The sequence below is a fragment of the Escherichia sp. GZ89 genome, from assembly GCF_019366485.1.
Classification (GTDB): Bacteria; Pseudomonadota; Gammaproteobacteria; order Enterobacterales; family Enterobacteriaceae; genus Escherichia; species Escherichia fergusonii.
Genome location: NZ_JAEOHX010000001.1, coordinates 516885 through 632227, shown reverse-complemented (window position 1 = coordinate 632227; position 115343 = coordinate 516885). Strand labels below are relative to the sequence as shown.

Below are 115343 nucleotides of genomic sequence, written 5' to 3'. Positions count from 1 at the left end.
TAAACGGTAAGTGGGTGCGAAAATGATGGTTATCAACAGTTGATTACAATTGCTACAAGAAAATAAAGCCAACCTAAAATAATTGTTGCGGTGCATAATGAACAAAAACAAAGCGTTAAATATTGTTAATGAAAAGCTATTGGGCGAACAGTCTATTCCCGTTCGCGTAAGAGCGAAAATCCCATTCTCAGAAAGTGAGGTTACGCTATTATACGAAGCGCTGGATTATCTCGGGGATGTTTATCGTCACCAGGATACCGTACCGAAGTCTTTGGCTCTGGCGTTAGTTGATGTTTATGGCCTGTTTTCCTTCAGGGAGGGGATGTACAGTCATGAACAATTAGTAGCGTTAGAAGATATCGGGATAACGCTACAGGAGAAGGCGATTAATCTATTTTCCTGAAACAAGGTGAATATTCAAAAACTCTGGTCAAACTGCCTTTTGCCCTGAAAAATGTGTAGTCAAATATCTGTTTTAACTAATTCGCGTTGCTGTACATGCAACGCGAATTAGTTAGCGGAATTTACGCCGATACTCGCCTGGCGTCATCCCAAAGCGTTGCTTAAATACCGTTGAAAAATAACTCTGGTCGGAAAATCCCCAATGAAAGCCAATGCCTGCCAATTTTTCATCATCTGCGGCATGACGAATCGCATCAGCACAAAAATCGAGACGACGGTTACGAATATATTGCGCGACCACCAAACCTTTATCGGCAAACATTCGGTACAAACTACGTACTGACATACCTGTCTCTCCGGCTATCCACTCCGGGCGTAATATCTCTTCGCGAATATTATCGTCTATCAACGTAACCACTTTTTGAAACTGACGTTCACGGCGAGGTTGAACAGATTCCCGCTGATGAAGTACCGGGCGCAGCAGACACACCATCGCCTGTAGCGCAGCTTCACTTTCTGTTTCAGAAAGTGCCGGGTTATTCATGCTCTCCTGTAACAGGCGATGACTGAGTTGCACCATGGGTAAGTCAGCGTCCAGTCTTTCTGCACAGACAGGTTTTTGATGGGGAAAATATTGTTCCAGCAGAGTGCGTGGCAAAAGTAATGAAATCTGTTTAGAAGATTCCTGCCAGTAAAGCGAACAGGGGCGTGAGGCATCGAGTAACGTAATATCGCCTGCGCCAATCTGTACCTGACGCTCATCCTGCTCCATTATTGCCTGACCACTAAGCTGAAAAACGGTGTAAAACCAGGCATCGTCGCTGCCTTTTACTTCCTGCCAGGTGCGGGATAAATTCACCCCGTTGGTTGTCACGGTACTCAGCTTTAGTCCTTTGGCAAAATGCGTATCCAGTACACCCGTGTAACGCTCAGTCAGCAGGCGTCCGGTAAAATTTCCGCATACCTGATTGATTTGGGAAAGCCATTGCTGAAACTCATTATCCACTGCGGGGTTCATGGCACGTTTTCGCTCTGTGAAATGTATTTTTATTGTTGCATTTGTGTTGCAATAAACGAAGCTAATGAGCCTGACTATAGGAAATAAGTCTTGTCAGGCATAGAGGCATAAGCGGTTATTGTCACGATTTGCGGAGCTTGTCACAGCTGACAAAGCGAATGTCACAGCGAAAAAAGTGACTTTTCTTGTCGCTGCGTACACTGAAATCACACTGGGTAAATAATAAGGAAAAGTGATGACAGAGCCGCACGTAGCAGTATTAAGCCAGGTCCAACAGTTTCTCGATCGTCAACACGGTCTTTATATTGATGGTCGTCCTGGCCCCGCACAAAGTGAAAAACGGTTAGCGATCTTTGATCCGGCAACCGGGCAAGAAATTGCGTCAACTGCTGATGCCAACGAAGCGGATGTAGATAACGCGGTCATGTCTGCCTGGCGGGCCTTTGTCTCGCGTCGCTGGGCCGGGCGATTACCCGCAGAGCGTGAACGTATCCTGCTACGTTTTGCCGATCTGGTGGAGCAGCACAGTGAGGAGCTGGCACAGCTGGAAACCCTGGAGCAAGGCAAGTCAATTGCCATTTCCCGTGCTTTTGAAGTGGGCTGTACGCTGAACTGGATGCGCTATACCGCCGGGTTAACGACCAAAATCGCGGGTAAGACGCTGGACTTGTCGATTCCCTTACCCCAGGGGGCGCGCTATCAGGCCTGGACACGTAAAGAGCCGGTTGGCGTGGTCGCGGGAATTGTGCCATGGAACTTCCCATTGATGATTGGCATGTGGAAGGTGATGCCAGCACTGGCAGCAGGCTGTTCAATCGTGATTAAGCCATCGGAAACCACGCCACTGACTATGTTGCGCGTGGCGGAACTGGCCAGCGAGGCAGGTATTCCTGATGGCGTTTTTAATGTGGTCACCGGGTCAGGTGCTGTATGCGGCGCGGCCCTGACGTCACATCCTCATGTCGCGAAAATCAGTTTTACCGGTTCAACCGCGACGGGCAAAGGTATTGCCAGAACTGCTGCTGATCGCTTAACGCGTGTAACGCTGGAACTGGGCGGTAAAAACCCGGCAATTGTATTAAAAGATGCTGATCCGCAATGGGTTATTGAAGGCTTGATGACCGGAAGCTTCCTGAATCAGGGGCAAGTATGCGCCGCCAGTTCGCGAATTTATATTGAAGCACCGTTGTTTGACACTCTGGTTAGTGGATTTGAGCAGGCGGTAAAATCGTTGCAAGTGGGACCGGGGATGTCACCTGTTGCACAGATTAACCCTTTGGTTTCTCGTGCGCACTGCGACAAAGTGCGTTCATTTCTTGACGATGCGCAGGCACAAAAAGCAGAACTGATTCGCGGTGCCAGTGGCCCAGCCGGCGAGGGGTATTATGTTGCGCCAACGCTGGTGGTAAATCCCGATGCTAAATTGCGCTTAACTCGCGAAGAAGTGTTTGGTCCTGTGGTTAACCTGGTGCGCGTAGCGGATGGAGAAGAGGCGTTACAACTGGCAAACGACACGGAATATGGCTTAACTGCCAGCGTCTGGACGCAAAATCTCACCCAGGCTCTGGAATATAGCGATCGTTTACAGGCTGGTACGGTGTGGGTAAACAGCCATACCTTAATTGACGCTAACTTACCGTTTGGTGGGATGAAGCAGTCAGGAACAGGCCGTGATTTTGGCCCGGACTGGCTGGACGGTTGGTGTGAAACCAAGTCGGTATGTGTACGGTATTAATCTTGTTCGCTCATAAGTAAAAAACGGCACCAGGTGCCGTTTTTTTAGTCTGAAACAATCAATTATCTTTCTTTATCGCCCCAAGCGTTGGCGTCTCGTCAAAGAAGTTCCAGGGTTTAAGCAGAGTATGTACCCATTCGGTCGGCATAATCGGCCACTCTTCGGCACGGGCCACATGTGTGGTGCCGGTGGTCATCCAGACAACGGCGTCGGTGTTGTCCAGCGACTCGTTATCCTTACTGTATTGTCCAAGACCGGTGTCATGAGTGGAACGGTTCGGGTATTTGCCTTCCGGAAAACGCTCGCCAGGATGGTAACGCGTTACCCAAAGCTGCTTGTCCATAAAGCTTAAACGATGATAGATCCACTCGTCCGGGGCGAACTGGGCACCTTTTGCTACCGGATGAGTACCCCCTGCATAAGGAATAATTTGATAGGAAACCGGATTGCCCATGCGGTTCTCTTTGTTCGGGTTACTCAACAGACGAATCGTGCCCGGATCAAACTTCTGCGCGGCATCCTGTTCATTGCCGATGTTGTACTGATTAACTTGCATGGTACTGGTGCGTGGGCCACCGGCAGTATTCGGTTTTACCACCGGGTCCATCGCCACCAGGCTGTTATTTTCGCCATCTACATCCAGATCGAGGCGGAAATTATAAATATGTTGGTGTGTAGTACCCACGATATTGTGGTCGATAAGCGTGCCGTAGCGCGTGTCATCTTTCGCCGTCTCATCGTGCATGGTTTTCGCTTTAACACCTTTCACCGCTTCGATGCCCGTAGCACCGGCATCAATGCCAATAGTGCCGTTTTCATGGAAGATCCAATCAAAAATGTAGTCATAGTTACCCACTGTACTGATCCAGCGCACCACCAACTCCCGGCGTTCGGTACTGACGTTGGGCTGGCCCATTTCCTGATGCTTATACTCAGGCCCGGCATAACGTTCAAATACCGCGATAGCGCGAGGGATCTCCATCGGCACGCCAGTGTAGTCGGCGATGGTTTCATTGAGGAGTACAGCGTTAGAGGGTGCATCTTTGCCACGTGCAATTGGCGAGGTTAGCGTGCCCATACCGTAGTCACCAGAATCCAGATACGCTTTAAAGTACCAGCCAATATCAGGATCACCGTAAGGCACAATCATGCCGCCGAGAGAACCTTCGTACATGACTTTGCGTTTGGTGCCATTGTCGTTATAAGTCACGGTGGAGATCATCGGTCCGACGCGAGAGTTCATGCTGAGGTGAAAATCCCAGTTACGCCAGTGAATCATATCGCCAGTAATGGTGTAATTTTTACCTTCAGGCTCGATGATTTGCATAGGCTTAACTGCCGGAGCAACGCGGTCACGGCCATCAAATGGGCGTGCGGTCATTGGCACCGGAACTACCGGACCTTCTTCAATCTTAACGATTTTTTTCTGTTCTAAATCAACGACCGCCACCAGGTTTTCGATGGGATGTGCCCAGTAGTTGCCATCACCGACATCAAGATAGCTGATGACTTTGAGCAACCGGGCATCTTGTTTCAGGCCATCTTTACCATCGAAATAACCTACGGTCAGCGGCGTGGTAATCACTTTCTTCGCATCAGTAATACCGCGCTTCTTCACGGCAGCGGCAAATTCTTCACTGTTGTTAATAATGTTCTGCACACTGGCGAAATCATCCAGCAACACCATACCGTGGGCATCTTTAATTGGTTGCCAGGAGAGCAGTTTGTTGTTTTGCAGATCCACCACCGCTTCAATGATATGTTTGCCGTCGAGCATAATGACGTCGGCTTTGCGTGGCTGGTCAACCGGTTTGTTTTCCAGCGCAAAAGCCCAGACAGCTTCTTTATCTGGCGGTAGCAGGGAGATCTCAGTAAAACGGGTATTGGGTTTGAAGTCCGCGGAAGCTTTAACAATTTCAACGGCCTGTTTAATTTCGTTCGCAGTTAGCGCATTAAGTGGGTGAGGGCGCTTTTCTACCTGAAAGGTTTGATCCAGCCCGGACTGGAAAACATCGTTAATAAAGGTGTCAGAAACCCAGGCTTTATTGTCTTTCATCACTACCGGCACTTGCAGTGCCAGAGACTGACCGTTAACAATTGCTGTTTGCGCACCAGGCTTCACTTTCACGTACGCGCCATCTTTTATCAGCGTAAAGATCTGTGCGTAGTCGTCCCACTGCACATCGGCACCAAATTCTTTAAGCGTTTCATCCATTGGCACCATATGCGCTTCACCACCGTGGGCAAATACCGGTGCTTGCCAGGCGAAACTTAAGGCGACTGCCAACGCCAGGGCTGTTTTACGGGCAGAATACAGAGAGGGACTTCCCATTATTAACCTCGTCAGATGTTGTGTTCTTGTTAGCAACCGCGCTCTGTGGGCGGTTTAGTCAGGTTCACATTATCAGTACTGATGTAAAGGGGATTGCCTGCACCTGCCAGGTTGTTTGGCAGATGTGCCAGCTTTTCATACAGTGGGTGCCCTGAAAAAAGATGTACACACCAGACATAATGTGACAACGTCACAAGATTGAGTGAAATAAAAGGGCAACTATTCGCCGTTGCCCTTCATTCACTGATTAATCGACAAAATCACCGTGCTGCCTGGCCACCAGCGTCAGAATTGAATACAGCGCCACCGGGGTTTGATGCTGATTGAATACCTCTACCGCCCATTCCACAACACCTGTTGGTTTTTCTTCTGCATTACGCTGTTTTTTCAGTGTTTTGCGCTTACAGGTGAGACGCACCTGGATGGTATCGCCTGGTTTTACGGGCTCGATAAAGCGCAAGTTTTCCAGCCCGTAGTTAGCAATGACCGGACCGACACCGGCATCGACAAACAGACCCGCAGCCGCAGAAAGCACAAAATACCCATGCACCACACGCTCACCGAAAATAGATTCGGCAGCAGCAATCTTATCCATATGTGCATAGAAATGATCGCCGCTGAGGCAAGCAAAGTTAACAATATCGGCCTCTGTCATTGTGCGGCGGGGAGTCAGCAGGCTGTCGCCTGGTTGTAGCTCCTCAAAATATTTGCGGAACGGATGAATACGATCTTCTTCGACTTTCGCACCACGCACCCACTGTTTACTGATAGCGGCAAGCATCGTTGGACTACCCTGAACAGCGGTTCGCTGCATGTAATGTTTTACCGCTCGTAAACCACCTAATTCTTCACCGCCTCCTGCGCGACCAGGCCCACCATGTACCAGTTGTGGCAGTGGGGAGCCATGCCCGGTGGATTCTTTTGCCGATTCTTCATTGAGGATCTGAATTCGCCCATGCGCACGTGCCGCTTCGGCAATAAACTGGCGCGCAATTTGCGGATCAGCCGTCACCAGCGTTCCTGCAAGGCTACCGCCGCCTGCACAAGCCAGTTGCAGAGCATGCTGCTGGTTTTGTGCTGGCATCAGCGTTGCGACAGGGCCAAAGGCTTCTGTTGCATGTACCGCCGGTGTTTCGTCCGGCTGCGGACAGTACAATAAGGTTGGCGGGAAGAATGCACCCGCAGCAGATAAATCCGCATGACCACCGAGGCGAATCTCGCATCCTGCAGCCAGCAATGTGTTCACTTTTTCCTGCACATCGGCACGTTGCTCAGCATTTACCAGTGCGCCCATTTTCACGCCTTCCTGCGCAGGATCACCGACCACGACTTTCTGTAATCGCGCAACCAGAGCATCACTGACAGCATTAACCAATGCCTGCGGCACAATAATCCGCCGGATTGCCGTACATTTTTGCCCGGCTTTTGTGGTCATCTCACGCACAACTTCACGAATAAACAGTGCAAACTCCGGTTGATCCGGGGTGATATCTTCGCCCAGTACACAGCAGTTCAGGGAATCAGCTTCCATAGTGAAGGGGATAGATTTGGCAACGATATTTGGCTGAACTCGCAGCATCTGTCCGGTCGTCGCAGACCCCGTGAAAGTCACCACATCCTGGCTGTCCAGATGATCCAACAGATCACCCGCACTACCGCAGATCAGACTAATTGCGCCTTCGGGAACAAGACCGCTATCGACAATTGATTTCACCATCGCCTGAGTCAGTTGGGCCGTCGCGGTGGCTGGTTTGATGATGGCAGGCATCCCACCCAGCCACGTTGGAGCCAGCTTTTCCAGCATTCCCCAGCAGGGGAAGTTAAAGGCGTTAATATGCACTGCCACGCCTGACTTCGAGGTCAGTACATGGCGTGCAGCAAATCCACCTTCTTTCGATAATGGGATCAATTCATCTTCCGGCCACAGCGTATCGTCAGGCAGCTCCCGGCTACCGAGGCTGGCGTAAGTAAATAACGTCCCAATGCCACCTTCAATATCAACCCAACTGTCTGCCCGCGTTGCGCCTGTCTGTGCAGAAAGAGCATAGAAGCGCTCTTTTTCACTCAGCAGATGTTTAGCGACCGCTTTAAGCATCGCCGCACGTTCGATAAAGGTCATAGCGCGGAGGGCGGGGGCACCTTTTTCAATGGCAAACTGGCGGGCAGCCGCCATATCAAGACCTTCACTGGTCACTTCCCATAACGCCTCGCCGCTGATGGCGTGGTGAATCAAACGGCTACGGCCCCGGCCAGACTGCCAGGTACCGGATAAGAAACTGGCTAACTGCTGCATCGCTACTCTCCAGATGTTTCACATTTCTGTTGCTAATAGTTAAATCACGAATCATAAAAAGCAAGGTGTCTTTTAACGAAATGTTAACTATGCGATCTGTATAGCAACAGTGAAAAACATTAATGCACTGATAAATAACGAGTTGTAAAAATAGGCTGCGAAATCTGTCACAGTTCAAACATACATAATTTGTGATTTCGGTTAACCATTGTGTAACTTTCATAAAACAATCTGATTCGTGTTTTTAATTAAATCACGAAAACTGGAATCGTAAAGGTGATGACGTGACCCAAGAAGAACGCTTTGAGCAACGGATAGCCCAGGAAACGGCTATCGAGCCGCAGGACTGGATGCCCGATGCTTACCGAAAAACACTGATCCGCCAGATTGGGCAGCATGCGCACTCCGAAATTGTTGGTATGTTGCCTGAGGGTAACTGGATCACTCGCGCACCAACCTTGCGGCGTAAAGCTATTCTGTTGGCCAAAGTGCAGGATGAAGCCGGTCATGGTCTTTATCTCTATAGCGCCGCCGAAACACTGGGCTGCGCCAGAGAAGACATCTACCAAAAAATGCTCGACGGACGGATGAAATATTCCTCCATCTTTAATTATCCGACATTGAGTTGGGCTGATATCGGCGTTATCGGCTGGCTGGTAGATGGCGCAGCGATCGTCAATCAGGTGGCGTTATGCCGCACATCTTATGGCCCGTATGCCAGAGCAATGGTGAAAATCTGCAAAGAAGAGAGTTTTCACCAGCGTCAGGGATTTGAAGCCTGCATGGCACTGGCGCAGGGCAGCGAAGCTCAAAAGCAGATGTTGCAAGACGCCATTAACCGTTTCTGGTGGCCAGCCTTAATGATGTTCGGGCCAAACGATGATAACTCGCCAAACAGCGCCAGAAGTCTCGCCTGGAAAATCAAACGTTTCACCAATGACGAACTCCGCCAGCGTTTCGTGGATAACACCGTTCCACAGGTTGAAATGCTCGGTATGACCGTTCCTGACCCGGATCTGCATTTTGATGCTGAAAGCGGTCACTACCGCTTTGGTGAGATCGACTGGCAGGAGTTTAACGAAGTCATTAACGGTCGCGGAATTTGTAATCAGGAGCGGCTCGACGCCAAACGTAAAGCCTGGGAAGAAGGTACCTGGGTACGGGAAGCAGCGCTGGCCCATGCACAAAAACAACATGCCTGTAAGGTCGCATAAGGAGATTCAAAATGAGTAATGTTTACTGGCCGTTATACGAAGTTTTCGTGCGTGGCAAACAGGGCTTATCACACCGCCATGTTGGCAGTTTACATGCTGCCGATGAGCGGATGGCACTGGAAAATGCCCGTGATGCTTACACCCGTCGTAGCGAAGGATGTTCAATTTGGGTGGTGAAGGCGAGTGAAATTATTGCTTCGCAACCGGAAGAACGTGGTGAATTTTTTGATCCGGCTGAAAGCAAGGTCTATCGCCATCCAACGTTTTACACCATCCCTGATGGCATTGAGCACATGTGAGGTCGGAAATGAATCAGTTAACGGCTTACACCTTGCGCCTGGGCGATAACTGCCTGGTGCTCTCCCAGCGGTTGGGGGAATGGTGCGGTCACGCACCGGAACTGGAAATCGATCTCGCGCTGGCAAACATTGGCCTCGATTTATTAGGTCAGGCACGCAACTTCTTATCGTATGCTGCTGAATTAGCGGGAGAAGGTGATGAAGATACCCTGGCATTCACCCGAGACGAGCGCCAGTTCAGCAACTTATTGTTGGTTGAACAACCAAATGGCAATTTTGCCGACACCATTGCACGCCAGTATTTCATCGATGCATGGCATGTGGCGCTCTTTACCCGTCTGATGGAAAGCCGTGATCCGCAACTGGCGGCGATTTCTGCCAAAGCAATTAAAGAAGCGCGTTATCACCTGCGTTTTAGTCGTGGCTGGCTGGAGCGACTAGGCAATGGTACTGACGTATCAGGGCAAAAGATGCAGCAGGCCATCGACAAGTTGTGGCGTTTTACCGCCGAACTGTTCGATGCCGACGAGATTGATATTGCACTGAGTGAAGAGGGTGTTGCAGTTGATCCACGCACTTTACGTGCTGCGTGGGAAGCCGAAGTTTTTGCCGGGATCAACGAAGCCACATTAAACGTGCCGCACGAGCTGGCGTATCGCACTGGCGGTAAAAAAGGGCTGCATACCGAACATCTTGGGCCAATGCTGGCAGAAATGCAGTATCTCCAGCGTGTCTTGCCCGGTCAGCAATGGTAACAGAGGAGATGGGTATGCAACGTCTGGCCACCATTGCACCGCCGCAGGTGCATGAGATATGGGCGCTACTCAGCCAGATCCCGGACCCGGAGATTCCGGTGCTGACCATTACCGATTTGGGCATGGTACGTAATGTGACACAGATGGGAGAAGGATGGGTGATCGGCTTTACGCCGACATATTCCGGTTGTCCGGCAACGGAACATCTGATTGGGGCGATACGTGAGGCAATGACAACCAACGGGTTTACCCCCGTTCAGGTTGTGCTGCAACTCGACCCGGCGTGGACCACCGACTGGATGACCCCCGATGCCCGTGAGCGTCTGCGACAGTATGGCATTAGCCCGCCCGCCGGACACAGTTGCCATGCCCATTTGCCGCCAGAGGTGCGTTGCCCGCGCTGCGCCAGCGTCCATACCACACTTATCAGTGAATTTGGTTCCACGGCCTGCAAAGCATTGTATCGCTGCGATAGCTGTCGCGAACCTTTCGATTATTTCAAATGTATTTGAGGATGCCATGACAACGTTTCATTCCTTAACGGTGGCAAAAGTGGAGCCGGAAACCCGTGATGCGGTGACCATTACCTTTGCGGTGCCCCAGCCTTTGCAGGAGGCGTATCGCTTTCGCCCTGGTCAACATTTGACCTTAAAAGCCAGCCTTAATGGTGAAGAATTACGCCGTTGTTACTCCATTTGCCGTAGCTACCTGCCTGGCGAAATTAGTGTGGCGGTGAAAGCTATTGAAGGCGGACGTTTCTCCCGCTATGCCCGCGATCACATCCGTCAGGGGATGACGCTGGAAGTCATGGTGCCGCAGGGACATTTCGGCTATCAGCCGCAGGCCGAACGCCACGGGCGCTATCTGGCTATTGCCGCAGGATCAGGTATTACGCCAATGCTGGCGATTATCGCCACCACTTTACAAACCGAGCCTGAAAGTCAGTTCACCCTGATTTACGGTAACCGTACCAGTCAGAGCATGATGTTCCGCCAGGCACTGGCAGACCTGAAAGACAAATATCCTCAGCGTTTACAGTTGTTGTGCATTTTTAGTCAGGAAACCCTCGACAGTGATCTACTTCACGGGCGTATTGACGGTGAAAAATTACAGTCACTTGGGGCCTCGCTCATTAATTTTCGTCTTTATGATGAGGCCTTTATTTGTGGTCCGGCTGCAATGATGGATGACGCGGAAGCCGCCTTAAAAGCGTTGGGAATGCCAGAAAAAGTCATTCATCTGGAGCGGTTTAATACGCCAGGCACGCGCGTCAAACGTAACGTTAACGTGCAAAGTGACGGACAAAAAGTGACTGTGCGTCAGGATGGGCGGGATCGGGAAATCGTGCTTAATGCCGACGATGAAAGCATTCTCGACGCGGCATTGCGCCAGGGGGCTGATCTGCCCTATGCCTGCAAAGGCGGCGTCTGTGCGACCTGCAAATGCAAAGTGCTGCGTGGCAAAGTGGCGATGGAAACCAATTACAGTCTGGAACCGGATGAACTGGCCGCAGGCTATGTGTTGAGTTGCCAGGCACTGCCGCTGACCAGCGATGTGGTGGTTGACTTTGACGCGAAGGGGATGGCATGAGCGAACTGATCGTCAGCCGTCAGCAACGAGTATTGTTGGTGACCCTTAACCGTCCTGCCGCACGTAATGCGCTGAATAATGCCCTGCTGACGCAACTGGTAAATGAACTGGACGCTGCGGCTACCGATACCAGCATTTCGGTCTGTGTGATTACTGGTAATGCACGCTTTTTTGCCGCCGGGGCCGATCTCAACGAAATGGCAGAAAAAGATCTCGCGGCCACCTTAAACGATACACGCCCGCAGCTATGGGCGAGATTGCAGGCCTTTAACAAACCACTCATCGCAGCTGTCAACGGTTACGCGCTTGGTGCGGGCTGCGAACTGGCATTGTTGTGCGATGTGGTGGTTGCCGGAGAGAACGCGCGTTTTGGGTTGCCGGAAATCACTCTCGGCATCATGCCTGGTGCAGGCGGAACGCAACGTTTAATTCGTAGTGTCGGTAAATCGTTAGCCAGCAAAATGGTGCTGGGCGGAGAAAGCATCACCGCTCAGCAAGCACAGCAGGCCGGGCTGGTTAGCGACGTCTTTCCCAGCGATTTAACTCTCGAATATGCCTTACAGCTGGCATCGAAAATGGCACGTCACTCGCCGCTGGCCTTACAAGCGGCAAAGCAAGCGCTGCGCCAGTCGCAGGAAGTGGCTCTGCAAGCCGGACTTGCCCAGGAGCGACAGTTATTCACCTTGCTGGCGGCAACAGAAGATCGTCATGAAGGCATCTCCGCTTTCTTACAAAAACGCACGCCCGACTTTAAAGGACGCTAATGATGGAATTCATCCTCAGTCATATAGAAAAGGGCGTGATGACACTAACGCTCAACCGCCCGGAACGCCTGAACAGTTTTAATGATGAGATGCACGCACAACTGGCAGAGTGCCTGAAACAGGCGGAGCGCGACGACACTATCCGTTGCCTGTTAATTACAGGTGCCGGACGTGGATTTTGTGCTGGTCAGGATCTCAACGATCGTAACGTTGATCCCACTGGCCCCGCACCGGATTTAGGTATGTCAGTAGAGCGATTCTATAACCCGCTGGTACGTCGCATGGCAAAACTGCCAAAACCAGTGATCTGTGCAGTCAATGGCGTGGCGGCAGGGGCAGGCGCAACACTGGCACTGGGGTGCGATATCGTTATTGCTGCCCGTTCAGCAAAATTCGTCATGGCCTTTAGTAAATTAGGTTTAGTACCCGATTGCGGTGGTACCTGGTTACTGCCACGCGTTGCCGGGCGAGCGCGCGCCATGGGGCTGGCACTGCTGGGGAATCAACTGAGTGCCGAACAGGCGCACGAATGGGGGATGATCTGGCAGGTTGTTGATGATGAAACGCTGGCAGATACCGCGCAACAGCAGGCACTGCATCTGGCGACACAACCGACATTTGGTCTTGGACTTATCAAGCAAGCGATAAATAGCGCTGAAACTAACACGCTCGATACGCAGCTGGATCTGGAACGCGACTATCAGCGACTTGCCGGACGGAGCGCAGATTATCGTGAAGGTGTCAGTGCGTTCCTGGATAAACGCTCACCGCAGTTCACGGGGAAATAGCATGATGATAAATGTGCAAACTGTGGCAGTGATTGGGAGCGGCACCATGGGGGCTGGCATTGCAGAAGTTGCCGCCAGTCATGGACATCAGGTTTTACTGTATGACATTTCTGCTGAAGCGCTGACCCGCGCAATAGACGGAATACACGCGCGGCTGAATTCACGCGTGAAGCGGGGAAAACTGACCGCTGAAACCTGTGAACGCACATTGAAACGTCTGATCCCGGTGACCGATATTCACGCGCTGGCAGCAGCGGATCTGGTCATTGAAGCGGCGTCTGAACGTCTGGAAGTCAAAAAAGCGCTCTTTGCACAGCTGGCGGAAGTTTGCCCGCCACAAACGCTATTGACCACTAACACATCTTCAATCTCTATAACCGCGATTGCTGCGGAGGTGAAAAATCCTGAACGTGTTGCGGGGCTGCATTTTTTTAACCCGGCACCGGTGATGAAGTTGGTGGAGGTGGTCAGTGGGCTGGCAACGGCGGCGGAAGTTGTCGAGCAGTTGTGTGAACTGACGTTAAGTTGGGGTAAGCAGCCTGTGCGCTGTCATTCGACCCCTGGATTTATCGTTAACCGTGTTGCGCGTCCTTATTATTCCGAGGCCTGGCGGGCACTGGAAGAGCAGGTTGCTGCACCAGAAGTGATTGACGCTGCGCTTCGCGATGGCGCTGGTTTCCCGATGGGGCCGCTGGAATTAACCGATCTGATTGGTCAGGACGTCAATTTTGCTGTCACCTGCTCGGTGTTTAACGCTTTCTGGCAGGAACGTCGTTTTCTCCCTTCGCTGGTGCAACAGGAACTGGTGATTGGTGGACGATTAGGCAAGAAAAGTGGGCTGGGCGTGTATGACTGGCGTGCGGAGCGTGAGGAAGTTGTTGGCCTGGAAGCGGTAAGCGACAGTTTTAGTCCAATGAAAGTAGAAAATAAAAGTGACGGTGTCACGGAAATTGACGATGTTTTATTGATTGAGACACAAGGCGAGACGGCACAGGCGCTGGCAACACGACTGGCACGCCCGGTGGTCGTGGTAGACAAAATGACGGGCAAGGTGGTGACCATTGCTGCGGCAGCGGTGAACCCGGACTCAGCGACTCGCAAGGCCATTTATTACCTGCAACAGCAGGGCAAAACAGTGCTGCAAATTGCTGATTACCCAGGAATGCTGATTTGGCGAACGGTAGCAATGATCATCAATGAAGCCCTTGATGCGCTGCAAAAAGGTGTGGCCTCTGAACAGGATATCGATACCGCCATGCGTCTTGGGGTGAATTATCCATATGGCCCGCTTGCCTGGGGAGCGCAACTTGGCTGGCAGCGAATATTAAGGCTCCTGGAAAACCTACAACATCACTATGGCGAAGAACGTTATCGTCCATGTTCATTGCTGCGCCAGCGGGCGCTTCTGGAGAGCGGTTATGAGTCATAAGGCCTGGCAAAATGCCCATGCAATGTATGAGAACGATGCCTGCGCCAAAGCACTTGGCATCGACATTATCTCAATGGATGAAGGCTTTGCTGTAGTGACCATGACCGTTACTGCACAAATGCTTAATGGTCACCAAAGTTGCCATGGAGGGCAGCTATTTTCACTGGCTGATACTGCCTTTGCCTACGCCTGCAATAGTCAGGGGCTGGCAGCCGTCGCTTCTGCCTGCACGATTGATTTTTTACGTCCAGGCTTTGCCGGAGACACCTTAACTGCCACTGCGCAGGTACGTCATCAGGGCAAGCAAACCGGTGTTTACGACATCGAAATTGTTAACCAACAACAAAAAACGGTTGCGCTGTTTCGCGGTAAATCTCACCGCATCGGCGGCACCATTACAGGAGAAGCCTGATGCGTGAAGCCTTTATCTGTGACGGAATTCGAACGCCAATTGGTCGCTACGGCGGGGCATTATCTGGTGTTCGGGCTGACGATCTGGCAGCTATCCCTTTGCGGGAGTTGCTGGTGCGAAACCCGCGTCTCGATGCGGAGTGTATCGATGATGTGATCCTCGGCTGTGCTAATCAGGCGGGAGAAGATAACCGTAACGTAGCACGGATGGCGACTTTACTGGCGGGGCTGCCGCAGAGTGTTTCCGGCACTACCATTAATCGCTTGTGTGGTTCCGGGCTGGACGCGCTGGGGTTCGCCGCACGGGCGATTAAAGCGGGCGATGGCGATTTACTGATCGCCGGTGGCGTGGAGTCAATGTCACGGGCACCGTTTGTTATGGGCAAGGCAGCCAGTGCATTTTCTCGTCAGGCTGAGATGTTTGATACCACTATTGGCTGGCGATTTGTGAACCCGCTCATGGCTCAGCAATTTGGAACTGACAGCATGCCGGAAACGGCAGAGAATGTAGCTGAACTGTTAAAAATCTCGCGAGAAGATCAAGATAGCTTTGCGCTACGCAGTCAGCAACGTACGGCAAAAGCGCAATCCTCAGGCATTTTAGCTGAGGAGATTGTTCCGGTTGTGTTGAAAAACAAAAAAGGTGTTGTAACAGAAATACAACATGATGAGCATCTGCGCCCGGAAACGACGCTGGAACAGTTAGGTGGGCTAAAAGCACCGTTTCGTGCCAATGGAGTGATCACCGCAGGCAATGCCTCCGGGGTGAATGACGGAGCCGCTGCGTTGATTATTGCCAGTGAACAGATGGCTGCAGCGCAAGGACTGACACCGAGAGCGCGTATCGTCGCCATGGCAACCGCCGGGGTGGAGCCGCGTCTTATGGGGCTTGGTCCGGTGCCTGCAACTCGCCGGGTGCTGGAACGCGCGGGGCTGAGTATTCACGATATGGACGTGATTGAACTGAATGAAGCGTTCGCGGCCCAGGCGTTGGGTGTACTACGCGAATTGGGGCTGCCTGATGATGCCCCACATGTTAACCCCAACGGAGGCGCCATCGCCTTAGGCCATCCATTGGGAATGAGTGGTGCCCGCCTGGCACTGGCTGCCAGTCATGAGCTGCATCGGCGTAACGGTCGTTACGCATTATGCACCATGTGCATCGGTGTCGGTCAGGGCATCGCCATGATTCTGGAGCGTGTTTGAGCATATCAACCTGCGAGTATCCTACAATGATAACCAATACAAAGCTTGACCCGATTGAAACCGCGTCTGTTGATGAGTTACAGGCGTTGCAAACACAGCGTCTGAAATGGACGCTCAAACACGCGTATGAAAATGTGCCGATGTATCGGCGCAAATTCGACGCAGCAGGTGTACATCCTGATGATTTCAGGGAACTTTCAGACCTGCGTAAATTTCCCTGTACCACCAAGCAGGATCTGCGCGACAACTATCCCTTTGACACCTTTGCCGTGCCGATGGAACAAGTGGTGCGCATTCATGCTTCTTCGGGAACCACAGGTAAACCGACAGTTGTCGGCTATACGCAAAACGATATTGATAATTGGGCCAATATTGTAGCGCGTTCCTTGCGTGCGGCAGGTGGCACGCCCAAAGACAAAATTCATGTCGCCTATGGTTACGGCCTGTTTACCGGTGGGCTGGGCGCGCACTATGGTGCAGAACGCCTGGGCGCTACGGTGATCCCGATGTCTGGTGGGCAGACGGAAAAACAAGCGCAACTGATCCGCGATTTTCAACCGGATATGATCATGGTTACGCCATCTTATTGCCTTAACCTGATTGAAGAGCTGGAGCGGCAGTTGGGCGGTGATGCCAGCGGTTGCTCGCTGCGAGTTGGAGTGTTTGGTGCTGAGCCGTGGACACAGGCCATGCGTAAAGAGATTGAACGGCGTCTGGGGATCACTGCGCTGGATATTTATGGCCTGTCAGAAGTGATGGGGCCGGGGGTCGCGATGGAGTGTCTGGAAACTACCGACGGTCCAACCATTTGGGAAGATCATTTCTATCCTGAAATTGTTAATCCCAATGACGGCACACCGCTTGCCGATGGCGAACATGGCGAACTGTTATTCACCACGCTGACCAAAGAAGCATTGCCGGTTATTCGTTACCGTACGCGTGATTTAACCCGACTGTTGCCAGGAACGGCACGAACCATGCGCCGCATGGATCGCATCAGTGGACGTAGCGATGACATGTTGATCATTCGCGGTGTAAATGTCTTCCCGTCACAACTGGAAGAAGAGATTGTCAAATTCGAACATTTATCGCCGCATTACCAACTGGAGGTTAACCGTCGGGGGCATCTTGATTCACTTTCTGTGAAAGTGGAGTTGAAAGAAAGCAGCCTGACATTGACGCATGAGCAGCGTTGCCAGGTGTGCCACCAGCTGCGCCATCGGATTAAATCGATGGTGGGGATCTCTACTGATGTGATGATCGTTAACTGTGGCAGTATCCCGCGTTCAGAAGGCAAGGCGTGTCGGGTGTTTGATCTGCGCAATATTGTTGGTGCCTGATGTGTCGCCTGGTCCTGGTGGGTGAACTGCCAGGGCCAGAAGTCGATACGACCTGTGCTATGATTCATAAATCACAACAATAACAACAGACTGAATCGAATGAGTAAACTTGATACTTTTATCCAACATGCTGTAAACGCTGTTCCTGTCAGTGGCACATCTTTGATCTCCTCTCTGTATGGTGATTCACTTTCTCATCGTGGTGGAGAAATCTGGCTGGGTAGTCTGGCTGCTTTGCTGGAAGGGCTGGGATTTGGTGAGCGTTTCGTCCGTACCGCTTTGTTTCGTCTTAATAAAGAAGGCTGGCTGGATGTTTCCCGCATCGGGCGACGCAGTTTCTACAGTCTCAGTGATAAAGGCTTGCGGCTGACACGACGGGCAGAAAGTAAAATTTATCGTGCAGAGCAACCCGCATGGGATGGTAAATGGCTCCTGTTGCTCTCGGAGGGTTTAGATAAAGCAACGCTGACTGATGTCAAAAAGCAGTTGATCTGGCAAGGTTTTGGCACACTGGCGCCCAGCCTGATGGCATCGCCGTCGCAAAAACTGGCCGATGTACAGACGCTTTTGCATGAAGCAGGTGTGGCGGATAACGTGATTTGTTTTGAAGCGCAAATACCACTGGCGCTTTCTCGTGCAGCACTGCGTGCCAGAGTAGAAGAGTGCTGGCATTTAACTGAACAAAATGCCATGTACGAAACCTTTATTCAGTCATTCCGCCCGCTGGTGCCGCTGTTAAAAGAGGCGGCCGACGAGTTAACCCCGGAGCGTGCATTTCATATTCAGCTTTTACTGATCCATTTTTATCGCCGTGTCGTCCTTAAAGACCCATTGTTGCCGGAGGAGTTGCTTCCGGCACACTGGGCAGGACATACGGCGCGTCAGCTGTGTATCAACATTTACCAGCGCGTCGCGCCTGCTGCTTTAGCGTTCGTTAGTGAAAAAGGTGAAACCTCGGTTGGTGAACTGCCTGCGCCGGGAAGCCTGTATTTTCAACGTTTTGGCGGTTTGAACATTGAACAGGAGGCGTTATGCCAATTTATCAGATAGACGGTCTGACTCCGGTTGTACCAGAAGAGAGTTTTGTTCATCCGACAGCGGTATTGATCGGCGATGTTATTCTCGGCAAGGGCGTTTACGTTGGACCAAATGCCAGTCTGCGTGGCGATTTTGGTCGTATCGTGGTGAAAGATGGCGCGAACATTCAGGATAATTGCGTTATGCACGGTTTTCCCGAGCAGGATACTGTCGTGGAAGAAGATGGGCATATTGGTCATAGCGCCATCCTTCACGGCTGCATTATCCGCCGCAATGCATTAGTGGGAATGAACGCGGTAGTGATGGACGGTGCGGTGATTGGTGAGAACAGCATTGTTGGCGCATCCGCATTTGTGAAAGCCAAAGCAGAAATGCCTGCTAATTATCTGATTGTCGGCAGCCCGGCGAAAGCGATTCGTGAACTTAGGGATCAGGAGCTGGCATGGAAAAAGCAGGGCACGCATGAGTATCAGGTGCTGGTGACACGTTGTAAGCAGACGTTGCATCAAGTCGAACCATTGCGGGAAGTTGAACAGGACAGGCAGCGTCTGGTATTTGATGAGAATCTGCGACCGAAACAGTAACGTCCAGATGCTGAACGTGCTAATTTTTAGCATGTGATACCTAAACCGCAACGCTGATACAGGTTGCGGTTTTTTATTGCCGAATGCGATGCTTCTCGCGTCTTATACTGCCTAATGTTTTGGTGTCTTTCAGGACAATAGAGCAACTCATCCAGTAATCTTGTTTACGCCTTCGCATTATTTATCTCTTTTCGTTTCTATACTGATTTTTCTTAATCCGTTTTATTACAGGGCAGGGTGCGATGAGCAGCAATACATTTACTCTCGGTACAAAATCCGTTAACCGTCTTGGTTATGGCGCGATGCAACTGGCAGGTCCTGGGGTTTTTGGCCCCCCAAGAGATCGCCACGTCGCTATAACCGTGCTGCGTGAGGCGCTGGCATTGGGCGTCAATCACATTGATACCAGCGACTTTTATGGTCCGCACGTCACCAATCAGATTATCCGCGAAGCGCTTTATCCTTACTCTGACGATCTGACAATTGTCACTAAAATTGGTGCGCGGCGTGGAGAGGACGCATCCTGGTTGCCCGCATTTTCTCCGGCAGAGCTGCAAAAAGCGGTGCACGATAATCTACGTAATCTCGGACTGGAGGTACTGGATGTGGTTAACCTGCGCGTTATGATGGGGGATGGTCATGGCCCAGCGGAAGGATCGATTGAAGCCAGCCTGACCGTGCTGGCAGAGATGCGACAACAAGGCCTGGTAAAACATATTGGCCTGAGCAACGTCACACCGACGCAGGTTGCAGAGGCGCGTAAGATTACCGAAATTGTCTGTGTGCAGAACGAATACAACATTGCTCATCGTGCTGATGACGCAATGATTGATGCTTTGGCCCGCGATGGTATTGCCTACGTGCCGTTCTTCCCGCTCGGGGGCTTTACACCGCTGCAATCCTCCACGCTTTCCGATGTTGCTGCGAGCCTTAATGCGACACCAATGCAGGTGGCGCTGGCGTGGCTTTTACAGCGTTCACCGAATATTTTGCTGATCCCAGGAACGTCTTCTGTTGCTCATTTACGGGAGAATATGGCGTCCGATGAATTAGTGCTATCGGATGACGTGCTGGCAATGCTGGACAGTATTACGCAAAAGGCGGGTTAAATAAAAAAAACCTCCCGCTTTCGTGGGAGGCCTCTTAAATCTTATGCAGCAACAATACTGTCGATGGCTGCTTTCGCGTCAGACTGTGCTTTCGCTGCCATTTCCGGACCGTATGCGATCCCTTCGGCGAAGACAAATTTCACATCGCTAATGCCGATAAAGCCCAGGAATGTGGACAGATACGGCGTTACCAGATCCGTTGGGCCATCTTTATGAATCCCACCGCGGCTGGTAATAACGATGGCTTTTTTACCCGTTACCAGACCTTCCGGACCGTTCTCGGTATAGCGGAAAGTAACGCCTGCACGTGCCACCAGGTCAAAATAGTTTTTCAACTGAGTCGAAATGTTGAAGTTATACATCGGTGCCGCAATAACGATAACGTCGTGGGCTTTCAGCTCGGCAATCAGCTCATCGGAAAGCGCCAGAGCTTCCTGCTGACGCGGAGTCAGCGGCGCATCGCTCGGACGCAGTGCACCAACCAGTTCGCCATCCAGTACCGGAATCGGATTTGCAGCCAGGTCACGCACGGTGATTTCATCAGCGGAGTGCTTTTCGCGCCATTGTTCAACAAAATAATCGGACAACTGATTAGACTGAGAGTACCCTGCCAGGATGCTGGATTTAAGAACTAATACCTTGCTCATGGTGTTTCCTTATAGATGTTTGAATGGGCGATGCCCCGTTGCTTGTTGACACTTTATTCACAATCCTGCCACAGAGATAGCGCAATAAATCGAAGCCTATGTTCGAATTTATTGAACAACGCATAGAAAGCCGCGATGTGGTACTCTATATCTATCATTTAAAAGAAAATTAATCAGGCAGCCTGCTGCCCACTAACGTTATGACAGAACAACAAAAATTGACCTTTACGGCCTTGCAGCAACGGTTGGATTCGCTGATGCTGCGTGACAGACTGCGTTTTTCCCGCCGTCTGCACGGCGTGAAGAAGGTTAAAAATCCTGATGCACAACAGGCCATTTTCCAGGAGATGGCGAAAGAGATTGACCAGGCGGCAAGGAAAGTCCTGCTGCGTGAAGCAGCACGACCGGAAATCACTTATCCAGACAATTTGCCGGTTAGTCAGAAAAAGCAGGACATTCTCGAAGCAATCCGTGATCACCAGGTGGTGATCGTCGCCGGGGAAACGGGTTCCGGTAAAACGACTCAGTTACCGAAAATCTGTATGGAACTGGGCCGCGGGATTAAAGGGCTGATCGGCCATACCCAGCCGCGTCGTCTGGCGGCACGAACGGTGGCGAACCGGATCGCGGAAGAGCTGAAAACGGAGCCGGGCGGTTGCATCGGCTACAAAGTGCGTTTCAGCGATCACGTCAGTGATAACACGATGGTCAAACTGATGACCGACGGTATCCTGCTGGCAGAGATCCAGCAAGACCGCCTGCTGATGCAGTACGACACTATCATTATTGACGAAGCGCACGAACGTAGCCTGAATATCGATTTTCTCCTCGGTTATTTGAAAGAGTTGCTGCCGCGGCGTCCTGACCTAAAAATCATTATCACTTCCGCGACTATCGACCCGGAACGCTTTTCGCGCCACTTTAATAATGCGCCGATTATCGAAGTCTCCGGTCGTACCTATCCGGTGGAGGTGCGCTATCGCCCGATTGTTGAAGAAGCTGATGACACCGAGCGCGACCAGTTGCAGGCGATTTTTGATGCCGTAGACGAACTGAGCCAGGAAAGCCCTGGCGACATTCTGATTTTTATGAGCGGCGAGCGAGAAATTCGCGATACCGCCGATGCGCTGAACAAGTTGAACTTACGCCATACGGAAATTCTTCCGCTTTATGCACGGCTTTCGAACAGCGAGCAGAACCGCGTCTTCCAGTCGCACAGCGGACGGCGCATTGTGCTGGCGACTAACGTCGCGGAAACGTCGCTGACCGTGCCGGGGATTAAATACGTTATCGACCCAGGTACGGCGCGTATCAGCCGCTACAGCTATCGCACCAAAGTGCAGCGTCTGCCGATTGAGCCCATTTCGCAGGCTTCAGCTAATCAGCGTAAAGGCCGCTGTGGTCGTGTGTCAGAAGGGATCTGTATTCGTCTCTATTCCGAAGACGATTTCCTCTCGCGCCCGGAGTTTACCGATCCGGAGATTCTGCGTACCAACCTGGCCTCGGTTATTTTGCAGATGACCGCGCTGGGGCTGGGCGATATCGCTGCGTTCCCGTTTGTAGAAGCGCCGGATAAACGCAATATCCAGGATGGCGTGCGTCTGCTCGAAGAGCTGGGCGCGATCACCACTGATGAACAGGCCAGCGCCTATAAACTGACGCCGCTCGGTCGCCAGCTCTCGCAACTGCCAGTCGATCCTCGTCTGGCGCGAATGGTGCTGGAAGCGCAGAAACATGGCTGCGTGCGTGAGGTGATGATTATCACTTCCGCGCTCTCTATTCAGGACCCGCGAGAGCGGCCAATGGACAAGCAGCAGGCATCGGACGAAAAACATCGTCGCTTTCACGATAAAGAATCCGACTTCCTGGCGTTTGTAAATCTGTGGAATTATCTCGGCGAGCAGCAAAAGGCGCTTTCTTCTAACGCCTTCCGTCGCCTGTGCCGTACTGATTACCTTAACTATCTGCGCGTGCGTGAATGGCAGGATATCTACACTCAGTTGCGCCAGGTGGTGAAAGAACTTGGCATTCCGGTTAACAGCGAACCGGCGGAGTATCGCGAAATTCACATCGCCTTACTGACAGGTTTGCTTTCGCATATCGGCATGAAAGATGCCGATAAACAGGAATATACCGGCGCACGTAACGCGCGTTTCTCCATCTTCCCCGGTTCTGGTTTATTCAAGAAGCCGCCGAAATGGGCAATGGTGGCGGAACTGGTAGAAACCAGCCGCCTGTGGGGGCGCATTGCGGCACGCATCGATCCAGAATGGGTGGAGCCAGTTGCTCAGCATTTGATTAAACGCTCCTACAGCGAACCGCACTGGGAACGGGCGCAGGGCGCGGTGATGGCAACGGAAAAAGTCACCGTTTACGGGTTGCCGATTGTTGCTGCGCGTAAGGTCAACTACAGCCAGATTGATCCTGCGTTGTGCCGTGAACTTTTTATTCGTCACGCGCTGGTGGAAGGTGACTGGCAGACGCGTCACGCATTCTTCCGTGAAAACCTGAAACTACGGGCAGAAGTGGAAGAACTGGAACACAAATCACGTCGCCGCGATATTCTGGTGGATGACGAAACGTTGTTTGAGTTCTACGACCAGCGCATCAGCCATGATGTGATCTCTGCACGACACTTTGATAGTTGGTGGAAAAAAGTCAGCCGCGAAACACCTGATTTGCTCAACTTTGAAAAGAGCATGTTGATCAAAGAAGGGGCGGAAAAAATCAGCAAGCTGGATTACCCGAACTTCTGGCATCAGGGCAATCTCAAGCTGCGTTTAAGCTATCAGTTTGAGCCGGGGGCGGATGCTGACGGTGTGACCGTGCATATTCCGCTGCCGTTACTTAACCAGGTTGAGGAAAGCGGGTTTGAGTGGCAGATCCCAGGCCTGCGCCGTGAACTGGTGATTGCTCTAATCAAATCGTTGCCGAAACCGGTACGGCGTAATTTTGTACCCGCGCCAAACTACGCCGAAGCGTTTTTAGGTCGCGTCACGCCGCAGGAACTGCCGTTGCTCGACAGCCTTGAGCGCGAGCTACGGCGGATGACTGGCGTTACCGTTGATCGCGAAGACTGGCACTGGGATCAGGTGCCCGATCACCTGAAAATCACCTTCCGCGTGGTGGACGACAAAAATAAGAAGCTAAAAGAAGGGCGCTCATTACAGGATCTGAAAGACGCCCTGAAAGGCAAAGTGCAGGAAACGCTTTCCGCCGTTGCCGATGATGGTATTGAGCAAAGCGGGTTACATATCTGGAGCTTCGGTAATTTACCGGATCACTACGAGCAGAAACGTGGCAACTACAAAGTGAAGGCCTGGCCTGCGCTGGTGGATGAGCGTGACAGCGTAGCGATTAAGCTTTTTGATAACCCGCAGGAACAACAGCAGGCTATGTGGTGTGGTTTGCGTCGCTTGCTGCTGCTGAATATTCCGTCGCCAATTAAATATCTGCATGAGAAACTGCCGAACAAAGCGAAGCTTGGTCTCTACTTTAACCCGTACGGTAAAGTGCTGGATCTCATTGACGACTGCATCTCCTGCGGTGTTGATAAGTTGATTGATGAGGCGGGCGGCCCGGTCTGGACGGAAGAAGGCTTTGCTGCGCTTCATGAAAAAGTGCGCGCTGAATTGAACGACACGGTGGTGGATATTGCGAAGCAGGTCGAGCAAATCCTCACAGCGGTGTTCAATATCAACAAACGCCTGAAAGGGCGGGTGGATATGACCATGGCTCTGGGGCTTTCTGACATTAAAGCGCAGATGGGCGGGCTGGTGTATCGCGGTTTTGTCACTGGCAACGGTTTTAAACGGCTGGGCGACACGCTGCGTTATTTACAGGCGATTGAAAAGCGTCTGGAAAAACTGGCGGTTGACCCGCACCGTGACCGTGCTCAGATGCTGAAAGTTGAAAACGTCCAGCAGGCGTGGCAGCAATGGTTCAACAAACTGTCGCCTGCACGTCGTGAGGATGAAGACGTGAAAGAGATCCGCTGGATGATAGAGGAGTTGCGCGTTAGTTACTTCGCTCAACAACTTGGTACGCCTTATCCGATTTCAGATAAGCGTATTTTGCAGGTGATGGAGCAGAATAGCGGTTAACACTGCTATTTGCCTGATAAATCTAAAACCCGGTAAGCATTTAGCGCCGGGTTTTTTCTTTATGAATTCTGAAAAATAGCAAGGGCGGTACTCCTTACGTGCTTATAACAAATCTGCTTGATGAGGACGATATACTGGATACCAAATATTACTGCAACAAAGAACTTCACTATTTTTGTCACAAATAAAAATCGTAATTTCCATATCATCCCAACCGTTAACATCTCTGACGACCATCCATAATGGAACATCAAGGCCGAATGATTTCATACCATCAGGAAAAAATTTAATAGCCGTGGTTTGGTATGCTAACGAGCCATTAAGATTATACATTTTACAATATTTCTCTGCTATAGAATTCACTTTTTTTCAGTAAGAACATGAGTGATAATTTTATTATTCATGATACATGATATTGCTGTAAATAAAGAATCATTTCAACTTGCATTTCCACTAACTCACCAAAATTTTCAAAGCATAACTCACAAGGAAAATCACCAACATCATCGGTAAATATACCAAAATCATGAATTAGAATATAAATTTTTAGGCTGTTGCGGTCAAGAAAAGCGACACTCCCGTCGCCAAAACTGCCAACAGGAAAAGGATCAATGTTGTTCAATGATGGATATTCTTTTTTATACTCTTCCCATTGTTGAAAAAATAGAGGGTAATATCTGTCCAGATCATTCAAAGTATAAATTTGAGGATCGGCAAAATGACATGCGCCAAAATGAGATAATAACTGCCGATAGTCTTTTGGAATATGTGTCGCGTATTTATCCTCAAATAAAAGAAGGTTATCTTCAGTTTCTGGAGCGGTTACGCAACCTGTAAGTCCTGTTGCTTTTACGGCAGGCCAGGCGGTTTCTAAAAGTTGAAATATTTTTTCCATGTATGTTTCTCGACATATAGCATTGTGTTGATGAATAAAAATGGTAATTCGGCACCATAGACAGATAGTAGTTTATAGCTGAGAGCAGATATTATTCAATTAAAATTTAAGGAATTACCACTAATGAGCGTGTTGCAAATGTTCCCCTTGATTGAGAAATATAAGAATGAATATTATATAAATATCACACCAGATTATCTATCATTTAAAAATGATAGAACATTATGTTATTGATGTTTTATCAACAGTTTCTCCGCAAATACAGTATGACTAAAACCAGTGTCTGGTTCGCGATGGCGCGATAGAAAAAGCATCATCTTCCTTTCAGAGTGCTCCGCTTCTCATTATTATCTCACGCAGTATTCTTAAGGGAACGATAAGGAGGAACCATGAACATTACCCCGTTTCCGACGCTTTCGCCGGCAACCATAGATGCCATAAATGTTATCGGTCAGTGGCTGGCGCAGGATGATTTCTCCGGAGAGGAGCCATATCAGGCCGATTGCGTGATCCTTGCAGGCAATGCGGTTATGCCAACTATCGACGCCGCCTGCAAAATTGCCAGGGATCAGCAAATTCCCTTACTAATCAGTGGTGGTATCGGCCATTCCACGACTTTCCTTTATAGCGCCATTGCGCAACATCCCCAATACAACACTATCCGTACCACGGGAAGAGCAGAAGCTACCATCCTGGCGGACATTGCTCATCAGTTCTGGCAAATTCCGCATGAAAAGATCTGGGTAGAGGATCAGTCGACCAACTGTGGTGAAAACGCCCGCTTTAGCGTGGCGCTGATTAGTCAGGCGGCGCAAAATATTCATACGGCGATTGTGGTTCAGGATCCCACAATGCAGCGGAGGACTATGGCAACTTTTCGCCGTGTAACGGGTGATAACCCCGACGCTCCACGCTGGTTGAGCTGCCCAGGCTTTATACCGCAATTGCAGCTTGTTAATACCAGACCCGAGTTTGTGGGTGGGAATAGTGGCATATGGACGGTCGACCGTTATCTGTCTCTACTAACAGGAGAATTACCACGCTTGCATGATGATGAAAATGGCTACGGCCCGCGTGGACGTGATTTCATTGTTCATGTGGAAATTCCACACGAAGTTGAGACAGCCTGGCAAGTGATACAACACGATGAAACACTGATGGATGCGATAAACAGCCGTTCATTACGTTAAGTGGCTAACTCGTTTGCCGGGTAATGCTCTTTATTACCCGGCTTTCGGTTTAAAGCTTGATGAATTTTTCTAAAGTACGCACCAGCTGTGTCACGAATCCATATTCGTTATCGTACCAGGCGACGGTTTTAACCAGTTGTAGATCACCAACTTCCGTGACTTCTGTCTGAGTGGCGTCAAACACTGAGCCAAAATGTGACCCAATCACATCAGAAGAAACAATATCCTCATCGGTATAACCAAAAGACTCATTATGAGTAGTGGCTTTTTTCATAACATCATTCACTTCTTCTACCGTCACTTTTTGGCTCAAAAGTGAAACCAGTTCCGTCACGGAACCCGTTTTTACTGGCACGCGTTGCGCGTGACCTTTCAATTTGCCACTCAGTTCTGGGATCACCAGGCCAATCGCTTTTGCCGCACCGGTGGTGTGGGGAATGATATTTTCTGCCGCCGCTCTCGATGCACGTAAATCTTTACCACGTGGCCCATCAACTAAGGACTGAGTACCGGTATAAGCGTGAATTGTGGTCATTGTTCCCACTTTAATACCAAAGCTGTCATGAAGGGCCTTTGCCATCGGAGCAAGGCAGTTGGTCGTGCATGAGGCAACAGAAATTATGGTATCACTGGCTGCCAGCGTATCTTCATTGACATGATAGACAATGGTTTTCATATCACCAGCGGGCGCGGAAATAAGAACTTTTTTCGCTCCCGCATCCAGATGCGCCTGCGATTTTTCGCCAGATGTGTAAAATCCAGTGCATTCAACGATGGCGTCTGCGCCTTTCGCTTTCCAGGGAATGTTTCTTGCGTCTTTTTCGGCGTAAACAGCAATTTCTTTGCCGTCTACAATTAACGCATCTTCAGTAAAATCAACACTCCATGGAAACTGACCATAGTTAGAGTCATGTTTTAACAGATACGCGAGAATTTTAGGGGAGGTGAGATCGTTAATTGCGACCACTTCCACATCGCTTTTCACTTCCAGTAAACGACGCAATACCAGACGACCGATACGACCAAAACCATTAATGCCAATCTTACTCATGGTGATCTCCTGTCGGGATTGAGAAGGGGGATTTTTCCCTTCCAGGCATAGACCATGATGGCTGGGTGAGCAATGCCACAATGAGCACTAAAGACTAAGTGACTGAACCATTGGGGAGAATAATTAATGAATTTTTAATAAAAGCTGGTTATGTTAGCGTTTTGTTTATTTATTTTGGGAATGTTTATGGGCAATAAGTATTCGGGCCTGCAAATTGGTATCCACTGGCTGGTGTTTTTGTTGGTTATCGTCGCCTACAGCGCTATGGAGTTTCGCGGATTTTTTCCCCGCAGTGATCGCCCACTCATCAATATGATCCATGTTTCTTGTGGCATATCGATTCTGGTATTGATGGTTGCGAGACTGCTGATCAGACTGAAATATCCAGCGCCGCCAATTGTGCCCAAACCGAAGCCGATGCTAACCGGAATGGCACATCTGGGGCATCTGGTGATTTATCTGTTGTTTATTGCCTTGCCGATTATTGGCCTGGTGATGATGTATAACAGGGGGAATCCGTGGTTTGCCTTTGGTATTGAGATGCCTTATGCCGCACAAGCCAATTTTGACCGCGTTGACATGTTAAAAGAGTGGCATGAAACGCTGGCGAATCTTGGTTATTTTGTGATTGGCCTTCACGCAGCTGCCGCGTTGATGCATCACTACTTCTGGAAAGATAATACGCTGCTACGCATGATGCCGCGTAAGCGTACCTGATCGCTAATAAAACGCCTGCACCTAACCAGACCCGTGGTGCAGGCGAAGCATACGGGTCTACATCGGAAGTCGCTATTATATTTATTTGTATGACAAATAAAACCCATCATTAAGTGATTACCGGTTTAATTGCTTGTTATTTAAGCGAATTACCTTTTATTTCATCACTTTCTCAACCGCTGACTATTTTTGTTTGTTTAATGAAATCATTTGTTTTCTGAATGGTAAAAATATTGTTACTATACCCCCTATAGTATCAGGAGGGCATATGCCACATTCAGTTGAAGATAAGAAACGTATTCTGACCCGAGTGCGTCGTATACGTGGACAAGTTGATGCTCTGGAAAGGGCTCTCGAATCTGGCGAGCCGTGCCTGGCAATTTTGCAGCAGATAGCGGCTGTTCGCGGTGCATCGAATGGCTTAATGGGCGAAATGATCGAGATCCACCTGAAAGATGAACTGGTTGGCGGTGAAACAACACCCGATCAACGCGCGGTGAAGATGGCTGAAATCAGCCACTTGCTACGCACTTATCTAAAATAAAATATCACCTTGCATAATGGGGAAGAGACAAATGAAATCACGTGCCGCAGTTGCATTTGGCCCTGGCCAACCACTTTCTATCGTTGAGATTGATGTCGCACCACCAAAAAAAGGTGAAGTGCTGGTTAAAATCACCCATACCGGCGTTTGTCATACAGATGCTTTTACTTTGTCCGGGGATGATCCAGAAGGCGTATTTCCGGCTGTGTTAGGGCACGAAGGCGGGGGAATTGTGGTTGAGGTTGGGGAAGGCGTTACCAGTCTTAAACCTGGCGATCATGTTATTCCGCTATATACCGCAGAGTGCGGAGAATGCAAATTCTGTAAATCAGGCAAGACCAATCTGTGTCAGGCGGTTCGCGCTACTCAGGGAAAAGGGTTGATGCCAGATGGTACGACGCGTTTTTCTTACAATGGTCAGCCGATTTACCACTATATGGGCACCAGTACTTTCAGTGAATATACCGTTTGCGCTGAAATCTCGTTGGCTAAAGTTAATCCGCAAGCCCCTCTGGATAAAGTCTGTTTGCTGGGCTGCGGCGTTACCACAGGCATCGGTGCTGTACATAACACAGCCAAAGTGAAAGCAGGCGATACCGTTGCGGTGTTTGGCCTGGGGGGGATTGGTCTGGCGGTTATCCAGGGGGCCGTGCAGGCAAAGGCCGGGCGGATACTGGCAGTAGATACTAATCCTGAGAAGTTCAAACTGGCAGCTGAAATGGGCGCAACAGATTTCATTAATCCTGGTGATTACGATAAACCGATTCAGGATGTGATTGTTGAACTGACAGATGGTGGCGTCGATTTCAGTTTTGAATGTATTGGCAATGTGAATGTCATGCGCGCGGCGCTGGAGTGCTGCCATAAAGGATGGGGTGAGAGCATTATTATTGGCGTGGCTGGCGCGGGTCAGGAAATCAAAACACGACCATTCCAGTTGGTGACGGGGCGTGTATGGCGTGGCTCAGCTTTTGGTGGGGTCAAAGGTCGTACGCAACTTCCCGGCATGGTTGAAGACGCGATGGCAGGTAAAATTCAACTTGATCCATTTATCACGCATCGCCTGCCGCTGGAAAATATCAACGAAGCCTTTGACCTCATGCATCAAGGAAAATCGATTCGTACGGTGATCCATTTCGGTGATAAATAAGAACCCGCTAGCTTATTTGATCTTCGATATCTTGCCCACCTTTGTGGGCAAGGTGTACTAAGAGTCGATACGCAGAGGAAGCGCCGAAGTCATCCAGCCAGGGATATCTTCGGCGGGTAAGGGCCGGGAAAAAAAGTAACCCTGAATAACCGGGCAACGAATCTCCTGTAACAATTCAAACTGCTCTTTGGTCTCTACACCCTCAGCGACGACCTCAAGATTAAGCCGCTGCCCGATACTGGTAATGGCTTCCAGTAACGAACGAATCCGTTTCTCACTCAGACAGCGATCAACAAAGCTTTTGTCGATTTTAATTTCAGTAACCGGCAAACTTACCAGACGCGATAAGCCAGAAAACCCCGTACCAAAGTCATCTACCGACAAACCAACCCCCATATTACGCAGGATCTGAATTCGGCTCAGAATCTCTTCATTCTGTTCCATCATCATACTTTCAGTGATTTCTACCGTCAGTTGACCGCCGGGTATGGCAAATTCCTCCATGGCTTCTGATACCTGATTTGGCAACTGGCTGCTGCGAAAATGTAATGCTGATAAGTTAACTGATAATGTTGGAATATTAAGCGCAAGGCTGCGCCACTCTGCCAGTTGTCTACAGGCCTCACGTACCACCCAGCGACCGATATTTTCAATTTCGCCAATTTCCTCGGCCAGTGGAATAAAACGTGATGGCGGAACATTACCGTGTTGTGGATCGTTCCAGCGGGCCAACGCTTCAAAACCATACAGTTCGCCTGTCTCTGAGTAGATTTGTGGCTGGTAGACAAGGCGCAACTGATTATTGGCAATGGCTTCTTTTAACGCAGCGCCAAGAATCAACCGTTCTTTTACCATCTGATTCATTGCCGGGTTAAAGAATTGCCAGCTGTTACCGCCGTTTTTGCGAATAAAGTCCATCGCGTTATGTGCGGTCGAGAGTAAGTAATCGCGGTTTTTGCCGACATCGTAGCTGATACCAATGCTAAGAGTGAGGGGGAATACTTTATCGTCGATAAGAACAGGCGGGCTGGAGATGCTTTTTAGTTCATCCGCCATTTGTGTAATCGTGCTGACGTCATTTTCCTGGCTGACCAGCACAAACTGAATGCCTTCTACCCGGCACAAATACTGGTCTGGTTTGAGTTTATCCCGGATACGATGAACTACCTCGAGCACCGCCTGATCGGCCCAGGCATAACCAAGGCTGTCGATCACATCCTGTAAGTTATCAATACTTATGAGATAAACGACAGGGGAAATATCTTTGCCGACCAGTTCGTCGAGATAACTGTGCAGGTTATTGCGATTAGGCAATCCCGTTAACGGATCAAACTGGATAAGTTGTTCAATGTGTTGTCGGCTTTTTTCTTGTTCCAGCGCCAGAGCTGCCAGGTGTTGGCTGATATCAGCTACACGCTCAATAAATCCACTGGTTTCCTGACCTGCAATGGTTTTAATCAGGAGTGTTCCGGCTGGCGCACCGTCACGCTGGCGAATGGTTAGAGACCAGACTTTGGCATTTGTGGTATCAATGTCACGGGAAGACGAGGCCCAGTGCAACGGCACGCTATTACGCAAAGCATAGAGTGAGACGTGGGTATTTCGTAGAATCGATTCAATATTGCGGCAAATAATCTCGCCCATTTCATGAAACGGCGGACTGCTGCACATAGCGGCAAGAATATTTCCTTCCAGTTGGCGAATTTGCCGTTCTTCGGTGATATCAGAAAAGGTCATCACCAGGTTTTGCAGCACCGACATTTTATCGTATACCGGGCTTATAGAGGCCTTGATCCAAATCTTCTCACCGGCGCGAGTTAGCATCAGAAACTCATCCTGATCACGGCCATATTTCCAGAGTAATTGTTTGACCCGTAACCGATTGTCGGAAGGGAGTTCCGGTATATTAAGCAGCTCATCGGGTTGTTTACCCGCAGCTTCGCTTACACAGTGACCGAACATTTCGGTGAATGCACGATTGCACTGAACTATACGGCGCTCGGGATCGAGCACGATCACCGGACGATCAAGATGGTCAACGGCAATAATCAGCAGGCGTGTCTGCTCTTTTTGCGCCACTTCGACACTGGCATCCCTGACTAACGCCAGGTAGAAGATTTTTCCGGCAGCAGTCACTTTTGACAGGGCGAAACGTGTCCAGATTTTGCTGCCATCTTTTTTTTCCAGTTGCAGTTCACGGCTCATTCCTTCAACGCGAGGCTTACCACCTTCACGATTATGGCGAATGTAATCAGGATGGGCAGGGCGCAAATCCTGGGGAATCAACATGGAAATATTATTGCCGATGACTTCTTCCCGCGTGTATCCCCATAATTTTTCCGCCGCCGGGTTAAAGAACAGCACCTCATCGTTTTCATTGATCAGCACCGCGCCCATCATATTTTGTTCAAGGGCGGGAAAGAAAATGCCGTCATCACTATTTTCTGCATCGGTCAGTTTCATGATTACCTCTGCATCCGATGGTATTTAAAGACTTGCTTTCCATAGTTCAACACGATTTCTACCTCGCCTTTTTGCAATATACAGCGCTTCATCCGCCATCTGGATTAAGCGTTCATAATCCGGGTGACCATTAAACATCGCGGCCCCTATTGATAATGAGAGGGGAATATCGTCACCATTGGCCGCTTTCAGTTTCGTTTTTTCTACCCGGCTACGAATGCGCTCGGCAATACGCAGGGTGTCATTTTCGCTGGCTTCGGTAAGGACAATAACAAACTCGTCGCCACCGTAACGAAACACATAATCACTACTGCGGACATTGTCATAAAAGGCCTGAGAGACTTTGCGTAAAATCTCATCCCCCGTGTTATGGCCCCACGTATCATTTATTTCTTTAAATTTATCGACGTCAATGATTAATGTCGAAAGCGGGGTAGACACACGATTAGCGTGGGCTATTTCCCGTTTAAAAATGGTTGGCAAAAAGCGACGATTAAGTAACTTTGTTAGCACATCCATGCCAACTTCATGTTTTGAAACCTCTTCAAATAGCTCGCGTAGCAAAGTAATAATTTGCGAAACAGTATTTCTGATTTGTAATAAAAATTTCACCCGCAGGCTTCTGTTACTCAAATTTTTAGGGTTATTTAGTGTGTGATTAAACACACCGTCAAAATCCTGAATCAGGCGAGAAATATGACCGACTTCGGCAATACCACTAAAATAATGGCGGCCTTTATGGTTAAACCACAAACCAAAGTCAGCCTGACTCAGGGGCAAACTGCTTCCCAGATCTGCATCCAGTAGTACCTTATAAATGATATCGATCTCCCAGGCCAACAGTGCACCAATTTGGCGCTCTTTCTCTTCTTCTGCGTTTTCCAGTAGTGAAAATATGCGATAGTTTTCATCCTCTTTCGCGGCACTGCTGTCACTAAACGAAAATGCGCGCGACATTACTTCCATGGCCAAATCAATACTATTTATAGAAAAGTGATAGATATGGAGTTTTTCCATTGAGCCGTAGTCGGTGGCGTTTATCACCGGGTAGAGCAATTTTTTCAGTACCCGAAATCCCATTTCGACTAATTCCACCGGAATACCAATTCGGGCATGGACTTCGGCTACGGTATGCTGAATTTGTATCAGACGTTCAATATCTTCTACACCGCCTGATAATACGTTAATGATCCATTTTTTCATCGCCGATTTCAGTTGTCTTTCAACCTGTTCATTACTGAGAAACTCTTCGGCGTGGGGATCTGCCCGAACGATACGGTAAAATTCATGACTCAAAGTCAGCGCGTGAGCGGTGGCAATTTCCGATGCTTTTATTCGGATTTCCGGGTCAGTTCTTTCAACCAACGCGACCCACTCATCTTTCATTCTTTTAAAGTACATCTCCATAATGCCCACCCTTACGGTTATACCGTTTTGCGCTCACTGAAAAGACGGGTTGCGTAAGAAACACAACACATAAAAAGAGTGTGAGTAGTTTAATGGTAGATAATTTTATTACTGATGAGTCAGATTATTTATACAGAGTATAGTCTATCCTGTCATCCTGAGATGAAGACCGCCCAGGCAAGGGAAACCCGGGCGGTGAAGGTGGGATTAGCTGCCCCAGCGACTGCGCAGATAGTTCACTGCCTGCTGCGTTTGCGGCTTGTTGAGATAGTCTTCACGAAACAGAATCGTGCCACTGATTTCCGGTACGGTATCGTTAAGGTCGAGCTGTTTTTTCAGTTCAGGAACGCCGCCGTTAACCATCCAGTCAGGTTCTACTTTTGATGGTTCGCCCACCTTATAAAATGCCACTCCGATGTAAAGCCGGGTATTAGTCGGTTTCACTACATCGGCCCACCATTTTGCCAGCACATCATAGCGGGCAGCACTGCGTGAGAAGGGCCAGTAAATTTGTGGGGCGATGTAATCCAACAGACCGAGTTGTACCCAACGGCGAGTGTCGGCATATGACTCATCATAAGCTGCGGCACCGCGCGTATCGGAGCCCATCGGATCATGCGAACGGTTGCGCCAGACACCCGCCGGGCTGACACCAAATTCGACATTGGGGTTAAGTTTTTTAATGGTGCGTGAAACCTGGGTGATCAATTGCTGAGTATTATGCCGCCGCCAGTCTGCCTTTGAAGCAAAACCAGCGCCATATCTGCGAAAGGTATCATTGTCGTTCAGCTTTGAACCGGCAGATTCAGTATAAAAATAGTCATCAAACTGTACGCCATCTACCGGATAACGGGACACCACTTCAGCCACGATGTTGGTTATCCATTGCTGAACTTCGGGAATGCCGGGATCTAACACCAGACGGTCGCCGGATGTTTTTATCCAGTCGCGATGCTGCACATAAACGCTGGCCGGTTGCTGGTTCAGCGTATTATTGAGTTCCCGGATTGTACCTGGTTTGATATTCACAGATACGCGATAGGGGTTAAACCAGGCGTGGACTTTCATTCCGCGCTTATGGGCTTCATCGAGCATAAATTGCAGGGGATCGTAGCCTGGGTCCTGACCAATTTTCCCGGTCATCACATCTGACCAGGGCAGTATTTGCGAGGGCCACAGGGCAGTTGCATCAGGTTTAACCTGGAAGAATACCGTGTTGATCCCAAGACGTTGAAGTTGATCCAGTTTGTTGGTCAATGCTTGCTGCTGTACGTGCATTCGGCTGGTGGGGTTACTGATATTTACCGAGCTAATCGGCGGCCAGTCGAGTCGGGAAACAGTTGCCAGCCAGATACCGCGCATTGGCTGCTGCGAGAGTTGTGTGCTGGCTGGTGGTTGTGTTTTTTGCGCAGGCGTCACCAGAGATGTCGGTGGCGTGCTCTTACAACTGCAAAGAAGAAGCGCCAGAGCAATCAAAGAACATGAGCGCCTGGCGACAAGGGTAACGTTTCGGGAGCAGATATCCATGCCTGATTTCCGGTAAACATATGTGCCGCTCATTCTCGTACTTATCCAGGGTAAGTCAATACAACCAACGGTTACAAAAAAGACGGGAGTGATCAAATTCATCACTCCCGTTCTGGGTTGTGTTACGACACTTAAACAGGGTTAGTGTTTTTTGTTATCGATCACCACATAGTGCGGGGAACGGGCACGTGGGTGCAGGAAGAAATGCCCCTTCGGTGCGTTCTGACTGTTGATAGGTTCCAGTGCCACACCAGTATCCACTTTGTGTTTGCGGTCATGCAGCGCATAGAGGATAAACGGCAGAGCGAGTACCACCAGGAAACTTACTACCAACAATTCAACGTACATATCGGTCGAGTCACCCTGGATGTTATCCGGGGGCAGGAAGGAAACAATGAACGCCATAATTGAAGTCAGCAGACCCACAATCGCGACCACCAGTTTCACACCTTTACCGCCAGGGATATTAAATGTGCGTTTTAAATCAGGGTGTTTAAGAACTAACACAATGTAGCCAATAAACAGCATGAAATAAGCACACAGATAAATTACCACGGTCAACGCCAGCGCGATCAGGAAGGACATGTTGTTACCACCACCTGTATTGGTGAGGATAATCAACGCGATGGAAGTAATTACCAACTGAGAGATAACCAGCGTTACTGGCACGCCATTTTTATTCATTTTGGCGAACGCAGCGGGTAGCAGGTTTTTCTGCGCAGTCACATACATACCGCGAGAAGGGCCAACAATCCAGGAAGCGATTTCCGCCAGAACACCCAGCAGCAGCAGGGCTGAGATGACACGAACTGTCCACTCAATTTCCGGTGCCACATGTGACATCAGAACGGTGAAAGTTTGCATAACACCTGCGGATAAGTTGATTTCATTCCCTGGAATCACCATCGCAATGGACAAACCACCGACAGAGCTTAGGCAGATTGCTGCCACCATCAGCAGTAACATGGCCAGCGGATAGTCTCGCCCTGGGTTGCTCATTTCATTGACGTGGGTTGCGGAAGCTTCTACCCCCATATAACTCAGGATAAAGGCGACAAACACAACCAGCGTGCCAACTTTTGTGAAATCAGGGAAGAAGGTTTTCGCATCCATTTCGATAGCAATCGGCGCACCGGAGTGCAGATAGATTGCCGCTAAGGCGATCAAAATAAATGCAGGCAGCAAGATACCGGCGAAGAAACCAACTTTGGCAATCCGCGCCGTATATTTGGTGCCGCCGAACTGGGTCAATGCCAGCGCCCAAAGAATGATGAGTGCGGCAATGGTTTTCGTGACCGGGTCTTCGTTTAGTGCTGGCCATTTCAGGATGTAGGAGAGCGCCCCTAATACGAAATAGAGCATCGGAATAAAGCCAATTGCGATTTGCAGATAGCCAAAGGAGATAGCTGCAAATCCCCATTTAAGCCCCAGGGTATTTGATACCCATGCGAATACACCACCTTCCTCCCAGCCTTCCACGGTAGCCATTTCAGCAGCACACAGGCCCACGGGAATAAACCACAAAATCCCGCCTAATAGCAGGAAAAAGACTAATGAAAAACCGGAAGTTGCGAAAGTTGGGTATTCATAAACAGCCATAACCATCGACGCCGTAATAGCGAAGAATCCAAGCAATGTTAGCTGCTTAGCTTTACCTGTCTGTACTGATGTAGCCATATTATCCCCCTAAAACGGTTATCCTGTCGGAACCGCACCTGTCTTGTCCTGAACGCCGTTCAGAGCAACATTTTCCATTGCTAATGCCAGTGAACAGACTTTAGAAATTACCCCAGGGCAATGTAGAAATCTGAATCGCCCCGGGAGTTACAGTGATCACTCACGCGCCTGGCGTGTCGCTGTATCAGGTATGTTTAAAGCTGTTCTGTTGTGCAATACCCTGTAATTTCGGATGGTCGCTGAGATATTTCAGGGAGGCTTTGTAGTCTTCCAGCAGCAGTTCAGCGAAGTCCATTTCGAAACCACGGCGGCACATAATGCGCATTACTACTACGTCGGTAGCTTCACCACCGAGGGTAAAGGCAGGGACCTGCCAGCCGCGCAGTCTCAGGCGTTCAGAGAGGTCATACAGGGTATACCCTGGATCTTCCCCATCTTTCAGTTTGAAGCAGACAGCCGGGATACCTTCGTCAGGGCGACCGGTACAGATGAACTCATACGGCCCCAGTTTGGCGATTTCATCCGCAAGGTATGCCGCTACCTGATAAGAGGCGTTCTGCACTTTGGTGTAGCCTTCACGACCAAGACGCAGGAATTCATAGTATTGAGCGATAACCTGACCTGCCGGGCGGGAGAAGTTGATGGCGAAAGTACCGATCTGCCCCCCCAGGTAGTCGACGTTAAATACCAACTCTTGCGGCAGAGCTTCTTCGTCACGCCAGATAACCCAACCGCAGCCCAACGGAGCAAGGCCGAATTTGTGACCCGAACTGCTGATAGATTTCACACGTGGCAGACGGAAATCCCAGACAATATCCGGGGCAACAAACGGTGCGAGGAAACCACCACTGGCGGCATCGATATGCATATCGATATCAATACCGGTATCCGCCTGGAATTTATCCAGTGCATCGTGCAGCGGTTGCGGGAATTCATAGTTACCGGTATAGGTCACACCGAAGGTCGGCACTACGCCGATGGTGTTTTCGTCGCAGGCTTCAATCATGCGCTGCGGATCCATGAATAACTGTCCCGGACGCATAGGGATCTCACGCAACTCTACATCCCAGTAACGGGCAAATTTATGCCAGCAGATTTGTACCGGGCCACAAACCAGGTTGGGTTTGTTCGTTGGTTTGCCAGCAGCTTCCATACGTTTGCGCCAGCGCCATTTCATCGCCATCCCGCCCAACATACAGGCTTCAGAGGAGCCGATGGTGTTGGTGCCTACGGCCTGGCCGTTTTTCGGAGTCGGCGCATGCCATAGATCTGCAACCATATTTACGCAGCGCAGGTCGATAGCGGCTGATTGCGGATACTCTTCTTTATCGATCCAGTTTTTATTGATCGATAAATCCATCAGTTTATGGACATTTTCGTCATCCCAGGTCTGGCAGAAAGTTGCCAGGTTCTGACGGGCGTTACCATCGAGAAATAATTCATCGCTGATAATCTGGAACGCGATATCATCACGCATTTCATGAAGCGGAAAATGTTTTGATTCCGCTACGGTAGAAATGGCTTTAGCGCCAAAACGTGAATCGAGTAGTTCAGAGCGAAAATCCGTTACTTGCTTCTTGTCCATTTTTAACTCCTTAAATGATATGAACGCATGAAAAAAATAGGATTACTCCACAAAACAGGCAAGTAACGGCTAAATAAAAAATTCCTAAATAGAATAAATATCTTTATTTATTACGGCTAAGTTTTTCATGTTTTTTTCATTAAAACAATGTGTTACAGGATAAATTTTGTTTCATTGGTATTTATTTTTAGGTGGAATTAATGCATAAACAAAATAATAAAAATAATCTCAAAACAATCAATATCAGATATGTCGAATATTTCTTGCGATAAATTTTTTAGCAGGACAGAACCACAACCGTATTAAAGTTGTGGTTCCGAAATATTTTATTTTGGCAACAATACACCAGAGTAAATATTTACTGCTGAGGAGAGATATTTACGCGCAGTGTTGTTCACCTGTTCAGGGGTAAGTTGCTGCAAGAGCTTTTCCTGTTCGGTCCAGGCCGCAGGATCATTATATTGTACAAGACTGCTGACAATAGTATTCGCTAATTGCTGTGTGTTCTGTTGTTGGATCTCCAGATTTCGCTGCATATTTTTACGATACTCATTGAGCTCCTGCGCATTAATGCCTTTCACGAGGCGATCAGCCATCACCTTATTAGCAAGCGTTAACAATTCCTGATGGCGCTCCGGCTGGCAGGTAAAGCCGATGACATGCGTCAGATCGTTGGCCTGTTTATCAACAGAAAGACGAGAGGAGACGCTATACACCCCGGAAGCCTGCTCACGAATATTCACCCGAAGATCTTTCGCCAGTACGGCGTTAAAGGCATCCAGCGCCATTCGTACAGGCAGGGTTACAGGCGAACGGGTATCGAAGCGCTTCCATTGTGCCACCTGTGCGACAGGTTCATTTTGTTCTTTCAGCGTAATATTCGCATTCGTGGTTGCCCGTTTTAACGGTTGGCCAGCGGACAGAACATGTTCACTCTGCTTCAGAGAACCGATATAACGTGTCACTAACGGCAGCAATGTTTCCTCATCAATATTACCGACAATCACAAACGTGAGATCTGCGGGAGATGAGAAGAGCTGGCGGTCAACTGCCAGAGCTTGTTCAGCACTAAATTGCGCCAGTTGTTTTTCAGTCAGACGCTGCGCACGGTCATCGGCATAACGGGCTTCATACATTTGCTGCGCGAATTTCTCTGCCGGACGCTGATCCAATGTTTTCAGCGACTGAATCTGGGCATTTTTCATAGACTCCCAGATATTGTCGTTGATTTTGCTGTTCGAGATTCGTTGATTTAGCAACTGGAAGCCAGGCTCAGGGTTATTCACTCGCGCATTGACAGAGAGCAGAGTATTTTGCCCGCTGACTTTGGTGCTCATTGTCACGGCATTTTCCGCACTCCAGCGCTTAAGGCTTGAGGCAGACAACTGCCCAACTCCGCTGCCGCTAACCGCTTTATTTGCCAGCGCAATAATCGCTTTCTGTTCCGCCGGGAAACTCAGATCACCTTTATCTGATACCGCAATGATTTGCAGTTTTTCTTCATTGCTCGCCGTTTTCGCTACCACGACACGTGCGCCATTAGAGAGCGTCAACGAAGTCAGATCGTCAGCCAGCTTTTCCTGGTGAGTGATTTTCGCCTGGGCATTATCTGCAACCGTCAGGGTTAAATTTATTCCAGGGAAAACGTATGGCGGCAGTTTTTTATCAGCATAGGTTTTTTCCAGCTGCTTTATGGCTTGTGGCGAGAGCGCTTTTTTGGCTGCAGCATCGCTGTTTACCATTTGTTCCCAGAACGCATCCTGATTCTTCCTTAGTTGCTGCCATTTCTGCGCCAGGCTTTCGACGGTGATTTGCGCCCAGAGACGCTCAGACAGTTGATAAGTCTGCTGCGGGGAGAGGAATGGCGTGTTATTCAGTGAGCTGGAGGCGATACGACTGGTCAGCATACGCAGGTCTCGCTCAGCCTGCTGATCCGCAGCATTTTTCAGCCAGGTCAGCCGTGTGGCTTTCAGGTCTTCCAGTTCCTCGGTGGAAAAACCGTATTTATCAATAGTTGCCAGTTCAGTCATTAAGGCATTTGCGGCATCCTGCATATTGTCGTCACGAGCATTAATTCGAAAAAATAGCGACTGATAATCAGGGGCGATTTTCACGCTACGCGCAGTTCCGCCAGAAATATGTTTCAGTTTACCGGACTGAATACGTTCCAGCAGTCGCTGATTAAATAACTGAATAAGCATACTCAGCTCAGCTTGTTCGATGAAACTTTGCTCATCCGTTACCTGAGTCAGCGGCAGACGATAATAGAGGGCAATGCCATTTACGCGGTTTTCTTTATCATTAATGATATTAAAGCGCAGGTTGTTTTCCGCGGTTGTCGGCCAGACGCGATTTTGAGCCGATTTGGTTGCGGGCAGTTTGCCTAAATGATTGTTGATCAACGCCAGTGCTTCTTTGCTGTCGATATCACCGACGATAATGAAGGTCATATTGTCTGGCTGATACCAACGCTGATAGAAAGCACGTAGCTGTTGCGGTGTAACAGTGGCAACGGTATCCATCAGACCAATCGGCTCGCGATCTAAATTACGCGTGTTAGCCAGTAGGAAAGGGCGACGTGCCTGAGATGTGCGCCATTTAGCATCCTGATGGGCGCGCCACTCCTCGGTAATTACTCCTCGTTCTGCCGCAACTTCTTTCTCATCAAAGGTTGCCTCTGCGCTCCATTCACTAAAAATGGACATCACCTTTTGCAGGTTCTCTTTCTGCGTGGTCGGGAGGCTAACCTGATATACCGTTTCGTCATAGCTGGTATACGCATTGACATCACGGCCAAAGCGCAAGCCCATGCTTTCAAACGTTTCGATAACTTTATTCCCCGGCCAGGTTTTGGTGCCGTTGAACATCATATGCTCAACAAAATGTGCCACACCGCGCTCGTTATCTTCTTCCTGTAATGAACCTGTATGAATTTGCAGCCATAAATTCACCTGATCTTTCGGTTGAGCATGAGGGTAAATCATGTATTTCAGGCCATTTTGCAGTTGCCCGGTAATCAATTTTTCATCTTGCGGTAGGGGAGCTGCTATTAATCTTTCTGGAATTAGCAGCAATGTTGCGACAAAGGTCAGTAAGTAACAGAGTTTCCTCATTTTTTTCTCCATACAAAAGCCGGGTAGGGAAATCCCACCCGGCTAACTCAATTTTTCAGGGTTAAAATTTCATGCTGACATCAAGCCAGAACTGCCGACCGCTGGCGTAGGTAGAGACGCCTGCTGTTGAGAGATCGACCGCAGTTTTGCTATCCAAAACGTTGAGGATATCGGCACTGAACGTCAGGTTTTGGGCTTTAAGGAACTGAGGCGTCCAGGAAATGCGGGTATCCCAGTTCAGGCTACTATCCAGTTTTTCATCAACATACTGTTTGTAATCAGCGTACTGACTCTGATATTGCGAGTTTGTTTTGCCTAACTGAATGCGAGCTTTCCGTGCATCCTGCCAGGTGAGGGTATTTGCCCATACCAGGCCAGAAGGCTGGTGGGTGAAATCCATATTTAGCGAGATCTTCAGCGGGTTATTAAAATCAGCCACCGGTACACTGTCATAAGAGACCAGATTTCCGTTGTATACGACTTTATTGTCGCCGGTATTGGTTTCTTCATAGCCACTGTTTAGTCGTAGATTGCCCTTACTTTTGATATAGCTGAAAACAATTTGCGGGTTGATCGCAAACTGGCTGACCTGAAGAGGCTCGGCCAGTTCAAAACTCAGGTTAAATGAGTGCGTTTTAGTCGTACCGTCATTGTTATATTCGGTAATTGTCGTCTTTGTTGCGCTATCGGTATGGCTGGTTTTGCTGATTTGGTCATGGGCAGAACGATAAACGTAGTTTGCTCTGGCAATAACGTTATCGGTAATTTTTTGCTGTAATCCCAATGCCAGTTCATCGTTATAAGGTGTTTTGAGATCCTCATAACGGGTCAGCGTTTTGTTACCGGAAAGCGATTCGGTCCAACTGTTACGGATATCCCTTAACCCCATGTCAAGAATATTACCGCCATAATAGCGGTTATAACCGGCAGTAATGAGTGACGACCGATCGGCAAAAATATCCCACTCAGTCATAAAACGTGGTGAGATATTAGTGTTCTTAAGGTAAGTATCGTAGTCGTAACGTAGACCAGGCATCAGGGAAATATTTTTCCAACTCATACGATCAGCCAGGTAGAGGGTGTAGTTATCGATTCCCAAACTCCCTTTCCCTTTATGGTAAATGGTGTGGTTGGTTTTAATCCCGGAAGACTTAATTTGATAAGACTCAGACTGGTTATGTCGCTGCGTCCAGGCATCAGAGTAGATATATTCCGCACCAAGATAAGGTTGATGTGTGAAATTGCCGATCTCGATTTTTTGCCAGTCAAGGCGCGTTTTGAAGGTGTAGTTGTCTATGGCCTGAGAAATATGGCCTAATCCACCACGGGTACAACGACCGCGAATATCACCATATGTACATACATCTTCGGTATACCAAATGTCATGGTCATGACGAGTGTAGTCGCTAATATGATCCCACCCGAGGGTAGTATGCAGTTTCGCTTTTGCTAACTGATAATCCATATCCCATGCGACACCGTAAGATTTGTTACCCATTTCACGGTCAGATTCCGGGAAGGTACTGGTGTTATAATCGCGACGAGATTCAGTATATTTGAATGTCAGATCGTGGGTAATCGTATCACTGGCAAACCAGGAGAATTTACTCAGTGCGGTATCAATCAGGTTTTTATACTGTGCGCGGCCTTCAACAATACCGTTGTTGGAAACATAATCTGCACGGGTAATATCCGACTGACGACGTGAGAAACCAGCGGTTACGCCGAAGTTATCTGTCAGCTCCTGGTTAAATGACAGGCTGTAGAAGTTCTTTTTGAACTCAGGAGAGTAATAAGTACTCCCTGAAGATCCCTGGTTCCAGGCATTCTTGTTTTTTTCATCAATATGCGAAGTCATCCAGTCTGAGCGCGTCGTGCGGTAGCCCAGTTTGATACTGTTGTCATCAGCATTAAAACGTTTGATTTTGGCATCAATGACGCCACCATTGAAGTGACCAAACTCCACCGGAACAAAGCTGTCATAAACAGTGACATTATCCAGTAACGAGATATCAAGATAATATCCCTGCGACATACCACTGATATTGGTTGCGTTACTGCTATCAGATTCATTCGCTGGATTTAGGTTGTTTGTGGCGCTTACACCATCAATCAAATAAGCATTTTGATAGGGCGAAGCACCATGAATTGAAATTTTTTCCGGGCGAATATCGCCCTGATTTAAAGAAGTACTCTGGGTGGTATCCATACGCACCGCAGGGTTAGTTCTTAGCAAATCGCTAATGTTGCCATTACCCGTGGGTAATCGTTCAATACTTTCACTTGTGTAATGTGTATTGCCATTTACTGGCACGGGCACAGGGGCATATACCGTCATTTGTTCGAAGAAAGGGGTATATTTTTCGTTATCCTCAGCGGCAACGGCTAAATCGGCGCCACATAAAATGACGCCTGGAATAAGCACTCGTTTCATTAAAAAATCTCCTCTGCGGGCTTTTGTTATAATTATTAAGCCGCGCTAATGTCACAAATATCGTCTGCCAGAGACCACAATCCCGGCTGATGAGAAACCATAATGACACCACTTCCAGGTAATTGTTGGCGTACTAAACGTAATAAGCGGATTGCCTCCAGTTCTTCCAGATGAGAGGTTGTTTCATCCAAAAATATCCATTTCGGACGATGTAAGAGAATTCTGGTTAAAGCGATTCGTTGTTTTTCTCCACTGGATAAAATATCTCCCCAGCGATCAAACTCTTCTAATCGATCCTTTAATTTAACTAAACCTACCAGATGTAGGGCGTTGTTAATGCCGTTGTCATCCACAGTGACAGGTAGCGTTTTGCAAATAATATCTTTCAGCTTCCCAGACTTAATTAATGGCGCTTGCGGTACGTAGCAAATATCAACAGGGGAAGAAATATCACCCTGAAACCACGGCCAGCAGTGCGATAACGTTTTCAATACTGTTGTTTTACCAACTCCAGAAATACCTTTTAACAACAGCCACTTGCCAGGAACAACCTTGAGGTTGAGATTTTCCAGCAATGGTCGATTATCCGGGGTATGAATAGTGCCATCTTTTACCTGAATCTTATGATCATTAACATCCGGCTTTTTAACCACGCGTTGTTCAGTGAGTTGATGAAATTCGTACAAACGGTCGATAACAGCTGCCAGTTCTGCAAGTTCGTCGTATTTATAGATAAACCAACTGAGGTTATTCGAGACCAGCATAAAAGCCTGGCGTGATTTCATCAGTCCGCCTAAATTGATCTGCCCGGTAATGAATTGTGGCAGCAGAAGAAAGTAGGGCAGTACACTCAGTGAACGTGAGTAGACGTTCTGCCAGTAGTCCAGCCAACGCTGGCGGTTCATTAATTGGTGCCAGTTTTTCTTAATGGTAGTGAAATTATCAGACAGCTCTTGTTGCTGGTGGTGTTCTGCATTACTCAGAGCAATTAGCTCTGCCTGCTTATTATGCTGCACAAGGTTGGCACGGAAATTTGCTTCACTACGCTGTTTCTCAACGTTGAGCGGGCGAATACGCTTGCCTACTTTATGGGTAAAAAGTGTTCCGCCAATAACAATAAACACCACGGTGTACACCATATAACCCTGAATATGCCACGTTTCTCCTGCAAGGGAGAACGAAAGTGTACCCGCACTTTGCCAAAGAATAACCGTAAAAGTGACCAACATGCTCAATGACTGGATAAAGCCAAATGCAAGACTTAACGTTTTGCTAATCAGAAGCAGGATGTCTTCGGCAATACGTTGGTCCGGGTTATCGGTATGTTTATGTTCAGTGTCGAGTTGGCTGAAATAGTAATTTTTGTCCTGTAACCAGCGCTTAAGATAGTAGTCAGTTAACCACTCGCGCCAACGAATTGTCAGTAGTTTAATAAGCCATGTTTTGTTTACGGATATTAATACATAGACACCAAGAAGCACCGGAAACCATAACACCAGCTGCCAAAGTTTATCAGTCTCTTTTTGGCTTAGAGCATTGAAAAAATCGTTGTTCCAGTCATTCAACCACACCTGAATTTTTACAACGCCAAGGATCATGGCGAGGATAACGATGATCAAAAATACTGAAGTTTTATTGTTTTTACGTACCCAAAATGGTTTCAGTAGGCAAAGATATTTTGCTATTAACATACAAGCCTAAATGGTAACAATTATCATTAGCGTCTCGGATTGTGCCACTTTGTGAGTAGTTATTGCAAGATTTTACAGTTGAAAAGTTTTTAACTATTAAATATCTAATTGATAATTATGCATATTTTAGGTGTTAACTGTCTTTGGTGATGTTTTTGGCTAGAAATTAATCCTTATAGTTGCACTGGGTTACAGTTTACCTGGTGAAGGGTGATTGCGTTTGTTAATATTGGCTTGTTTATTAGTTTCGGTATTGAATAATATGTTGGTAAGTATATTTCTTTCGAATGAAATTGAGTTCCTGATTTATCTATTGGCTCAAATATTTTATTTATAAGCTCATTTTTAAATATTCATTTTTTAATATCTCTATGATTGGCAAGATTTTTTTGTCTATTCGGCTTGTTCACCGTTCTTGTCTGAAGAGCATTTAAAACCGCATAGTATCGTGCAGAGGGATGTTATTCTTAAATTTTCCCTCATAAGGACATTTCTTCATAACTAACAAAAGGGCTTTATCGTGATAAAAAAAACACTACTGGCAGTGACTATTTCTACAACTCTTATTTCTGGGGTGGCTTTCGCTGCAGAAGGTAATGACACTGGCGTTCTGACTTCTGCAACTACAGCACCATCGGTTGGTTATCGACCTGTTGCTGTTGCAGGGGAAGAAGGTTTGGAGGTAAAGGGAATGTTGTATATAGGTCAGACGTTAAGAATAGATAAATTATTTTATACTGATAAAGACGGCGATGGTATTGATAATACCACAGGAAAGGGAGAATCTGTTCTTGATAAATCTGAGATTAAATGGTTTCTGATTAATAAAAATGTAAATAATCCTGACTTAAGTGGTACTCCATCACATTCAGGTACACAATTTGAAATTCCAAAAAATGCCTCTCAGAGTGTAATCTGGATTACGTATAAAGTCGCTGCAAGTGCAGGTCATCCTTATCAGGCATTCTCAACACATAAAATTAAATTAACGTCAAAGATTAAAGGCCTTGAAGGAGGTACAGATGGTATCATTACGAACCGTGCTTCAAATGTAAGTATTATAATAAATAATCCGGGAGATAAAAATCCATCTAACGAATTGAATGGTACTGACTCAATAAACTCTCCAATTGTTGGCGCAACCTTATCTACAAAGTGTTCTTTCAAAGATGACGAAAAGTCTACTGCAAGCAATTGTGATTCGGAAGGTTATTCATTTCAGTGGTTTAGCGCAAATGAGTTGAATGGAATATATGCAAAAATAGATAACGCATCAAATTCGACATATACGATTCCATCGGATCAACAAAACCTTTATTTCAAAGTCGAACTTACACCGTTGACCATAAATGACAGTAAAACACCTCCTGTAGTCGCCAAAAAATCCTAATTTATTCGGGATAATTCCAGTTGCAGCATATGCAACTCAAAGTATGACGAGTATAGCAAAAATAAAATGAGCTCTTTTATAAGGGAAGGGCTCTTTCTGGTTCTGTCATGGAGAGATAATCAGTGAAATTCACACCTACACCTTTGGCTCGCTGGTTGGCCTGGGTATTAGTCGGTACACAGCTGCTGACCCCGGCGGCACTTGCCCAGGCAATGCTACCGGAAATCACTCGATCAGGTGCAGATAGCAGCGCCGATAAAACAGATCAACCCGAAGCAGAATGGCTGGCTTCACGCGCATCGTCCCTGGGTAGCTTGTTGCAAGAAGGTAATATTAGCGACTTCGCAAAAAATCAGATTCAGACGCTACCACAAACTATTGCTAACGATGGCATTACCAGCGGTATCAAACACTGGCTGCCCGAGGCGCAGTTTCGTGGGGGGATCACCCTGGAAGACGCAAGCAAGTATCGTTCAGCAGAAGCAGACCTGCTGATTCCATTATATCAGTCCACCAGTTCGATCTTATTTGGACAGTTGGGCCTACGCGACCACGATAATAATAGTTTTAATGGCCGTTTTTTCGTAAACACCGGTATTGGCTGGCGTCAGGATGTCGGCGAGTGGTTACTGGGTATCAACTCATTCCTGGATGCTGATGTACGTTACGATCATTTACGGGGAAGTCTGGGCGTTGAGTTATTTCGCGATAGTATGAGTCTGGCTGGCAACTGGTACTTTCCTCTCTCGGACTGGAAAACTTCGAAAGTGCAACCGCTTCATGATGAAAGACCGGCAACGGGTATTGATGTACGGCTCAAAGGTGCGTTACCGTCACTGCCCTGGTTTGGAGCGGAACTGGCATTTGAACAATATTTTGGTGATAAAGTCGATATCCTCGGGAACGACTCACTGACTCGCGATCCTGCGGCGTTCACTGGTGCAATTACGTGGAAACCAGTACCTCTTGTTGAGATCAAGGCGGGGTACAAAGATGCCGGTAGTAGTGGTTCACAAACAGAAGCGGGATTAAACCTGAATTACACCTTTGGTGTACCGCTGAGGGCACAGTTGGATCCTTCCCAGGTTCGCCCAGCCAGTAACACGACCAACCGTACTGCCTTTGTTGATCGTAATTACAATATTGTTATGGAATATCGCGAACAGGCCAGTCGTATACGAGTATATGCCTCACCTGTAAACGGTCAGTCAGGTGACACTGTCACGTTAAGTGCAACTATAAACAGTCGTTATCCAGTTGAACGCATTGAGTGGACAGGTGACGCTGAACTTATTGGCGGATTACAACAACAGGGTAATGTCAATAGTGGATTGCGATTACCTGCTCTCTCTCTGGACGTCACTGAAAATAAAGAATATTCATTGTATTTAAAAGTTACGGACAGCCGGGGAAATTCGGTAACCTCTGAGCGCATCCCGGTTACAGTAAGTATTAATCCTGAAAGTTTCACACCTTATTTAAACGTACTTCATGATGAAGTTCGCCGTGAAGAGGGTAAATTTGTTATTCCTTCACCAACAGTCAACGATGACAATGGCAGTATCATAGAATGGCATTATGTTCGAGTACGCTCGAAAGACGAATGGAAAAGCTTAAAACCTGATAACGTGGAATATAGTACTCATAGTCCCGGACTGTCGTTTAAATCTTTGGGGGGTGAAGAACGTGATGGACAATGGATCGAAAAAGTGCAACTCGTTGTCAAAGATCCTACAGCACGTATGACACTGGCAGCGATGGAACTTAATATTTCAGCTACAGGCCCGGGGGGCACTCATCCGGTAAATGGTACTATCCGTATGACCCCGGTGATGAATCTCACCGATAAAGTGAGCAGTGTTCAAATACTTTTCACTGCTGGAACTGAAGAACTTAATGGCAGTACAAATGCACCCGTTGTTGGCAGCACATTGCAGGCAAAGACTACCTGTGACACTGACAAAGATTGCTCTTTGCTATTTCGTTATCAATGGGAAATTTCCCCGGATGGTAACAGATGGTACGACGTGCCCGGTGCTACAGGGCAGTCGTGGCTTATGCCCGCAGTGATGGACGGGCACTCATTGCAAAACAAGCAGGTCCGCGTTCGGGTGGTATCAGAAAATGTCCCTACACATTAAATAACTGGAGATACAGGAACTGATCGCACTCCTGCCACTTATTAATATTTGTGGTGGGAGATATACTCGTCATACTTCAAGTTGCATGTGCTGCATATACGGGCGTGTTCGGCTTCAGATCCGTTTGCTGCGGGGCGACGTAGCCGTTATTCAAAATGTAACATCCAAAGTAGATTACATTTTTACAGGAATATAGTAAGAGAAATTGATTGTATGACCTTTGTCTCTTTCAATAATTTCGAAATCACGGCCATTACCTCTGATGAGATTATGTGCATAAAGAATGTTTCTATATAAAACATTCGGCAATCCGACCATGTCATTCAAAATACCTCGTCGAGAAATTTTAATATAATCACCACTTGCTATTGCAATATCTGTTTTACTATTTGCTCCATCATCATATACATAATCAACAACCATGGAGCTTTTACTATGAAGGGAAGGGTAGTAGCTTACACCACTTCTAATTTGCGAAGTGTGTTGAAGTGAGCGAAATTTCATATCATTTATTTGCATAGCTGCTTTTTGCCAGAAATCTAAACGCGATGACATATCGAGATGAAACTGATGGAGGCTCCCTGAAAAAGTATCACCTTCATAATAAACAAAATCATAGACAACATCTGTTCTTTCTGATGGATCAACAAAATGAATTTTTTTACCCCATTGCTGGCTTCGACGATAGGCGAGGGGTGTCATTTGATAATAACGCTTAAAAACCCGACTAAAACTCTGTGGCGAGTCGTAGTGATAACGTAATGATATATCCAGCACGGACAGATTGGTGAGTTTGAGCAGATGAGCTGTATAGGACAGGCGTTTCAAACGTACGTATTCCGCGACACTGTGTCCTGTATATTGCATAAACAGTGTATGTAAATGTCTTCTGCTGTAACCTGAAATTTTTACCAGATCTTCAACGTTAATAGGGGATTCTATATTTTTGTTTATCCAGGCGAAGATGTTTATCATGACTTATTAGTGATATATGCAGGTATTTTAGTCTAACGCAATTCAATTCAACGGAACGCAGAGTTATGCTTTGTTCTGTAGTGTTTTGTTAACTTTTGTGGGCGTAATACCATAGTATTTACGAAATGCGGTGCAAAAGCTTGAACTTGAACGAAAACCACTTTCATAAGCAACTTCAGCCACGCTTTTTGATGATTTTTTAATAAGATTTAATGCGTGACACATTCGGGTATCTAAATAAACTGTCCTGAAAGATGAGCCTTCTTTTTGTAATTTCCGTTTTAAGGCTGCAATACTAACGTGTAGTTTTTTTGCACAGAGTTGCAATGTCCATTTACATTTAATATCACTTGATATTATTTTATGGATTCGTTCTGAATAACTGCTACTCATAGCCCGCTCAAGGGAATCTATAAACCCATGATGTTTAGTAAAGACGGATAATAAATAGCAGACGCTACTAACCATCTTAGTTTTATCTATTATTTTTGCTGTGGCATTACGGCAGATATATTCAAAAGTGTTATCGAGAGAATGTTCACTTTTCACAGAATAATATTTACTCATTCTTCCTGGAAGTTTTCTATGCTCTACAGGAGAAATATATGTGCAGACAGGCAATGCTCTTTTTAGTACATCCTCTGTAAGTTCAATGACCTGGACGTGATCGCTCTTCAATGTTTTTTTGTGGTTAAATGAGAATGTACATCCTTTTTCAATATAGATGATGTCGTCACTATAAATCATTTGGGGGAGAGTCTCATTTAAATCAAAAAAAAATTGGGCATTTCCTCCAGTAATCCGTATTAGAACCGAGTGTTTTAAATGAAAACTGGACAAGTGAAAAGGTTGTATCTGCGAGGATTGATGCTCCTTATGCTCAACCACATATCTTATGTCTTGTGTTATATGTGCAATCAGTTCCATTGAAACCCTTTACGCAGTGCTTTTGTACGGCGCATTTTGCAACAACTCACAATAAAAATCGTAGCAATTTGGGCAGCATCGAAAAAACATCGCACCAACGAAAGTCCATGTTAACCATGCTTGTCCGAATAGCCATGGTTGGCTCAAAACAGGGGAAACAAGATTCCGACAGTAGGGTAGTAATTTGCTGACTCTATCAGGTGAGACCTGGGGATAAGACTAAGACGTTGCTTATCCAGTTCGCAATTTAACATAATATACATTATGCGCACTTAAATTGTAGTAGCTAAATTGAGATGTCCGTCTCTGACTAAATAGACATGTCCGCGCTACAGTCTCACCACAGCGATCACTGCTTTCAAAGGTTGAGACTCATGGCGGCATACAAGTTGGTAAATAAACAAAAGGGTTTGAAATGAAGATTTATACTTATCCTAAAAGTAGATCTCTGAGAGTACTTTGGGTACTTGAAGAAATTGGAGTAACTTACGAGGCCATTAAAGTTGATCTTTTCAATCGCGGTTCTAACGTGACATCACCGCATCCTCTTGGAAAAGTTCCTTTTTTGATAGACGAAGAAGTATCAATAAGTGAGACCCTTGCCATATGTATCTACCTTTGTGAAAAACATCAAAATCTCACTCTTTATCCCGCAAACTTGGGTGAAAAAGCCTCTGTTAATTCTTGGTTGAGCTTTAGCCTCACCGATTTAGAAGCACCTGTATGGGGGTTGCTCAAACACATCATTTTTACTCCAGAAAATCAACGCTCCACAACCTTAATGAATTACTTTAGAGAAGAAGCAGACAAGGTTATCTCCCAAATTCACTTCAACTCAGCTCATACTTGGATCGCAGGTAATTATTTTACTCTGGCTGACATTTTTCTCTCTCACACATTGCAATGGGCAAAAGTGTGTGGATTAGACATCAACTCAGAAACTAACAGCTATATAGTTAGAACAATGAACCGACCCGCATTCGTGAAAGCTCAAGAAAGAAATAATTTTTAATCAGAGTTGTAATCTGTATTGGAATGTATGCATGGTTGAAGTCCAAAAGTCTGCTGCTGGCACAAAGCGGACTTTTCAGCTTTGCCCTGCCCCGGATATCTGAACTTAGGTTAGATATATGGTTTTGGTAAAAGTCCAGTTTGACCAAACGCATAACTAACAGCCACACCCATCAGAATGTGGCTTTCATCATGCCACTACAACCCCGGTGCTTTCCATAATGATGTCGTCAGCCCGTGATCAACCAGCCCCAGCTGATCCTGATAAACAGCCTGCCACTTATCGCGTGAATCCTGATAAAGTTCATGCTTTTCCGGGTCTGGTGTGTGCGTCCGTTCCCAGCGCACCAGGCGTTCTCCGGTTTCTGCCAGTGATGAAAAAATCCCGGCACCGACGCCAGCTGCAATGGCACATCCTAATGCAGTAGCTTCTTTGACCACCGGAATATTGACGGGTAATCCCGAGACATCAGCGAGAATTTGACTCCATAATTTCCCTTTTGAACCTCCGCCGGCAAAGACCAACGATGTGGGATGAATATTCGAAAAATCAGCAATTTGCTGCAAGTTACACGCTGATACAATCGCCGCATTTTCTTCCAGCGCACGGAACAATGTCGCTTTGTTACATTTATCCGGATCAATAGACAAATTAATAAAGGAAGGCGCAGCATGATACCAGGTTTTAAAGCGCATTTTGTCAGAGAATATCGGCATCACGCCCCACGAACCAGGCGGCACCCGACTTGCCATCTCTTCAAGCAGCGTGTAAGTATCGATACCTAAGCGCTCGGCAATCAATTTTTCTTCGGCACAAAATGCATCGCGGAACCAGCGCATGGTGAGTCCGGTAAAAAAGCTAATAGATTCAGCTTGTACCATGCCGGGAATAACATGGGGATTAACGCGTACGTTCATTTCCGGATCGGTCACTGGTGCGGCTAAGTTTACAACTTGCTGCCAGAATGTACCGCCAAGTACGGCAGTTTGTGTCGGACGGACAACGCCTAACCCCAGGCAACCAAGTTGTACATCCCCTCCTCCCACGACTACCGGAGTGCCCGCCTTCAGACCGCAAAGTTCCGCCGCTTGTGAACTTACCACGCCCAGCAATGTGCCGGTTTCTTTGACAGGAGAAAGAATATCGGCCCGTAGGCCAGCCATATCCAGCAATGCAGGTTTCCAGTTACGGGTGGAGAGGTCGAGAAGCCCGGTAGTTCCCGCATTCGATGGATCGACTGCCAGTTCACCGCTGAGCATATAGGCCAGCCAGTCGCTTATCATGGTGATGGTTGATGCCTGACGGTAAATATCGGAACGATGGTGCGCCAGCCAAAGTAATCTGGGGATGGCACTTAAAGCCAGCGTTTGTCCGGTCGCGCGATACACTTCGTTTTCAAAGGTATTGTTATGCAGTTCTTTTAGTTCACTGACCTCCCGCGCCGCTCTGGCATCCACATTGGCGCAGGCCCAGATCGGTGTTCCTTCATTGTTATATAAAACAATACCTTCACGCATCGAACATGCCGAAACGGCAGCAATGTATTCCGGCGCGATACCAGAATTATGCAGCGCCTGGCGCATACACTCACACGCCAGTTGCCAGTTTTTGTTGAGATCAAATTCCATAGAACCAGGAACGTCCGGTACTGCCAGATGCCGCCACTCCGCTTGTCCTACCGCGATTTGATTGCCTTCCAGGTCGAAAATCACAGCCCGGATACTTCCGGTGCCTGCATCCAGCGCCATCAGGTAATGCCTTGATTCTGAAGGGGTAAAGAGTCGAGCCATTAGATTGTCCTCGGCTTATGCGTTCTGTCTGTTCCTCTATACGTTCTCCATCATTCCCGGTAATAAGGTCATGCAAATTTAACCACGTAAAATCGCCGCTGCTGTGTCCTGATCGGTAACCAGTGCGTTGATATAGCCGCCTTTCATTGCAGCGGCAATTGCTTCGGCTTTATTTTCTCCCCCTGCCACGCCGACCCGGACGGGAATGGTCTTCAGCGCGCTTAAAGGTAAGCCAATCAGTTCGTTATGTATTTTAATATCCGTGACAACGTCACCTTTTGCATCAAAAAAGTAGCCTAAAATGTCGCCAACCGCCCCTTTTCGGCCAATCATTAACTGTTCGCCCTGACTGATATAACCGGAGCGAATGATCGTAGCATCATCTTGTTGACTCACGGCACCAATGCCGACAATCGCCACATCCGCAGCTTGCGCGGCCAACAGGACATCTTTGACGCAGTTTTCATTTTTTAGCGTTCGGGCAATGTCAGCGGAGGATGCCCGCAACGGAGCCGGAATGATGTTGACGCTGCACGCCGCATTAAGTTGTCCGATACCCGTCATATAAGAACCGACACCACCGGAGAGCGTGACCAGGCGAATTTGCTGTGACGAAATAAAACCACTTAAGCGTTGCAGCGTATTCATGGTTGCCTCGCCAAAACCAATCGCCAGCATCTGCTGTGGTTGAAGTAAACTCATCAACATATGCGCCGCGCCTATCCCCAGGCGCCCGCCGATATCAGCATCCGCAAGTCCAGGAATCACCCGGACATGTTGCAGCGAAAACTGACGACGTAATTGTGTTTCATGTTCCAGACAGCCTTCAAAGCGAGAATTAATCTGCACGCGAATAATGCCGGACTGATGCCCTTTCTCCAGCAATCGCGATACTTTCAAACGCGTTAGCCCGAGGCGATCGCTAATCTCGCTCTGGGTCAGCCCGTCGTGATAGTAAAACCACGCGATCCGCGCCACCTGTTCTTCTTCACACATTCCCTGTTCTGAAATTGCCGAATCGTTGATTGTCATAATTCATTCTTCACTTTGAACATATTTAAATCTTTAATGCAATTGTTCAGTTCTTGCGCGTTTATATCTGTGATAGCCACCACAGTTTGGTCAAACAGCAATGAACAAACGCAACCATAAAAATCAAAATAGCATAAATTGTGATCTATTCGTCGGAAATATGTGCAATGCCCACCTAAGGTTATGAACAAATTAAAAGCAAAAATACATTTGTTCAAAACTCACCTGTAAAACTGAACGGGGGAATTATGCAAACGAGTGATACCCGCGCGTTACCGCTACTTTGCGCCCGCTCGGTTTATAAACAGTATTCAGGGGTTAATATCCTGAAAGGCATCGATTTTACGTTGCATCAAGGTGAGGTTCATGCCCTGCTCGGCGGTAACGGCGCGGGTAAATCGACGCTAATGAAAATCATCGCCGGTATTACCCCCGCTGATAACGGCACGCTGGAGATTGGTGGCAATAGTTACGCCAGATTAACGCCAGTTCATGCTCATCAGTTGGGGATTTACCTCGTTCCCCAGGAACCCTTGCTCTTTCCAAGTCTGTCGATAAAAGAAAACATTCTGTTTGGTCTGGCAAAAAAACAGATCTCCATGCAAAAGATGAACAACTTGCTGGCAGCGCTGGGCTGCCAGTTTGATCTCCATAGTCTGGCAGGCTCACTGGATGTTGCCGACCGCCAAATGGTGGAAATCCTGCGCGGTCTGATGCGCGATTCGCAAATTCTCATTCTCGATGAACCTACAGCGTCGCTTACCCCTGCGGAAACCGAACGCTTGTTTAGCCGTTTACGGGAACTGCTCGCCACTGGCGTGGGTATTGTTTTTATCTCACATAAACTGCCGGAAATTCGCCAAATTGCCGATCGTATTAGCGTGATGCGCGACGGAACTATCGCGTTAAGTGGCAAAACCTGTGAGCTGTCTACCGACGACATCATTCAGGCCATCACGCCAACAACGCGGGAAAAATCCCTCTCAGCCAGTCAAAAGTTATGGCTGGAGTTAACCGGCAACCGTCCACAATATGCCGCCGGAACGCCGTTGCTGACGCTGGAAAATGTGACTGGCGAAGGTTTTATGAATGTTAGCTTGACGCTCAATGCCGGAGAAATACTGGGGCTGGCTGGGCTTGTGGGTGCCGGACGTACGGAACTGGCTGAGACACTATATGGTTTACGCACTTTGCGTGGCGGATGCATTATGCTGAATGGTAAGGAGATCAATAAATTATCTACCGGAGAACGTTTACTGCGCGGTCTTGTTTATTTGCCGGAGGATCGCCAGTCATCCGGATTGAATCTCGATGCCTCGCTGGCCTGGAACGTTTGCGCCCTGACCCACAACCTTCGTGGATTCTGGGCGAAAACTGCGAAAGATAATGCCACACTGGAACGTTATCGTCGGGCGCTGAATATTAAATTTAACCAATCTGAACAAGCTGCACGGACATTATCCGGTGGCAACCAGCAAAAAATCCTGATCGCCAAGTGTCTTGAAGCCTCGCCGCAAGTATTGATTGTCGATGAGCCGACGCGCGGCGTTGATGTTTCGGCCCGTAATGATATCTACCAGCTGCTGCACAGCATCGCCGCACAAAATGTGGCTGTGCTGCTTATCTCCTCTGATCTGGAAGAGATCGAACTTATGGCAGATCGCGTATATGTGATGCATCAGGGCGAAATTGCCCACTCTGCACTGACCGGACGCGATATTAATGTCGAGACCATTATGCGCGTTGCCTTCGGCGATAGTCAGCGTCAGGAGGCATCATGCTGAAGTTTATCCAGAACAACCGTGAAATCACGGCACTGCTGGCGGTGGTGTTGCTGTTTGTATTACCCGGTTTTCTCGACCGCCAGTATTTAAGTATGCAAACGCTGACCATGGTTTATAGCAGCGCGCAAATCCTGATCCTGCTGGCAATGGGCGCGACGCTGGTGATGCTCACGCGCAATATCGATGTTTCGGTAGGTTCGATTACCGGAATGTGCGCAGTGCTGTTGGGAATGTTACTGAACGCGGGGTATTCACTACCTGTTGCTTGTGTCGCGACTTTACTGCTTGGTTTGCTCGCGGGATTTTTCAACGGTGTCCTGGTCGCGTGGCTAAAGATCCCTGCCATTGTTGCCACGCTCGGTACATTAGGATTGTACAGGGGCATCATGTTGCTGTGGACTGGCGGTAAATGGATTGAGGGATTACCCGCCGAACTGAAACAACTCTCCGCCCCGCTGCTGTTTGGCGTTTCAGCAATTGGTTGGTTGACGATAATTCTGGTGGCATTTATGGCCTGGCTGCTGGCGAAGACGGCGTTTGGACGCAGTTTTTATGCCACGGGCGATAATTTGCAGGGCGCTCGTCAACTGGGCGTTCGTACGGAAGCCATTAGGATTGTGGCATTTTCGTTGAACGGCTGCATGGCGGCACTGGCGGGGATTGTGTTTGCTTCGCAGATCGGTTTTATTCCCAACCAGACCGGTACCGGGCTGGAGATGAAAGCGATTGCAGCCTGCGTGCTGGGCGGTATTAGTTTGCTCGGCGGTTCCGGTGCGATCATCGGTGCGGTACTCGGCGCATGGTTCCTGACGCAGATCGATAGTGTACTGGTGCTGTTGCGCATTCCGGCATGGTGGAATGATTTTATCGCGGGCCTGGTTCTGCTGGCGGTGCTGGTGTTTGATGGACGCCTGCGTTGTGCGCTGGAACGTAATCTACGGCGGCAAAAATATGCCCGCTTTATGACGCCACCGCCATCCGTTAAACCCGCTTCGTCAGGTAAAAAACGGGAGGCCGCGTAATGCGTATTCGCTACGGCTGGGAACTGGCCCTTGCCGCACTGCTCGTTATTGAGATTGTCGCATTTGGTGCAATTAACCCGCGGATGTTAGATCTCAATATGTTGCTGTTCAGCACCAGTGACTTTATCTGCATTGGCATTGTCGCCCTACCGCTGACGATGGTGATTGTCAGTGGCGGGATCGATATTTCGTTTGGCTCGACCATCGGCTTGTGCGCCATTGCATTAGGCGTACTGTTTCAAAGCGGCGTGCCGATGCCGCTGGCGATTCTTCTGACCTTTCTGCTCGGCGCATTGTGCGGGCTGATTAACGCCGGATTAATTATCTATACCAAAGTTAACCCGCTGGTGATTACGCTTGGCACGCTGTATCTGTTTGCCGGAAGCGCTCTGCTGCTTTCCGGGATGGCCGGAGCGACGGGGTACGAAGGTATTGGTGGATTCCCGATGGCGTTTACAGATTTCGCTAACCTGGATGTGCTGGGACTTCCCGTTCCGCTGATTATCTTTCTGATATGTCTCATCGTTTTCTGGCTGTGGCTGCATAAAACCCATGCCGGACGTAATGTGTTTTTGATTGGACAAAGCCCGCGCGTGGCGCTTTATAGCGCGATTCCGGTTAACCGCACCTTATGTGCACTCTATGCCATGACGGGGCTGGCGTCTGCGGTCGCCGCCGTGCTGCTGGTTTCGTATTTTGGTTCTGCACGCTCCGATCTCGGTGCGTCGTTTTTGATGCCCGCCATCACCGCCGTGGTGCTTGGTGGTGCCAATATTTATGGTGGCTCAGGTTCGATTATCGGCACTGCCATTGCGGTTTTATTAGTGGGATATTTGCAACAAGGTTTGCAAATGGCAGGAGTGCCAAATCAGGTGTCCAGCGCCCTTTCCGGCGCGCTGCTTATCGTCGTTGTCGTAGGTCGTTCCGTTAGCCTGCATCGCCAGCAAATTAAAGAGTGGCTGGCGCGCCGGGCCAATAACCCATTGCCATAAAGGATATCTTCATGACACTTCATCGCCTTAAGAAAATCGCCTTACTTAGTGCCCTTGGCATTGCCGCAATTTCTGTGAATGTACAGGCCGCCGAGCGTATTGCTTTTATTCCCAAACTGGTTGGTGTGGGATTTTTTACCAGTGGCGGTAATGGTGCTCAACAAGCTGGTAAAGAGCTGGGTGTTGATGTGACCTACGACGGGCCGACAGACCCCAGTGTTTCTGGTCAGGTACAGTTAATTAATAACTTCGTCAACCAGGGGTATAACGCCATTATCGTCTCTGCGGTTTCGCCCGATGGCTTGTGTCCTGCGCTGAAACGTGCGATGCAGCGTGGAGTGAAAGTACTGACCTGGGATTCTGATACCAAACCGGAATGCCGCTCTTACTACATTAACCAGGGAACGCCAACCCAGTTGGGAGGGATGTTAGTGGATATGGCGGCGCGTCAGGTGAATAAAGACAAAGCCAAAGTCGCGTTTTTCTACTCCAGCCCCACTGTTACCGACCAGAACCAGTGGGTGAAAGAAGCGAAAGCGAAAATCGCCAAAGAGCATCCAGGCTGGGAAATCGTCACTACGCAGTTTGGCTATAACGATGCCACTAAATCGTTACAAACCGCGGAAGGAATATTAAAAGCCTATAGTGATCTCGACGCTATTATCGCTCCCGATGCCAACGCCCTGCCCGCTGCCGCGCAAGCCGCAGAAAACCTGAAAAATGACAAAGTTGCAATTGTGGGATTCAGCACACCAAATGTGATGCGTCCGTATGTCGAGCGCGGCACAGTGAAAGAATTTGGCCTGTGGGATGTGGTGCAGCAAGGCAAAATTTCGGTGTATGTCGCGGATGCATTATTGAAAAAAGGTGCAATGAAAACGGGCGACAAACTGGATATTCAGGGCGTAGGTCAGGTGGAAGTTTCGCCAAATAGCGTTCAGGGCTATGACTACGAAGCGGACGGTAATGGCATTGTACTGTTACCGGAGCGCGTGGTTTTCAATAAAGAGAATATCGGCAAATACGATTTCTGATGTGCATTACTTAACCGGAGTACGTTATGGCAGATTTAGACGACATTAAAGATGGTAAAGATTTTCGCACCGATCAACCGCAACAAAATATTCCTTTTACCCTGAAAGGTTGCGGTGCGCTGGATTGGGGAATGCAGTCACGCTTATCGCGGATATTTAATCCGAAAACGGGTAAAACCGTAATGCTGGCCTTTGATCATGGTTATTTTCAGGGGCCAACTACCGGACTAGAACGCATCGATATAAATATCGCCCCACTGTTTGAACATGCCGATGTATTGATGTGTACGCGCGGTATTTTACGCAGCGTGGTGCCTCCGGCGACCAATAAACCGGTGGTGCTACGGGCGTCAGGTGCAAACTCTATTCTGGCGGAATTAAGCAATGAGGCGGTGGCGTTATCGATGGATGACGCCGTACGCCTGAACAGTAGCGCGGTGGCGGCGCAGGTTTATATCGGCAGCGAATATGAACATCAGTCGATCAAAAATATTATTCAACTGGTCGACGCCGGAATGAAAGTGGGTATGCCGACCATGGCCGTGACTGGCGTGGGCAAAGATATGGTGCGCGATCAGCGTTATTTTTCACTTGCTACTCGTATTGCTGCTGAAATGGGCGCACAGGTAATCAAAACCTATTATGTCGATAAAGGCTTTGAACGGATTGTTGCCGGATGCCCGGTGCCAATTGTTATCGCTGGCGGCAAAAAATTACCGGAGCGTGAGGCGCTGGAAATGTGCTGGCAGGCTATCGATCAGGGCGCTTCTGGTGTGGATATGGGGCGTAATATTTTCCAGTCTGACCATCCGGTGGCGATGATGAAAGCCGTACAGGCGGTGGTACACCATAACGAAACGGCTGATCGGGCATATGAACTCTATCTGAGTGAAAAACAGTAACTGCGGATTTAAGGAGAAGAATTATGCACGTTACACTGGTTGAAATTAACGTTCATGAAGACAAGGTTGACGAGTTTATCGAAGTTTTTCGCCAGAACCACCTGGGCTCGGTACAGGAAGAAGGCAATTTGCGCTTCGATGTCTTACAGGACCCGGAAGTGAATTCGCGCTTTTATATCTACGAAGCCTATAAAGATGAAGACGCAGTGGCGTTCCATAAAACCACGCCCCACTACAAAACCTGTGTCGCAAAACTGGAATCTTTAATGACCGGGCCGCGTAAAAAACGTCTGTTCAATGGATTGATGCCGTGAGGCGAATTTATCCGGTGCGCCGTAAAACCCCGTCCTTCAGGGCGGGGATATAAGGCGCGGTTTTTCACCTAACCAGGTGTTTGCTGTTGTTCAATGTATTGGCGGATGACGGATATTGGCGCACCTCCGCAGCTACTGGCAAAATAGCCAGGACTCCACAAAACGCCTTTGTAGTAATACCTGACTGCAATATCTGGTCGATCTCGTCGCAGTAACCTTACTCGATACGCCTTTGAGGCTGTTTACCAGACTGGATATCGCCAGTTTGGGAGGATAGTTAATTAACAAATGGACGTGATCTGGTTCGCCATCCATTTCAACCAGTTCAGCTTCAAAATCAGCACATACATTTGAAAAGTAAGTGCGTAGTTTTTCTATCGCGTCATGGTCAAAAATCTGGCGTCGGTATTTGGTGACAAAGACCAGGTGAACATGCATCAGGAAAACACAATGCCTTCCACGCCGGATATCGGTTTCTTTTTTCATAGACCAAAGTATCATTTGACCTGTGAAACGATTACAGGCATTTAAATTCCAGTTAAGACCAGGTGGTCAACAGGAGTGTGAAATGAGGCGCTTCGCAGGCGCATGTCGTTTCGTTTTCAATCGTGCTCTGGCACGTCAGAATGAGAATCATGAGGCCGGTAATAAATACATCCCTTACGGGAAAATGGCTTCCTGGCTGGTTGAGTGGAAAAACGCCACTGAAACGCAATGGCTTAAAGATTCGCCCTCACAGCCATTGCAACAGTCACTGAAAGACCTTGAGCGGGCTTACAAAAACTTCTTCCAGAAGCGGGCTGGTTTTCCCCGATTCAAAACGCGGGGACAGAATGATGCATTCCGCTACCCGCAGGGCGTTAAGCTCGATCAGGAAAACAGCCGTATTTTTCTGCCAAAACTTGGCTGGATGCGCTACCGGAATAGCCGTCAGGTCACGGGGGTTGTGAAAAATGTCACTGTCAGCCAGTCCTGCGGTAAGTGGTACATCAGTATTCAGACAGAAAGTGAAGTATCCACTCCGGTTCACCCTTCAGCATCAATGATCGGGCTGGATGCTGGCGTGGCTAAACTCGCCACGCTGTCAGATGGCACAGTCTTTGAGCCTGTAAACAGTTTTCAGAAAAACCAGAAGACGCTGGCGAGACTTCAGCGACAGTTAAGCCGCAAGGTCAAATTCAGCAATAACTGGCAGAAGCAGAAACGCAAAATACAGCGACTGCATTCCCGTATCGCAAATATCCGCAGGGACTACCTTCACAAAGTCACAACGACCGTCAGCAAAAACCACGCAATGATAGTCATTGAGGATTTGAAGGTCAGCAACATGTCAAAGTCAGCAGCGGGTACGGTCAGCCAGCCGGGGCGCAATGTCCGGGCAAAATCAGGTTTAAACCGTTCGATACTGGATCAGGGCTGGTATGAAATGCGCCGCCAGCTTGAGTACAAGCAGCTCTGGCGTGGCGGTCAGATGCTTGCTGTTCCGCCAGCGTACACAAGCCAGCGTTGCGCGTACTGTGGTCATACAGCGAAAGAAAATCGCCTGTCACAAAGTCAATTCAGGTGTCCGGCGTGTGGATATACAGCGAACGCTGATGTGAACGGCGCTCGTAACATTTTAGCGGCGGGGCACGCCGTTCTTGCCTGTGGAGGGATGGTGCAGTCAGGCCGCCCGTTGAAGCAGGAACCCACCGAAATGATTCAGGCGACAGCCTGAACGTAGCAGGGATCCTCGTCATTCAGGGCGTGGAGGATGTCAACAGTTTTATCTACACTAGGGGTAAGGCGCTGACGGGAGTATAAAAATGTCTGACTGGAACCCCTCTTTATATCTGCACTTTGCCGCTGAACGATCGCGTCCGGCGGTGGAGCTGCTTGCCAGAGTGCCGCTGGAGAATATCGAATACGTTGCCGATCTTGGCTGTGGCCCAGGTAACAGCACCGCCCTTTTGCATCACCGTTGGCCTGCTGCCAGGATAACGGGCATCGATTCGTCTCCGGCGATGATTGCCGAAGCGCGCAGTGCTCTTCCGAAATGTCAGTTTGTGGAAGCAGATATCCGCAACTGGCATCCGAAACAGACGCTCGATCTGATTTTCGCAAATGCCTCGCTGCAATGGCTGCCCGACCATTACGAACTGTTCCCTCATCTGGTTTCGTTACTCAGTCCGCAGGGCGTGCTGGCGGTACAAATGCCGGATAACTGGCTGGAGCCTACCCATGTGCTCATGCGCGAAGTCGCCTGGGAACAAAACTACCCGGATCGCGGGCGTGAGCCGCTGGCTGGCGTTCATGCTTACTACGATATTTTGAGTGAAGCCGGATGCGAGGTCGATATCTGGCGAACCACTTACTATCACCAGATGCCGTCGCACCAGGCGATTATTGACTGGGTGACCGCCACTGGATTACGTCCGTGGTTACAGGATCTGACCGAGAGCGAACAGCAGCATTTTCTTACGCGCTACCATCAGATGCTGGAAGAGCAGTATCCACTGCAAGAGAACGGACAGATACTGCTGGCATTTCCGCGTCTGTTTATTGTTGCCCGGCGTACGGAGTAATTATTACGTCAGCTGGTAATGACGATCGGGAAGAATTTTCGCTGGAATTTCTGCTTCATCGTTCATCTGTAACAGGTCAATTTCAATGGCATTGCAGATGGCATCCAGCGGTAAATCATTGTTTTCAGTACCGAACGGATCTTCCAGCTCTTCCGCCAGACAATCCAGCGAAATAAAAGTGTAGGAAATCAGCACAGAGATAAATGGCGTCATGTAATGCAGGTCCACGACCAGCGCGAACGGCAGCATGATACAAAACAGATACACGGTACGATGCAAAATCAGGGTGTAGGCAAAAGGAATTGGCGTATAGGCAATACGCTCACAGCCTGCCAGAACCGCCGAAATATCGTTGAGCCGATCGTTAAGACTAATAAACAGGATATCTGAAAGCTGTCCATTGCGTCGCTGAACCGCCAACCACTCCCCCATTATCAACAAGATACGGTTAGCTGGAGAGTTGGCTGCCAGTACTCGCTGAAGATCTTCAGTCCGGAGATACCGCGCCAGCATTTCCTCTTGTGGCTGTTTTCGTAATGTCATACGTAAACAGTGGGCAAAGGCGATTTGCAGCCGGGCAAACTCCCTTACACTTGCCAAATCCGGCAATGTCGTTTTTACCTCACGCAGTAACGACCGAGAGGCAATCATCAACTGTCCCCAAAGTTTTCGCGCTTCAACATAACGGGCGTAACCGGCGTTATTACGAAAACCAAGGAAGATGGCGATGGCGACACCGAGAATGCTGAATGGTGCGAGGGTAAATTTAATACCCAGATGCGTGTACCAGGGCAGCATGAAAATAACGGCAGTAGAAAAGAGAAAATTAAGTAGTAAGCGTGAGGATATCTTGGATAATACTGAACCGTGCCAGACAAAAATACGGCGCAGCCAGTGTTGTTGTGGACGAACAATCATGGTTATCTTCAGGCGTTGAAAAATCGCCCTATTAAACGTGATTACGATCACATTCTCAAGATTCTATTCACAAATTATCTATAGGATACAACATTAACAGGTGTTACATATGGCACCAGGTTATGATAAAGGTATATGGGATGTTGTAACTAATACGGATCGGTAAAAAACCCGGTCGAAACCGGGTTCAGAGTATTAGCACAACGGGCGTACCGCTTCACGCATTCCTTTTTCGAGAATCGCATCCAGGTCATTAGCAACCAGCTCGACCAGACCAGGCACTTGCGTCAGGTCCTGCTCCCAATGGTCTTTTTCTGCCAACACTATAGCAACCAGTTCCTGGGTACCGATAACACCGTCACGATGCTGGCTCCAGAGTTGCTGATAACGTTCCAGCCAGTGCGCATCGTCCTGTACCGGATATGTTTCTCCATTACGCTCACCGCGATAGAACGCAATCAATGCTGCTAATGCGAAAGTGAGACGCGCCGGAAGTGTGCCGTTTGCCTTCTGCCCTGCCAGCAGCTGCGGCAGGATGCGGGTGCGGAACTTAGTCATACCGTTGAGCGCGATAGACAGCAGCTGATGCTTAATGTACGGGTTACGGAAACGCCCGGTGACTGCACTGGCGAAAGATTCCAGTTCTTCACGAGGCAGATCCAGTACCGGAATAATCTCTTCATAGATGGCTTTTTCAACGAATGCGCAAATTTCAGCATCGTTCATCGCTTCACCTACGGTATCCAGTCCTGCCTGGAACGCCACCGGCACCAGTGCGGTGTGTGCACCGTTGAGGATTGCCACTTTGCGCTCTTTATACGGTTTAATATCGTCAACAATCAGCACGTTGAGTGGATATTTGTCCAGACGCAGTTCAGTCGCTAAGGATTTCGGCCCCTGAATCACAAACAGGTAAAAGTGTTCAGCGGTGTCGAGGAAACCATCGTGATAACCCAGCTCTTCTTCCAGTTTGGTCACTTCATCACGCGGATAACCGGTAACGATACGGTCCACCAGCGTAGAACAGAAGCTGTTAGCCTGATCCAGCCATTGAATAAATGCTTCTGGTAGTGCCCATTCCTGTGCATAGCGCAGCACCAGTTCACGCAACGCGTCGCCATTGTAGTCAATCAACTCACACGGAATGATGATCCAACCTTTATCCTGCGCTCCGTTGAAATGGCTGAAACGTTCAAACAAGAGGCGGGTCAGTTTTGCCGGATAGCTTACCGCTGGTGCGTCATCGAATTTATCGCCCGCATGGTAGCTGATACCCGCTTCGGTAGTGTTAGAGAAAACAAAGCGCATTTCCGGGTTGTGCGCCAGTTTCAGGAATTCATCGTATTCACTGTAGACGCTGATTTCACGATTAACAGAGCGAATCAGACGCGCGTCGCTGACCGCTTCACCCTTCTCGTTCAGGCCACGGATAATAGTGGTGTAAAGACCATCCTGCGTACTCAGTGACGGCGGGAATGAAGTTTCAATCGGACGAACAACGACCACGCCAGAATTCAGATCTGTGTGCTCATTCAGGAGATCGATTTGCCAGTCAACAAAGGCGCGCAGGAAATTACCTTCACCAAACTGAATGATACGTTCTGGATACTGTGCACCGGGAAAATCGCGACGATTTAGTGTTTTCACAATGGGTTCCCTTCTGATTAGTCATACAACCTGTTTGAATTGGTACGACAGGTTAGCAAACTTTAATACAACGAACCCCTGTTTTGATCAAATGATGATGACAATTCCTACACTTAACGACAAAACGTGCAGTTGATCACATAAGTTGTCAGACAGCCTTTTGTTGATAATTCATAGCGCTGGTGCGATTACGGCCCTCTTTTTTCGAGCGATACAGACACTCATCTGCTTCCACCATCAACTTATCAAAGACTTCCGTCAGTGTTTCGAAGCGCGTTGCCCCACTACCAATACCAATACTCACTGTCAGATAGAGTGTTTTCTGCTGCCAGTCGAAAGGATGTAGCGCCACCGCTTTACGGATTTTCTCTGCCAGCAGCAAACCTTCCTGGGCATTAAGCGATGGTACGACAACAGCAAACTCTTCACCGCCCATGCGCGCCACCAATCCTTGATTGCCCACTATCTTTTGCACGTGTTTCGCAAAAACACTCAATACTTTATCGCCACACTCATGCCCGAAACTGTCGTTAATGCTTTTGAAGTAATCAATATCAAGCAACATTACCGTTATATGTTGCGTGCCACGCAGCTCGGTTTTTTTAAGCGCTTCATATAATCCTGAGCGCGAATAGACCTGCGTCAGAAAATCAAAATCAGCCCGCTGCGCCACCTGTTTCATCAGTGAGTTGATGGCCGCCACACTAAAGGAAACCATAATCGGGCAGATGGCCATCGTGGCAATCCCCAAACGAGCGGAAAACATTTGCGGAATAGAGAATGGTGAAGCCACAGCAATATTGATCACGGAGTTTGCCACCAGCACAATTTCGACAGCCCCCGTAACAAACGTCAGCAGACAAGTCACCTGTGGGGTATAGCGCACAGCACACCAGATCAATGCGGGCAATGGAAACGCCAGACTCCCTGCTCCGCCAATCACCACCGAGGCTATAACCGAAATGATCAACGCCACTATCGGCATTAGTTGTTCAGCTTTAAATCGGGGAACAATTCGCGGGAGCGCCAGCGTCAACATACACGGCACAATAAGAACGCCAGTAGAAAATTGCTCACTAAACCAGTCTGCCAACAAAGGACCAAATGAGAGTGAATCGATACTGTCAGAACCAATGGCCCCCACCAGCGCACATAACAAGGCAGCAATCAGGCAATAATTAAATAAACGTAATGCACTGACTGGTTCGTATTTATTTTTACCCAATTGCTTATCGCGTGCGACTAATCGTGCAACGGTAATAATAAATACCATATTGGACAGATTGATAACGATCGACACCCACCCCCATTGCGTTGTCATCGCATCATAAACCAGCATCGCGACATAGCTGACAGCGTAATAATGAAGTCGGTTAAGCCAGACATAGCGAGCAAACACCCCTGCCATCACGCCGTTCAACGGCCAGAAGAGCGAGAGTTCATGAACAAGACGAAGTTTGGCACCGATAAAATAAAAAAGTGTCGTCAACGCAAATATGACAAAAGCGTTACGTAATGAATTATCTTCCTTGAACAAACGGAAAATGGGGGTATGGTCAGGTTGCATTAAATTGCTATCCATATAATTGCGACAGGCAATTATCTCAGGCTAATGAGTAAATTCTCATAAAGGATAGCATGTTCATAGCTATTGGCGACACGTAATACACTTCAAAGTCAAGGTAAGATCATTAGCGATTCATCTGAATTACCAACCAGTGATGAATAACCGCAACAATGTATTGCTGCTGTGCTTCACTCAGCGGTTGCCCCTGAGGAATGTTATGCCATTTCTCCAGACAACCACGACAACAGGTCGCCGTCGCATGTTGCGCAATAAATACCGGATGACCACGCATGGGGGTCTGCTTACCATCATTTGCCGGTAGTGCCGGAGCCAGTCGTTTAGCAACAAAATCAGCAGCGTGTTGATCGATAACCGGCGCACCTTTCTGCCAACAGTATTGCCGCTCTTTCTCGCCAAGGCGAAAACGAGAACGAAATGTAGAGCGGGATAAACGTTTAAACAGTTGATCAAACGAATTCATCAGTACACCGAACGCCCCAGCCTTTGTGTTAACTGTTCAAGCGCAGCAATACCTGCCAGTGAATTACCCGCGTGATCAAGCTCCGGGCTCCAGACAGCAATTGCCATTTCATGGGGAATAATCGCCACAATTCCGCCGCCAACACCCGACTTAGCAGGCAAACCGACGCGCCAGGCAAACTCTCCGGCATTTTGATACATGCCACTGGTCGCCATCAGAGCATTAATTTGCCGCGCCTGCATTGGCGTGACTATCGGTTCATCAATATGAATAGCCTTACCCTGATTAGCCAGAAAAACAAAAGTGCGAGCAAGCTCCACACAACTCATTTTCAGTGCGCAGTAGTGAAAATAGTTTTGCAGAACAGTACCGACATCATGATGGAAATTGCCAAAGGATTTCATCAGCCAGGCAATAGCCGCATTACGCGCCGAGTGTTCAAATTCAGAACGCGCCACCACCCCGTCATAGGCGATATCCGCTACACCGCTAAGCCCGCGAACAACTTCCAGCATTCGCTGACGCGGCGCACTAAGACGACCTTGCAGCATATCGCATACAACCAGAGCCCCGGCATTGATAAAGGGGTTGCGTGGGATACCCTGCTCCATCTCCAGTTGTACCAGCGAGTTAAACGGCGAACCGGAGGGATCTTTACCCACTCGCTGCCAAATCTCCTCCTCACTGTAGTGCCGCATCGCCACTACCAGACTGAGCACCTTGGAGATCGACTGAATAGAGAAACGCTCTTCAGCATCCCCGGCCTGATAACATTGCCCATCAACAGTACAAATCGCCATTCCCAGACGGTTACCGTCAACTGTAGCTAACGCCGGAATGTAGTCGGCAACTTTCCCCTTACCAATAAGCGGACGCACCTGACGCAAAATAGACTCTAAAACGGAATTATCCATGGCAACTGCCACAACTTGCTCCTTGCCAGCAGGACTTAATGGCCCGCGATTATAACAGAGCTGAATATTCTGCGTCAGGAGCTTAACTCACAGACGATCTTTCCACACGGTCTGCACATTACAGAATTCATGCAGACCAAAATGAGAAAGTTCGCGACCATAGCCACTTTTCTTCACACCACCAAAGGCTACCCGGGCATCACTGGCGCTATAGCCATTGATAAACACCCCGCCACACTCCAGCCGGGCTGCCATTTTCGCGGCAAGAACTTCATCACTGGTAAAGACAGTGGCTGAAAGGCCAAAGTCGCTATCATTTGCCAGTTCAATAGCATGTTGCGCATTCTTCGCTACAGTTATGGCAGCTACCGGGCCAAACAGTTCTTCGCGAAACGCTGTCATTTCGGGGGTAACACCTGCCAGTACTGTCGGGCAATAGTAGTTGCCTTCTCCTGACAGCTTCTCCCCACCCAGCAATAATTGCGCCCCTTCGGCCAGAGAACGTTGAACCTGGTGATGAAGTTCATCACGCAGATCAAAACGCGCCATTGGGCCGAGATCATTCTCTTCATCCAGCGGATCGCCCATTTTGAGTGCTTTTACTGCAGCCACAAAACGCTCAGTAAATGCACTGGCGATGCCTTCTTCAACAATAAAGCGTTTCGCCGCTGCACAAACCTGTCCGGTATTCTGATAACGTCCGGCGACAGCAGCTTTAACCGCCAGATCAAGATCCGCATCATTAAGGACAATAAAGGGATCTGAACCGCCCAGCTCCAGAACGCATTTTTTCAGGGCTGCCCCTGCCTGAGCACCAATTGCTGCTCCGGCCCGAACGCTACCCGTGACAGTGACAGCGGCAATACGCGGATCATTAATCATCTGGCTGACGCCGTCGTTATCAGCATTCACCCAGCCATACACGCCAGCAGGAATTCCTGCATCAGCAAAAACCTGAGCAATAATACGTGCACAACCGGTCACATTCGGTGCATGTTTCAGTAAATAACCATTACCTGCCAGCAGGATTGGAACGGCACCTCGCAGCACCTGCCATAAGGGGAAGTTCCACGGCATAATGGCAAGGATGGTACCTATCGGACGATAAGCAATAATCGCCTGGTTGTTTTCCACCAGTGTAGATTCAGGTTCTAACATTGCCGGACCATGCTCAGCATACCAGTCACAAAGCGCTGCCGATTTTGCCACTTCTCCACGGGCCTGTTTGATTGGCTTGCCCATTTCCAGGGCGATCATTTGCGCCATCTCTTCACTGCGGCTACGAAGAGCAGCACCTGTATCGCGTAATTTTTTCGCCCGATAGCTGACAGTAGTTTGCTTCCATTCAGCGAAGCCTGCAGCAGCCTGGCTCAGTACGCGCTCAAGTTCATCTGCTGTTGCCCATGGCATGGTTGCGATTGTCTGGCCATTGGCCGGATTTACTGAAATTGCCTGTGTGCTCATTGTATTTCCCCCATGATGTATCGATTTATATTCGCTGCATTTACTCTTTCTGAAAAATGAATAATATTGACAACATTATTCTTAAATTGAGAACGCCATGGATCTTACCCAACTGGAGATGTTTAACGCGGTTGCAGAAACGGGCAGCATTACCCAGGCTGCGGCAAAGGTGCATCGTGTTCCGTCCAATCTCACTACTCGTATCCGCCAGCTGGAAGCTGATCTGGGCGTTGAGCTGTTTATTCGCGAGAATCAGCGGCTGCGACTCTCGCCTGCCGGACATAATTTTTTGCGCTACAGCCAACAAATTTTGGCACTGGTGGATGAGGCCAGAATGGTGGTTGCGGGCGATGAACCGCAAGGTCTGTTTTCATTAGGCGCTCTGGAAAGTACAGCTGCCGTACGTATCCCCGCAGTGCTGGCGCGGTTTAATCAGCGTTATCCGAAGATTCAGTTCTCACTATCAACCGGCCCTTCCGGCACCATGTTGGAAGGCGTGCTTGAAGGCAGACTGAATGCTGCTTTTGTTGATGGACCAATTACTCATCCGGGTCTTGAGGGTATTCCGGTGTATGAGGAAGAGATGATGATCGTGGCACCTCACGGACATGAACCGATACACCGTGCCAGCGAGGTGAATGGCTGCAATATTTACGCTTTTCGCGCTAACTGTTCTTATCGTCGCCATTTTGAAAGCTGGTTTCATGCTGATAACGCCATGCCCGGTACAATTCACGAAATGGAGTCGTATCACGGGATGTTAGCCTGTGCCATTGCAGGTGCGGGTATTGCGTTAATTCCTCGTACTATGCTGGAAAGTATGCCTGGGCATCATCAGGTAGAAGCCTGGCCATTGGCTGAAAACTGGCGCTGGCTAACCACATGGCTGGTCTGGCGTCGCGGCGCGAAGACACGACAGCTGGAGGCGTTTATCGCGTTACTGAATACTGAAAAGAGAGATTAATGCGATCTTCATCACAAATTTATTGTCTTTCGCCTTGCTATCGCTTTAAGATCGTCGCCTCACCTTTTCGCAACTAATCTTATACATTCTTATGACAACGAACACGGTTACCCGCAAGGTCGCGTGGCTACGGGTCGTTACGCTGGCAATAGCGGCTTTTATCTTTAATACCACTGAATTTGTGCCAGTCGGTTTGCTTTCGGATATCGCGGCAAGCTTCCATATGGAAACAGCACAAACAGGCATTATGTTGACGATTTACGCCTGGGTGGTTGCGTTAATGTCGCTGCCTTTTATGCTGCTCACCAGTCAGGTTGAACGACGAAAATTACTGATCTGTCTGTTCGTGTTGTTTATTGCCAGTCACATTTTGTCTTTTATGGCATGGAGTTTTACCGTACTGGTCATTAGCCGAATTGGTGTTGCTTTTGCACATGCCATTTTTTGGTCAATTACAGCATCACTGGCGATCCGTCTCGCTCCCGCCGGAAAACGCGCTCAGGCATTGAGCCTGTTAGCCACGGGTACAGCACTGGCGATGGTTCTTGGTCTGCCTGTGGGTCGTATTGTCGGGCAGTATTTCGGCTGGCGAACAACCTTCCTGGCAATTGGTGTTGGTGCCTTCCTTACGCTACTGTGCCTGATTAAGTTATTACCCTTGTTGCCCAGTGAGCATTCAGGTTCGCTGAAAAGCCTGCCCGTACTGTTTCGACGTCCGGCATTAATGAGCATTTATCTGCTGACGGTTGTGGTGGTAACAGCTCACTATACGGCTTACAGCTATATCGAACCGTTTGTGCAAAATATTGCCGGATTAAGCGCCAACTTTGCCACTGTACTGTTACTGATCCTGGGGGGCGCGGGAATTATCGGCAGCGTGATTTTCGGTAAACTCGGCAATAACCATGCCTCAGTGCTGGTGAGTGTCGCTATTGCATTGTTAATGGCGTGCCTGCTTCTGTTAATGCCTGCCTCAGTGAGTGAAACTCATCTGGCAATATTAAGTATCTTCTGGGGAATCGCCATCATGATGATTGGCCTTGGGATGCAGGTAAAAGTGCTGGCATTAGCGCCGGATGCTACTGATGTCGCCATGTCATTGTTTTCCGGTATTTTTAATATCGGTATTGGTGCAGGAGCGTTAGTAGGGAATCAGGTAAGCCTGCACTGGTCAATGGCCGATATTGGCTATGTCGGTGCGATCCCGGCGTTTTTAGCTTTGGTATGGTCAGTGATTATTTTTCGTCGCTGGCCGGTGGTGCTGGAAGAACAACCACAACACTGAGTTATAAAGCCGGATCGTACATCCGGCTTTATTCTTAATGATACGTTTTAATAATTTCCAGCACGCCATTGATAATAAACTGTACGCCCATACACACCAGCAGGAAGCCCATCAGGCGAGAAATCGCCTCGATTCCCCCTTTTCCAACCCAGCGCATAATTGCCCCGGAGCTACGCAGACATCCCCAAAGAATCAATGCAACAATGAAGAAAATAATCGGTGGCGCAACCAGAATCACCCAACTGGCGAAATCAGAACTTTGGCGTACTGTGGATGCCGAGCTGATAATCATTGCAATGGTGCCAGGCCCGGCAGTGCTTGGCATCGCCAGCGGAACAAAGGCGATATTCGCTGAAGATTCATCTTCCAGTTCCTCCGTTTTGCTTTTTGCCTCCGGCGTTTCAATCGCCTTCTGATGAGGAAACAACATACGGAAACCGATGAACGCGACAATGAGTCCCCCGGCAATACGTAAACCGGGAATCGAAATACCAAAGGTATTCATCACCAACTGTCCGGCGTAATACGCCACCATCATAATGGCAAAAACATATACCGAAGCCATTAGCGACTGGCGGTTACGTTCGGCACTGTTCATATTGCCTGCCAGTCCCAAAAACAGCGCCACGGTTGTCAATGGGTTTGCCAGCGGCAACAACACCACCAGCCCCAGACCAATCGCCTTAAACAAATCCATCATCGTCGTCATTCATCCTGTGGTATGTGATTTAGGGTGAGTATACGGGGAAAACATGTTTATGCGTAAAAGTCTGAGAGTACAGGTAGCAACCAACATTCACTAATGCGGCCCTTCTGAACCGATTTAGCAATTCGTGGCATCAGATAATTCATTCATTTGACTTATACTTGCCTGGGCAATATTATCTGCCGTGATTACTTACTTGCCAGGGCAACCATCGTGAAAAGCACCAACGACCTTTTTAATGAAATTATTCCACTTGGTCGCTTGATCTATATGGTGAACCAGAAAAAAGATCGTCTGTTAAACGACTACCTTTCACCTTTAGATATCACTGCCGCGCAACTGAAAGTGCTCTGCTCTATTCGGTGCGCAGCTTGTATTACCCCGGTTGAGTTGAAAAAAGTACTCTCTGTCGATCTCGGTGCCTTAACGCGGATGCTGGATCGCCTGGTCTGTAAAGGCTGGATCGAAAGATTACCAAATCCAAATGACAAACGCGGCGTTCTGGTGAAACTCACCACTGACGGCGCAGCTATTTGTGAGCAATGTCATCAATTAGTGGGGCAAGACCTGCATCAGGAATTAACAAAGAACTTAACGACAGATGAAGTGGCAACGCTTGAGTGTTTGCTCAAGAAAATACTGTCGTAATAATAAGAGGTATGACAATGTCCAGACGCAATAATGACGCTATCACCATTCATAGCATTTTGGACTGGATTGAAGATAACCTGGAATCCCCTCTGTCACTGGAAAAAGTGTCAGAACGTTCAGGTTACTCCAAATGGCACCTGCAACGGATGTTTAAAAAAGAAACTGGCCACTCTCTGGGCCAATATATCCGTAGCCGCAAAATGACGGAAATCGCGCAAAAACTAAAAGAAAGTAACGAGCCAATATTATATCTGGCAGAACGTTATGGTTTTGAGTCGCAGCAAACATTAACCCGTACATTTAAAAATTATTTTGATGTACCACCACATAAATATCGCATGACAAATATGCATGGGGAATCCCGTTATTTGCATCCGATAAATCACTGTCGCATGTCCTGAGGACACTATGAAATTCTATGCTGTAACAGGCACAACGCTGCTGTTGCTTTTTTCAGGCGCTGTTTTTGCGGAACATACGCAAATGCCTGAAACAAATGAGACCGGCGAGAAGGTAATTATCCCCTCCTCTATGGCGCAAACGCCCGCCGATTTAAATCATATGGGTGTCGGCAGTGACAAATCTGATGTGCTTGGTGTGCCTTATTTCAACGGGCAACGACTGTAATAACCAGCCCCTGTAAAAGGGGCTTGAAACACAGTGTCACTCTTGCAATCTATTGAATCAGGACGGATTAGGCTTTCATGCCGCTTCCGGCCTGAATAATGCATACTTGCCAATAATGTGCAGCCCCTTATTATCATCATGCCCGTACCGTTTTACGCAATCGCAAACCAAACACGTTGATATACAATCCCGCCATAATTAATAACGCGCCGAATAGCTGCATTAATGAGAGTGTTTCATCAAGCAGAATAACCGCACTGAGTAACCCTACCACCGGCACCAGCAAAGATAAGGGAGCCACGCGCCATGTTTCATAGCGTCCAAGCAGTGTTCCCCATATACCATAACCTACAATTGTGGCGACAAAAGCGAGATAAATAAGGGACAACACCGTGGTTATATCAATGGTTACCAGGCTATGGAGCATCTGTGCTGAACCATCGAAAACTACCGAGGCCACCATAAATGGCACAATGGGAATTAGCGCACTCCATACTACCAACGACATCACCGCCGGGCGTGAAGAATGCGACATAATCTTCTTGTTAAAGATATTGCCACATGCCCAGCAGAACGCGGCTGCGAGTGTCAGCATAAAACCGAGAATGGCAACCTCCTGACCATTAAGGCTACCTTCTATCAGCACGAATACCCCCAATACTGCCAGCGCGATCCCGGCGACCTGCTTACTCTGCAACCGTTCGCCAAAAGTAAAAGCCCCCAGCACAATAGTAAAAAAAGCTTGCGCCTGGAGCACCAGCGACGCCAGTCCGGCAGGCATACCGAACTTTAGCGCACAAAAAAGAAAAGCAAACTGACCAAAACTAATCGTCAGGCCATACCCAAGCAGTAAACTGAGTGGAACTTTTGGACGAGCAACGAAAAAGATTGCCGGGAACGCCACCAGCATAAAACGTAAGCCTGCCAGCATAAGTGGCGGCATGTTGTGTAATCCTACTTTGATCACAACGAAATTAAGCCCCCATACGACAACAACCAGTAATGCCAATAAGCCATCTTTACGTGACATAAACGCCCCGGGAATTATTAAATTTTTGTAAAGAAACTAAGTTAGCGGAAATTATCATCCATGGAAAGTGCATAAATTCTCACCCGGCGATCAGAATCTCTTGCTGGCGTTACGCTATACAGCACCCGTTTCTCATGCTATTTCTTTACATAACTCAATAAAACATAACGAAACGCGACATCGGACTACCTGATGAATCTTACCCTGAGACGTTCTACCGCAGCTTTACTGGCCTCTTCATTACTTTTAACCATTGGTCGCGGAGCTACACTGCCGTTTATGACGATTTATCTGAGTCGGCAATATGCCCTCAGCGTCGATTCGATCGGTTACGCAATGACCTTCGCCCTGACCATTGGTGTTATCTTTAGTCTCGGTTTTGGCATCCTGGCAGATAAGTTCGATAAAAAACGCTATATGCTGCTGGCGATTCTGGCTTTTGCATCAGGTTTCATCGTCATCCCACTGGTAAATTCAGTCAGTTTAGTCGTTCTGCTATTCGCGTTGATCAATTGCGCCTACTCTGTCTTTGCCACAGTGTTAAAAGCGTGGTTTGCCGAGAATCTCTCGTCCACCAGCAAAACAAAAATGTTCTCGCTCAATTACACCATGTTGAATATCGGCTGGACGGTCGGCCCTCCGCTTGGCACATTACTGGTGATGCAAAGTATTAATCTGCCCTTTTGGCTGGCTGCGGTCTGCTCTGCTTTTCCACTGCTATTTATACAACTCTGGGTTCAGCGGGCTAGCGCAAATGTCGATACTTCCCGCAGTGAGATCTGGTCTCCCGCCATTTTATTACAGGATAAAGCCCTGCTCTGGTTTACCTTGTCTGCATTCCTGGCTTCATTTGTCTGCGGTGCTTTTGCATCCTGTTTATCGCAGTATGTGATGGTGGTAGCCGATAACGACTTTGCTGAGCTGGTGATTGCCGTAGTACTACCTGTGAACGCTGCGATGGTGGTCACACTGCAATACTCCATTGGTCGGCGTTTATCTGCAGAGAATATTCGTCCGTTAATGACGCTGGGCACGGTCTGTTTTGTTATCGGTCTGGTCGGGTTTATGTTTTCCGGCAACAACCTTTTGTTCTGGGGAATATCTGCGGCGGTGTTTACCATTGGTGAAATTATTTACGCCCCTGGTGAATATATGCTGATCGACCATATTGCGCCTAATGGCATGAAAGCCAGTTATTTTTCAGCACAATCGCTGGGGTGGTTGGGGGCAGCATTTAATCCGTTGGTCAGCGGAATGATCCTGACTTCTCTGCCTGCATGGTCACTGTTTTTGGTGTTAATGGTGGCTATCGTCTTCGCGTGGGCATTGATGCTGAAAGGTATGCGGGTAAAACCGAGGGCACTGCCGGTGGTTTGCTGAAAGGTTTGCTGGCGAAAGCAGTCCTGGATGAGAGATAAAAAAAACCGCTGGAGTGACCAGCGGAAAATGCTTGCATGGATATACTCGACATAATTCAAGTTGCATTTGCATCAACTCGACCTATGGAGAGTCGCGATATGTGTTTTGCTTTTTACGCTACCAGGCATTTTGTACCCGATAACGACTCATTAAGAATTTTACTGCTTTTAAGCTAAATGACAGTTAAACAAGGGTTATCCAGTTCTGTTGCTGCGGCAGCTACGTGCCTGATCTGCTCATTTTCATCCATAAACATACAGCGATTACGTCCGGTCAGCTTTCCCTGATACATAGCACGGTCTGCCCGCCCCATGACGACGTCAAGTGTTTCACCTGGTTTTGCCCGGCTAATTCCTGCCGTTGCAGTAATGTGAAGTTCACCTTGCGGATACGCTATCTGATTACCTGCAATCAATTCACAAATACGCAGCCCCGCCATACAGGCGTCTACATCTGTAGACGCCTTGATCATAATTACGAACTCCTCGCCACCATAGCGATAGACTGATTCATTGTGCCGCATCCAGGTGGCGAGATTTTCTGCAAGAGTTCGTAAAACCACATCACCAATTAAATGCCCCAGAGTATCGTTAACACTCTTAAAGCGATCGATATCCAGCAATAGCAAATAAAACTTGTCTGGTTCGGCGTTGAGTAACTGGCGATCGAAGGATTCATCAAGTACTCGTCGACCTGGTAAACCAGTAAGGATATCCATATTACTGCGGATATTCAGAAGATATATTTTGTAGTCCATGACCGCCGAAGTAAAAGACAGCAAGGTATTTTGAAAGCGGTCAAAATCGGTTGACTGCCAACGTTTTTCGGCAATAGAGGTCAATAATTCACGTCCCTGCAGGTGCATTTCCTCATGTGCCAGGCTTATCAAACGTACATATTCTATTTCTTCCTCTGTCATCACCAGATGTGCGTTCAGCCATTGTCCAAAACGACAGAGAAAATGGGAATGAGCATCAGAGAGTTCCGGGTGCGAAATGTCCTTTGCGACAACACAGCGAAACATTTTCACCAGCCACTGATAATGCGCATCGATAGACTTATTGAGATCTAACAGGATTGCATCAATTTGAGCCGTTTTCTTAATCATCGCCATTCCTTCTTCATCATGTCCTGTCAAAGATTTTAGCGAGATAAAAGAAAACTTATGTCAATTTAGGCATAGTTAAGATATTTAATAAACTGAGCAAATTAACTCATTGAAATATGCATGGGGTATTACCGGATAGCGTTAACCATCCGGTAATTGGCTGGTGTTTTATTTTTGTAGATGATGAACGCGGACGACCGGTGGACTCGATTTCTTGTCCAGACTACCGCTGATATTAATCATCTGATCTGGCTGAACTTCTCGTCCATCGAAAACAGTTGCCGGAATAATCACATTTATTTCTCCTGATTTATCGCGAAAGAGATAGTTATCTTCCCCTTTTTGAGAAATCAGATTACCGCGTAATGAAACCGTCGCACCATCATGCATAGATTTTGCATAATCAACAGTCATTTTTTTTGCATCATCAGTACCACGATAACCATCTTCAATCGCGTGTGGGGGCGGCGGCGCTGCGTCCTGTTTTAAACCACCTTCATCAGCAGCAAACGCATAGGGCATAACCAGAAAGCTTATAACTGCTAAGGCCTTAAATTTCATTATTTCCCCCTGGATATTTTACTAAGTGTGATTAAGCCTGGTTGGTACTCATCATTTTTACAACCATGACGGGCGCTATTTCGGAACAATCAGCAAACTCAATCCCCTTTGCGACATGTCATACTGAATAAGGCACTAATATCCATCTGGACCGTTGCGGAAAAGAAAAATGAAATTAAAGCCTGAAAATATTGTTCTGCTTAATCAACAACATTCCACTGCTTATTTGACCGCCACGTTGGGCGAATATTTGATTCGTCATAATTTGCGCCTGACCACGGCGGAATCATGTACTGGAGGGAAACTGGCCTCAGCACTTTGCGCTGCCAACGACACGCCGAAATTTTATGGCGTGGGATTTGTCACCTTTACCGATAAGGCAAAAGCTAAAATTCTCGGCGTGAGTGAACATAGTCTGGCTGAGTTTACGGCGGTAAGTGAAACCGTTGTCCGGCAAATGGCAGCAGGTGCCAGAGAGCGGGCCGGGACAGATATCAGCATTGCGATAACCGGATATGGTGGCCCTGAAGGCGGTGACGACGGTACGCCAGCTGGTACCGTCTGGTTTGGCTGGAATATTTCCGGTCAGCCTTTTACCGCCGTACAGCAATTCTCCGGGGATTGCGAACAAGTACTGGCGCAATCTGTTCGCTTCGCCCTTGCACAATTGCTGCTTTTACTCCCCTGACAGGATGAAAAAAACGGGCCGTAATGTCAGGCCCGTACTCGTCTTAACTCAGTCCGCGATTTTTTAGCATCGCTTCAATACGCGGTGCATGACCGCGCCACCGGGTATACAGTTGCTCCAGATCAGAACTGTTTCCGCGAGACAAAATATCTTCCCGGAAACGCTGACCATTTTCACGGCTCAAGCCACCTTGTTCAACAAACCACTGATAGCCATCATCCGCCAGCATTTGCGTCCACAAATAGGCGTAGTATCCCGCTGCATAACCGCCACCAAAAATATGAGCAAAGTAACTGCTGCGATAACGTGGTGGCACAGCCTGCAAATCCATACCTTCCGCTACAAGCGCTTGTTTTTCAAAAATATCAACGTGTTGTCTGGCTTCTTCTGATTCAAGACAGTGCCAACGCATATCCAGCAAAGCCGCACTCAATAGCTCGCTCATCTCATAGCCCTTATTGAACAAACTGGCATTGAGCATCTTGTCGCGTAATGTTTCAGGCATGGCTTCCCCTGACAGATAATGACGCGCATAGCGGGCAAAGACCTGCGGATGGGTAGCCCAGTGTTCATTTATCTGCGACGGGAATTCTACAAAGTCACGGGGTGTATTTGTGCCGGAAAGCGTGGCGTATCGCTGACTGGCGAACAAACCATGCAATGTGTGCCCAAATTCATGGAACAATGTAATGACATCATCCCAGAGTAGTAATGCGGTTTCTCCTTCCGCAGGTTTCTGGAAGTTACAGACGTTGTAAATGACTGGCCGGGTTTCATTAAGTGTAGATTGTTCGACAAAATTGCCCATCCATGCGCCACCACTTTTTGAGTCTCGGGCAAAAAAATCACCGTAGAACAATGCCATGCCGACACCATCATGGTCGAATATTTCCCATACCCGGACATCCGGGTGATACACCGGGATATCATAGCGCTCGACAAAACGCACACCAAATAGCTGGGTTGCCGTCCAGAAAACCCCCTCTTTCAATACGTTATCAAGCGCGAAGTAAGGTTTAAGCTGAGATTCATCAATAGCATATTTTTCGCGACGAACCTGTTCAGCATAAAAAGCCCAGTCCCACGCTTCAGCGGTAAATCCCCCCTGCTCCTCATCGATCACCTGCTGAATATCCGCACATTCCGTCAGTGCGCGTTCACGTGCAGCCGGAACGATTTCACGCATAAAATTTAGCGCTGCTTCAGGCGTTTTAGCCATTTGGTCGGAAATCTTCCATGCTGCGTAATGTTCAAATCCCAGCAACTGCGCCTGACGGGCACGAATTTCAACCAGACGCTGAATAAGGGCTCTTGTATCATTCGCATCGTTTTTCTCTGCCCGTGACCATCCTGCGGCAAATAAATTTTTCCGGGTCTGACGATCCTGTAAAGAAGCAAGTAGCGGTTGTTGAGTGGTATTGATCAACGGGATCAACCAGCGATCATGCAACCCTTTTTCATGGGCGGCATCTGCACAAATGGTGATTTCCTGTGGGCTTAATCCCGCCAGTTGCTCAATATCATCAACGATTAGCCCGCCCGACTTACTGGCAGCCAACAAGCGTTGATTAAACTGGCTGGTAAGTGTAGCGGCTTCTGTATTCAGTCGTTTCAGTTGTTCTTTGTCGCTTTCATTGAGTCTTGCACCTGCGAGCACAAAACGCTGGTGGATTACATCCAACAAACGTAGTGACTCGGCATCCAGCTCCAAATCTGCCCGTCCCTGCCAGACTTCATCAACACGCGCAAACAATGCGCTATTGAGATAAATTTCATTCGCCAGCTGAGCCAGTTCCGCAGAAAACTCTTCATCCAGCCGTTGCAGCTCATCGTTAGTGTGTGCTGACGTCATGGCAAAGAATACGCTGGTAACACGGTTTAATAATTCCCCGCTTTGTTCCAGGGCGAGGATCGTATTGGTAAAATCGGGGGCGGTATTAACTTGCAATATTGCCGCAATTTCTGCCCTTTTCTGTCGCATTCCTTCGTCAAATGCAGGGCGGTAATGGCTATCTTTAATCAGGTCAAAATGCGGGGCCTGGTACGGTAAAACGCTTTTGCTCAAAAATGGATTCGTGTTCGGCATATCTTGCTCCAGTTCAGCTCTTCCCCTTAGGTTAAGCATTGGCGGTTACAGGCGCAATGTTGTAATCCTTATTACCCGCCCTCAGTTAACGCGTGCTATGTTATTAGCTTCCGAAAAGTGCTGAGGAACAGTGAAATGATCGTTTTAGTTACCGGGGCTACTGCAGGTTTTGGGGAAAGCATCACGCGTCGTTTTATCCAGAACGGCCATAAAGTTATAGCGACCGGGCGTCGCCAGGAGCGACTTCAGGAGTTGAAAGATGAATTAGGCGCAAACTTATTCATCGCCCAGCTCGATGTACGTAATCGGGCAGCCATTGAAGAGATGCTTGAATCGTTACCGCCTGAGTTTCGCGACATTGATATTTTAGTGAATAACGCCGGTCTGGCACTGGGGCTGGAACCTGCCCATAAAGCCAATGTTGAAGACTGGGAAACGATGATCGATACCAACAATAAAGGGCTGATTTATATGACTCGCGCTGTACTGCCAGGCATGGTTGAGCGCAATCGGGGGCATATTATTAATATCGGTTCCACGGCAGGTAGCTGGCCCTATGCTGGTGGCAACGTCTATGGCGCCACAAAAGCGTTTGTCCGTCAGTTCAGTCTGAATTTACGTACAGATTTACATGGTACAGCGGTACGTGTAACAGATATTGAACCCGGTTTAGTCGGCGGCACTGAATTTTCTAACGTCCGCTTTAAAGGCGACGATGATAAAGCCGGTAAAACTTACGAAAATACCGTTGCGCTGACGCCAGAAGATATAACTGAAGCGGTCTGGTGGGTTTCAACTCTACCCGCGCATGTCAATGTGAATACCCTTGAAATTATGCCCGTTACCCAAACTTATGCGGGTCTAAACATTCATCGCCAGTAATTTTATACCCGGCTTAATCGCCGGGTTATAGCTTAAGGCAAAAAAGTGGTAAACTTGTAAGGTTTACTCACTGAAAAGCCAGAACAATGACCGTCGAAACACAACTCAATCCCACACAACCTGTTAATCAACAGATTTATCGTATTCTTCGTCGCGACATTGTGCATTGCCTGATTCCGCCAGGTACTCCGCTGTCAGAAAAAGAGGTTTCTGTACGTTTTAATGTTTCGCGCCAACCAGTGCGAGAAGCATTTATTAAACTGGCTGAAAACGGCCTTATTCAGATACGTCCGCAACGTGGAAGTTACGTAACTAAAATTTCACTTTCACAGGTACTAAACGGCTGTTTTGTACGGCAGGCCATTGAATGTGCTGTTGCGCGCCGCGCCGCTTCGATGATTACCGAAGGCCAGTGTTATCAACTGGAACAAAACCTGCAGCTACAACGTATTGCCATTGAGCGTAAACAACTAAACGACTTTTTCGATTTGGATGATGATTTTCATCAGAAGCTGGCAACCATTGCCAATTGTCAGTTAGCCTGGGATACCGTAGAGAATATTAAAGCCACCATAGACCGGGTGCGTTATATGAGTCTCGATCACGTATCTCCCCCTGATATGCTGTTGCGCCAGCATCTGGATATTTTTACAGCTCTGCAAAACCGCGATGGTGATGCAGTCGAAAAAGCAATGACGATCCACTTGCAAGAAATTGGCGAATCCGTTCGTTTAATTCGCCAGGAGAACAGTGACTGGTTTAGTGAAGATTAATATCCTCCTGAATACATGCCGGATACAGGTGATTATCCGGCATGTTACAAAATTTTATAATTGCTTTACCTCCGACAATAATCATTATTCTTTTTAGCGCTATTCCCCCTTGAAAATGTCAACTGATGCCATCAGATAATCCTTACCGCGATTATGGTAATAAATACCCTTCCTTCCATGCATATATTCATCAAAAAAGATGTGAATTTGATCAAAAACAAAAAAATTAAATGTAAAGAAGCGTATTTATATGGCGCCCGTTACGTGGGCTTCGACTGTAATTCAGAAAGGAGAAAAACACCTATGACGACCTACGATCGTAACCGTAACGCAATTACCATCGGCAGCCGCGTAATGGTTAGCGGAACTGGCCATACTGGTAAAATCTTGTCCATTGACACTGAAGGTCTGACCGCTGAAGAAATCCGCCGTGGCAAAACCGCAGTAGTTGAGGGATGCGAAGAAAAACTGTCCCCTATGGATCTGATCCGCCTTGGCATGAACTAATGGCGTGATTTCAGCTTTTTATCCGGCCTACAAACTCTTTTATTTCAATCAATTTTCACGAGTTTGCAGGCCTGATATGTCGTTCAAATTACTTTAGTTTTGCCGCGTATTTTGCCACCGCGACCTTTGCACCTTCTGCCAGAAGCAATTGATATGCCGCGCTAACTTTAGCAGTGAAAGCTGTTACTTTTGGTAATTCCGCACCAAAGATCGCTTCTATCGCAAACAAGGCCTTAACGCGTTCTTCACCTTCTTTACTGCCAGCCACCGCTTTCTGCAGCAACGGTAATAGCGGATCACTCACTTCAATCGCATTTCCCTGCTCGTCCACACCGCCGACATAGCGCATCCATGCTGCAACACCTAACGCCAGTAAATCAAATTCACTATTATGGGCAAGATGCCAGCGTACTGAATCCAGCATTCTCTGCGGCAGCTTCTGGCTGCCATCCATGGCAATCTGCCATGTCCGATGGCGTAATGCCGGATTGCTGTAACGCGCAATTAAGGAATCCGCGTACTTACCTAAATCAACACCCTGTACTTTTAACGTCGGCGCTTGCTCATGGAGCATAAGTGAATGTGCCGCCAGGCGGTAATTCTCATCAGCCATACAATCGTTAATATGCTGATAACCTGCCAGATACCCAAGATACGCCAGGAAAGAGTGGCTACCGTTTAGCATACGCAGTTTCATTTCTTCATAAGGAAGAACATTGGATACCAGTTCTGCCCCTGCTTTTTCCCATCCAGGACGCCCGGCAACAAAATTATCTTCGATCACCCACTGGCGGAAAGGTTCGCAGGCAACAGCAGCCGGATCACTGACCCCCGTTAACTGCGTTATTTTGTCCAGACTCTCGTGAGTAACTGCCGGAACAATACGGTCAACCATGGTCGATGGGAAAGTGACATGTTGCTCAATCCATCTGGCAAGCTCACTGTTCAATGCTCTGGCATAAGTGAGGATAACATTGCGCATCACATGACCATTTTCTGGCATATTGTCACAGGACATCACCGTAAAAGCAGACAGCCCTGCAGATTTACGGCGTGCCAGTGCTTCGACCACAATGCCTGGCGCCGTTTTCGGTTGTGTCGGGTTATGCAGATCTGCCACGATCATCGGGTGATCCAGCATTAATTCCCCTGTTGCCGGGGAATGACAATAACCTTTCTCGGTAATGGTCAGGGACACAATCGCTACTTGTGGTTCACACATCACGGCCAGCACACTTTCCAGGCCATCTACCTGCGCATGAAGTGCGTTTTTAACAACGCCAACAACCCGTGCAGTCCAGTTGTCAGCAGACATTTCAGCCACGGTATACAGGTTATCCTGTTGTTTAAGATCTGCTATCTGCTGCTCACCACCGATCAGGTTGACTTCATGAAATCCCCAGTCACTACCGTGTTCACTCGCCAGAATATCGGTATATACGGCCTGATGCGCCCGGTGAAAAGCGCCAAATCCTAAATGAACAATCCGTGGAACCAGCTTTGCGCGGTCATAACCGGGAAGTGTAGCCCTGGCGTTTAATAGTCTGTTTTCCATAAGAAGACCTGTTAATTCCAATCATAGTGTGAATAAAAAACCGCTACTTATCCGCAAGGAATAACGTAGCAGTGAGTTCTGGACTTACATCAATAGCGAAGGTAAGAACAACGCTATCTGCGGAAATATCACCAACAGAATGATGAAAGATAAAAATGCGATTAAATACGGGATGGACGCTCGGACAAACGCGACAGAGCTGCAATTTAAAATGCCACACACGGTGTACATACATATGCCAACCGGTGGGGTATTGGCACCCAGCAGAGTCAGTACCACAAAAATCATGCCGAAATGGATAGGATCAAATCCAGCCTCAATGGCAATAGGGAGCAAAATGGGCGTTAATAGCAGAATAATCACACTGCCATCAAATAACATTCCTGCAACCGCTATTAGCGCAAGGAGCAAAAACAGGATGCCATATTTATTCTCTGTAAAAGCAAGGATCGTTTCTGCAAGTTGTTGCGGGATCTGGTCCAGAATGGTGATATGGCCGAGAATGGCTGCCGACATAATTAACAGCATTACAACGCCGACATCATTAATGGTTTCTTTCAGGACTTCCCACAACACTGCGTTATCCAGTGCCTTATAGATGTAGCGACCAATAATAAACGAGTACAAGACAATAAACGCGCCAGCTTCTGTAGTAGTGAAAATCCCCAGGCGAATTACGACAATCAATACCACCGGAAACATCAGTGCCCAAAAACTCTCTTTAAAACTACGCCACACTTCCTGGCGACCAGGCAACGAAGCCGTCTCTGGCTTGATATTCATTTTTCGCGCCAGAAGATAATTCGTCAGCATCAGTATTGCTGTTAACAGTAGCCCAGGAAAAATACCCGCCATAAACAATTTGCCGATGGAGACGTTGCCTACAAAACCATACAGGATCATCAAAATACTGGGCGGGATAGTGGCAGTAATTAGCGAACTAAAGGCGATGACTACAGCACTAAATGCTTTCGGATAACCCCTGGCTACCATGGGTAAACCAAGTACCCTCGCCTGCATCGCGGCGTCTGCCGTTGCTGACCCCGAAACGCCCCCCAACAGACACGCCAGTAATACGTTGATTTGTGCCAGTCCACCAATCATCCAGCCAGATATCACACGAGCAAAATCAAGCAAACGTCCGGTTACCCCCGATTTATTGAGTAAGTTGCCGACTAATAAAAAGAGTGGCGTTGCCAGAATGGGAAATGATTGTGTTGGTGCAGAAAATTTTTGAAAGGCTATACCGATGGGTAAAAAATCGGCGGTAAAAAAATAACTCAGGCTGGAGATAGCAATAACCATTCCTACAGGCATACCTATACAAAGTAATACCACAAATATAATGACGGCTATTAACATGTTTCCTCCTGAACGACAGCAGTTTTCTCCCGACATCCCTGCAAGATAAATGACAGTGACGTCACCACCATTAACAAACACCCCGTTGGCACAGCACTGTTCAGCCAGGCAAGTGATATTTCAGTAACGGGCAGAACCTGGTTGTGTGTCGTCCAGGTGAAGTTAAAACCGTACCAGACGCCACAAAAGAGAAATCCGAGAATACATATTTCATTAAACCAAAGGCACAATCGCTGTAAGTGTGGGGGGAATAAATTTGTAAGTGCATCGATGCCAATATGCCTGCGAGTCTGAAAAGCATAATCAATGGCAAACATACTAACCCAGGCAAAAAGTACCATCGCTATCTCCAGCGACCAGATTACCGGATGACCGATACTACGACTAATGCCCCCAAGCAAAATAATTAAAACAATAGCAATTAAACCAAGACGAGCAAGGACAAGTTCGGTCTTGCGGAAATATTTCATTCAAGCACCCCAAACAAAGAAGCAGAGCCGAAACTCTGCTTATATTATTTAATTAATTATTGAATTAACTTGTTTGTATGCTTCGCTTAAGCCAAGCTTTTCAGGTACATAACGGCATCCATCAATGAAAGGTTGAGTATCAACCTCGGAAATCGTCATCCCTTTTTTCGCCATTTCATCTAACATTTTATCGCCAGCCTGAATGGTATTTTCAGAGGCAATATCACCATTTTTCTGTGCTTCTTCACGCAAAATGGTTTGTTGTTCCGCTGTCAGGCTGGAGAGCCATTTCTGTGAAACAATAATTCCGGTCATTAAATGAATATGGTTGGTTTTTGTTATGTGCTTAGTAATTTCATATAACTTTGAACCGTAAACCGCAGTCGGCTGAGCCTCAGCGGCATCCACGACCCCGGTCTGAATTGAAGAATAGATTTCAGACCAGGAAAGTGGTGTTGGAGAGCCTCCCATACATTTTATGGTTTCAATAGTTACCGGCGCTTCCAAAGCGCGAACGCGCACACCGTTAAGATCTGACGGTTTGCTGACAGGTTTTTGCGTAACCAGCATCCGCGCCCCTTGATACCAGTTAAATGAAAGTGGCGTCAGCCCGGACTTGCTGGACATTCGCTCGCTCCATTGTGAAAACACCGGGCTGCTGATAAATTTTTTCAGCGTCGTGTAGTCTTTGAAGACAAACGGTGCGGGAATAATGGCAAACTCTGGCACAAACTGTGCCAGACGAGCGCCGTCAACCACCACCCCGACATTGCTTCCTGCCTGCGCGTGCTGTAAGAGTTCGTTATCTGCGCCTAGCTGACCGCTGGAAAAGAGCTTAATTTTGACTTCGCCATTGGTACGGCTTTCAACGCCTTTTTTGAAACTTTGTAAGCCTTTATAAATAGGATCATCCGGCGAAAGCGAGGTGCTGACATTTAAAGACTCAGCAGCAAAACTTGCGCCAACCATCAATAAAGGTAAAAGACAAGCCAGTTTACTAAGCGCTGATATTTTATTTATCTTCATACTAAATTCCTTTTACAACGTGTTAGACACGAATTATTCAGACTCAACTTAATGGCCGCTTATTTCATACCTAACAGCGCCGGGAGCCACAGCGAAAGACCTGGAATATAAGAAACCATAAAGAGCAAAATGATATTTCCGGTAATGAACGGAATAACCGCTCTACTGATCTCCCCTAAGGAGACACGAGCAATCCCCTGTGAGACGAAAAGGCACACACCGACTGGCGGCGTCGTTAAGCCGATAACCAGGTTCATTACCATCATTACTGCGAAGTGGATTGGGTCCATACCGATGGCGGTAGCGACAGAAAGTAAAGGAGTAAACAGAATAAGTAACGCGGCGATGGTTTCCATAAACATCCCGACTAACAACAGCAGCAGGTTAATCATCAGAATTAACACATACTTGTTATCAGTAATGGATAACATGCCATCTGCAATTTGCTGTGGAATCCCTTCTGAAGTCAGGATCCAGGCAAAAACGTTAGCGAACCCCACCAGCATCAGGATACCTGCCGTACCGCTGATACTTTCCATCATGCAGCCCATGAATTTATTCACGGTCAGATCGCCATAGACGAAAAAGCCGACGATCAGCGAGAAAACTACTGCAAATACAGATGCTTCTGTCGGTGTAAACAGTCCAGTGACCAGGCCACCGATGATCATAACCGGCATCAGGATTGCCCAAATAGCACCACGGGTAGCGCGCAGACGCTCACGGAATGATGCCTTCTCCCCCTTTGGATACCCACGCTTACGTGCCAGATACCACGCAATACCCGCCATCGTTGCGCCCATCAGTAAACCGGGTACAGCACCTGCAATAAACAGTTTACCCACGGACAAACCCGTTAACGTGCCGACGATAATCATTGGTACGCTGGGAGGGATGATCGGTCCAACCGTCGAGGCTACAGCCGTAATTGCCCCCGAAAACGGTGCGTCGTACCCGCTGCGTTTCATGGCTGGGATCATAACCGAACCGATACTCGCGGCTTCCGATACCGCTGTGCCTGAAATTCCAGCAAAAATCATTGAGCCACTTACGTTGGCCATAGCCAGGCCGCCACGAATATGACCAAGCCAGGCATTACTGAAAGAAACAATACGATCAGTTATGCCGCCACCGTTCATTAACCCACCAGCCAGCAGAAAGCCGGGGATACAGAGCAGTACAAACGAGTCCATGCCGCTAAAGAACTGATTCGCCATAATGGCGAGTCCCATATCGGTAACCAGTAAATAGAAGATTGAAGATAACGCCAGGGAGAAAATAACCGGCACACCCAGCATAAGTGAAACAAAGAAAATCACAAACAGACCAATAGTCGGATTCATGCGCTGTTCTCACGTTAGATAATTCTATTTCCGCTCTTGCGGCGTAAAATCCCGAATCAGATTGAATAAGGTAAAAAGAGACATATTGGCAGTGATTATAATGACCGAGGCTGTCACCCATGCCTGAGAAATAGGCAGCGTGGTTGCCATGCGCCACATGGTACTTTCTACATATTCAACGGAATTGATCATTAGCGTTATTGAGCAGGTAAGAATGACGAGATCAATAATAAGCACCAGACCTTTTCTTAATGTTGGTGAAAGCATACTTATCACCAAATCAACATTGACTAATTCGCGCTTACCGGTAGCCAATGCACAGCCAAATGCAACTACATATACTAAAAGAAATCGTGCCGCCTCTTCTGTCCATGCCGGAGAACTAATAGGTAATGGACGAGATATAACCTGGAGCAATACAACACCAATGAGCGCAGTTAACAAAACTGTGCCAATAATTAAATAGATCTTTTCTATATAGCTATAAAGCTTATTAAACATATCCGAACCCCTGTAGCTCAAAAAAGGGGGAAGCGACTCCCCCATTTAATGTTATTTTGTTGCGCGAGCTTTTTCGTAAAGAGGCTTGATTTGCGGATTTATTGATTTTTCGACTGACTCGTTTGCTATTTTAGCAAATTCATTCTGATGAACATCAACCAGTGTCATCCCTTTCGCTTGCAGAGCTTCAACTAATTTTTCTTCATCCTGGAGATATAACTCATGCTCGTAAGCCTGAGCTTCTTTGCCTGCATCCAGAATAGCTTGCTGATATTCAGGCTTCAGCTTGTTGAACTTTTTGCTGCCCATTGTCAGATAGATCCAACTACGAACGTGCTCAGTCCGGTTAAGGTATTTCTGCACTTCAAAGAAACTACCGCTCATGATCATAGATAAGGGGTTTTCTTGCCCCTCAATGACGCCCTGTTGCAGCCCAGTAAACACTTCTGAGAATGCCATTGGTGTCGGCTGCGCGCCTAAATCTTTCCATACGCTGATGAACATCGGTACGTTAGGTAAGCGCAGAGTCAGCCCTTTTAACTCTTGTGGATTCGTGATCGGACGGTTAGAGGTCAAATTACGCGGGCCACGTTCGAACCAGGCAATAGTTTTCAGTTTCACGCGTTCTTCAATATCTTTTGATATTTGCGCGCCGACTTCCCCATTAACTATTTTTTCCATTTGTTCAGAAGATGTAATCATATAAGGCACTGCCAGTAATGCCGCAGAAGGAGCCCAGTTTTGTAATGACTCCCCTGTGATGGTCATATCAACACTCCCCAACTGGATAGCGTTGATAATATCCATCTCTTTACCTAATGATTCGTTAGGATAAATTTTTACTTCAACTGCATCATTTGTCTTTTGCTTTACCAGTTCAGCAAATTTAAGCGACGCTTTATGCCAACTATGCTCTTCGTTAACAGGGTGACCTAATTTTAACGTGACATCAGCCGCATATGCAGAAAAACTTAATAACCCGCCAAACAGCGTACAAAGAGCCAGTGACAGTTTTTTCTTTTCCATGATCTATGTTCCTTGTAGGTACAGTTGTTTTTATAAATGAGGGTCAGGATTCGGGAAACTTTAATAATACTTTGCAAAGACCTTCTTGTTGGGACTCTATAAGTTTAAAGGCTTCGTCCACATGGTGAATATCAAAAACGTGACTTGTAATATTCTCCGGGTGAATTAGATTATGTTGCATCCATTCGATAACCGTAGGGAACATACGACAATTTAATCGCGATGAATAGAGGGTTAACTCACGACGTGTTAATTCTTGTTGCGCTATTGCGGACGGCGTCGCAGAAAAACCTAAAAGACCGATTCGTCCTGCAGAGAAAATTAGCGTAACGGCCTCTTCAAGGATGGATGGATGACATACCGCATCGATAATTAACGTTGGCGTAATTTTTTCACTTGCCAGATATTCACGTAATGAACCGTTCCGGTTATTGAAAGTATACGTCGCACCACAACGACGTGCACTTTCCAGTCGATCTTCACGCTGATCAACCACAATCACTGGAATTTGCCAGACATTACGTAACACATCAATTATCGTCATCCCCGCCGGGCCTGCTCCATAAACCAGTGCAATATCGGTAGGATAAACGCCAGTACGATTTGTTACGTTGGCTGCGACGGCATAAGGTTCGATTGTTACAGCTATATTTGCCGGAATATCTTCAGGCACCGGATAAGCATTTGTTGCCGGTACACATGTATATTCAGTAAAGCCGCCATCGCGATGAACACCCAATACATTGAGGCTTTCACAGACATTTGGTCGCCCAATTGAGCACGGGTAGCAATGACCGCAGCTAATGACCGGATCGACCACGACTCGCTCGCCTATACGCAGCGGATCGATATTCTCGCCAACCTGGATTATCGTACCCACAAATTCGTGACCAACAATGCGTGGATAAACTGCAAATGGATTAGCCCCGTGATAAATGTGCAGATCTGAACCACAAATCCCTGCATATTCGACCTTTACGCAAACCTCATCGGCTTTAGGTTCAGATTTAACACTTTCTACCAGACACATTTGGCCTGGTTTTTCAACTACAACACTCACCATCATCGTCTTCCTTACCAGTTCCACAGAGTACCGTCTTCCAGACGAGCAACAGGCAAATAAGCAGGTTCGTATGGATATTTCGCTGCCAGTTTTTCGTCAAATTCAATGCCAAGGCCCGGTTTGTCACCAGGATGCATATAGCCGTTATCAAACGTCCAGTTATGCGGGAATACCTCAAGCATTTGTTCTGAATACCCCATGTATTCCTGAACGCCGAAGTTAGGCACCCACAGATCGAAATGCAGTGCAGCTGCCATGCAAACTGGAGAGAGATCGGAAGGTCCGTGAGAACCGGTGCGCACCTGATAGAGCGAAGCAAAATCGGCAATTCGCCGCATCCCGGTGATACCGCCCGCATGTGTCAATGTGGCACGGATGTAATCAATAAGCTGTTCTTCAATCAGTTGCTTGCAATCCCAGATGCTGTTAAACACCTCACCCACAGCAATAGGCGTAACGGTGTGCTGACGAATAAGACGGAAGCACTCCTGATTTTCCGCTGGTGTCGGATCTTCCATCCAGAACAGACGATATTGTTCAATGCTCTTACCAAAGCGCGCGGCTTCTATCGGAGTCAAACGGTGGTGCATGTCATGCAGCAGATGCTCATTAAAGCCAAATTTATTACGTACGGCTTCAAACAATTTTGGCGTGAAATCGAGATATTTTTCTGTAGACCACAACTGCTCTTCCGGCCACTGTCCTTTTGTTGCCGGTTCGTAAGCCAGCCCCTTACCTTTCGACATTCCATAGGTAGTTTTCATACCGGGTACGCCGCACTGTACGCGAATCGCTTTGAAGCCCATTTCCTGATGACGAGCGTAATCTTCCAGGACATCATCGACAGTGTGCCCCGTGGTATGGCAATAAACCATTACGCCTTCACGGGAAGCGCCACCCAGTAATTGATATAACGGCATGTTGGCTGCTTTGGCTTTAATATCCCAAAGAGCCATGTCCACGGCCGAGATCGCTGACATCGTTACTGGTCCACGACGCCAGTAAGCGCCTTTGTAGAAAAACTGCCAAATATCTTCAATTCGTTGAGCATCACGACCGATAAGCTGCGGACAAATATGATCTTTCAGATATGAAGCAACTGAAAGCTCACGCCCATTTAACGTCGCATCTCCCAGCCCGGTAATGCCATCTTCGGTGGTAATTTTTAACGTGACGAAGTTACGTCCCGGACAGGTAACAAAAACTTCAGCCCCTACAATCTTCATTATTTGTTCCTTGCATCTGTTCTGGAGATGCCGGGAATTTACGCAACTAAACTACTACCATACAAGTATAATGATCAAAAAAGCACTAATAGATCACAAAAAAGGCGCTTAAGCGCGCCCCCATCCCGCAACAATAATTAACATGCCACAGAGCGCAATTAATGCCCCGGACCAGTCATAAAGCGACAGTTTCACGCCATCGATAAATCGTAACCAGAGTAAAGCAGTACAAACATACACACCGCCGTAGGCGGCATAGACACGACCGCTCGCTGCAGGATGAAGTGTCAACAACCATACAAAGAATGCCAGCGATACTCCTGCCGGAAGCAACAACCATATACTGCCATTACGTTTCAACCACAACCAGGGAAGAAAACAGCCAATGATCTCGCAAAGTGCGGTGATGAAAAAAAGCAATGTGGTTTTGAACATCATTTTCCTTTATTTATATTTGGTATAGTTATGATACGTCATCATAATTCGACATGTTCTGACCTGATAACGGGTTGGATTTCGACAGATTATGAAACTAATTGCACTCATAGTGATTATTTATTCTGCTAACTCAGGACGTTACCATGAACATACTTTCAGGCAAATTGCCATTTCTGCTCGGTGCTGTATTCGCAGGTAGCGTAGTACTTGCCTCCTCCGTACAGGCTGAAACCAGTAAGTTGATCATCGAATCCGGTGATAGTGCCCAAAGCCGCCAGCACGCCAGTATGGAAAAAGAGCAATGGAATGATACCCGAATGCTACGGCAAAAAGTGAATAAACGTACTGAGAAAGAGTGGGATAAGGCAGACGCTGCATTTGATAACCGTGATAAATGTGAGCAAAGCAGCAACATTAACGCCTACTGGGAACCTAATACCCTGCGCTGCCTGGATCGTCGTACAGGACGCGTTATCACACCCTAGTAAATCAATAAGTTAAAGGAATATCATACAATGACAAGCGCCCATAGTGTTAAGTTACGCCCTCTGGAGCGTGAGGATTTGCGTTACGTGCACCAGCTCGATAACAATGCCAGTGTTATGCGCTACTGGTTTGAGGAACCTTACGAAGCCTTTGTGGAGTTATCTGATCTTTATGACAAGCATATTCACGATCAAAGCGAACGCCGTTTTGTCATTGAGTGTGATGGCGAAAAAGCAGGCATCGTAGAACTGGTCGAGATTAACCACGTCCACCGGCGGGCAGAATTTCAGATCATTATTTCACCTGAGTACCAGGGTAAAGGGCTTGCCACCCGTGCGGCAAAGCTGGCGATGGATTATGGTTTCACTGTACTTAATCTGTATAAGCTCTATCTGATTGTTGATAAAGAGAATGAAAAAGCCATTCATATCTACCGTAAGCTGGGCTTTATGGTCGAAGGAGAGCTTATTCATGAATTTTTTATCAATGGCGAATATCGCAATACCATCCGAATGTGTATCTTCCAGCATCAGTATCTGGCAGAGCACAAGCAACCGGGATCAAGTCTATTGAAACCTACCGCGCAATAACTTTTTAATAGTACTCAATATCATATTTGATGGTGTAAAGCCGCTCTACTGTCGGTTTTACACTTTCATCAATCATTACCAGTTCACAACTGACCGGATTAGCAAATTTGTCATAATCACAGTATTGTTTTGAGCTTCCGATGGCTTTGCCATTGAAGGTTTGTTGGGCGGTGTAATCGAGTTTTTTTAACGGATCGGTTGAAGGTTGCAGGTTAACTGCGAAAACCGTCTCTGCTTTAGTAGACGTCTTTCCAATGGGGTAGCCTTCGTTATCGTAACGATACTCAATGCGAATGTTTTTACCACTGGCTCGCGTAAGAAATTCTTTATCGTTCATTTCCCAAACCAGCCCGGCAGCAGGCAGTTCAGCTAACTGACAATTCCCCTGCAAACGTATTTTTTTCTCCAGTGTTTCTGCATCAAGGTAATAATTGGCATCCAGAATTAATGCCACAACCGAGTTATGCTCAAGATCAAGTAACTCAAGAGTATCAAAACAGCCCTCTTCAGAAAGCGTGCCACTGACACGTTTTTCGACTTTACCTTCTTCACTTATCAGCGTCTGCGTGAACGTTTTCACCGGACCACGCAAAGGGTCAAAATCAAATTCATTAGAGAAACTGGCCATTTCTGGAGCAAAAGAAACCGATGGTGTGACGTTGTCACAACCACTAAGCACTATACACAACCCACTCAGTAATAATTGTTTTTTCATTTTTACGCAGTAACAAGAAGGTAGGCATCAATAATAGAGCAAATACATTAATTTACACGATAAATGCTATGATCTGCATAATATATTGATTAAAGGAGTAGAACATGAAAAGAGCAAATTGCATTGTGGCTGTTACCCTGCTTACAGCTGCATTTTCCGCTATAGCCGCGCCCGAATCGTGTGAACGGATTAAGAGTGATATCGCACAACGTATCATCAATAACGGTGTGCCGGAGGCAAACTTCACACTAACAATTGTGCCTAATGATCAGGCTGATCAACCTGACTCTCAGGTTGTGGGCCATTGCGCCAACGACACACATAAAATTCTGTATGTACGTACCAGCAGCGGCAATGCGCCTGCAAATGCCACACCATACCAGGACGCCCCAACCAGCGAGCCACAATAAGCCTTTAACCCACCCACTGAATATTCAGCATGGGTGGGAGCGTATGGCTAAAAAAGTGAAAACAGAAGTGCAACAGGCAAGCTCATTGGCCAGGTGATACCTACCAGAAAAGCACTAAGCAGGCGTATGCTCGTTTTATCATGGGAGAGAAACCAGGTAATGATAGAAGAGATGACCGCCATCACAGCGTAGAAAATTAGCATTTTTTGAAATATCGTCATTCCGGGCATCCTGCCATAAGTTGTAACGCGCGAAATATGCTCCCATATTTAATGTGAATCAAGTGATTATTAGCGAACTCAGATATGAACCTGAGCACATATACCCGTTACAGCTTAAGTTACATCTGCTGCGAGCCTAATTATTTAGCGGATAGAATTAATGGATTAAGCGATTTGTTGTATTGCAAGGTAACTGAACCCGTACTATATAAAATGTGGTAATTACACGGGGTAGCAAAAATGAATGTTTCCAGTAGAACTGTAGTAATGATAAATGTCTTTGCTGCGTTAGGGCTTCTTGCTCTTATCTCTTTGAGATTTGGATGGTTTTACTGACTGCTGAACTTTTTTGCAGCACACACTGTCAGAGACTATTTCCCACCTCTGACAGTGTGTTTGATCCACATCTCCAACAGTTTAATAATTTTTCTTAATGTTTAACCATGACATGGCGGACGACGGTGTAATCCTCCAGCCCATAAAGTGACATATCCTTGCCGTAACCAGAAAGTTTCTGCCCACCGTGCGGCATTTCACTTACCAGCATGAAATGGGTATTGACCCAGGTACAGCCATATTGCAGCCGTGCGCTGACACGATGCGCCCTGCCCACATCTTTAGTCCATACCGAAGATGCAAGTCCGTACTGGCTGTTATTCGCCCAGTTCACCACCTGTTCTTCATTGTCAAAGGCCGTCACGCTCACCACCGGACCAAATACCTCTTTTTGCACGATGGCATCGTCCTGTAACGCGCCAGCCAGCAGCGTCGGCGCATAGTAATAACCATTACCCTTGCGCTTTTCACCACCCGTGATCACTTTGATGTGCCCTGTCTCTTTCGCCTCTTCTACCGCCTTGCTGACACGTTCGAGATGTGCCAGCGAACTTAACGGTCCAAGCTCTGTGGACTCGTCATCCGGCGCACCAGATTTTAACGTTGCCACTGCAGCACCGAGTTTTTCTACCAGCGTATCGTAAATCCCTTTTTGCGCGTAGATCCGACATGCCGCGGTACAATCCTGTCCGGCATTGTAATAGCCAAAAGTGCGAACACCTTCGACCACTGCTTCAATATCAGCATCATCAAAAACAATCACTGGCGCTTTGCCACCCAACTCCATATGAGTACGCTTAATAGACGGCGCGGTATGGCTGATGATGTGTTCCCCAGTGGCGATAGAACCCGTCAGCGACACCATCCGCACTTTGGGATGTCCGGTCAGCGGATCGCCCACTGTTTTGCCTCTGCCAAACAGCACATTAATCACGCCAGCCGGGAAGATATCTTTCGCCAGTTCAGCCAGCTTCAACGCTGTCAGCGGGGTAATTTCTGATGGTTTAAGCACTACGCAGTTCCCTGCCGCCAGCGCCGGAGCCAGTTTCCACGCTGCCATCATCAGCGGATAATTCCACGGTGCGATAGAAGCCACGACCCCCAACGGATCGCGACGGATCATCGAAGTATGACCTTCAAGATATTCACCTGCTGCCAGACCATTCAGACACCGCGCCGCCCCGGCGAAAAAGCGAAAGACATCGACAATCGCCGGGATTTCATCATTGAACGCACTATGCAGCGGTTTGCCACAATTACGGGACTCCAGTTCGGCAAAAACCTGACCATTTTCTTCGATAACATCAGCCAGTTTCAGCAGGCATTCCGCACGCGCTTTCGGCGTGGTTTGCCCCCATTCGGCAAATGCTGCATCTGCCGCGCGAACAGCAGCATCCACCTGTTCTGCGGATGCCTCGGCAATCTCCAGTAAAACGTCCCCCGTTGCCGGATTATAGACAGGCTGTTTTTCCCCTTCGCCGTTAACCAGTTCTCCGTTAATCAGTAACTTATGTTGCATAGCATATTCCTGTATCAGTGGTTATTGACCATTGTCGCCTTCGCGGGTTAGCCACCAGGCCCCCAGGATCGGCAAGGTTGTTACCAACATAACCAGCAGTGCCACCACGTTGGTTACCGGTACATCACGTGGTCGCCCAAGCTGATTGAGCAACCACAACGGTAACGTTCGTTCATGACCTGCCGTAAAGGTCGTAACGATGATTTCATCGAACGACAAGGCAAACGCCAGCATTCCTCCTGCCAGTAGCGCCGAACTGAGATTCGGCAACACCACGTAGCGGAAGGTTTGCCAGCCATTGGCCCCAAGATCCATTGACGCCTCAACCAGACTCCAGGAGGTGCGGCGAAAACGGGCGATGACATTGTTAAACACCACCACTACGCAAAAAGTCGCATGACCGACCACGATGGTGAAAAATCCCGGCTCCAGATCGATGGTTTTAAAGGCGGTTAATAGCGCCAGACCAGTGACAATGCCCGGCAGCGCAATGGGCAGCAGCAGTAACAGCGAAATGGCGTTTTTGCCGAAAAAGTCTCGTCGCCACAGCGCGGCAGCTGCCAGCGTCCCTAACACCAGCGCAATTAATGTCGCCAGCGCCGCCACTTTAAGTGACAGTGTCACGGCTTCAAGAATATCACTACGCTGTGCTGCCACGCTAAACCAGCGCAGGGTCAGGCCTTGCGGTGGAAAACTAAACGCCGCATCTTCAGTGTTAAACGCATAGGCGGCGATAATCAGGATGGGAAAATGTAGGAAAACCACGCCGCCCCAGGCCGCCAGTTTGAGGAAAAACGGTGCGCGTTCAGAGTGCATCGAACGCTCCCAGACGTTTCACGAACGCCAGGTACAGTGCGATGAGAACAATCGGCACCAGGGTGAATGCCGCCGCCATCGGCATATTGCCAATCGCCCCCTGCTGGGAATAAACCATATTGCCGATAAAATATCCTGGAGGGCCAACCAGCTGCGGAACGATAAAATCGCCCAGTGTGAGTGAAAAGGTAAAGATAGAGCCAGCGGCAATACCCGGGATCGCCAGCGGCAGCACCACATAGCGAAAGGTTTGCCGTGGACGCGCGCCAAGATCAGCCGACGCCTGCAACAATGACGGCGGCAAACGCTCAAGCGCCGCCTGCACGGGCAGGATCATGAACGGCAGCCAGATATAGAGAAACACCAGAAAGCGCCCCAGCCCGGAAGTTGACAGCGTATTGCCGCCCACCGCGGGTAACGTAAGGAACGCCGTGAGTAGCGGCTCCAACCCCAGATGTTGTAAAAACCACTGCGCCACGCCATCTTTTGCCAGCAATAAGGTCCAGGCATAGGCTTTTACGATATAACTCGCCCACATTGGCAGCATCACCGCAATATAAAAGAACGCTTTCATTTTCCCGCTGGTATAGCGCGCCATATACCACGCCATCGGAAAAGCCAGAATGGCGCTGGCGATAGTGACAGCCACAGCCATGGTTAGCGTGCGAAGGATGATGTCGTAATTCGCCGGATTAAACAGCGCGCGGATATTCGCCAGCGTCAGTTCTGGCGTTACCGACATGGTGAAATCGTCAAAGGTATAAAAGCCCTGCCATAATAGCGTCAGCAGCGAGCCGAAATAGATGATACCAAACCACATCAGCGGACCAAGCAGCAGCAAAAACAGCCCCAGTCCCGGTTTCCGCCAGAAGAAACCTGACACCTTACCCAACCCTGGGCGCGCAGGTGATTGCAATACGTTCATCGCCATTCACCTCTCCTCAACCAGCGGCACCATCACATCGCGCGACCAGGAAACCATCACCTGTTGTCCGGGTGTGAGCGTGGCAGGCAGTTCTTCGCCTGTCATATTGGCCTGACTCACCAGCAGTTTTTCACCGCCATTCAGTCTCAGTTCAAAACGGGTCGCCGCGCCCTGATACTGCACCGCCTGGATCGTGCCATTAACTTGCACTTCGCCGGGGGTGTTGAGGCGGATATGTTCCGGTCTCAGGGCAAAACTGCCTATCATGCCGCAAAGATTCTCGGCCATTAGCGGCTCAAAAACGTTGGATGTCCCGACGAATCCCGCAACAAACGGCGTGCGCGGGCGCATATAGAGGTCACGCGGTGAATCAACCTGCTCAATGCGACCGTTATTGAATACCGCAACACGATCGGACATCGATAATGCCTCGCCCTGATCGTGGGTGACGAAAATAAAGGTGATGCCAAGAGACTGTTGTAGTTTTTTCAGTTCCAGTTGCATCTGCTCACGCAGCTTAAGATCCAGCGCGCCGAGCGGTTCATCCAACAGCAATACGCGCGGTTCATTCACTAACGCTCTGGCAATGGCAACCCGCTGACGCTGACCACCAGAAAGTTGTGACGGTTTACGTTGCTGTACAAACCCCAACGCCACTTTCTCCAGCGCCTCTTGCGCCATTACGTGTCGCTTTTTTTTATCCACCCCTTTGACCATCAGCCCATAGGCCACGTTGTCAAGAATCGACATATGCGGAAAAAGCGCGTAGTCCTGGAAAACGGTATTCACGTCCCGCTCCCACGGTGGCAGATTGCTGGCGGGTTTACCAAAGATAGATATAGTCCCGCCGGAAAGCTGTTCGAATCCAGCAATCAGGCGCAGGCAGGTGGTTTTGCCGGAGCCAGACGGCCCCAGCATTGAGAAAAACTCACCATCTTTTATCGCAATACTGACACCATCTACCGCGCGCACATCACCATACAGTCGCGATACGTTGTCAAACTCCACTGCGTACGTCATAAAACACCCCAGCGAAGTTAGCGGCCGCCCATAATGGCAATATAATCCTGCGTCCAGCGACTGTAGGGAACAAACTTGCCCCCTTCTGCTATAGGCGTTTTCCAGAAGGCGATTTTATCGAAATAGTTAAAACCGTTTGTTTCACAACCTTTTTCGCCTAATAACGGACTGGCTTTACACCCTTCCGGCACTACCGGTAACGAGCCAAACCAGGCCGCCACATCGCCCTGCACTTTTGGCGTTAATGACCAGTTCATCCATTTGTAGGCGCAAACCGGATGTTTCGCTTCGCTATGTAGCATGGTGGTGTCAGCCCAACCGGTAACGCCCTCCTTCGGGAAAACGGTAGCGACAGGCTGGCCTTCGGCTTTCAGGGCGTTGGCCTGATAGGGCCATGCACTGGAAGCAACCACACCCTCGTTTTTGAAATCGCTCATTTGCACGGTAGTGTCATGCCAGTAGCGATGGATCAAACTATGTTGATCGCGCAGCACTTTCAGCACCGCCTGGTACTGTTCTTCGGTGAGTTGATACGGATCGCTGATGCCCAACTGCGGCTGAGTGGCTTTAACGAACAACGCAGCGTCCGCAATATAAATAGGGCCATCATAAGCCTGAACGCGGCCTTTATTGCTCTTACCGTCCGACAGATTCTGCGCAACAAAAACCACTTGCCAGCTATCCGGCGGCGTCGGGAAGGTTTTCGTGTTGTACATCAGCAGGTTCGGCCCCCATTGGTAAGGAGTGCCGTAAACTTTGCCGCCAACGTTAAACCAGTCGCCTTTAACCACACGCGGATCGAGCGCTTTCCAGTTGGGAATCAAGGCGGTATTAATCGGCTGCACGCGTTTACCCATAATCAGGCGCAGCGAGGCATCGCCGGACGCCGTAACCAGATCGTAACCCCCTTTGGTCATCAGACTGACCATTTCATCGGACGTCGCGGCGGTTTTTACATTTACCGCGCAACCTGTCTCTTTTTCGAATTGCGTTACCCAGTCGTATTGTTTATCAGTTTGTCCGCGTTCGATGTATCCCGGCCAGGCGATAATATCCAGTCGCCCTTCCGGTTTATCTAAATTGGTAGGTGGTTCGGCGGCGTGAGCGGTCATTATTGTCATGGTGAGCGCACACAGGCTGCTGCGGGCAAATGTCTTGCTCATAAGGTCTTACTCCTGTCGTAATTAATTGTTCAGCCGCCGTGCCGTAAAAATATCTCCTTGTTTAACCATAGACGGCGGCTTGCAGGCACACCTTCGCCCCTGAGAAAATTTAATCAGGTTGTGAGCTACCGCGCATTATGCCGTCTGCGAGGTTATCTTCTGGAGTATAGACAAGGGGTTAGGAAATATGACTGCTATTCGAAATTCATATTACCCAACCTAAGAGGAATTAAATTAAACGCTATTACAGCCGTTCTTGAATAAGTTTGCCTAATTGTTTTACCGCCTGTTCTTCACGTTCGCCCCACTGCCATGCAGTATTAAAACGGAAAAAACATGACCAACTTTCGCCAGTAGAAAACATTTTACCCGGCGCAATACTGATATGATGCGCCAATGCCTGAATACTTAATTCGCCCGCATCTAACGGCGCGGGGAGTTCCAGCCAGAGAAAATAACCGCTGTCATTATGATGAATTTTCACTTCCGCAGGCAGATAACGCAGCAGTGCCTGCCAGACACGTTGTTTACGTTCCGCAAGCTGGCGACGCAGGCGACGAAGATGGGCGTCGTAACGGCGCGTGGAAAGATAATCCACCAGCGCAAGCTGCATCGGTGAACTGGTCGAAAGCGTACTCATCAATTGCAAGCGTTGAATTTTGCGTGCGTGTTTTCCGGCGACGACCCAACCAATACGAAAACCTGGCACCAGACATTTCGAAAACGAAGAGCAATGCAAAACGCCATCGTGGCGATCCCACGCTTTCGCAGGCAGCGGTTTTTCCCGTCCAAAATAAAGTTCGCTGTACACGTCATCTTCAATCAGCGTTACGTTGTACTGATTGAGCAACGCTACCAGTCGCGCTTTTTTCTGTGGCGTTAAGGTAAACCCGAGTGGATTCTGGCTATTAGTCATCAGCCAGCACGCTTTCACCGGATACTCCTGCAACGCCAGTTCCAGCGCCTTGAGATCGATCCCTTCGTTAACATCCGTCGCCACCGATAACGCCTTCAGCCGTAACCGCTCCAGTGCCTGCAACGCGCCGTAGAAACAAGGATTCTCTACTATCACCCAATCGCCTGGTTCCGTTACCGCTTGTAAACTGAGGTTTAATGCCTCTAACGCCCCGGCGGTAATAACAATTTCATCGGGAGAAATAGTGATGCCCTGTAAGGCATAGCGACGAGCAATAGCCTGACGCAGTTCTGCGTTTCCTGGCGGTAAGTTTTCAATCACGCTCATCGCCGTGGCGGTTTTGCTTACCTGCGCCAGCGAGCGGTTCAGTTGTTGGAGGGGGAAAAGTCGCGGGTCGGGAAAGGCCGAGGCAAACGGAACTACCGACGGATCGCGGCTGGCCTGCAACATATCAAAAATATAGGTATTGATATCGACTGCTTCATCTCGAGTGACTGGAATGACTGGCGCTTTCGGCATTTTTATTGCCTGTGGCGCAACGTAATAACCCGACTGCGGTCGCGCGATAATATGTCCCTGACTTTCGAGCAACTGATAGGCATGGCTGACGGTCATAAAGCTCATGCCAGAAAGCGCCACCTGGTCACGCAACGAAGGTAAACGATCGCCGGGTTGCCAGGTACCCGACGCAATCTGCTCGCGTAATTGTTCTGCAAGCTGCTGGTATTTTTTCATTATCGTATTGTTATGATTTGTAGATTACCCGGCAGTCTATATCAGTTGTTAAAAATGACAACTTTACTCTAATTTTCATAACAGAACAGTAACCTTAAAAAATGCTGTCATTATTATTTCCCAAAACGCAATTACAAGGTGGCGGGATGTTGGCTAAAGCATTATCTGTAGTGTTAGTGACTTGTGCGCTGTTCTCCGGTCAACTGATGGCTGGGCATAAAGGACATGAGTTTTTGTGGGTAAAGAATGTGGATCATCAACTGCGGCATGAAGCTGACAGCGATGAGTTACGTGTTGTTGCAGAAGATTCGGCGGAGAGCCTGCGCGAGCATTTCTACTGGCAAAAGTCGCGCAAGCCGGAAAAATTCAGTCAATGAATATTTAATATCAAAAGTTGGCACGGTACATGTCTATACAATTCTTTAGTGCAGAATTGACAAAAAATTGCTCATGTTGCGAGTGTTTTCACCTTACATTTGATTGCAATATTGTAATAATGATTTTTTCAGACTATCAAATTCACACCCGTCAAATTGACCATCTATTTTCTTTGCATCAATCAGCGCCAGAAGTTTTATAAGTGTATTACTAATTTTTATGCAATCATTCTGCTGATGAGGAAAATTATGATATAACTCTTCGTACTTTGTTTGCGACGAACCATCAACCACTGTAACAGTGGCATTAATTTTATAGCCCCTATTATATACCGTCTCAATAAGATGCTTGTTATCTTTACCCAGAGCATTTCGCAGAATATAGACACACCGGGTCAGTGATTCGTCACTAACAGCATTATTCCATACATCATTGATGATTTTTTCTTTCGAAACAATATGCCGGTAGTTTTTTAGTAGAACGGTAAGCACTCCTGCTTCTTTAGGTGGCAAATACACTTCTTTATCTTTACAGCGTAACACTCCCTCTGAAGAGAATAAAAAATTCTCAAACATATAAAGAGAATGTTCGTTAATAGTATTTGACCAATTCATAAATTCTCCATTATCTAATTACCCGACTCCATTCATGCCTGGTAACAGCATTATCATTTATTACATCTGAGTTGTAGTCAGGTCATCACCTGATGATGGCATCGTACTGTACAGGAGAATTTTTCAAAATCGGGCGTGAAACCATATTAATCATCTTAATAAGACGCATTTCATTGTAATGTATACTGTTTTTTATGAATGCAAAACTTAACATTTAAGGGGATTAATACAACAACTTTCTTCGTATCGGATATTTAGATAAAATACTTGTTTTCTGTCCGCTGTTATATCCCTACCCTCTCATTATCAGTGGAGGAAAAGTCACTTAAAATGAAAGGCCTTGTCATTTATTTTATTAGTAGCATTTATCATTCAACATATCTGATCAGTCAAATCATCTGAATAATGTTAACGTCCGTTATTCTTTACTGCCTCATCTATATTCGCCATACTTCAAGCTGCGTCTGTTGGTAATTCAGGGACAATACAGGCGTTTGTCGTGCATTAGAATTATTTAGCGCATATTAATAAGGTAATAAAAAAGGCCACCAGCTTATTAATTGGCGACCCTTTTTGACTACTTATAACGAAAGGTAATTTTTTAGGAGCCTGTCATTAATTTTTACGCTTAGGCAACGTTTTAAGTAAATCCTCCGGGCTGACAGATGCCACGACACTACCTGGCAATGGCATTTTGAGAATGTGATTTTTAATCTTACCTATTACGTGCATTTCACACGGTCGGCAATCAAATTTCAGGGTTAATACTTCATCACCATTCACTAACTGCATGGGTGTCGCCTTCCAGCTCTTTATATTCCCTTTTGCCTGTTTCGGACACAAATTAAAAGCAAAACGCAGACAATGTTTAGTAATCATTACCGGTACTTCACCCTTTTCTTCATGGGCTTCATATGCGGCATCGATTAATTGCACACCATAACGATGATAAAACTCACGGGCTTTATGGTTATAGACGTTAGCCAGGAAACTTAAATGCGTTTGCGGATAGACAGGCGCGGGCACAGAGACCGCTTTACGACTGCCTCGTTGATAACTGGCAAGACGCGCGGCATCAAGCATTTCAACAGCTTCCCGGCGGAACTGATTTAACAGACTGTTTGGCACAAAGAGTGCCCCCGGTAAGTTAATTTGTACATTGCGGGCGTAATAGATGGTCTGCCCCAGTTTCGCCAGTCCATCTTTCAGGTTATTGCGCGCTTTTTCGGCGTTATTCGCTTCATCAAACTGTCCATCCAGTGTATGCGTGATGCTAACGCCCTCTTCGCTGGTCAACGTCAGAATAAGTTGTTCCTGCCAGCCCCCCAGCTCAATGTCTACCCCTACCCGACGTTCGCTGGAGGTTTTAGTCAGTGCCTGTTGCCAGTTATGATCGAGATTGCGATTAAGCGGATGATGGGGACGAATTTTGTGCATTTCCGCAGGCATCTCATTCGGCCAGACGCGATACTGATTGTTCCCGGTTTTCTCTACGGTATTGGCACGGAAACCAACCACTTCGCGCTTCACCAACACGTTCAGGCCATCGCCATTGGCTAACGGTTCGGTGGTGGCTACATCAAGGTGATCTTTCGCCACTTTTAACACTTCTCCCACCGGCAGGCCGACAAATTTCGGTGAGTCAAAGGCCCCAATATCACCTTTACGTGCATTAACAAAGTAGTCGGTGCTACCGCGATGGAAGGTTTTTTCTGTCGATGGCACGAAGAAGTGTTCTGTACGGCCAAATGAAGCCCTTGCCAGATCACTGCGTTCGTCAATAATGGCATCCAACATCTGACGATAATGGGCAGTGATATTCTTTACATAGCTCATATCTTTATATCGTCCTTCAATCTTGAAGGAACGCACACCAGCATCGATCAAGGCGCCCAGGTTAGCGGTTTGATCATTATCTTTCATCGACAGCAGGTGTTTTTCATAAGAAACCACGCGCCCCTGATCGTCTTTCAGGGTGTACGGCAAACGGCACGCTTGTGAACAATCACCACGGTTGGCGCTACGCCCCGTTTGCGCATGAGAGATGTAACACTGACCGGAATACGCTACGCATAGTGCTCCGTGAATAAAGAACTCAATGGTTGCGTCTGTAGCCTGATGAATGGCGCGGATCTGCTCGAGATTCAGTTCACGCGCCAGCACAATCTGGGTAAAACCGACATCAGCAAGAAACTTCGCTTTTTCAACTGTGCGAATGTCACACTGGGTACTGGCGTGCAATTCAATTGGTGGAATATCAAGTTCAAGAATTCCCATGTCCTGCACGATCAGGGCATCAACACCTGTCTGGTACAAGTCAGTAATCAACCGCTGCGCCGGTTCCAGTTCATCGTCATGCAAGATGGTGTTGAGTGTGACGAAAATTTTTGCCCCATAGCGATGAGCGAATGGCACCAGTTCGGCAATATCTTTCAGGCTATTACTGGCGTTATGACGAGCACCAAAACCTGGGCCGCCAATATATACGGCATCAGCACCGTGCAAAATAGCTTCGCGGGCAATGGCGGCATCTCGTGCCGGGCTTAACAGTTCAAGACGATGAGAAGATACGGTCACTTTCTTATCCAGTAGCTGAAAAATGGCGGTTATTGTAGTAAGAAGCGCGACGGTACGAAATAGTTTTCCAACGGAAGAGAAGAAGATAAACAGTGAAATGCGCCACCCTAAGATGGCGCATTACGTTTACTTTTTGCTCACATCAAACATAGTGGCATCGGTCGCCATATCATCGATAACTTTTTTCAGCGTTTCGATTGTCATTGGCGTATTTTCATTATTGAGATCTTTCCCTTCGCCCTGACGCACAACTTTAACAACCGGTTTGTTGGTCGCGGCATCAATTAACTCACCTTCAAAATAGAGATGGGTATCCATGGTGCGGTGCCCGGTTGCCATTTGCGTACCAGCCACCACCAGCGCAACAGGGACTACTTCATAGAACTGTAACCCCTCTTTACTGGAGCTCACCCCAGTAATAGCGCCCCGGAAAATCAAACTACGTGGTCCAGGAGTAGTCACCAATGGTTTGCGCTGTGCAACGGCAGTCTTCAATTTATTGTCGGTGTAGCTACGTAACTGGTCGAGGACATTTTGCCCGATTTGGGTCGATGGTTTCGGCACTGGATAGTAAGTTACCGGCGTCCAGACAATGTTGTCGTAGTTGGCATCGTTAAATTTAGGATCAACCCAACGTAAAACTGGTTTACCTGTAGCTGATTGTGTTTCTTTCAAAGATGAATAGTCTTTCAAAAAACCTGAATATTTATCTGGCGGAGTGATTTTGTTCGCACAACCAGACAAAGCCAATAAACCCACGAGCACTGCAATTTTAAAAACAGTACGTGTACGCATGAAATGATCCCTTTGATTTTTCAGATATGCATTTGAAATAATAGCAAACTGAAATCATTTCTGTCGCACTAAAAATGGTAACAGGTTCACATATATTTCTCTGCGTCGGGGGGACGCAGAGCAGTTAACAATAGGCAGAATATCAGGCTGTTTTACGCGCCAGCATGGTGGCAAAACGCAATTTAATACGGTTGCCATTTTCGTCGGTACGGTGTAGTTCCCCCACATCTTCGTTGTACTTCAGCAGCTCCCAGCCAGCGTAATAGTCCCGTAACTCCCCTTCTTTGAAGGCAAACGGAAAACTAACAGTACAAGGGAAATCATCAGTATCCATAGCTGCCACAATCAAATTGTAACCGCCCGGACTGGTACAGTGCTGCATGTTGGCGATTAAACCGGGGATCGTCTTCGCCTCAAGGAACATCAACACCACGGTGGAAAGAATGAAATCATACTGCCCTTCGAATCTGAGAGTATTGAGATCCACAATCCGGGTGTGCAGATTCTCCAGCCCTTCAAGAGCCTTAATTCGCTCGACGTTAGCGATGCTCATGGCATTTTTATCCCAGGCATCCACATCAAACCCATTGGCTGCCAGATAAAGGCTGTTCCGACCATTACCGCATCCCAGATCCAATGTTTTACCCGGTTTAACCACTTTAACAGCATCGAGCACTTCTGAATGTGTACGGGTTAATTCATATTTTTCAGTGAAGTAATTTTCGTCACGAACGATCATGTTTTTCCTCGGATTTCATTAATACGGCGCGCTCATTCTGGTTAACAATTTCCGTTGTATCAGATGTACGAAGGTATGGATGGCAACGCGGTCGGAAACACCAAATTGCTTACCTCATAAGGTACATTAGAAATGCATTTTATGGGATTTTCTCTATCATCGCCAGAGACGCAAAATTTGCTACGTTTATAGTAAGTCACCGGTGGGGAAACGCTATGCGCAAATATCGTCTAAGTGAGGAGCAACGTGCCTTTAGTTATCAGGTAGATGGCTGTAAAAAGAGTGTGTTATTACGGCAGATTATCGCTCTTACTGACTTTAATGATGTGAAAACCGGAACGGCTGGTGGCTGGGTCGATGATGATACTGTACTGGCGCAGGATGGTAACTGTTGGATTTATGACCAGAACGCAATAGCATTTGCCGGTACGATAATAAGTGGCAATGTTCGAATTACTGGTCACAGCGTACTTTATGACAACGTGAAGACCAGTGATAATGCCTGGATCGATAATGCGGAAATCAGTCAAGGCGCACACATAAGTGACAACGTCACAATTAAAGATTCTCTCATTTGTGGTCAATGCCGAATTTATGGTCATGCCACGGTCGATCAGCACTCAATGGTTATCGCCGCTCAGGGTTTAACATCCGATCTCCAGCTTCAACTGCAAATCTATGATCACGCCAACGTGAGCGCCTCACGTGTGGTTCATCAGGCGCAAATTTATGGTGACGCTACGGTACGTCATGCTTTTATTGAGCACCGCGCCGAAGTTTTTGATTTTGCGTTAATCGCAGGCAATGAAGAGAATAACGTCTGGCTATGTGATTGTGCCAAAGTTTACGGGCATGGGCGGGTAATCGCCGGGCGTGAAGAAGATGCGATCCCGACGTTGCATTACAGCTCGCAAGTGGCAGAAAATGCAACGGTTGTGGGGAATTGTGTGTTAAAGCACCACGTGTTAATTGGCGGTAATGCACGGTTATACGGTGGCCCTATATTACTTGACGAACATATTCTGATTCAGGGAAATGCCCGTCTTCAGGGAGAAGTGTTAATTGAAGATCATGTGGAAATTACGGATAACGCTGTGATTGAGGCTGCTGATGGCGTTGCGATTCACCTGCGTGGCCCTAAAGTGATTAATGGGGAACAGAGGATCACTCGCACGCCGTTAGCAGGATTACTTTAATGACGGATCAATAATTCGCCCATAAATATTAATATCGTCATAACTGCCGTTAAGAAATTCCGCCTGTTTCAGACAGCCTTCGTATGCAAATTCATTGCGCATTGCCACCTGATTGCTGGCCTCATTTGCCACTCTGCATTTGATCACAAATCGGCGAATCTCTCCCCGCTGCGCGTAATGTTGCATTAGCCCCTGTAAGGACAAAGAAATGATGCCCTGCCCCTGTCGGGATTGATCCAGCCAGTAGCCGATATAGGCAGTTTTATTCAGTGGTTCAATTTGGTTAAAAGAGATGACTCCCGCCATTTCATCATGAGCAAAAATGGTGAACATTTTGGCATAACCGCGCTGGTGTAACATCATGTTCCCCTGCACGGTTTTACGGGTATCGTCCTCAGTATTCACATATTGTGGCCAGTTCATCGACTGCTGTAACCAGGCTTTATTCTTTTGGATCAACTGGAACAAAGATGAGACGTGGCTTTCATCCACGGCCTGCAACTCAATGACATCATTAATTTTGATAATTTCTTGCATCAACACCCCAGATTAGCGTCAAAAAAGCCGCCAGTTCGGCGGCTCAGAGAAGAAAGTTATACCTCACTGGTACTTTCTTTTAAACTTTCCTGCTGCAAGATCCGCAGCAGTTCCTCCTTCAACTGGAGTTTCTTTTTCTTAAGATGAACAATATCTAAGCTGTATCCCCAACCATTTCTGCCCTCTACACGGGCAATCTCATTATCAAGTTCGTGGTGTTTATTGAAGAGTGACAGAAAGCGAGGATTATCGGTTTTCAGTCGGGAAATGAGTTCTTGGTATTCTGGAAACATAAGCTCTCCCTAAGAGTGGCCAATAGTGTGTATGAGAAATACACAACCTCAGGTTACTCAATCAGGACAGGGAATAATGCGAGCGGAAACGAATCAGCAGGCTTTAACGGCTTTTCCGTTGGGAAAAGCCGTTGGGTAAATTTTAACGCATTATGCGATCGTCAATATATTGCCGTTTATCTGGCGCTGGTGGGAAATATTGATATAGCCAGGTTTCGCTAATGGCTTCGCCCTGGCAACGCAGAAACATTCGCATATCAACCGGGTCAGTAGAGTCAGATGTTGGATACCAGTCGAACTGAATACGGTAACCATCAATGGGTTCAACGTAGAGGATCTCAATCTGCTTCGCTTCACCGCTGGAAAGTGTGATCACCGGTTCAATACCTTTCGGAGCTGCCGCTTTTAAATCACCACCGACAAAATCAACGGCAAAACGACGGGACCATTTTTCCGGGAAATGCTCACCCGGTGCCCACCCCTCAGGAAAGCCTCCCATTCCGGTACGTGTTGCCATTACCCGCGCCAGTGGGCACTGAACAGGCGGTCGAGCACTCCAGTAAAGACGATACTGATATTGCAACTCATCACCCGCTTCAATGGCCTTTTCTGGTTGCCAGAAACAAACAATGTTATCCAACGTTTCGCCCGTTGTTGGGATCTCCATTAACCCAATGGTTCCCTTCCCCCAGCGGTTACGTGGTTCTACCCACAAACTCGGGCGCTTGTTGTACCAGCCCATAATGTCCTGGTAGTGTGAAAAATCACGATCCAATTGCAACAGACCAAACCCTTTAGGATTGTCGTCGGTATAAGCATTGAACTGTAATTTCTGCGGGTTATTCAGCGGACGGCAAATCCATTCACCATTCCCTCGCCACATAGAAAGGCGGTCCGAATCGTGTATCTGCGGATGAATGGTGTCACACATCCGGCGCTCGTTGGTGCCGCAGCTGAACATACTGGTCATCGGGGCAATACCGAGTTGTTTGATATCTTTACGCGCATATAAGTGGTTTTCGACATCCATAATCACCTGCGTTTTTTCGCAGTGAATAACAAACTTGTACGCTCCGGTGATACTTGGGCTATCGAGTAACGCATAAACGGTAAAGGTCGTTGAACCTGGTTTTACCGTATCAAACCAGAAGGCGGTGAAATCCGGGAACTCTTCTTTTGAATCAGTGTAGGTATCAATGGCCAGACCGCGCGCTGACAAACCATATTGATAAGTATCATCTACCGCACGGAAATAACTGGCACCGAGAAAGGACACCACATCTCGTCTCGCCAGTTCTGGCGCTTTAAACACCCGGAAACCGGCAAAACCAAGGTCTTTCTGTCCTTCGAGTTGTTTTGTATCCACTCCCGCATCGTTGTATTTAAATAACTCAGGGCGGAAATGGATTTCACGCGCCATATGAGTAGCAGGATCGACCGAGAACATACGGACCCGACGACGGAATCCCATTCCCATATGGAAAAACTGCGCATCTAACTGACGATTTTCAACGTTATGCCATAAGGATTGCTGTTCGTCGTACTGAATACTGTTATAAGCCTGCGGCGTCATTGTTGCCAGCGTTGGCGGCAGGTCACGCGGCGCTCCGCCCCACGGTTTTTGCGCTAAATCGTGTGCCATTGACTGCAAAATAGAGAAATCAAATCGCACTGACTGACCATCAGCGATGTCAGATTCCGCCGCAAATGCGGCCTGAGAGAAGAGAGATGCAATACCGCTGGTACCGCACACTGCAGCCATCGCCATTGAACCCTTAATAAAGCGTCTACGATCCATACCTGAAAGTGAATCCTTCTGGTCTTGTGAATGGTCCCGCGCTGGTCTTTAACCGCAGCAAGAGCGTACTGATTTATGACCGCTCACTGTAGACAAATTTCATTAATAATCCAATTGCTGGTCGCTGAAAACGTGTACAAAATCGAAAATATTCTCAGTCGATAAGAACAGGCTGAAAGCAGTGTAAAGCCAGGTGCAAGAAGCTTATGCTCGTCATACTTTGAGTTGCATGTACTACAATTCGCATTATTTAGAGTATAAATATCTTGCTGCACCTGAATCCTGAATTACAACAACCCACAACGTCGTTTACTGCGTTCTTCGGTTCGCTGGTAAAGGACAAATTCATCATAGACCGGGCATCCTAATGCCTGTTCAAAGGCCTGCCGACTGGCATTCCCGTGGCTTCTGACCTGTGTTTCATTACCCAGATTTGACTGGAAAATGCCCGCGGCACTGACGGGTAAAAAATCTTCATAGGTGACTGGTTGTGCCACCAACCAACCGCGTTCAATTAAAGGCTGAGGATCATCACCTGGATGTATGGCCTGACGGTGTGCTTCCCCCGTTGGTGTCAGGCGATAGCGAAACCATGCCAGCCCCTGTTGACGCAGCAAAAACTCGCTATCAGGGAAAGCTTTGAAGACATCCTGTAAATGCAACTGGTGAGTGAGATTGTCTTTACCCGTGCCCGCTTTTTGTAACAGCGTATCGTAAAGCTGCCGCCCTTTTGGCGTTAACGCTACTCCTCGTTGCTCAATTTCACCAAATCGCGCGGTATGTGTACCCCGTTTTTCGCCTGCAAATAGCACCGGTTCTTCAAGCGCTTTAAAACTGGTCTGGCGTAACAAGATGGGAACTTCCCGACGCGGCGGACCTTCGATCAGAACTTTCGGTTCGATCCCGTATTCCGGCATCATCGATTGAACGCGATCAATATCCAGCGTTCGTGGTGTTAAATGGTTGATATGGCAGCCAGGGAAACACACCACATCGGCAATCAACCGATGTTCGTGTAGTAATGCCTGATAAGTTTCTTCATCAACAGTTGCAGACTGATGCCAGCGGAAGGTTTCCAGTGCTTCTTTTACAAACTCTGTCGCCAGTGCTTCGGTGAATCCTCCTTCTTCATCATATTTATCAAGTAACTCCCGGCATCGGGAGGTAAAAATATCGCGCTGTTGAAGAATTTCGTCAGCTCGTTGACGCAGAGCTTTATCTTCAATCAACTCCAGACGCAAAAGTGAAGTGAATACGCGAAAAGGATTTCGCGACAACGATGCATCATCAACCGGTCGAAAAGCTGTGGAATGGACAGGCACACCCGCTTGCGAAAGATCGTAATAGCTGACCGGATACATTCCCATAATGGCAAAAATTCGCCGTAACGTTGTCAGCTCCTCTGCCGTTCCGACACGAATCGCGCCGTGGCGTTCGACATTAAGCCGTGCCAGTTCATCGGCATTGGCGAGCTTTTCGTGCAGCTCAGGATTGTTTTCCAGTACCGCCAGATTGACGTCTGCCACCAGTTCGAGAAGTGTGCCGTACTGCGGAACTTCTTGCTGGTACATGGCTGACATCGCTTGTGAAAATTGTTCCCGAATCTCATCGGCCGTGAGGATGCGCGCCATTTTGTCATATCTCCAGTGAGTGTTACCTGGAGTGTAGGAAACGCCATTGTCGCTGGTGGGAAGAATTTACAAAGTGTGATCTCTGCTGAATTCGCTCTCTGCTTAGCCTTGTATAACCATTGGTTATGTTAATGGATATGTAAATTCACTTTAAATTAACAATATATTTACACACACTCATTCCGCAGTATCAAAACAATAAACTTACCTTTGATCCCGGAGCCTGCTATGAGTGAAAAATGGACGCCACGCGAAGTGATTCATC

106 protein-coding genes and 3 pseudogenes (2 of these 109 cut by a window edge) are annotated in these 115343 nt (G+C 47.9%); 51 read left to right on the top strand and 58 right to left on the bottom strand.

Annotation, left to right across the window (positions count from 1 at the left end; translation table 11 throughout):
• Nucleotides 1-26 carry the end of a YdbL family protein gene (locus K0335_RS03065; RefSeq protein ID WP_002432189.1) on the top strand. Its footprint begins 301 nt before the window's first position, so the window shows 26 of its 327 coding nt (coding positions 302-327); the start codon falls outside the window, past its left edge; it ends in the stop codon at nt 24-26.
• Between the two features lie 71 nt (nt 27-97).
• On the top strand, nt 98-403 hold the full coding sequence (locus K0335_RS03060; protein WP_001038881.1) for a hypothetical protein: 306 nt from the start codon (nt 98-100) through the stop codon (nt 401-403).
• Nucleotides 404-514: 111 nt separating this feature from the next.
• Here K0335_RS03060 and feaR read toward each other — a convergent pair whose 3' ends face one another.
• Nucleotides 515-1420, bottom strand: a complete 906-nt coding sequence (gene feaR / locus K0335_RS03055; RefSeq protein WP_219393721.1) for a transcriptional regulator FeaR — start codon at nt 1418-1420, stop codon at nt 515-517.
• Between the two features lie 235 nt (nt 1421-1655).
• Here feaR and feaB point away from each other — a divergent pair, with 235 nt between their 5' ends.
• Nucleotides 1656-3155, top strand: coding sequence for a phenylacetaldehyde dehydrogenase (gene feaB, locus K0335_RS03050; RefSeq protein ID WP_000138624.1), 1500 nt, complete (start codon nt 1656-1658; stop codon nt 3153-3155).
• Nucleotides 3156-3213: 58 nt separating this feature from the next.
• On the opposite strand, the gene tynA is transcribed toward feaB, so the two are convergent.
• Nucleotides 3214-5487 carry a primary-amine oxidase gene (gene tynA / locus K0335_RS03045; RefSeq protein WP_000535434.1) on the bottom strand — a complete coding sequence of 758 codons (2274 nt, stop codon included), beginning with the start codon at nt 5485-5487 and terminating at the stop codon, nt 3214-3216.
• A 247-nt stretch (nt 5488-5734) separates the two neighbouring features.
• Nucleotides 5735-7780, bottom strand: coding sequence for a phenylacetic acid degradation bifunctional protein PaaZ (gene paaZ, locus K0335_RS03040; RefSeq protein ID WP_001186492.1), 2046 nt, complete (start codon nt 7778-7780; stop codon nt 5735-5737).
• 284 nt (nt 7781-8064) lie between these two features.
• Here paaZ and paaA point away from each other — a divergent pair, with 284 nt between their 5' ends.
• The 14 genes from paaA to pdxI all read left to right on the top strand — a co-directional run bounded on the left by paaA (nt 8065) and on the right by pdxI (nt 20307).
• A complete protein-coding gene (paaA, locus tag K0335_RS03035) occupies nt 8065-8994 on the top strand; it encodes a 1,2-phenylacetyl-CoA epoxidase subunit PaaA (RefSeq protein WP_000191069.1) in 930 nt (309 codons plus the stop codon).
• 11 nt (nt 8995-9005) lie between these two features.
• Entirely contained in the window at nt 9006-9293 is a 288-nt protein-coding gene (gene paaB, locus K0335_RS03030) for a 1,2-phenylacetyl-CoA epoxidase subunit PaaB (protein ID WP_000073391.1), read from the top strand.
• 8 nt (nt 9294-9301) lie between these two features.
• Nucleotides 9302-10048: a 1,2-phenylacetyl-CoA epoxidase subunit PaaC gene (gene paaC / locus K0335_RS03025; RefSeq protein ID WP_001072834.1), complete on the top strand. Its 747-nt coding sequence runs from the start codon at nt 9302-9304 to the stop codon at nt 10046-10048.
• 14 nt (nt 10049-10062) lie between these two features.
• Complete coding sequence (gene paaD, locus K0335_RS03020) at nt 10063-10560, top strand: 1,2-phenylacetyl-CoA epoxidase subunit PaaD (protein WP_001189203.1); 498 nt, start codon at nt 10063-10065, stop codon at nt 10558-10560.
• A 7-nt stretch (nt 10561-10567) separates the two neighbouring features.
• Entirely contained in the window at nt 10568-11638 is a 1071-nt protein-coding gene (gene paaE, locus K0335_RS03015; RefSeq protein ID WP_000206381.1) for a 1,2-phenylacetyl-CoA epoxidase subunit PaaE, read from the top strand.
• On the top strand, nt 11635-12402 hold the full coding sequence (paaF, locus tag K0335_RS03010) for a 2,3-dehydroadipyl-CoA hydratase PaaF (protein WP_046077608.1): 768 nt from the start codon (nt 11635-11637) through the stop codon (nt 12400-12402). The genes paaE and paaF overlap by 4 nt, the downstream gene beginning before the upstream one ends.
• Complete coding sequence (paaG, locus tag K0335_RS03005; RefSeq protein WP_104919784.1) at nt 12402-13190, top strand: 2-(1,2-epoxy-1,2-dihydrophenyl)acetyl-CoA isomerase PaaG; 789 nt, start codon at nt 12402-12404, stop codon at nt 13188-13190. Before paaF ends, paaG begins: the two co-directional genes overlap by 1 nt.
• Nucleotide 13191: 1 nt before the next feature.
• Nucleotides 13192-14619 carry a 3-hydroxyacyl-CoA dehydrogenase PaaH gene (paaH, locus tag K0335_RS03000; RefSeq protein WP_000973356.1) on the top strand — a complete coding sequence of 476 codons (1428 nt, stop codon included), beginning with the start codon at nt 13192-13194 and terminating at the stop codon, nt 14617-14619.
• Nucleotides 14609-15031 (top strand): hydroxyphenylacetyl-CoA thioesterase PaaI, encoded by a 423-nt coding sequence (gene paaI / locus K0335_RS02995; RefSeq protein ID WP_000018413.1) that lies wholly within the window; start codon nt 14609-14611, stop codon nt 15029-15031. Before paaH ends, paaI begins: the two co-directional genes overlap by 11 nt.
• Nucleotides 15031-16236 (top strand): bifunctional 3-oxoadipyl-CoA/3-oxo-5,6-dehydrosuberyl-CoA thiolase, encoded by a 1206-nt coding sequence (gene paaJ / locus K0335_RS02990; RefSeq protein ID WP_001206182.1) that lies wholly within the window; start codon nt 15031-15033, stop codon nt 16234-16236. Before paaI ends, paaJ begins: the two co-directional genes overlap by 1 nt.
• 26 nt (nt 16237-16262) lie before the next feature.
• Entirely contained in the window at nt 16263-17576 is a 1314-nt protein-coding gene (gene paaK, locus K0335_RS02985; protein WP_000632291.1) for a phenylacetate--CoA ligase PaaK, read from the top strand.
• Nucleotides 17577-17675: 99 nt separating this feature from the next.
• Nucleotides 17676-18626, top strand: coding sequence for a phenylacetic acid degradation operon negative regulatory protein PaaX (gene paaX, locus K0335_RS02980; RefSeq protein ID WP_000039883.1), 951 nt, complete (start codon nt 17676-17678; stop codon nt 18624-18626).
• Nucleotides 18608-19198: a phenylacetic acid degradation protein PaaY gene (paaY, locus tag K0335_RS02975; RefSeq protein WP_104919783.1), complete on the top strand. Its 591-nt coding sequence runs from the start codon at nt 18608-18610 to the stop codon at nt 19196-19198. The genes paaX and paaY overlap by 19 nt, the downstream gene beginning before the upstream one ends.
• Before the next feature lie 242 nt (nt 19199-19440).
• Complete coding sequence (pdxI, locus tag K0335_RS02970) at nt 19441-20307, top strand: pyridoxine 4-dehydrogenase (protein ID WP_104919782.1); 867 nt, start codon at nt 19441-19443, stop codon at nt 20305-20307.
• 41 nt (nt 20308-20348) lie between these two features.
• On the opposite strand, the gene azoR is transcribed toward pdxI, so the two are convergent.
• Nucleotides 20349-20954, bottom strand: coding sequence for an FMN-dependent NADH-azoreductase (gene azoR, locus K0335_RS02965; RefSeq protein WP_000048943.1), 606 nt, complete (start codon nt 20952-20954; stop codon nt 20349-20351).
• A 200-nt stretch (nt 20955-21154) separates the two neighbouring features.
• Between azoR and hrpA the strand changes: the two genes are divergently transcribed.
• A complete protein-coding gene (gene hrpA / locus K0335_RS02960) occupies nt 21155-25057 on the top strand; it encodes an ATP-dependent RNA helicase HrpA (RefSeq protein ID WP_219393720.1) in 3903 nt (1300 codons plus the stop codon).
• A gap of 102 nt (nt 25058-25159) precedes the next feature.
• On the opposite strand, the gene K0335_RS02955 is transcribed toward hrpA, so the two are convergent.
• The gene (locus tag K0335_RS02955) at nt 25160-25390 is read right to left on the bottom strand and encodes a hypothetical protein (RefSeq protein WP_223685542.1); all 231 of its coding nucleotides are present in this window, start codon (nt 25388-25390) and stop codon (nt 25160-25162) included.
• Nucleotides 25391-25457: 67 nt separating this feature from the next.
• Nucleotides 25458-25952 carry an SMI1/KNR4 family protein gene (locus K0335_RS02950; RefSeq protein ID WP_032302975.1) on the bottom strand — a complete coding sequence of 165 codons (495 nt, stop codon included), beginning with the start codon at nt 25950-25952 and terminating at the stop codon, nt 25458-25460.
• Nucleotides 25953-26148: 196 nt separating this feature from the next.
• Here K0335_RS02950 and K0335_RS22680 point away from each other — a divergent pair.
• Both K0335_RS22680 and K0335_RS02945 read left to right on the top strand, forming a co-directional pair.
• Nucleotides 26149-26226: pseudogene (locus K0335_RS22680) on the top strand (hypothetical protein); the annotation flags it as partial.
• Nucleotides 26227-26341: 115 nt separating this feature from the next.
• The gene (locus K0335_RS02945; protein ID WP_104919780.1) at nt 26342-27142 is read left to right on the top strand and encodes a YdcF family protein; all 801 of its coding nucleotides are present in this window, start codon (nt 26342-26344) and stop codon (nt 27140-27142) included.
• A 49-nt stretch (nt 27143-27191) separates the two neighbouring features.
• Here K0335_RS02945 and gap read toward each other — a convergent pair whose 3' ends face one another.
• Nucleotides 27192-28193 carry a type I glyceraldehyde-3-phosphate dehydrogenase gene (gene gap, locus K0335_RS02940; RefSeq protein ID WP_104919779.1) on the bottom strand — a complete coding sequence of 334 codons (1002 nt, stop codon included), beginning with the start codon at nt 28191-28193 and terminating at the stop codon, nt 27192-27194.
• 186 nt (nt 28194-28379) lie between these two features.
• Here gap and cybB point away from each other — a divergent pair, with 186 nt between their 5' ends.
• From cybB to K0335_RS02925, 3 genes are all read left to right on the top strand, one after another.
• Nucleotides 28380-28910 (top strand): cytochrome b561, encoded by a 531-nt coding sequence (gene cybB, locus K0335_RS02935; protein WP_024256693.1) that lies wholly within the window; start codon nt 28380-28382, stop codon nt 28908-28910.
• A 268-nt stretch (nt 28911-29178) separates the two neighbouring features.
• A complete protein-coding gene (locus tag K0335_RS02930) occupies nt 29179-29454 on the top strand; it encodes a metal/formaldehyde-sensitive transcriptional repressor (RefSeq protein WP_001120785.1) in 276 nt (91 codons plus the stop codon).
• Between the two features lie 31 nt (nt 29455-29485).
• Nucleotides 29486-30604, top strand: a complete 1119-nt coding sequence (locus K0335_RS02925; protein ID WP_000842150.1) for an S-(hydroxymethyl)glutathione dehydrogenase/class III alcohol dehydrogenase — start codon at nt 29486-29488, stop codon at nt 30602-30604.
• A gap of 57 nt (nt 30605-30661) precedes the next feature.
• Here K0335_RS02925 and dosP read toward each other — a convergent pair whose 3' ends face one another.
• From dosP to K0335_RS02885, 9 genes and pseudogenes are all read right to left on the bottom strand, one after another.
• Nucleotides 30662-33067, bottom strand: coding sequence for an oxygen-sensing cyclic-di-GMP phosphodiesterase DosP (gene dosP, locus K0335_RS02920; RefSeq protein WP_000778563.1), 2406 nt, complete (start codon nt 33065-33067; stop codon nt 30662-30664).
• 24 nt (nt 33068-33091) lie between these two features.
• Nucleotides 33092-34474 (bottom strand): diguanylate cyclase, encoded by a 1383-nt coding sequence (locus tag K0335_RS02915; RefSeq protein WP_219393719.1) that lies wholly within the window; start codon nt 34472-34474, stop codon nt 33092-33094.
• A gap of 207 nt (nt 34475-34681) precedes the next feature.
• Nucleotides 34682-36001 (bottom strand): glycoside hydrolase family 10 protein, encoded by a 1320-nt coding sequence (locus tag K0335_RS02910; RefSeq protein ID WP_000350416.1) that lies wholly within the window; start codon nt 35999-36001, stop codon nt 34682-34684.
• A 141-nt stretch (nt 36002-36142) separates the two neighbouring features.
• Nucleotides 36143-37678: an acid resistance gamma-aminobutyrate antiporter GadC gene (gene gadC / locus K0335_RS02905; RefSeq protein ID WP_000246032.1), complete on the bottom strand. Its 1536-nt coding sequence runs from the start codon at nt 37676-37678 to the stop codon at nt 36143-36145.
• 21 nt (nt 37679-37699) lie between these two features.
• Nucleotides 37700-37824 (bottom strand): annotated as a pseudogene (locus K0335_RS22405) (glutaminase); the annotation flags it as partial.
• Nucleotides 37825-37862: 38 nt separating this feature from the next.
• Nucleotides 37863-39263: a glutamate decarboxylase gene (locus K0335_RS02900; protein ID WP_000358832.1), complete on the bottom strand. Its 1401-nt coding sequence runs from the start codon at nt 39261-39263 to the stop codon at nt 37863-37865.
• Between the two features lie 326 nt (nt 39264-39589).
• Nucleotides 39590-42376 carry a pitrilysin family protein gene (locus tag K0335_RS02895; protein WP_001228361.1) on the bottom strand — a complete coding sequence of 929 codons (2787 nt, stop codon included), beginning with the start codon at nt 42374-42376 and terminating at the stop codon, nt 39590-39592.
• A 61-nt stretch (nt 42377-42437) separates the two neighbouring features.
• A complete protein-coding gene (locus tag K0335_RS02890; RefSeq protein WP_160194049.1) occupies nt 42438-44810 on the bottom strand; it encodes a TonB-dependent siderophore receptor in 2373 nt (790 codons plus the stop codon).
• 35 nt (nt 44811-44845) lie between these two features.
• Nucleotides 44846-46501: an ABC transporter ATP-binding protein/permease gene (locus K0335_RS02885; RefSeq protein ID WP_219393718.1), complete on the bottom strand. Its 1656-nt coding sequence runs from the start codon at nt 46499-46501 to the stop codon at nt 44846-44848.
• A gap of 520 nt (nt 46502-47021) precedes the next feature.
• Between K0335_RS02885 and K0335_RS02880 the strand changes: the two genes are divergently transcribed.
• Nucleotides 47022-47891 carry a ZirU family protein gene (locus tag K0335_RS02880; protein WP_104919776.1) on the top strand — a complete coding sequence of 290 codons (870 nt, stop codon included), beginning with the start codon at nt 47022-47024 and terminating at the stop codon, nt 47889-47891.
• A gap of 122 nt (nt 47892-48013) precedes the next feature.
• The gene (locus K0335_RS02875) at nt 48014-50032 is read left to right on the top strand and encodes an inverse autotransporter beta domain-containing protein (RefSeq protein ID WP_104919775.1); all 2019 of its coding nucleotides are present in this window, start codon (nt 48014-48016) and stop codon (nt 50030-50032) included.
• A 174-nt stretch (nt 50033-50206) separates the two neighbouring features.
• Here K0335_RS02875 and K0335_RS02870 read toward each other — a convergent pair whose 3' ends face one another.
• Both K0335_RS02870 and K0335_RS02865 read right to left on the bottom strand, forming a co-directional pair.
• On the bottom strand, nt 50207-51007 hold the full coding sequence (locus tag K0335_RS02870) for an AraC family transcriptional regulator (protein ID WP_104917284.1): 801 nt from the start codon (nt 51005-51007) through the stop codon (nt 50207-50209).
• Between the two features lie 63 nt (nt 51008-51070).
• Complete coding sequence (locus K0335_RS02865; protein ID WP_000419008.1) at nt 51071-51934, bottom strand: helix-turn-helix domain-containing protein; 864 nt, start codon at nt 51932-51934, stop codon at nt 51071-51073.
• Between the two features lie 415 nt (nt 51935-52349).
• On the opposite strand from K0335_RS02865, the gene K0335_RS02860 reads away from it, so the two are divergent.
• Complete coding sequence (locus tag K0335_RS02860; protein ID WP_219393717.1) at nt 52350-52946, top strand: glutathione S-transferase family protein; 597 nt, start codon at nt 52350-52352, stop codon at nt 52944-52946.
• Between the two features lie 197 nt (nt 52947-53143).
• On the opposite strand, the gene lsrK is transcribed toward K0335_RS02860, so the two are convergent.
• Together lsrK and lsrR are read right to left on the bottom strand one after the other, a co-directional pair.
• A complete protein-coding gene (gene lsrK, locus K0335_RS02855; RefSeq protein ID WP_000113170.1) occupies nt 53144-54736 on the bottom strand; it encodes an autoinducer-2 kinase in 1593 nt (530 codons plus the stop codon).
• 78 nt (nt 54737-54814) lie between these two features.
• Complete coding sequence (lsrR, locus tag K0335_RS02850; protein WP_000154332.1) at nt 54815-55768, bottom strand: transcriptional regulator LsrR; 954 nt, start codon at nt 55766-55768, stop codon at nt 54815-54817.
• 248 nt (nt 55769-56016) lie between these two features.
• On the opposite strand from lsrR, the gene lsrA reads away from it, so the two are divergent.
• From lsrA to lsrG, 6 genes are read left to right on the top strand one after another with little or no spacing between them, the layout of a single operon-like run.
• Complete coding sequence (lsrA, locus tag K0335_RS02845) at nt 56017-57552, top strand: autoinducer 2 ABC transporter ATP-binding protein LsrA (protein ID WP_104919772.1); 1536 nt, start codon at nt 56017-56019, stop codon at nt 57550-57552.
• Nucleotides 57546-58574: an autoinducer 2 ABC transporter permease LsrC gene (lsrC, locus tag K0335_RS02840; RefSeq protein WP_021552079.1), complete on the top strand. Its 1029-nt coding sequence runs from the start codon at nt 57546-57548 to the stop codon at nt 58572-58574. Before lsrA ends, lsrC begins: the two co-directional genes overlap by 7 nt.
• Nucleotides 58574-59566, top strand: a complete 993-nt coding sequence (gene lsrD / locus K0335_RS02835) for an autoinducer 2 ABC transporter permease LsrD (protein ID WP_104919771.1) — start codon at nt 58574-58576, stop codon at nt 59564-59566. The genes lsrC and lsrD overlap by 1 nt, the downstream gene beginning before the upstream one ends.
• Before the next feature lie 11 nt (nt 59567-59577).
• Nucleotides 59578-60600, top strand: a complete 1023-nt coding sequence (gene lsrB / locus K0335_RS02830; RefSeq protein ID WP_104919770.1) for an autoinducer 2 ABC transporter substrate-binding protein LsrB — start codon at nt 59578-59580, stop codon at nt 60598-60600.
• Between the two features lie 26 nt (nt 60601-60626).
• Nucleotides 60627-61502: a 3-hydroxy-5-phosphonooxypentane-2,4-dione thiolase gene (gene lsrF, locus K0335_RS02825; RefSeq protein WP_000774184.1), complete on the top strand. Its 876-nt coding sequence runs from the start codon at nt 60627-60629 to the stop codon at nt 61500-61502.
• A gap of 23 nt (nt 61503-61525) precedes the next feature.
• The gene (lsrG, locus tag K0335_RS02820) at nt 61526-61816 is read left to right on the top strand and encodes a (4S)-4-hydroxy-5-phosphonooxypentane-2,3-dione isomerase (RefSeq protein ID WP_000558527.1); all 291 of its coding nucleotides are present in this window, start codon (nt 61526-61528) and stop codon (nt 61814-61816) included.
• A 68-nt stretch (nt 61817-61884) separates the two neighbouring features.
• Here the strand turns inward: lsrG and tnpA are convergent.
• A pseudogene (gene tnpA, locus K0335_RS02815) lies at nt 61885-62317 on the bottom strand (IS200/IS605 family transposase).
• A gap of 7 nt (nt 62318-62324) precedes the next feature.
• Here tnpA and K0335_RS02810 point away from each other — a divergent pair.
• Entirely contained in the window at nt 62325-63533 is a 1209-nt protein-coding gene (locus tag K0335_RS02810) for an RNA-guided endonuclease TnpB family protein (protein ID WP_000826398.1), read from the top strand.
• Nucleotides 63534-63621: 88 nt separating this feature from the next.
• On the top strand, nt 63622-64380 hold the full coding sequence (gene tam / locus K0335_RS02805) for a trans-aconitate 2-methyltransferase (RefSeq protein WP_104919769.1): 759 nt from the start codon (nt 63622-63624) through the stop codon (nt 64378-64380).
• A 3-nt stretch (nt 64381-64383) separates the two neighbouring features.
• On the opposite strand, the gene K0335_RS02800 is transcribed toward tam, so the two are convergent.
• The 6 genes from K0335_RS02800 to sad all read right to left on the bottom strand — a co-directional run bounded on the left by K0335_RS02800 (nt 64384) and on the right by sad (nt 71371).
• Nucleotides 64384-65298 carry a bestrophin family protein gene (locus tag K0335_RS02800; protein ID WP_104919768.1) on the bottom strand — a complete coding sequence of 305 codons (915 nt, stop codon included), beginning with the start codon at nt 65296-65298 and terminating at the stop codon, nt 64384-64386.
• Nucleotides 65299-65493: 195 nt separating this feature from the next.
• Entirely contained in the window at nt 65494-66945 is a 1452-nt protein-coding gene (uxaB, locus tag K0335_RS02795) for a tagaturonate reductase (protein WP_000854649.1), read from the bottom strand.
• 148 nt (nt 66946-67093) lie between these two features.
• Nucleotides 67094-68512: a diguanylate cyclase gene (locus tag K0335_RS02790; RefSeq protein WP_001182147.1), complete on the bottom strand. Its 1419-nt coding sequence runs from the start codon at nt 68510-68512 to the stop codon at nt 67094-67096.
• A 124-nt stretch (nt 68513-68636) separates the two neighbouring features.
• The gene (locus K0335_RS02785; RefSeq protein ID WP_001083853.1) at nt 68637-68993 is read right to left on the bottom strand and encodes a DUF4186 domain-containing protein; all 357 of its coding nucleotides are present in this window, start codon (nt 68991-68993) and stop codon (nt 68637-68639) included.
• Nucleotides 68993-69919, bottom strand: coding sequence for a glutaminase B (gene glsB / locus K0335_RS02780; RefSeq protein WP_046077585.1), 927 nt, complete (start codon nt 69917-69919; stop codon nt 68993-68995). The genes K0335_RS02785 and glsB overlap by 1 nt, the downstream gene beginning before the upstream one ends.
• 75 nt (nt 69920-69994) lie before the next feature.
• Nucleotides 69995-71371 carry a succinate-semialdehyde dehydrogenase gene (gene sad, locus K0335_RS02775; RefSeq protein WP_104919767.1) on the bottom strand — a complete coding sequence of 459 codons (1377 nt, stop codon included), beginning with the start codon at nt 71369-71371 and terminating at the stop codon, nt 69995-69997.
• 97 nt (nt 71372-71468) lie between these two features.
• On the opposite strand from sad, the gene K0335_RS02770 reads away from it, so the two are divergent.
• Nucleotides 71469-72335, top strand: coding sequence for a LysR family transcriptional regulator (locus tag K0335_RS02770; protein ID WP_000366525.1), 867 nt, complete (start codon nt 71469-71471; stop codon nt 72333-72335).
• A 91-nt stretch (nt 72336-72426) separates the two neighbouring features.
• A complete protein-coding gene (locus tag K0335_RS02765) occupies nt 72427-73620 on the top strand; it encodes a sugar transporter (RefSeq protein WP_000210833.1) in 1194 nt (397 codons plus the stop codon).
• Nucleotides 73621-73654: 34 nt separating this feature from the next.
• Here the strand turns inward: K0335_RS02765 and K0335_RS02760 are convergent, their stop codons facing one another.
• Nucleotides 73655-74320: a MarC family NAAT transporter gene (locus K0335_RS02760; protein ID WP_000968965.1), complete on the bottom strand. Its 666-nt coding sequence runs from the start codon at nt 74318-74320 to the stop codon at nt 73655-73657.
• Nucleotides 74321-74539: 219 nt separating this feature from the next.
• On the opposite strand from K0335_RS02760, the gene marR reads away from it, so the two are divergent.
• Genes marR through marB form a run of 3 tightly spaced genes read left to right on the top strand, consistent with a single transcriptional unit; the run spans nt 74540 to nt 75604 of the window.
• A complete protein-coding gene (gene marR, locus K0335_RS02755) occupies nt 74540-74974 on the top strand; it encodes a multiple antibiotic resistance transcriptional regulator MarR (protein WP_000843269.1) in 435 nt (144 codons plus the stop codon).
• A gap of 17 nt (nt 74975-74991) precedes the next feature.
• The gene (gene marA / locus K0335_RS02750) at nt 74992-75378 is read left to right on the top strand and encodes an MDR efflux pump AcrAB transcriptional activator MarA (protein WP_000091189.1); all 387 of its coding nucleotides are present in this window, start codon (nt 74992-74994) and stop codon (nt 75376-75378) included.
• Between the two features lie 7 nt (nt 75379-75385).
• Complete coding sequence (gene marB, locus K0335_RS02745) at nt 75386-75604, top strand: multiple antibiotic resistance protein MarB (protein WP_104919766.1); 219 nt, start codon at nt 75386-75388, stop codon at nt 75602-75604.
• A 136-nt stretch (nt 75605-75740) separates the two neighbouring features.
• Here marB and eamA read toward each other — a convergent pair whose 3' ends face one another.
• The gene (eamA, locus tag K0335_RS02740; RefSeq protein ID WP_104919765.1) at nt 75741-76634 is read right to left on the bottom strand and encodes an O-acetylserine/cysteine exporter; all 894 of its coding nucleotides are present in this window, start codon (nt 76632-76634) and stop codon (nt 75741-75743) included.
• Nucleotides 76635-76826: 192 nt separating this feature from the next.
• Here eamA and ydeE point away from each other — a divergent pair, with 192 nt between their 5' ends.
• The gene (gene ydeE / locus K0335_RS02735) at nt 76827-78014 is read left to right on the top strand and encodes an efflux MFS transporter YdeE (RefSeq protein ID WP_104919764.1); all 1188 of its coding nucleotides are present in this window, start codon (nt 76827-76829) and stop codon (nt 78012-78014) included.
• A 211-nt stretch (nt 78015-78225) separates the two neighbouring features.
• Here the strand turns inward: ydeE and K0335_RS02730 are convergent, their stop codons facing one another.
• Nucleotides 78226-79161, bottom strand: a complete 936-nt coding sequence (locus tag K0335_RS02730; RefSeq protein WP_160194046.1) for a diguanylate cyclase — start codon at nt 79159-79161, stop codon at nt 78226-78228.
• Between the two features lie 168 nt (nt 79162-79329).
• Entirely contained in the window at nt 79330-79722 is a 393-nt protein-coding gene (locus K0335_RS02725) for a YdeI family stress tolerance OB fold protein (protein ID WP_104919762.1), read from the bottom strand.
• A gap of 169 nt (nt 79723-79891) precedes the next feature.
• Between K0335_RS02725 and K0335_RS02720 the strand changes: the two genes are divergently transcribed.
• Nucleotides 79892-80410 carry a 2-oxo-tetronate isomerase gene (locus K0335_RS02720; RefSeq protein ID WP_104919761.1) on the top strand — a complete coding sequence of 173 codons (519 nt, stop codon included), beginning with the start codon at nt 79892-79894 and terminating at the stop codon, nt 80408-80410.
• A gap of 43 nt (nt 80411-80453) precedes the next feature.
• On the opposite strand, the gene dcp is transcribed toward K0335_RS02720, so the two are convergent.
• On the bottom strand, nt 80454-82496 hold the full coding sequence (dcp, locus tag K0335_RS02715; protein WP_001134002.1) for a peptidyl-dipeptidase Dcp: 2043 nt from the start codon (nt 82494-82496) through the stop codon (nt 80454-80456).
• A gap of 135 nt (nt 82497-82631) precedes the next feature.
• On the opposite strand from dcp, the gene ydfG reads away from it, so the two are divergent.
• From ydfG to ydfZ, 3 genes are all read left to right on the top strand, one after another.
• On the top strand, nt 82632-83378 hold the full coding sequence (gene ydfG, locus K0335_RS02710) for a bifunctional NADP-dependent 3-hydroxy acid dehydrogenase/3-hydroxypropionate dehydrogenase YdfG (protein ID WP_002431540.1): 747 nt from the start codon (nt 82632-82634) through the stop codon (nt 83376-83378).
• An 86-nt stretch (nt 83379-83464) separates the two neighbouring features.
• The gene (locus tag K0335_RS02705; protein WP_000215572.1) at nt 83465-84151 is read left to right on the top strand and encodes a GntR family transcriptional regulator; all 687 of its coding nucleotides are present in this window, start codon (nt 83465-83467) and stop codon (nt 84149-84151) included.
• Between the two features lie 303 nt (nt 84152-84454).
• Nucleotides 84455-84658 (top strand): putative selenium delivery protein YdfZ, encoded by a 204-nt coding sequence (gene ydfZ / locus K0335_RS02700; protein WP_002431541.1) that lies wholly within the window; start codon nt 84455-84457, stop codon nt 84656-84658.
• A gap of 88 nt (nt 84659-84746) precedes the next feature.
• Here the strand turns inward: ydfZ and K0335_RS02695 are convergent, their stop codons facing one another.
• The 10 genes from K0335_RS02695 to K0335_RS02650 all read right to left on the bottom strand — a co-directional run bounded on the left by K0335_RS02695 (nt 84747) and on the right by K0335_RS02650 (nt 94665).
• Nucleotides 84747-86213: a mannitol dehydrogenase family protein gene (locus K0335_RS02695; protein ID WP_104919760.1), complete on the bottom strand. Its 1467-nt coding sequence runs from the start codon at nt 86211-86213 to the stop codon at nt 84747-84749.
• An 84-nt stretch (nt 86214-86297) separates the two neighbouring features.
• On the bottom strand, nt 86298-87575 hold the full coding sequence (locus tag K0335_RS02690; RefSeq protein WP_104919759.1) for a TRAP transporter large permease: 1278 nt from the start codon (nt 87573-87575) through the stop codon (nt 86298-86300).
• Nucleotides 87569-88045, bottom strand: a complete 477-nt coding sequence (locus K0335_RS02685) for a TRAP transporter small permease (RefSeq protein ID WP_046082342.1) — start codon at nt 88043-88045, stop codon at nt 87569-87571. Before K0335_RS02685 ends, K0335_RS02690 begins: the two co-directional genes overlap by 7 nt.
• A gap of 48 nt (nt 88046-88093) precedes the next feature.
• Nucleotides 88094-89071: a C4-dicarboxylate TRAP transporter substrate-binding protein gene (locus K0335_RS02680; RefSeq protein WP_046080936.1), complete on the bottom strand. Its 978-nt coding sequence runs from the start codon at nt 89069-89071 to the stop codon at nt 88094-88096.
• Between the two features lie 59 nt (nt 89072-89130).
• Nucleotides 89131-90414 carry a TRAP transporter large permease gene (locus tag K0335_RS02675; protein ID WP_001070127.1) on the bottom strand — a complete coding sequence of 428 codons (1284 nt, stop codon included), beginning with the start codon at nt 90412-90414 and terminating at the stop codon, nt 89131-89133.
• A 24-nt stretch (nt 90415-90438) separates the two neighbouring features.
• Nucleotides 90439-90915 (bottom strand): TRAP transporter small permease, encoded by a 477-nt coding sequence (locus tag K0335_RS02670; protein ID WP_104919758.1) that lies wholly within the window; start codon nt 90913-90915, stop codon nt 90439-90441.
• A gap of 51 nt (nt 90916-90966) precedes the next feature.
• Nucleotides 90967-91941 (bottom strand): TRAP transporter substrate-binding protein, encoded by a 975-nt coding sequence (locus K0335_RS02665; protein ID WP_000412294.1) that lies wholly within the window; start codon nt 91939-91941, stop codon nt 90967-90969.
• Between the two features lie 43 nt (nt 91942-91984).
• Complete coding sequence (locus K0335_RS02660; protein WP_231825768.1) at nt 91985-93004, bottom strand: Zn-dependent oxidoreductase; 1020 nt, start codon at nt 93002-93004, stop codon at nt 91985-91987.
• An 11-nt stretch (nt 93005-93015) separates the two neighbouring features.
• On the bottom strand, nt 93016-94230 hold the full coding sequence (gene rspA / locus K0335_RS02655; RefSeq protein WP_104919756.1) for a starvation-sensing protein RspA: 1215 nt from the start codon (nt 94228-94230) through the stop codon (nt 93016-93018).
• Between the two features lie 108 nt (nt 94231-94338).
• Nucleotides 94339-94665 (bottom strand): YnfA family protein, encoded by a 327-nt coding sequence (locus K0335_RS02650; protein ID WP_000477371.1) that lies wholly within the window; start codon nt 94663-94665, stop codon nt 94339-94341.
• A 146-nt stretch (nt 94666-94811) separates the two neighbouring features.
• On the opposite strand from K0335_RS02650, the gene K0335_RS02645 reads away from it, so the two are divergent.
• Nucleotides 94812-95153 (top strand): DUF1283 family protein, encoded by a 342-nt coding sequence (locus K0335_RS02645; RefSeq protein ID WP_001024042.1) that lies wholly within the window; start codon nt 94812-94814, stop codon nt 95151-95153.
• Between the two features lie 30 nt (nt 95154-95183).
• Nucleotides 95184-95744 carry a spermidine N1-acetyltransferase gene (gene speG / locus K0335_RS02640; RefSeq protein WP_000199500.1) on the top strand — a complete coding sequence of 187 codons (561 nt, stop codon included), beginning with the start codon at nt 95184-95186 and terminating at the stop codon, nt 95742-95744.
• 4 nt (nt 95745-95748) lie between these two features.
• Here speG and K0335_RS02635 read toward each other — a convergent pair whose 3' ends face one another.
• Nucleotides 95749-96459 carry a YnfC family lipoprotein gene (locus K0335_RS02635; protein WP_000744404.1) on the bottom strand — a complete coding sequence of 237 codons (711 nt, stop codon included), beginning with the start codon at nt 96457-96459 and terminating at the stop codon, nt 95749-95751.
• A gap of 104 nt (nt 96460-96563) precedes the next feature.
• On the opposite strand from K0335_RS02635, the gene K0335_RS02630 reads away from it, so the two are divergent.
• Nucleotides 96564-96869 carry a DUF1161 domain-containing protein gene (locus K0335_RS02630; protein WP_000816974.1) on the top strand — a complete coding sequence of 102 codons (306 nt, stop codon included), beginning with the start codon at nt 96564-96566 and terminating at the stop codon, nt 96867-96869.
• A 47-nt stretch (nt 96870-96916) separates the two neighbouring features.
• On the opposite strand, the gene K0335_RS02625 is transcribed toward K0335_RS02630, so the two are convergent.
• Entirely contained in the window at nt 96917-97090 is a 174-nt protein-coding gene (locus tag K0335_RS02625; RefSeq protein ID WP_002431543.1) for a GhoT/OrtT family toxin, read from the bottom strand.
• A gap of 240 nt (nt 97091-97330) precedes the next feature.
• On the opposite strand from K0335_RS02625, the gene yncL reads away from it, so the two are divergent.
• Nucleotides 97331-97426, top strand: a complete 96-nt coding sequence (gene yncL, locus K0335_RS02620) for a stress response membrane protein YncL (protein ID WP_071821795.1) — start codon at nt 97331-97333, stop codon at nt 97424-97426.
• A gap of 94 nt (nt 97427-97520) precedes the next feature.
• Here the strand turns inward: yncL and patD are convergent, their stop codons facing one another.
• The 6 genes from patD to K0335_RS02590 all read right to left on the bottom strand — a co-directional run bounded on the left by patD (nt 97521) and on the right by K0335_RS02590 (nt 104520).
• Nucleotides 97521-98945 carry an aminobutyraldehyde dehydrogenase gene (gene patD / locus K0335_RS02615; RefSeq protein ID WP_001163851.1) on the bottom strand — a complete coding sequence of 475 codons (1425 nt, stop codon included), beginning with the start codon at nt 98943-98945 and terminating at the stop codon, nt 97521-97523.
• 21 nt (nt 98946-98966) lie between these two features.
• Nucleotides 98967-99761 (bottom strand): ABC transporter permease, encoded by a 795-nt coding sequence (locus K0335_RS02610; RefSeq protein WP_000555476.1) that lies wholly within the window; start codon nt 99759-99761, stop codon nt 98967-98969.
• Nucleotides 99751-100692 (bottom strand): ABC transporter permease, encoded by a 942-nt coding sequence (locus tag K0335_RS02605; protein ID WP_104919754.1) that lies wholly within the window; start codon nt 100690-100692, stop codon nt 99751-99753. Before K0335_RS02605 ends, K0335_RS02610 begins: the two co-directional genes overlap by 11 nt.
• Nucleotides 100693-101706: an ABC transporter ATP-binding protein gene (locus tag K0335_RS02600; protein ID WP_104919753.1), complete on the bottom strand. Its 1014-nt coding sequence runs from the start codon at nt 101704-101706 to the stop codon at nt 100693-100695.
• 17 nt (nt 101707-101723) lie between these two features.
• Nucleotides 101724-102869, bottom strand: a complete 1146-nt coding sequence (gene ydcS, locus K0335_RS02595; RefSeq protein ID WP_219393715.1) for a putative ABC transporter substrate-binding protein YdcS — start codon at nt 102867-102869, stop codon at nt 101724-101726.
• Nucleotides 102870-103113: 244 nt separating this feature from the next.
• Nucleotides 103114-104520, bottom strand: coding sequence for a PLP-dependent aminotransferase family protein (locus K0335_RS02590; protein WP_104919751.1), 1407 nt, complete (start codon nt 104518-104520; stop codon nt 103114-103116).
• 146 nt (nt 104521-104666) lie between these two features.
• Between K0335_RS02590 and K0335_RS02585 the strand changes: the two genes are divergently transcribed.
• Nucleotides 104667-104897, top strand: coding sequence for a DUF2554 family protein (locus K0335_RS02585; protein WP_000879817.1), 231 nt, complete (start codon nt 104667-104669; stop codon nt 104895-104897).
• 93 nt (nt 104898-104990) lie between these two features.
• Here K0335_RS02585 and K0335_RS02580 read toward each other — a convergent pair whose 3' ends face one another.
• The 4 genes from K0335_RS02580 to tehB form a co-directional block, all read right to left on the bottom strand.
• On the bottom strand, nt 104991-105512 hold the full coding sequence (locus K0335_RS02580) for a winged helix-turn-helix domain-containing protein (protein ID WP_001104582.1): 522 nt from the start codon (nt 105510-105512) through the stop codon (nt 104991-104993).
• Nucleotides 105513-106127: 615 nt separating this feature from the next.
• On the bottom strand, nt 106128-108089 hold the full coding sequence (rlhA, locus tag K0335_RS02575; protein WP_000218819.1) for a 23S rRNA 5-hydroxycytidine C2501 synthase: 1962 nt from the start codon (nt 108087-108089) through the stop codon (nt 106128-106130).
• A 126-nt stretch (nt 108090-108215) separates the two neighbouring features.
• Nucleotides 108216-108884, bottom strand: a complete 669-nt coding sequence (locus K0335_RS02570) for a DUF3313 domain-containing protein (RefSeq protein ID WP_001260480.1) — start codon at nt 108882-108884, stop codon at nt 108216-108218.
• Between the two features lie 142 nt (nt 108885-109026).
• Nucleotides 109027-109623 (bottom strand): tellurite resistance methyltransferase TehB, encoded by a 597-nt coding sequence (gene tehB / locus K0335_RS02565; protein ID WP_000636991.1) that lies wholly within the window; start codon nt 109621-109623, stop codon nt 109027-109029.
• 215 nt (nt 109624-109838) lie between these two features.
• Between tehB and ydcK the strand changes: the two genes are divergently transcribed.
• The gene (gene ydcK / locus K0335_RS02560) at nt 109839-110819 is read left to right on the top strand and encodes a YdcK family protein (protein WP_104919750.1); all 981 of its coding nucleotides are present in this window, start codon (nt 109839-109841) and stop codon (nt 110817-110819) included.
• Here ydcK and rimL read toward each other — a convergent pair.
• From rimL to K0335_RS02540, 4 genes are all read right to left on the bottom strand, one after another.
• Nucleotides 110811-111356, bottom strand: coding sequence for a 50S ribosomal protein L7/L12-serine acetyltransferase (rimL, locus tag K0335_RS02555; RefSeq protein ID WP_001155895.1), 546 nt, complete (start codon nt 111354-111356; stop codon nt 110811-110813). The two genes, ydcK and rimL, sit on opposite strands and share 9 nt — an antisense overlap.
• Before the next feature lie 56 nt (nt 111357-111412).
• A complete protein-coding gene (locus tag K0335_RS02550) occupies nt 111413-111649 on the bottom strand; it encodes a YdcH family protein (RefSeq protein ID WP_000483807.1) in 237 nt (78 codons plus the stop codon).
• 142 nt (nt 111650-111791) lie between these two features.
• Nucleotides 111792-113447 carry a glucan biosynthesis protein D gene (locus K0335_RS02545; RefSeq protein WP_000375978.1) on the bottom strand — a complete coding sequence of 552 codons (1656 nt, stop codon included), beginning with the start codon at nt 113445-113447 and terminating at the stop codon, nt 111792-111794.
• Nucleotides 113448-113734: 287 nt separating this feature from the next.
• Nucleotides 113735-115078 carry a VOC family protein gene (locus tag K0335_RS02540; protein ID WP_000101107.1) on the bottom strand — a complete coding sequence of 448 codons (1344 nt, stop codon included), beginning with the start codon at nt 115076-115078 and terminating at the stop codon, nt 113735-113737.
• Nucleotides 115079-115306: 228 nt separating this feature from the next.
• On the opposite strand from K0335_RS02540, the gene pcaH reads away from it, so the two are divergent.
• Nucleotides 115307-115343, top strand: partial view of a protocatechuate 3,4-dioxygenase subunit beta gene (pcaH, locus tag K0335_RS02535; RefSeq protein WP_001291969.1) — the start only. Its footprint extends 704 nt past the window's final position; 37 of the gene's 741 nt are visible here — the first part of the coding sequence; its start codon is at nt 115307-115309; the stop codon falls past the right edge of the window.

Coding starts and splice junctions, on each gene's coding strand:
- K0335_RS03060 (WP_001038881.1), top strand. CDS start 98: ATGAACAAAAACAAAGCGTTAAATATTGTTAATGAAAAGCTATTGGGC.
- feaR (WP_219393721.1), bottom strand. CDS start 1,420: ATGAACCCCGCAGTGGATAATGAGTTTCAGCAATGGCTTTCCCAAATC.
- feaB (WP_000138624.1), top strand. CDS start 1,656: ATGACAGAGCCGCACGTAGCAGTATTAAGCCAGGTCCAACAGTTTCTC.
- tynA (WP_000535434.1), bottom strand. CDS start 5,487: ATGGGAAGTCCCTCTCTGTATTCTGCCCGTAAAACAGCCCTGGCGTTG.
- paaZ (WP_001186492.1), bottom strand. CDS start 7,780: ATGCAGCAGTTAGCCAGTTTCTTATCCGGTACCTGGCAGTCTGGCCGG.
- paaB (WP_000073391.1), top strand. CDS start 9,006: ATGAGTAATGTTTACTGGCCGTTATACGAAGTTTTCGTGCGTGGCAAA.
- paaC (WP_001072834.1), top strand. CDS start 9,302: ATGAATCAGTTAACGGCTTACACCTTGCGCCTGGGCGATAACTGCCTG.
- paaD (WP_001189203.1), top strand. CDS start 10,063: ATGCAACGTCTGGCCACCATTGCACCGCCGCAGGTGCATGAGATATGG.
- paaE (WP_000206381.1), top strand. CDS start 10,568: ATGACAACGTTTCATTCCTTAACGGTGGCAAAAGTGGAGCCGGAAACC.
- paaF (WP_046077608.1), top strand. CDS start 11,635: ATGAGCGAACTGATCGTCAGCCGTCAGCAACGAGTATTGTTGGTGACC.
- paaG (WP_104919784.1), top strand. CDS start 12,402: ATGATGGAATTCATCCTCAGTCATATAGAAAAGGGCGTGATGACACTA.
- paaH (WP_000973356.1), top strand. CDS start 13,192: ATGATGATAAATGTGCAAACTGTGGCAGTGATTGGGAGCGGCACCATG.
- paaI (WP_000018413.1), top strand. CDS start 14,609: ATGAGTCATAAGGCCTGGCAAAATGCCCATGCAATGTATGAGAACGAT.
- paaJ (WP_001206182.1), top strand. CDS start 15,031: ATGCGTGAAGCCTTTATCTGTGACGGAATTCGAACGCCAATTGGTCGC.
- paaK (WP_000632291.1), top strand. CDS start 16,263: ATGATAACCAATACAAAGCTTGACCCGATTGAAACCGCGTCTGTTGAT.
- paaX (WP_000039883.1), top strand. CDS start 17,676: ATGAGTAAACTTGATACTTTTATCCAACATGCTGTAAACGCTGTTCCT.
- paaY (WP_104919783.1), top strand. CDS start 18,608: ATGCCAATTTATCAGATAGACGGTCTGACTCCGGTTGTACCAGAAGAG.
- pdxI (WP_104919782.1), top strand. CDS start 19,441: ATGAGCAGCAATACATTTACTCTCGGTACAAAATCCGTTAACCGTCTT.
- azoR (WP_000048943.1), bottom strand. CDS start 20,954: ATGAGCAAGGTATTAGTTCTTAAATCCAGCATCCTGGCAGGGTACTCT.
- hrpA (WP_219393720.1), top strand. CDS start 21,155: ATGACAGAACAACAAAAATTGACCTTTACGGCCTTGCAGCAACGGTTG.
- K0335_RS02955 (WP_223685542.1), bottom strand. CDS start 25,390: ATGTATAATCTTAATGGCTCGTTAGCATACCAAACCACGGCTATTAAA.
- K0335_RS02950 (WP_032302975.1), bottom strand. CDS start 25,952: ATGGAAAAAATATTTCAACTTTTAGAAACCGCCTGGCCTGCCGTAAAA.
- K0335_RS02945 (WP_104919780.1), top strand. CDS start 26,342: ATGAACATTACCCCGTTTCCGACGCTTTCGCCGGCAACCATAGATGCC.
- gap (WP_104919779.1), bottom strand. CDS start 28,193: ATGAGTAAGATTGGCATTAATGGTTTTGGTCGTATCGGTCGTCTGGTA.
- cybB (WP_024256693.1), top strand. CDS start 28,380: ATGGGCAATAAGTATTCGGGCCTGCAAATTGGTATCCACTGGCTGGTG.
- K0335_RS02930 (WP_001120785.1), top strand. CDS start 29,179: ATGCCACATTCAGTTGAAGATAAGAAACGTATTCTGACCCGAGTGCGT.
- K0335_RS02925 (WP_000842150.1), top strand. CDS start 29,486: ATGAAATCACGTGCCGCAGTTGCATTTGGCCCTGGCCAACCACTTTCT.
- dosP (WP_000778563.1), bottom strand. CDS start 33,067: ATGAAACTGACCGATGCAGAAAATAGTGATGACGGCATTTTCTTTCCC.
- K0335_RS02915 (WP_219393719.1), bottom strand. CDS start 34,474: ATGGAGATGTACTTTAAAAGAATGAAAGATGAGTGGGTCGCGTTGGTT.
- K0335_RS02910 (WP_000350416.1), bottom strand. CDS start 36,001: ATGGATATCTGCTCCCGAAACGTTACCCTTGTCGCCAGGCGCTCATGT.
- gadC (WP_000246032.1), bottom strand. CDS start 37,678: ATGGCTACATCAGTACAGACAGGTAAAGCTAAGCAGCTAACATTGCTT.
- K0335_RS02900 (WP_000358832.1), bottom strand. CDS start 39,263: ATGGACAAGAAGCAAGTAACGGATTTTCGCTCTGAACTACTCGATTCA.
- K0335_RS02895 (WP_001228361.1), bottom strand. CDS start 42,376: ATGAGGAAACTCTGTTACTTACTGACCTTTGTCGCAACATTGCTGCTA.
- K0335_RS02890 (WP_160194049.1), bottom strand. CDS start 44,810: ATGAAACGAGTGCTTATTCCAGGCGTCATTTTATGTGGCGCCGATTTA.
- K0335_RS02885 (WP_219393718.1), bottom strand. CDS start 46,501: ATGTTAATAGCAAAATATCTTTGCCTACTGAAACCATTTTGGGTACGT.
- K0335_RS02870 (WP_104917284.1), bottom strand. CDS start 51,007: ATGATAAACATCTTCGCCTGGATAAACAAAAATATAGAATCCCCTATT.
- K0335_RS02865 (WP_000419008.1), bottom strand. CDS start 51,934: ATGGAACTGATTGCACATATAACACAAGACATAAGATATGTGGTTGAG.
- K0335_RS02860 (WP_219393717.1), top strand. CDS start 52,350: ATGAAGATTTATACTTATCCTAAAAGTAGATCTCTGAGAGTACTTTGG.
- lsrK (WP_000113170.1), bottom strand. CDS start 54,736: ATGGCTCGACTCTTTACCCCTTCAGAATCAAGGCATTACCTGATGGCG.
- lsrR (WP_000154332.1), bottom strand. CDS start 55,768: ATGACAATCAACGATTCGGCAATTTCAGAACAGGGAATGTGTGAAGAA.
- lsrA (WP_104919772.1), top strand. CDS start 56,017: ATGCAAACGAGTGATACCCGCGCGTTACCGCTACTTTGCGCCCGCTCG.
- lsrC (WP_021552079.1), top strand. CDS start 57,546: ATGCTGAAGTTTATCCAGAACAACCGTGAAATCACGGCACTGCTGGCG.
- lsrD (WP_104919771.1), top strand. CDS start 58,574: ATGCGTATTCGCTACGGCTGGGAACTGGCCCTTGCCGCACTGCTCGTT.
- lsrB (WP_104919770.1), top strand. CDS start 59,578: ATGACACTTCATCGCCTTAAGAAAATCGCCTTACTTAGTGCCCTTGGC.
- lsrF (WP_000774184.1), top strand. CDS start 60,627: ATGGCAGATTTAGACGACATTAAAGATGGTAAAGATTTTCGCACCGAT.
- lsrG (WP_000558527.1), top strand. CDS start 61,526: ATGCACGTTACACTGGTTGAAATTAACGTTCATGAAGACAAGGTTGAC.
- tam (WP_104919769.1), top strand. CDS start 63,622: ATGTCTGACTGGAACCCCTCTTTATATCTGCACTTTGCCGCTGAACGA.
- K0335_RS02800 (WP_104919768.1), bottom strand. CDS start 65,298: ATGATTGTTCGTCCACAACAACACTGGCTGCGCCGTATTTTTGTCTGG.
- K0335_RS02790 (WP_001182147.1), bottom strand. CDS start 68,512: ATGCAACCTGACCATACCCCCATTTTCCGTTTGTTCAAGGAAGATAAT.
- K0335_RS02785 (WP_001083853.1), bottom strand. CDS start 68,993: ATGAATTCGTTTGATCAACTGTTTAAACGTTTATCCCGCTCTACATTT.
- sad (WP_104919767.1), bottom strand. CDS start 71,371: ATGAGCACACAGGCAATTTCAGTAAATCCGGCCAATGGCCAGACAATC.
- K0335_RS02770 (WP_000366525.1), top strand. CDS start 71,469: ATGGATCTTACCCAACTGGAGATGTTTAACGCGGTTGCAGAAACGGGC.
- K0335_RS02765 (WP_000210833.1), top strand. CDS start 72,427: ATGACAACGAACACGGTTACCCGCAAGGTCGCGTGGCTACGGGTCGTT.
- K0335_RS02760 (WP_000968965.1), bottom strand. CDS start 74,320: ATGATGGATTTGTTTAAGGCGATTGGTCTGGGGCTGGTGGTGTTGTTG.
- marA (WP_000091189.1), top strand. CDS start 74,992: ATGTCCAGACGCAATAATGACGCTATCACCATTCATAGCATTTTGGAC.
- marB (WP_104919766.1), top strand. CDS start 75,386: ATGAAATTCTATGCTGTAACAGGCACAACGCTGCTGTTGCTTTTTTCA.
- eamA (WP_104919765.1), bottom strand. CDS start 76,634: ATGTCACGTAAAGATGGCTTATTGGCATTACTGGTTGTTGTCGTATGG.
- ydeE (WP_104919764.1), top strand. CDS start 76,827: ATGAATCTTACCCTGAGACGTTCTACCGCAGCTTTACTGGCCTCTTCA.
- K0335_RS02730 (WP_160194046.1), bottom strand. CDS start 79,161: ATGATTAAGAAAACGGCTCAAATTGATGCAATCCTGTTAGATCTCAAT.
- K0335_RS02725 (WP_104919762.1), bottom strand. CDS start 79,722: ATGAAATTTAAGGCCTTAGCAGTTATAAGCTTTCTGGTTATGCCCTAT.
- K0335_RS02720 (WP_104919761.1), top strand. CDS start 79,892: ATGAAATTAAAGCCTGAAAATATTGTTCTGCTTAATCAACAACATTCC.
- dcp (WP_001134002.1), bottom strand. CDS start 82,496: ATGCCGAACACGAATCCATTTTTGAGCAAAAGCGTTTTACCGTACCAG.
- ydfG (WP_002431540.1), top strand. CDS start 82,632: ATGATCGTTTTAGTTACCGGGGCTACTGCAGGTTTTGGGGAAAGCATC.
- K0335_RS02705 (WP_000215572.1), top strand. CDS start 83,465: ATGACCGTCGAAACACAACTCAATCCCACACAACCTGTTAATCAACAG.
- ydfZ (WP_002431541.1), top strand. CDS start 84,455: ATGACGACCTACGATCGTAACCGTAACGCAATTACCATCGGCAGCCGC.
- K0335_RS02695 (WP_104919760.1), bottom strand. CDS start 86,213: ATGGAAAACAGACTATTAAACGCCAGGGCTACACTTCCCGGTTATGAC.
- K0335_RS02690 (WP_104919759.1), bottom strand. CDS start 87,575: ATGTTAATAGCCGTCATTATATTTGTGGTATTACTTTGTATAGGTATG.
- K0335_RS02685 (WP_046082342.1), bottom strand. CDS start 88,045: ATGAAATATTTCCGCAAGACCGAACTTGTCCTTGCTCGTCTTGGTTTA.
- K0335_RS02680 (WP_046080936.1), bottom strand. CDS start 89,071: ATGAAGATAAATAAAATATCAGCGCTTAGTAAACTGGCTTGTCTTTTA.
- K0335_RS02675 (WP_001070127.1), bottom strand. CDS start 90,414: ATGAATCCGACTATTGGTCTGTTTGTGATTTTCTTTGTTTCACTTATG.
- K0335_RS02670 (WP_104919758.1), bottom strand. CDS start 90,915: ATGTTTAATAAGCTTTATAGCTATATAGAAAAGATCTATTTAATTATT.
- K0335_RS02665 (WP_000412294.1), bottom strand. CDS start 91,941: ATGGAAAAGAAAAAACTGTCACTGGCTCTTTGTACGCTGTTTGGCGGG.
- K0335_RS02660 (WP_231825768.1), bottom strand. CDS start 93,004: ATGGTGAGTGTTGTAGTTGAAAAACCAGGCCAAATGTGTCTGGTAGAA.
- rspA (WP_104919756.1), bottom strand. CDS start 94,230: ATGAAGATTGTAGGGGCTGAAGTTTTTGTTACCTGTCCGGGACGTAAC.
- K0335_RS02650 (WP_000477371.1), bottom strand. CDS start 94,665: ATGTTCAAAACCACATTGCTTTTTTTCATCACCGCACTTTGCGAGATC.
- K0335_RS02645 (WP_001024042.1), top strand. CDS start 94,812: ATGAACATACTTTCAGGCAAATTGCCATTTCTGCTCGGTGCTGTATTC.
- speG (WP_000199500.1), top strand. CDS start 95,184: ATGACAAGCGCCCATAGTGTTAAGTTACGCCCTCTGGAGCGTGAGGAT.
- K0335_RS02635 (WP_000744404.1), bottom strand. CDS start 96,459: ATGAAAAAACAATTATTACTGAGTGGGTTGTGTATAGTGCTTAGTGGT.
- K0335_RS02630 (WP_000816974.1), top strand. CDS start 96,564: ATGAAAAGAGCAAATTGCATTGTGGCTGTTACCCTGCTTACAGCTGCA.
- K0335_RS02625 (WP_002431543.1), bottom strand. CDS start 97,090: ATGACGATATTTCAAAAAATGCTAATTTTCTACGCTGTGATGGCGGTC.
- yncL (WP_071821795.1), top strand. CDS start 97,331: ATGAATGTTTCCAGTAGAACTGTAGTAATGATAAATGTCTTTGCTGCG.
- patD (WP_001163851.1), bottom strand. CDS start 98,945: ATGCAACATAAGTTACTGATTAACGGAGAACTGGTTAACGGCGAAGGG.
- K0335_RS02610 (WP_000555476.1), bottom strand. CDS start 99,761: ATGCACTCTGAACGCGCACCGTTTTTCCTCAAACTGGCGGCCTGGGGC.
- K0335_RS02605 (WP_104919754.1), bottom strand. CDS start 100,692: ATGGCGATGAACGTATTGCAATCACCTGCGCGCCCAGGGTTGGGTAAG.
- K0335_RS02600 (WP_104919753.1), bottom strand. CDS start 101,706: ATGACGTACGCAGTGGAGTTTGACAACGTATCGCGACTGTATGGTGAT.
- ydcS (WP_219393715.1), bottom strand. CDS start 102,869: ATGAGCAAGACATTTGCCCGCAGCAGCCTGTGTGCGCTCACCATGACA.
- K0335_RS02590 (WP_104919751.1), bottom strand. CDS start 104,520: ATGAAAAAATACCAGCAGCTTGCAGAACAATTACGCGAGCAGATTGCG.
- K0335_RS02585 (WP_000879817.1), top strand. CDS start 104,667: ATGTTGGCTAAAGCATTATCTGTAGTGTTAGTGACTTGTGCGCTGTTC.
- K0335_RS02580 (WP_001104582.1), bottom strand. CDS start 105,512: ATGAATTGGTCAAATACTATTAACGAACATTCTCTTTATATGTTTGAG.
- K0335_RS02570 (WP_001260480.1), bottom strand. CDS start 108,884: ATGCGTACACGTACTGTTTTTAAAATTGCAGTGCTCGTGGGTTTATTG.
- tehB (WP_000636991.1), bottom strand. CDS start 109,623: ATGATCGTTCGTGACGAAAATTACTTCACTGAAAAATATGAATTAACC.
- ydcK (WP_104919750.1), top strand. CDS start 109,839: ATGCGCAAATATCGTCTAAGTGAGGAGCAACGTGCCTTTAGTTATCAG.
- rimL (WP_001155895.1), bottom strand. CDS start 111,356: ATGCAAGAAATTATCAAAATTAATGATGTCATTGAGTTGCAGGCCGTG.
- K0335_RS02550 (WP_000483807.1), bottom strand. CDS start 111,649: ATGTTTCCAGAATACCAAGAACTCATTTCCCGACTGAAAACCGATAAT.
- K0335_RS02545 (WP_000375978.1), bottom strand. CDS start 113,447: ATGGATCGTAGACGCTTTATTAAGGGTTCAATGGCGATGGCTGCAGTG.
- K0335_RS02540 (WP_000101107.1), bottom strand. CDS start 115,078: ATGGCGCGCATCCTCACGGCCGATGAGATTCGGGAACAATTTTCACAA.